Annotated in this window: 81 protein-coding genes, 1 tRNA gene and 2 pseudogenes; 56 read left to right on the top strand and 28 right to left on the bottom strand. The window is 55.2% G+C overall.

Going from position 1 to position 115343, the window contains the following annotated elements:
* Window positions 1-244, bottom strand: a 244-nt coding sequence (locus BBOMB_RS00005; RefSeq protein ID WP_156097114.1) for a hypothetical protein, incomplete at its 3' end; no start/stop codon positions are given.
* Window positions 245-315: 71 nt separating this feature from the next.
* On the opposite strand from BBOMB_RS00005, the gene BBOMB_RS00010 reads away from it, so the two are divergent.
* The 9 genes from BBOMB_RS00010 to BBOMB_RS07975 all read left to right on the top strand — a co-directional run bounded on the left by BBOMB_RS00010 (window position 316) and on the right by BBOMB_RS07975 (window position 12509).
* Window positions 316-633 (top strand): hypothetical protein, encoded by a 318-nt coding sequence (locus tag BBOMB_RS00010; RefSeq protein ID WP_044087740.1) that lies wholly within the window; start codon window positions 316-318, stop codon window positions 631-633.
* A gap of 1005 nt (window positions 634-1638) precedes the next feature.
* Window positions 1639-1797, top strand: coding sequence for a hypothetical protein (locus BBOMB_RS07970; RefSeq protein WP_156097115.1), 159 nt, complete (start codon window positions 1639-1641; stop codon window positions 1795-1797).
* Window positions 1798-2351: 554 nt separating this feature from the next.
* Window positions 2352-2966, top strand: a complete 615-nt coding sequence (locus BBOMB_RS00020) for a LemA family protein (RefSeq protein ID WP_414133039.1) — start codon at window positions 2352-2354, stop codon at window positions 2964-2966.
* Between the two features lie 101 nt (window positions 2967-3067).
* Window positions 3068-5554, top strand: coding sequence for a DUF2207 domain-containing protein (locus tag BBOMB_RS00025; protein ID WP_044087738.1), 2487 nt, complete (start codon window positions 3068-3070; stop codon window positions 5552-5554).
* Window positions 5555-5781: 227 nt separating this feature from the next.
* The gene (gene nusA / locus BBOMB_RS00030) at window positions 5782-6858 is read left to right on the top strand and encodes a transcription termination factor NusA (RefSeq protein WP_044087737.1); all 1077 of its coding nucleotides are present in this window, start codon (window positions 5782-5784) and stop codon (window positions 6856-6858) included.
* 374 nt (window positions 6859-7232) lie between these two features.
* Window positions 7233-10010, top strand: coding sequence for a translation initiation factor IF-2 (gene infB, locus BBOMB_RS00035; protein ID WP_414133056.1), 2778 nt, complete (start codon window positions 7233-7235; stop codon window positions 10008-10010).
* A gap of 433 nt (window positions 10011-10443) precedes the next feature.
* Entirely contained in the window at window positions 10444-11103 is a 660-nt protein-coding gene (rbfA, locus tag BBOMB_RS00040) for a 30S ribosome-binding factor RbfA (protein WP_044087735.1), read from the top strand.
* On the top strand, window positions 11066-12220 hold the full coding sequence (locus BBOMB_RS00045; protein ID WP_044087773.1) for a tRNA pseudouridine synthase B: 1155 nt from the start codon (window positions 11066-11068) through the stop codon (window positions 12218-12220). The genes rbfA and BBOMB_RS00045 overlap by 38 nt, the downstream gene beginning before the upstream one ends.
* A 94-nt stretch (window positions 12221-12314) precedes the next feature.
* Window positions 12315-12509: a hypothetical protein gene (locus tag BBOMB_RS07975; protein ID WP_152570156.1), complete on the top strand. Its 195-nt coding sequence runs from the start codon at window positions 12315-12317 to the stop codon at window positions 12507-12509.
* A gap of 37 nt (window positions 12510-12546) precedes the next feature.
* On the opposite strand, the gene BBOMB_RS00050 is transcribed toward BBOMB_RS07975, so the two are convergent.
* Both BBOMB_RS00050 and BBOMB_RS00055 read right to left on the bottom strand, forming a co-directional pair.
* Window positions 12547-13359 (bottom strand): LuxR C-terminal-related transcriptional regulator, encoded by an 813-nt coding sequence (locus BBOMB_RS00050; RefSeq protein ID WP_269146607.1) that lies wholly within the window; start codon window positions 13357-13359, stop codon window positions 12547-12549.
* Window positions 13360-13442: 83 nt separating this feature from the next.
* Complete coding sequence (locus BBOMB_RS00055; protein WP_238549831.1) at window positions 13443-14969, bottom strand: ATP-binding protein; 1527 nt, start codon at window positions 14967-14969, stop codon at window positions 13443-13445.
* A 112-nt stretch (window positions 14970-15081) separates the two neighbouring features.
* On the opposite strand from BBOMB_RS00055, the gene BBOMB_RS00060 reads away from it, so the two are divergent.
* The gene (locus BBOMB_RS00060; protein ID WP_052377299.1) at window positions 15082-17205 is read left to right on the top strand and encodes a PspC domain-containing protein; all 2124 of its coding nucleotides are present in this window, start codon (window positions 15082-15084) and stop codon (window positions 17203-17205) included.
* Complete coding sequence (locus BBOMB_RS00065) at window positions 17202-17819, top strand: hypothetical protein (protein ID WP_152570155.1); 618 nt, start codon at window positions 17202-17204, stop codon at window positions 17817-17819. Before BBOMB_RS00060 ends, BBOMB_RS00065 begins: the two co-directional genes overlap by 4 nt.
* Window positions 17820-17844: 25 nt before the next feature.
* On the opposite strand, the gene BBOMB_RS00070 is transcribed toward BBOMB_RS00065, so the two are convergent.
* The 4 genes and pseudogenes from BBOMB_RS00070 to BBOMB_RS00085 all read right to left on the bottom strand — a co-directional run bounded on the left by BBOMB_RS00070 (window position 17845) and on the right by BBOMB_RS00085 (window position 24059).
* Window positions 17845-19416 carry an alpha/beta hydrolase family protein gene (locus BBOMB_RS00070; protein ID WP_052377300.1) on the bottom strand — a complete coding sequence of 524 codons (1572 nt, stop codon included), beginning with the start codon at window positions 19414-19416 and terminating at the stop codon, window positions 17845-17847.
* Window positions 19417-19453: 37 nt separating this feature from the next.
* Window positions 19454-20065, bottom strand: a complete 612-nt coding sequence (locus tag BBOMB_RS00075; RefSeq protein WP_044087769.1) for a DUF4125 family protein — start codon at window positions 20063-20065, stop codon at window positions 19454-19456.
* 159 nt (window positions 20066-20224) lie between these two features.
* Window positions 20225-22291, bottom strand: a pseudogene (locus BBOMB_RS00080) (DUF4037 domain-containing protein).
* Window positions 22292-22556: 265 nt separating this feature from the next.
* A complete protein-coding gene (locus BBOMB_RS00085; RefSeq protein ID WP_044087768.1) occupies window positions 22557-24059 on the bottom strand; it encodes a C1 family peptidase in 1503 nt (500 codons plus the stop codon).
* A gap of 335 nt (window positions 24060-24394) precedes the next feature.
* On the opposite strand from BBOMB_RS00085, the gene BBOMB_RS00090 reads away from it, so the two are divergent.
* The 9 genes from BBOMB_RS00090 to BBOMB_RS00130 all read left to right on the top strand — a co-directional run bounded on the left by BBOMB_RS00090 (window position 24395) and on the right by BBOMB_RS00130 (window position 39317).
* The gene (locus tag BBOMB_RS00090; protein ID WP_044087731.1) at window positions 24395-25378 is read left to right on the top strand and encodes an ABC transporter permease; all 984 of its coding nucleotides are present in this window, start codon (window positions 24395-24397) and stop codon (window positions 25376-25378) included.
* 43 nt (window positions 25379-25421) lie between these two features.
* Window positions 25422-26366, top strand: coding sequence for an ABC transporter permease (locus tag BBOMB_RS00095; RefSeq protein ID WP_044087729.1), 945 nt, complete (start codon window positions 25422-25424; stop codon window positions 26364-26366).
* 118 nt (window positions 26367-26484) lie between these two features.
* The gene (locus BBOMB_RS00100) at window positions 26485-28581 is read left to right on the top strand and encodes an ABC transporter ATP-binding protein (protein WP_044087767.1); all 2097 of its coding nucleotides are present in this window, start codon (window positions 26485-26487) and stop codon (window positions 28579-28581) included.
* 548 nt (window positions 28582-29129) lie between these two features.
* The gene (locus BBOMB_RS00105) at window positions 29130-30869 is read left to right on the top strand and encodes an ABC transporter family substrate-binding protein (protein WP_044087728.1); all 1740 of its coding nucleotides are present in this window, start codon (window positions 29130-29132) and stop codon (window positions 30867-30869) included.
* Window positions 30870-31296: 427 nt separating this feature from the next.
* A complete protein-coding gene (locus tag BBOMB_RS00110; RefSeq protein WP_044087727.1) occupies window positions 31297-33039 on the top strand; it encodes an ABC transporter family substrate-binding protein in 1743 nt (580 codons plus the stop codon).
* 251 nt (window positions 33040-33290) lie between these two features.
* A complete protein-coding gene (locus tag BBOMB_RS00115; RefSeq protein ID WP_052377301.1) occupies window positions 33291-35060 on the top strand; it encodes an ABC transporter family substrate-binding protein in 1770 nt (589 codons plus the stop codon).
* Window positions 35061-35116: 56 nt separating this feature from the next.
* On the top strand, window positions 35117-36256 hold the full coding sequence (gene fbaA / locus BBOMB_RS00120; RefSeq protein WP_044087726.1) for a class II fructose-bisphosphate aldolase: 1140 nt from the start codon (window positions 35117-35119) through the stop codon (window positions 36254-36256).
* A gap of 132 nt (window positions 36257-36388) precedes the next feature.
* Window positions 36389-37690, top strand: a complete 1302-nt coding sequence (locus BBOMB_RS00125) for an adenylosuccinate synthase (RefSeq protein WP_044087725.1) — start codon at window positions 36389-36391, stop codon at window positions 37688-37690.
* A 163-nt stretch (window positions 37691-37853) separates the two neighbouring features.
* Window positions 37854-39317, top strand: coding sequence for a ClC family H(+)/Cl(-) exchange transporter (locus BBOMB_RS00130; protein ID WP_414133057.1), 1464 nt, complete (start codon window positions 37854-37856; stop codon window positions 39315-39317).
* 104 nt (window positions 39318-39421) lie between these two features.
* On the opposite strand, the gene BBOMB_RS00135 is transcribed toward BBOMB_RS00130, so the two are convergent.
* Both BBOMB_RS00135 and BBOMB_RS07415 read right to left on the bottom strand, forming a co-directional pair.
* Window positions 39422-39805 (bottom strand): fluoride efflux transporter FluC, encoded by a 384-nt coding sequence (locus BBOMB_RS00135; RefSeq protein ID WP_044087724.1) that lies wholly within the window; start codon window positions 39803-39805, stop codon window positions 39422-39424.
* 3 nt (window positions 39806-39808) lie between these two features.
* Entirely contained in the window at window positions 39809-40480 is a 672-nt protein-coding gene (locus BBOMB_RS07415; protein WP_161787711.1) for a fluoride efflux transporter FluC, read from the bottom strand.
* A gap of 230 nt (window positions 40481-40710) precedes the next feature.
* Here BBOMB_RS07415 and BBOMB_RS00145 point away from each other — a divergent pair, with 230 nt between their 5' ends.
* The 8 genes from BBOMB_RS00145 to BBOMB_RS00180 all read left to right on the top strand — a co-directional run bounded on the left by BBOMB_RS00145 (window position 40711) and on the right by BBOMB_RS00180 (window position 50274).
* Complete coding sequence (locus tag BBOMB_RS00145; RefSeq protein ID WP_044087723.1) at window positions 40711-41103, top strand: thiamine-binding protein; 393 nt, start codon at window positions 40711-40713, stop codon at window positions 41101-41103.
* A 465-nt stretch (window positions 41104-41568) separates the two neighbouring features.
* Complete coding sequence (locus tag BBOMB_RS00150) at window positions 41569-43095, top strand: DHA2 family efflux MFS transporter permease subunit (protein ID WP_238549832.1); 1527 nt, start codon at window positions 41569-41571, stop codon at window positions 43093-43095.
* Window positions 43096-43492: 397 nt separating this feature from the next.
* Window positions 43493-44119 (top strand): NAD(P)-dependent oxidoreductase, encoded by a 627-nt coding sequence (locus BBOMB_RS00155; RefSeq protein WP_044087722.1) that lies wholly within the window; start codon window positions 43493-43495, stop codon window positions 44117-44119.
* A 127-nt stretch (window positions 44120-44246) separates the two neighbouring features.
* Window positions 44247-44320: transfer RNA gene (locus BBOMB_RS00160), tRNA-Gly, on the top strand.
* A 491-nt stretch (window positions 44321-44811) separates the two neighbouring features.
* Window positions 44812-45558, top strand: a complete 747-nt coding sequence (locus BBOMB_RS00165) for a hypothetical protein (protein WP_238549833.1) — start codon at window positions 44812-44814, stop codon at window positions 45556-45558.
* A 129-nt stretch (window positions 45559-45687) separates the two neighbouring features.
* Window positions 45688-45957 carry a 30S ribosomal protein S15 gene (gene rpsO, locus BBOMB_RS00170; protein ID WP_044087760.1) on the top strand — a complete coding sequence of 90 codons (270 nt, stop codon included), beginning with the start codon at window positions 45688-45690 and terminating at the stop codon, window positions 45955-45957.
* 284 nt (window positions 45958-46241) lie between these two features.
* The gene (locus BBOMB_RS00175) at window positions 46242-48983 is read left to right on the top strand and encodes a polyribonucleotide nucleotidyltransferase (protein WP_044087721.1); all 2742 of its coding nucleotides are present in this window, start codon (window positions 46242-46244) and stop codon (window positions 48981-48983) included.
* A 244-nt stretch (window positions 48984-49227) separates the two neighbouring features.
* Window positions 49228-50274 carry a purine nucleoside phosphorylase YfiH/LACC1 family protein gene (locus tag BBOMB_RS00180; RefSeq protein ID WP_044087720.1) on the top strand — a complete coding sequence of 349 codons (1047 nt, stop codon included), beginning with the start codon at window positions 49228-49230 and terminating at the stop codon, window positions 50272-50274.
* Window positions 50275-50539: 265 nt separating this feature from the next.
* Here BBOMB_RS00180 and BBOMB_RS00185 read toward each other — a convergent pair whose 3' ends face one another.
* Window positions 50540-51061 carry a DUF4235 domain-containing protein gene (locus tag BBOMB_RS00185; protein ID WP_081867177.1) on the bottom strand — a complete coding sequence of 174 codons (522 nt, stop codon included), beginning with the start codon at window positions 51059-51061 and terminating at the stop codon, window positions 50540-50542.
* Window positions 51062-51140: 79 nt separating this feature from the next.
* On the opposite strand from BBOMB_RS00185, the gene BBOMB_RS00190 reads away from it, so the two are divergent.
* A complete protein-coding gene (locus BBOMB_RS00190) occupies window positions 51141-51839 on the top strand; it encodes a histidine phosphatase family protein (RefSeq protein ID WP_044087758.1) in 699 nt (232 codons plus the stop codon).
* 410 nt (window positions 51840-52249) lie between these two features.
* Here the strand turns inward: BBOMB_RS00190 and BBOMB_RS00195 are convergent, their stop codons facing one another.
* On the bottom strand, window positions 52250-54007 hold the full coding sequence (locus tag BBOMB_RS00195) for a glycoside hydrolase family 13 protein (protein WP_044087719.1): 1758 nt from the start codon (window positions 54005-54007) through the stop codon (window positions 52250-52252).
* Window positions 54008-54415: 408 nt separating this feature from the next.
* Window positions 54416-55552 carry a LacI family DNA-binding transcriptional regulator gene (locus BBOMB_RS00200; RefSeq protein WP_052377304.1) on the bottom strand — a complete coding sequence of 379 codons (1137 nt, stop codon included), beginning with the start codon at window positions 55550-55552 and terminating at the stop codon, window positions 54416-54418.
* Between the two features lie 224 nt (window positions 55553-55776).
* On the opposite strand from BBOMB_RS00200, the gene BBOMB_RS00205 reads away from it, so the two are divergent.
* The 5 genes from BBOMB_RS00205 (at window position 55777) to pgl (ending at window position 62394) form a co-directional block, all read left to right on the top strand.
* On the top strand, window positions 55777-56628 hold the full coding sequence (locus BBOMB_RS00205; protein ID WP_044087718.1) for a tyrosine-protein phosphatase: 852 nt from the start codon (window positions 55777-55779) through the stop codon (window positions 56626-56628).
* Window positions 56629-56976: 348 nt separating this feature from the next.
* Window positions 56977-58437 (top strand): NADP-dependent phosphogluconate dehydrogenase, encoded by a 1461-nt coding sequence (gene gndA / locus BBOMB_RS00210; RefSeq protein ID WP_044087717.1) that lies wholly within the window; start codon window positions 56977-56979, stop codon window positions 58435-58437.
* 471 nt (window positions 58438-58908) lie between these two features.
* Window positions 58909-60444: a glucose-6-phosphate dehydrogenase gene (gene zwf / locus BBOMB_RS00215; RefSeq protein WP_044087715.1), complete on the top strand. Its 1536-nt coding sequence runs from the start codon at window positions 58909-58911 to the stop codon at window positions 60442-60444.
* Window positions 60441-61502, top strand: coding sequence for a glucose-6-phosphate dehydrogenase assembly protein OpcA (locus BBOMB_RS00220; RefSeq protein WP_044087714.1), 1062 nt, complete (start codon window positions 60441-60443; stop codon window positions 61500-61502). Before zwf ends, BBOMB_RS00220 begins: the two co-directional genes overlap by 4 nt.
* A gap of 43 nt (window positions 61503-61545) precedes the next feature.
* Window positions 61546-62394: a 6-phosphogluconolactonase gene (gene pgl, locus BBOMB_RS00225; protein WP_044087713.1), complete on the top strand. Its 849-nt coding sequence runs from the start codon at window positions 61546-61548 to the stop codon at window positions 62392-62394.
* A 330-nt stretch (window positions 62395-62724) separates the two neighbouring features.
* Here the strand turns inward: pgl and nrdF are convergent, their stop codons facing one another.
* Window positions 62725-63720, bottom strand: a complete 996-nt coding sequence (gene nrdF / locus BBOMB_RS00230) for a class 1b ribonucleoside-diphosphate reductase subunit beta (RefSeq protein WP_044087756.1) — start codon at window positions 63718-63720, stop codon at window positions 62725-62727.
* Window positions 63721-64326: 606 nt separating this feature from the next.
* On the opposite strand from nrdF, the gene BBOMB_RS00235 reads away from it, so the two are divergent.
* The 13 genes from BBOMB_RS00235 (at window position 64327) to BBOMB_RS00295 (ending at window position 82094) form a co-directional block, all read left to right on the top strand.
* Window positions 64327-64866, top strand: coding sequence for a GNAT family N-acetyltransferase (locus BBOMB_RS00235; RefSeq protein ID WP_044087712.1), 540 nt, complete (start codon window positions 64327-64329; stop codon window positions 64864-64866).
* A 376-nt stretch (window positions 64867-65242) separates the two neighbouring features.
* Complete coding sequence (locus BBOMB_RS00240; RefSeq protein WP_414133058.1) at window positions 65243-67219, top strand: FTR1 family iron permease; 1977 nt, start codon at window positions 65243-65245, stop codon at window positions 67217-67219.
* Window position 67220: 1 nt separating this feature from the next.
* Window positions 67221-67859: an iron transporter gene (locus tag BBOMB_RS00245; protein WP_044087710.1), complete on the top strand. Its 639-nt coding sequence runs from the start codon at window positions 67221-67223 to the stop codon at window positions 67857-67859.
* Window positions 67860-68061: 202 nt separating this feature from the next.
* Window positions 68062-69336 carry a DUF2318 domain-containing protein gene (locus BBOMB_RS00250; RefSeq protein ID WP_044087754.1) on the top strand — a complete coding sequence of 425 codons (1275 nt, stop codon included), beginning with the start codon at window positions 68062-68064 and terminating at the stop codon, window positions 69334-69336.
* A 112-nt stretch (window positions 69337-69448) separates the two neighbouring features.
* Window positions 69449-70783 (top strand): ABC transporter permease, encoded by a 1335-nt coding sequence (locus BBOMB_RS00255; RefSeq protein WP_044087709.1) that lies wholly within the window; start codon window positions 69449-69451, stop codon window positions 70781-70783.
* A 124-nt stretch (window positions 70784-70907) separates the two neighbouring features.
* A complete protein-coding gene (locus BBOMB_RS00260; protein WP_044087753.1) occupies window positions 70908-72206 on the top strand; it encodes an ABC transporter permease in 1299 nt (432 codons plus the stop codon).
* Window positions 72207-72357: 151 nt separating this feature from the next.
* A complete protein-coding gene (locus BBOMB_RS00265; protein WP_044087751.1) occupies window positions 72358-73152 on the top strand; it encodes an ABC transporter ATP-binding protein in 795 nt (264 codons plus the stop codon).
* A gap of 529 nt (window positions 73153-73681) precedes the next feature.
* Window positions 73682-75217 (top strand): arabinosylfuranosidase ArfA, encoded by a 1536-nt coding sequence (arfA, locus tag BBOMB_RS00270; RefSeq protein WP_044087708.1) that lies wholly within the window; start codon window positions 73682-73684, stop codon window positions 75215-75217.
* A 54-nt stretch (window positions 75218-75271) separates the two neighbouring features.
* On the top strand, window positions 75272-76666 hold the full coding sequence (locus BBOMB_RS00275; RefSeq protein ID WP_044087707.1) for an ABC transporter substrate-binding protein: 1395 nt from the start codon (window positions 75272-75274) through the stop codon (window positions 76664-76666).
* Window positions 76667-76791: 125 nt separating this feature from the next.
* Entirely contained in the window at window positions 76792-77697 is a 906-nt protein-coding gene (locus tag BBOMB_RS00280; RefSeq protein WP_238549834.1) for a carbohydrate ABC transporter permease, read from the top strand.
* A gap of 1 nt (window position 77698) precedes the next feature.
* A complete protein-coding gene (locus BBOMB_RS00285; RefSeq protein WP_081867179.1) occupies window positions 77699-78586 on the top strand; it encodes a carbohydrate ABC transporter permease in 888 nt (295 codons plus the stop codon).
* A 311-nt stretch (window positions 78587-78897) separates the two neighbouring features.
* On the top strand, window positions 78898-79938 hold the full coding sequence (locus BBOMB_RS00290) for a LacI family DNA-binding transcriptional regulator (RefSeq protein WP_238549835.1): 1041 nt from the start codon (window positions 78898-78900) through the stop codon (window positions 79936-79938).
* Between the two features lie 731 nt (window positions 79939-80669).
* Window positions 80670-82094, top strand: a complete 1425-nt coding sequence (locus BBOMB_RS00295) for an amino acid permease (protein WP_044087747.1) — start codon at window positions 80670-80672, stop codon at window positions 82092-82094.
* 374 nt (window positions 82095-82468) lie between these two features.
* On the opposite strand, the gene BBOMB_RS00300 is transcribed toward BBOMB_RS00295, so the two are convergent.
* The 4 genes from BBOMB_RS00300 to BBOMB_RS00315 all read right to left on the bottom strand — a co-directional run bounded on the left by BBOMB_RS00300 (window position 82469) and on the right by BBOMB_RS00315 (window position 86046).
* On the bottom strand, window positions 82469-83296 hold the full coding sequence (locus tag BBOMB_RS00300; RefSeq protein WP_156097116.1) for an amino acid ABC transporter permease: 828 nt from the start codon (window positions 83294-83296) through the stop codon (window positions 82469-82471).
* On the bottom strand, window positions 83293-83976 hold the full coding sequence (locus BBOMB_RS00305; protein ID WP_081867180.1) for an amino acid ABC transporter permease: 684 nt from the start codon (window positions 83974-83976) through the stop codon (window positions 83293-83295). The genes BBOMB_RS00300 and BBOMB_RS00305 overlap by 4 nt, the downstream gene beginning before the upstream one ends.
* A gap of 86 nt (window positions 83977-84062) precedes the next feature.
* Window positions 84063-85058: a glutamate ABC transporter substrate-binding protein gene (locus BBOMB_RS00310; RefSeq protein WP_081867181.1), complete on the bottom strand. Its 996-nt coding sequence runs from the start codon at window positions 85056-85058 to the stop codon at window positions 84063-84065.
* A gap of 379 nt (window positions 85059-85437) precedes the next feature.
* The gene (locus BBOMB_RS00315; RefSeq protein ID WP_044087705.1) at window positions 85438-86046 is read right to left on the bottom strand and encodes a hypothetical protein; all 609 of its coding nucleotides are present in this window, start codon (window positions 86044-86046) and stop codon (window positions 85438-85440) included.
* A gap of 615 nt (window positions 86047-86661) precedes the next feature.
* On the opposite strand from BBOMB_RS00315, the gene BBOMB_RS00320 reads away from it, so the two are divergent.
* From BBOMB_RS00320 to BBOMB_RS00335, 3 genes and pseudogenes are all read left to right on the top strand, one after another.
* A complete protein-coding gene (locus tag BBOMB_RS00320) occupies window positions 86662-87561 on the top strand; it encodes a LysR family transcriptional regulator (protein WP_044087742.1) in 900 nt (299 codons plus the stop codon).
* Window positions 87562-88148: 587 nt separating this feature from the next.
* Window positions 88149-88865 (top strand): annotated as a pseudogene (locus tag BBOMB_RS00330) (carboxymuconolactone decarboxylase family protein); the annotation flags it as partial.
* Between the two features lie 387 nt (window positions 88866-89252).
* On the top strand, window positions 89253-90104 hold the full coding sequence (locus tag BBOMB_RS00335) for an SDR family oxidoreductase (RefSeq protein ID WP_044087703.1): 852 nt from the start codon (window positions 89253-89255) through the stop codon (window positions 90102-90104).
* Window positions 90105-90288: 184 nt separating this feature from the next.
* Here the strand turns inward: BBOMB_RS00335 and BBOMB_RS00340 are convergent, their stop codons facing one another.
* From BBOMB_RS00340 to BBOMB_RS00350, 3 genes are all read right to left on the bottom strand, one after another.
* The gene (locus BBOMB_RS00340) at window positions 90289-94203 is read right to left on the bottom strand and encodes an AAA domain-containing protein (RefSeq protein ID WP_044087702.1); all 3915 of its coding nucleotides are present in this window, start codon (window positions 94201-94203) and stop codon (window positions 90289-90291) included.
* Window positions 94204-94362: 159 nt separating this feature from the next.
* Window positions 94363-98226, bottom strand: a complete 3864-nt coding sequence (locus BBOMB_RS00345) for an LPXTG cell wall anchor domain-containing protein (RefSeq protein WP_052377307.1) — start codon at window positions 98224-98226, stop codon at window positions 94363-94365.
* 346 nt (window positions 98227-98572) lie between these two features.
* Window positions 98573-99385, bottom strand: coding sequence for a hypothetical protein (locus BBOMB_RS00350; RefSeq protein WP_044093256.1), 813 nt, complete (start codon window positions 99383-99385; stop codon window positions 98573-98575).
* A 463-nt stretch (window positions 99386-99848) separates the two neighbouring features.
* On the opposite strand from BBOMB_RS00350, the gene BBOMB_RS00355 reads away from it, so the two are divergent.
* On the top strand, window positions 99849-100565 hold the full coding sequence (locus tag BBOMB_RS00355; protein ID WP_202961850.1) for an ATP-binding cassette domain-containing protein: 717 nt from the start codon (window positions 99849-99851) through the stop codon (window positions 100563-100565).
* A 7-nt stretch (window positions 100566-100572) separates the two neighbouring features.
* On the top strand, window positions 100573-102057 hold the full coding sequence (locus BBOMB_RS00360) for a lantibiotic immunity ABC transporter MutE/EpiE family permease subunit (protein WP_152570173.1): 1485 nt from the start codon (window positions 100573-100575) through the stop codon (window positions 102055-102057).
* 546 nt (window positions 102058-102603) lie between these two features.
* Here the strand turns inward: BBOMB_RS00360 and BBOMB_RS00365 are convergent.
* Window positions 102604-102906, bottom strand: a complete 303-nt coding sequence (locus BBOMB_RS00365) for a hypothetical protein (RefSeq protein WP_044087914.1) — start codon at window positions 102904-102906, stop codon at window positions 102604-102606.
* An 83-nt stretch (window positions 102907-102989) separates the two neighbouring features.
* On the opposite strand from BBOMB_RS00365, the gene BBOMB_RS07420 reads away from it, so the two are divergent.
* Entirely contained in the window at window positions 102990-103379 is a 390-nt protein-coding gene (locus BBOMB_RS07420; protein WP_052377308.1) for a MerR family transcriptional regulator, read from the top strand.
* A 596-nt stretch (window positions 103380-103975) separates the two neighbouring features.
* Here BBOMB_RS07420 and BBOMB_RS00375 read toward each other — a convergent pair.
* Together BBOMB_RS00375 and BBOMB_RS08225 are read right to left on the bottom strand one after the other, a co-directional pair.
* Window positions 103976-106210: a YhgE/Pip domain-containing protein gene (locus BBOMB_RS00375; RefSeq protein WP_044093257.1), complete on the bottom strand. Its 2235-nt coding sequence runs from the start codon at window positions 106208-106210 to the stop codon at window positions 103976-103978.
* Window positions 106207-106533 carry a hypothetical protein gene (locus tag BBOMB_RS08225; RefSeq protein ID WP_238549836.1) on the bottom strand — a complete coding sequence of 109 codons (327 nt, stop codon included), beginning with the start codon at window positions 106531-106533 and terminating at the stop codon, window positions 106207-106209. The genes BBOMB_RS00375 and BBOMB_RS08225 overlap by 4 nt, the downstream gene beginning before the upstream one ends.
* A 22-nt stretch (window positions 106534-106555) precedes the next feature.
* On the opposite strand from BBOMB_RS08225, the gene BBOMB_RS08230 reads away from it, so the two are divergent.
* Window positions 106556-106867 (top strand): hypothetical protein, encoded by a 312-nt coding sequence (locus BBOMB_RS08230; protein ID WP_238549837.1) that lies wholly within the window; start codon window positions 106556-106558, stop codon window positions 106865-106867.
* Between the two features lie 72 nt (window positions 106868-106939).
* Here BBOMB_RS08230 and BBOMB_RS08235 read toward each other — a convergent pair whose 3' ends face one another.
* On the bottom strand, window positions 106940-108241 hold the full coding sequence (locus tag BBOMB_RS08235) for a YhgE/Pip family protein (RefSeq protein WP_052377310.1): 1302 nt from the start codon (window positions 108239-108241) through the stop codon (window positions 106940-106942).
* Between the two features lie 152 nt (window positions 108242-108393).
* The gene (locus BBOMB_RS08240) at window positions 108394-108954 is read right to left on the bottom strand and encodes a YhgE/Pip domain-containing protein (RefSeq protein WP_052377311.1); all 561 of its coding nucleotides are present in this window, start codon (window positions 108952-108954) and stop codon (window positions 108394-108396) included.
* A 1681-nt stretch (window positions 108955-110635) separates the two neighbouring features.
* Here BBOMB_RS08240 and BBOMB_RS00390 point away from each other — a divergent pair.
* Window positions 110636-111478 carry a tyrosine-type recombinase/integrase gene (locus BBOMB_RS00390; RefSeq protein ID WP_044087910.1) on the top strand — a complete coding sequence of 281 codons (843 nt, stop codon included), beginning with the start codon at window positions 110636-110638 and terminating at the stop codon, window positions 111476-111478.
* 351 nt (window positions 111479-111829) lie between these two features.
* On the opposite strand, the gene BBOMB_RS00400 is transcribed toward BBOMB_RS00390, so the two are convergent.
* A complete protein-coding gene (locus BBOMB_RS00400; RefSeq protein WP_044087908.1) occupies window positions 111830-112342 on the bottom strand; it encodes a hypothetical protein in 513 nt (170 codons plus the stop codon).
* Window positions 112343-112676: 334 nt separating this feature from the next.
* Between BBOMB_RS00400 and BBOMB_RS00405 the strand changes: the two genes are divergently transcribed.
* Entirely contained in the window at window positions 112677-112907 is a 231-nt protein-coding gene (locus BBOMB_RS00405; RefSeq protein ID WP_044087907.1) for a hypothetical protein, read from the top strand.
* 488 nt (window positions 112908-113395) lie between these two features.
* On the opposite strand, the gene BBOMB_RS00415 is transcribed toward BBOMB_RS00405, so the two are convergent.
* Both BBOMB_RS00415 and BBOMB_RS00420 read right to left on the bottom strand, forming a co-directional pair.
* Window positions 113396-113692, bottom strand: a complete 297-nt coding sequence (locus BBOMB_RS00415) for a transcriptional regulator (protein ID WP_044087905.1) — start codon at window positions 113690-113692, stop codon at window positions 113396-113398.
* Between the two features lies 1 nt (window position 113693).
* On the bottom strand, window positions 113694-114353 hold the full coding sequence (locus BBOMB_RS00420) for a hypothetical protein (RefSeq protein ID WP_152570172.1): 660 nt from the start codon (window positions 114351-114353) through the stop codon (window positions 113694-113696).
* Window positions 114354-115343 lie beyond the last annotated feature (990 nt).

A 115343-nucleotide genomic window follows, 5' to 3' on the forward strand; every position in this document is an offset into this window, starting at 1 on the left:
CGTGCAGTTGCACATGCACTGCTTTCACGTCATGGCCGCGCGCCGCGTACGCGGCGGCCTGCCTGCGCAGGTCGGCGTCCAGCTTGGCCATTGACTGGCACGCCGTGGCGAGCATCGGCAGGTGTCCGGCGAACGTGTCGGGCACCGGCGAGCCTGCCGACCTGGACAGCCCGCCGGAGGCGTGCATAAACGCATTGGCGTGCGCTGTCGCGTCACTCTCGTTGCTTCTAATCGTCGTCCCCATGCCATTCAGACTAATAGAGTTTTTGTGTCGAAAACGTGAAAACAAACGAGTGAGCATGGGCTATGATGTGAATGCAATACAAGATAGCCGGCATTGGACGCCGCCCCTCCGACGACGAGCTGGAGGCGTCGGGGTCAGTGTGGTGTCGCACGCAAGCACGGCTCCAGACGCCGCACAAGAGCGCATGGGGAGCAGGGAAGGCCGAGACCTTTACGGGAGAAGGCGGTGCAACGCGAGATGAACAAGCTGCTCATGGAGGCGGCGGCGCCGACGACATCTACGAAGTCATGCGCATCCTAACCAAAAGTGCACACGAGACGGGCGAACGAGGAGCCCGAAGAACCAAAACTGAAAACCAGGACAACACGAACCATAGCAATGATGACTGACCACCAAACACCAACGACCATATGAGTTATCCACAACCAAAAAGCTTCAGTGACATGTTATAAAAACAGTCTTTTCAATCTGTTTTAGCACATGCAGCTGATGATTTTCGATTGTGAGTAATTCACGAGATCGTCAGTGTATTTCCTGTTGCTGGTTGATGGTTGCTGGTTTCCCACTGTAGCCTTGGGGTTTGTTCGGGTGTGGTCTCTTTACCTTATCTGTGTCGCCGTACTTTGTAGATGGTGGGCCTGTTGACACCGACGTCGCGTGCAGCCGTGGTGGGCGAGACACCGGGGTGAGCGTCTAGGTAGTCGCACACCATCCGTTCCTTCGAGGACCGTCGGTTGATGCAACTACAGAAAACAAGTCGTCTACTTGGCACGTGCCCGTGCCGCGCAGAACATCGATGGGTCCGAAGGCACCAGGGTCGGCCAGTGGCGGCAGGGCCAAGGGGTGACGGTCTGAGACTATGTGTAGGACAACCCCGATGTGTCAACGATACAAATCGCAAGAGCTGGGGAGTCAGCCAGCCAATTATCTACCGGTATTCCAAGGTGTTCAGAATAGGTGTAACTCGTTGTTTTCGAATACGGTTGCTCGGGGAACTCCGTGTGTGCTGATTCTCTGTTTCATTTTTACATGTTTGTTGATTTTTTGAAAATGGTGTTGCGTCGGGTTTAAACCTGCATATTGAATAGATGAAGGTATCCGTTCACTATAAAGTTTGCTTTTGTTTCAGGGGAGAAAGAAAAATGAAATCTGGCGGTAGCTGGGTTCCTATTGCTTTTCAATACAGATTGATTGGCAGGCTGACGATGGGTGTCGTATAGGGTATTGCGGAGGTAATGGTACTTATCCTGTTTGTAAAGTGCAGTAGGCTCGATTGCTCCATTGATGCATTAATACTATTGGCCATGGGAAGCAACGCTATCGCATGTATACCACAAGTTTGGCTTAATGACTATTCCGCAATGTACAACATGTACAACATACGGACTATCCAGATGGTTGGTTTTGGTGGTTTTGGAAACGGTTATTTTCGCAATCGTCGCTTTCACCGTATCAATGTTGTTTTTGCGTCAGAATTTGGCGCTTACGTTTGTGGTGACTCTATCGATGCGGTGTTTGGTATCTGGTTGAAGCCGAAAAATTTGGCACAATAGGAGAAGCGGCAGGCCATTGCGATGAATCTGTTTAAGTAGTCTTTGAAAGATGAACAAGCAGAGGATCATGTACGAGCTTACGAAAGGATGAACAAACGGCTTGATAGTCAATAGACGTCATGGAGTTGGTAAGCTGCATTTCAATCAGGAAAAGGATGATCGAAATCCGTCATAAAGGTTGTTCTCATTGCCACTGATTAGGCAGTTGATTGTTACCGTTCTGTATGGTATTCCCGACTATTGTGGCTTTGCTTGGTCTCCAACGACCCCGTTCTGTGCTCGGCCCCGCTTGGGCGAGGTACGTACGCCATCCACCGCCAGGTATCCGGCCTTTTCCTTTGACACTGACGTCACTTCATGTTCAACGGTATTGTAGGGGACTTTTGATTTTCCTTTGTGCCGCCGCTTCGATGGCGGTCCGGTTCATGTCGTTTTAGGCTGGGGAGTGTTTTGTGGTCGAGGTGTGTTGGGGTGTTTCGGCTGCTGTTGGTGGGTCGTCCTTGTATGGGAGTTTGCATATTGGCATCCGTCCGTGGTGACGGTGTTGTTTTGGTATGATGGCTTTGATTGACGAGGTTGTTTCAGGAGGAGAGTCGATGATGGGTGTAGGGGCTGTCGTGCTGGTGGTGCTGGTCGTCATCGTTCTTGTGTGGGCCATTGGCGTTTATAACGGTTTGGTGACGCTGCGCAATCGCGTGGGCAACGGATGGGCCCGGATTGGTGTGCTGCTCAGGCAGCGTGCCGATCTTGTGCCGAATCTTGTTCAGATCGTGAAGGGCTATGCGGCGCATGAGTCAATCGTGTTGGAAACCGTCACGGCCGCTCGTGCCAAGGCGGTGGCTTCGGCGAATGACGCGAACGCCGGAGCGGCGGACTGTGTTCAGGCTGAAAACGGGCTCACTGGGGCGTTGATGGACCTGACGGCCACCGCGGAGGCTTACCCCGTTCTCAAGGCGAGCCGGAACTTCCTTGACGTGCAGGGCCGGCTTGCGCGGCTGGGGCGGGGAATCGCCTACGCGCGTCAGTTCTATAACGATACGGTGCTCAGGTACGATACCGAGATCGGGAAGGTGCCGGGCAATATCATGGCTTCGGTGTTCCGTTTCGCTCATGAACAGTACTTCCACGTCGACGATGAAAGCCGCCAAAACGTGCATGTTGAGTTCTGACGATGGTCAGGTGGCGAAACTGGGCCAAGCAAGTGAAATGCAGGCGAGCACAAATATCGACGGCGCCTGCGAATGGAAACTTGTGGTAGTTGTGGAGGGGTATGGGAGACATGAAAAAATCGAAGAAGACTTGGTTTGGCCTTTGGCTCGATAAGCCTCGGATTGCCATGAGCAGGCGCCGATTCGAAGGTGCGCTAGCCGTGGGTTTGTCAGTTGGGCTGCTGATCTTTGGCTGTTTTGCTATTATAGATTTCAAGGTCTTTGTTCCCCCGCCAGTGAGCTACAACTCCCTTGACTATGATGTGAAGGTACTTGAGAACGGCGATATGCGTGTCGTGGAGCATGTGGACGTCAGGTTGGGGCAAAATACTGAGCACAATGTAACTGAGCCGTGGCATCATCTGAATCAGAGTTTCAAGCTTGATGCCGGCAGCCTCATGGCCATAAACGATGTGACGGTCACCAATGCCACCACCAAAAAACGCTATACCGAAAAGGGAATGCCGGATCCGAACGAGTACATGGATGATCGGATATGGGATGCGGACTATGCGGGCCACTGGTACCTTGTCGATACCACGTTAACGGACGCACCTTATGACCCTGCCCAAGTAAGACTCATCGACAGGGGCACGGATACGATGGGGTTAACAACCAAAACCAAGGGGGCCGCCGGCGTGGAACCGACGGATGGTGCGCTGACCGGAAGTGGGCAGCAAAGTTGGAATCCTGATTATTTGAATGCCTTGAATCATCCAGGGTACAGAGATGCCAATGGAACGACACAGTCCGAGCATCAACGTTCCGAAATCTCCCGTCCACGTGATAATGCCACTGTGGATTTGGTGCTGAATATCCCGACTACCATGACCGCCGATAGTATGAAATTCGATATCGCCATGACTTTCAAAGGCGTGTGCACGGCCAGTCCCGATGTCGCTTATCTTAAATGGGAGCCGGTCGGAGACGGTAATACGGCTCCCATCAAGAAGGTCAACGCTACGGTGAAGATGCCTCCAGGTGTTACTTCCAAGGATTCTTGGGCTTGGTTACATTATGACGGTCCCTCGCGGATCAGGCAGGATCCAGACGGTACGGTGCATTTCAGCGCAGAAAACATTCATGGGAAGAGGCACCTTGACTTCGTGGGTATGTTTTCGGGTGATTATTCGAAGGATATGGCCCGCACAGGAGTTGACTTGGCGAAGCAACGCATCATGGACGACGAAAGAGGCGAGCAAAGGCAGTACCAGCAAGTCGTAAGAATGCGGCTCTTCCCCTTCATTGGCATCCTCCTTTTGAGTGTGTTGTTGGCCATGGCCGACTTGGTTATATCCGTGCGGGGAAACGTGAGGATGAAATTCCCTGATGATCTCGACTATTGGAGGGATATACCAGACATCAGCCCATCAGCGGCGGCGCGGCTGTTTGAAGTGCTTTCCTCGGACGGTGCAGGTGGGGTGCCTTTGGAATTCAAGCAGATGTCGGCAACCCTCATGTCGTTGATACAAAAGAAGGCCGTCGCTATTCATCCAGGAAAGGCCGAGCGCTACAAAGGCGTCGATTTGGTTTCAATAAGCCCTGCTGGGGCAGAGGTTTGGATACGTGACCATAAAACTGATTTCGATGATTCAGACAAAAGCGACTTCACGTTGACCCTTCTTCCTGTATGTGAAAGCCACAGATCATCCTTGCACCTGTACGAAAGCGAAGAGGCTTTGCTCGAATTGTTCATGGATGTCGAGGGTCGTCACTTGCCGGTTTCATTCGACCTTGCGCAGTTCAACTCCGACCTGAAGGCGAACCCCAAGGCGAATTTATTGGTGCGTAAATACAAGATGTCCATTTACAATGAGTACACTGCGTTGAATCTGTCGAAGCCATGTGGCCGAGGCGTGTTCGCGCTCACCACCCTTGCGTTCTTTGCCGCTTTCGCTATCGTCATGGTGTACAACACGGTATTCGAATACACCGCCCCGCTTTTCGGTGCGATGTGCACCTCCCTGGTCATAAGCCTGGCGGTTTTCGCCAAAGCATTCTCCATGGAATTCAAGCTTACTGACGCTGGTCATATGCAAGCGGTGAAAGTGCTGGGTTTGGTTCGATACCTTAATGACTTCAGTGACTTCACCGATCTTGACGTACCTGATATGGTACTCTGGGGTGATTATCTGGTCTATGCCACGGCGTTCGGCATTTCTGACAAAGCCGTGCTTCTGCTCTCTAAGGTCAACTCGATCGTCGGTGCCGCAAAAAATATGAATGCGGCTCCACTTTCCCCGTTGTATGGGATGCTCTCACATGCCGCTTTGGTTGATTCCAATTCGGCGAACGCCTCGAATCCATGGTCAGTCGCCACAGCGGGTTCGAGTGTGGCGCACGCAGGTGGCTCCCTGCTGTCGGCTATGGGGACGCAACTTTCCACAGGCTTCGGTGTGCTATGGCAGTCCGTTTCCGCTGCTTCGTCACCTGAAAGCGGCGGTGCCTCGGGAGGTTTCTTCTCTGGTGGCTCCGGTGGTGGTTTTTCCGGTGTCGGTTTCGGTGGCTCCGGAGGCGGTTCAGGCGGTAGTGCGTTCGGTGCCAGTTGAGCGTTCGTCGCTGGCTAGATGACTATGATTTACCCGCATATGACTCAGTCGTTCCTATCGTGCATGACGGTAGTACACGGCTCTTCCTTGTCTGCGCAATGTCATAGACTGATACGTTGCTGTAACCATCCGAATTGGGTTCGGATAGTGTGTGTCGGCATCCTATGCGGTGTCCGACGGAAGATAATTTCAAACGGGATAATTTCATATAGGAGGTCTCGGCGACCATGGAACTGGACCTGACAGGTATTCATCAACTCGCGGCGGAGCAGGGCATCGACTCTGCGACGCTTGACGACGCATTGACCGAGGCGCTGCTGCTTGCGTACAGCAAAACGCTTCACGCATCACCACATGCGCGTGTGGAACTTGACGAACGCGCTGGAACTTTCACGATCTGGGCCAGGGACGAAAAGCCGGTGGCTCCAACCGAAGACAATCCACATCCACGCCCTGAACTGGGTGAAGAGTATGACGACACCCCCGATGATTTCGGGCGTCTTGCCGCTTCCACCGCGCGCCAGGTCATACGTCAGCTTTTCCGAGACGCCGAAGACGAGAGGGTACTAGGGGCTTTCGCGGGGCAAAAGGGCAACCTGATCACTGGAGTGGTGCAGCAGGACAGCAAGGACTCCGACAACGTCCATGTAGCGGTTGGTGATGTAGAGGCTATTCTTCCTCGGCGTGAGCAGGTTCCCGGTGAGCGATACCGGCACGGGGAGCGGTTGCGTGTGTACGTCGTCACCGTGAGCCGTGGACTCAAGGGGCCTGAGATTGTGGTTTCGCGATCACATCCTGAACTGGTGCGCAAACTGTTCGAACGTGAAGTGCCGGAGCTTGTCTCCGGTGCGGTTTCCATCATGGCGATAGCGCGGGAAGCGGGCGCGCGAACGAAGATTGCGGTGCGTGCTAACACTGAAGGAGTTAATCCCAAGGGCGCGCTGATCGGCCCCGGCGGTACCCGTGTGCGTGCCGTCATGGAGAACCTTGGTTCCGAAAAGATCGACATCGTGGATTGGTCGAAGGATCCCGCGAAATTCGTGGCCGCGGCCCTGTCTCCGGCCGTCGCCACGGGTGTTGACATCGTCAGCGAGAAGAACAAAACCGCCGTTGCGTACATTCACGACGACCAGCTGTCCTTGGCCATCGGCAAAGAAGGGCAGAACGCACGTCTTGCGGCGAAGCTCACCGGCTGGAAAATAGGCATCGAAAGCTCGCAGACCCATGATGCGAAGGTCAAGGCCGAAAAGGCACAGGTCTCCATCGCCGAGCAGACGCAAGATTCAGCAGTCGACCAGGGTTAGGTCGAGGACTGGCCAAGTGCTTTGATCATGTCGCTTCCTGATGAGGAATTGCATCACGGTCAATCCACAGCCACGAGTATGCTTGATATGGGAATCCGGAAGTGGGCGTAATGTGCGCCTGCAACGGCAGAGACGAGGTAACACGATCATGGTCGCACGATGAGTCAGAGTAAGCTCGCCGTCATCGAATATTGACCGCGTATGTACGCGCGGCCATCAGATTGAGGAGAAACTGAGTGCCTAAAAAGCGCGTATATGAACTAGCCAAGGATCTTGGCGTGGACAGCAAAACTGTCATGAGCAAATTGAAGGACATGGGGGAGTTCGTGAAGGCTCCGTCCTCGACCATTGAGGCACCTGTGGTCAGGAAGTTGATGAATGCCTTTCCCAAGAAGGATTCCGGATCTTCAGCGGATTCCGGTCACAAGACATCGGCCAAGCCCGCTTCCGGCCACGGCAGTGTGAAACCAGGTGCCGAACGGAAGGGCGCCGATCAGCCTTCCGCGTCGCATCCGACGCCAAAACCAGCGGATGGACAAGAACGGCGGAATGCGCCGGCAACAGCGAAGCAAACCGAGGGCCATGCGGTTCCACGGAGGTCTGACGCACCGGCATTTTCGAGTGGTGCGAATTTCCCCGCAAAACCGGGACAGCATTCCCGTTCCACGCAAGGTACACGTGGTGGCGACCGTGCCGAGGGCGGCAGGAACGCCGCAGGTCGTCCGGGACCACAGCAGCGTGAACGCCCGCATCGTCCGGGACAGAATGAAGGCAGTTCGCGTCAGCACTTCCCTAACGGGGCATCCCGTACGGCTACGCCGGGGCAGCATTCCGGATCGCGCACGGGAGCTACGCCTGGCCATCCGCATACGGCGTCGGGTCCACGACCGGGGAACAATCCCTTCAGCCGCAAGCAGGGTATGCACGTACCTGTGCCGGGTGACATACCGCGTCCACATCCAATGGCTCGCCCGACCGTGGGCAACGGCCGCGGTGGCCGTGGCAACTCCGAGAACGGCGGACGTGGCGGTTTCCGCAACGGACGTCAGGGCGGGGCACCGCGTGCTGGCCAGTGGGGCCATAATCGTCCGGGCCAGGGAGCTGGTGCAGGTGGCTCACAAGGCCGTGGCGGCAATCGGTTCGGTGGATCCGAAGCGGGTGCCGGTTTCCAGGGCGGTCAGTCGCATGGTCCTTCCCGTGGCGGCGGCCGTGGACGTGGCGGCGCTGCCGGTGCATTCGGGCGACAAGGCGGCAAGTCATCAAGAGCACGTAAGAACAGGCTTGCAAAACGCCAGGATTATGAGGAAATCAAAGCTCCTACAATCGGCGGTGTACGCATCCCGACCGGCAACGGCAAGACCATCAAGCTGCGCCAAGGCGCTACGCTCGCTGACTTGGCCGAGAAAATCAACGTGAATCCGGCCGCGCTGGTAACCGTCATGTTCCATCTGGGCGAAATGGCCACGGCCACACAGTCCCTGGATGAGGCTACCTTCCAGATTCTAGGCGAGGAAATCGGATGGAATATCAAGATAGTTTCCGCTGAGGAAGAGGACAAGGAGCTACTTCAGCAGTTCGACATCAACCTTGACGAGGAAGGTCTTCAGGACGACAAGGATCTGAAGCCACGTCCGCCGGTGGTCACTGTCATGGGCCATGTCGATCACGGCAAGACCCGGCTGCTTGACACGATTCGTAAGACCAACGTCGTCGCTCGTGAAGCAGGAGGCATCACGCAGCGCATCGGTGCCTACCAGGTCACCGTGAATCTAGAGGGGCAGCCTCGCAAGATCACGTTCCTCGACACACCAGGCCACGAGGCGTTCACCGCCATGCGTGCCCGCGGCGCGGAAGTGACCGATATTGCCATCGTGGTCGTGGCTGCGGATGATGGCGTGATGCCTCAGACCGTCGAGGCCATCAACCATGCGAAGGCGGCTAACGTGCCGATTGTGGTTGCGGTCAACAAAATCGACGTGGATGGCGCGAATCCTGAAAAGGTGCGTGGTCAGCTGACGGAATTCGGTCTGGTTCCCGAGGAGTACGGCGGCGATACCATGTTCGTGGACATTTCCGCCAAACTCGGGACCAACGTAGATAAGCTGCTTGAAGCGGTTCTGCTCACGGCTGACGCTTCCTTGGATCTGAAAGCCAATCCGGACATGGATGCAAGGGGGGCCACCATTGAGGCGCGGCTTGACAAAGGCCGTGGTGCAGTGGCGACCGTTCTCGTTCAGTCAGGCACGCTTCATGTCGGTGACGCCATTGTGGCTGGAACCTCTTACGGACGTGTGCGTGCCATGCTCGACGAGAACGGCGAGCAGATGGATAAGGCCACGCCTTCCACACCCGTGCAGGTTTTGGGTCTGACGAGCGTGCCGAGTGCGGGAGACCTCTTCCTAGTGGCTCCTGATGACCGTACGGCCCGTCAGATCGCAGAGAAACGCGAAGCTTCCGAGCGAGCGGCACAGTTGGCCAAGCGGCGCAAGATCGTCTCGCTGGAAAGCCTTAAGGAACAGTTCGCCAAGTCCGAGGTTGATATGCTCAACATCGTCATCAAGGGCGATTCCTCCGGTTCCGTCGAGGCGCTGGAAGATTCCTTGATGAAGATCGACGTCGGCGACGAGGTGGGTATCCAGGTCATCCATCGTGGCGTTGGTGCCATCACGCAGAACGATGTGAACCTGGCCACGGTCGACAAGGCCGTCATCATCGGCTTCAACGTGCGTCCCAACCGTCAGGTCGCGGACCTCGCGGAACGTGAAGGCGTGGAGATCAAGTACTACTCGATCATCTACAAGGCCATCGAGGACATTGAGGCATCCCTCAAAGGTATGCTCAAGCCGGAGTTTGAAGAGGTCACTACCTCGCATTCCGAGATCCGCGAGATATTCCGTTCCTCCAAGTTCGGCAACATCGCCGGCGTCATGGTGCAGGATGGCGAAGTCAAGCGTGGCACGAAGGCGCGCATCTTGCGCAATGGCGTGGCCACGGTCAACGATCTGGAGATATCCTCGCTGCGTCGTTTCAAGGACGACGTGCAGTCCGTCAAGGAAGGCTACGAGGCCGGCATCAACCTCGGGTCCTTCAACGACATTGAGGTTGGGGACATCATCGAGACCTTCGAAATGAAGGAAATCGAGCGGAAATGATTTCAGCGGCCGCTCCTTCGCACCTCCGTACACGCCGTGCGGACTTGCGCGGGGCGGCCGTTTCTTTTGCCGTGTAAGGAACATGGGGGCCGAGGGGAAGTCTTGACGGTGCGCCACAGGCGCTGCACGGCCTCGCATTCATATATTGGCAGCCGAGCCGCATTCGCCACAACGCGATTGGTCGTGGTCCGTCAGATTGGTGTGGGTTCACGATATGAATCCAGTCGTGTCTGAGGTCAGACCGGAACAGGACGTCCGGAATCGGTGTTCCCTCCGTCGATTGCGGCAAAAGTGGCTTCAGAACATGCAATTGGTTGAACTGGTTCGGTATTATGACGAGTGTACATCGGGAATACCTGAACTTGACGACGGTTGTTTCAATAGGCACGGATGTCCGTTTGCATGTGGCATCGGATGGACATGAGGGGTAATTATGGCTGGAACGAATCCACGCGCCGCGCGTATCGCGGCACTCATTCAACGCGTCATCGCACAGACGGTCGAGCATCAATTGCACGACAAGCGTCTGGCGGGCGTGACCATTACCGATGTGAGGGTGACGGGTGATCTGCAGATTGCCAGGGTTTACTGGACGCAGCTCGCAGATGCCGGCAAGGAGCAGGGCGAGCGCAAACGTGCGCAGCAGGCGTTGCGTCAGGCGACGGGGAAACTGCGTTCCTTGGTGGGTTCCAAGGCAGGCTTGCGGTTGACGCCGAAGCTGCAGTTCATTTACGATGAGGTGCCCAGCGAAGCCCATGAAATCGAAGACATTCTCACTGTGGCTCGCAAACGCGATGAGGAGATCGAAAAGTCGCGTCAGAATGCGCAATACGCCGGCGAGCAGGATCCCTACGAGCATCCTCGTGTACGTACCGCCGAGGACTTTGAGCCACAATATGAAAGCGTTGACGGAGATGATGCCGATTATGGCGATGAGTGGTCTCGTGCTCAGGCCGCTGGTTCCGATGATGACGATGCCAGAGGTGTCGAACGTATGAATGGCGCCGCGGGCGCTTCTACCGACGATGCCGGTGACGCCCGACCTGCGGCGTATGATGCATCGGCGCAGACGGGCTTTTCCTCTCTTGGGTAGGCCAGGTTCCGGCGAGCCTTCGGGCATCATCGTCATCGACAAACCGCAGGGGGTTACCAGCCATGATGTGGTTGCGGCAGTACGGTCCGTATTGCATCTGCGTCGCGTGGGTCATGCCGGCACGCTCGATCCCATGGCTACTGGTGCGCTGGTCGTAGGCTTTGGGCAGGCGACACGCTTGCTTAACTACATCGTCGATCATGACAAAACATACGAGGCCACGATTCGATTGGGGCAGACGACCGATACGGATGATGCCGATGGACGCATCATGGCGTGCGTTCCCGTTGTATTGGCGGATGGTCGTGATGATATGTCGGTATCTTCATTGGGTGTATCGGCCGAGGGAGATGAAGGGCGTCCGCTTGCCGCGGTTGGGTCGGGTGCTGCCATGCACACGGTGTCGAGGGAGCTGATCGAGCGTGTCATCTCCTCCCGCTTGACCGGTGACATCAAACAGGTCCCGAGCAAATATTCCGCCATCAAAGTCAATGGCAGGCGAGCTTATGATTTGGCCCGTTCGGGCGAGCAGGTCGAGTTGAAGGCGAGGGATGTCACCATTGACGAATTCACCGTCCTTGATGCCGCCATGAAGGAGGCCGTAGCGGGAAACGTTCAAGGTCAGCATGGCGTTCGGACGTCCGTGGTGGATGTTTCGGTGAGGGTCGTCTGTTCGGCCGGCACGTATATTCGCTCTTTGGGACGAGATCTGGGTGAGCTTCTCGGGGTTGGCGGGCACCTGGTCAGTCTTCGGCGCACGCGAATCGGAAAGTTCGGCGTCGCTGGGCGGAGCGTGGTCCGTGCGTCTGCCGAGCCTCGCTCATTCACCGATCGTCAGGGAGAAAACGTCACCAGGAACCGTGCCGTGCTCCCGGTCGACCGCGAGGAATTGCTGGCGCGAAGCCTGTCCATGCTTGAAGTGGTCAAGGCGATCATGCCCGTGTTGCGCATTAACGACGATGAAGCAAGGGGCCTGCGCTACGGACGTAGGCTGGAACGTCCTGTGAATGGCCTCTGTGCGGCGTACGTGCCGGATGCCGGTGGTGAAGTGGTGGCCTTGCTGGAGCCGGTCGGTCCCCATGAATGCAAGCCAGCAGTGGTGTTCCCTCCGCAGTAGCCCGGGCTTGCATGGCTTTTGGGTGAAACTTGACTTGGGTTGTTTCCGCCATGCCGCGATGAAGCCGTGACCTTCGGCTTTTGTCAGGGTGCTCGTGGCATCCGTGACGGAGACGTCGCTATGCCGTCGATTCCTCCCTGAGCGTTGCACGGCGGGAGCCAAAGATGCGGCAAGGCGTACCTGCACCGTGCCTGAATCGACTGAGTACATGTGGCCGGTGCCGGCAATGGCTAGTGCCGGCCACGATCAGCTTTTGCACGGAAACGGCGATGGCGGGTATTCGGATTAGTCGTGCGCGCAGTGGCGATGACCGGTTTCCGCGTTGGTCATACGATGCGGCGGTCGGCGGCCCACCTGGTCAGTTCGCTTCGGTTGGAAAGCTGGAGTTTATGAAGCACCGAGCTCACGTGAGTCTCCACGGTCTTGACGCTGATGAACAATTCCGATGCGACTTCACGGTATGTATAGCCACGTGCTATGAGGCGCATCACTTCCTGCTCTCGCGCGGAGAGCTTGTCGAGCTCGTCGTCCCGCTCGGCTTGCCCTGTGCCCTGGAATGCCGAGAGAACGAAGCCGGCGAGTTTAGGAGAGAAGACCGCGTAGCCTTCGTGCACCTGCCTTATTGCTCCGATCAGGTCGTTACCGCTTATGGTTTTGGTCACATAACCCCGAGCGCCGGCACGTATCACCGCTCCTACGTCCTTGGGCGAGTCTGAAACCGAGAGTGCAAGGAACGCCGAATCAGGGGAGAGTGGTTGGGCGCGGGCAAGAATCTCCGCTCCGCCGCCACCCATGCCTCCGGGTACATGTACGTCGAGCAGCACCACGTCGGGTTTCGTCTGATCGATCATCGTCACAGAAGCGTCTACGTCAGCGGCTTGGCCGATGATTTCGAAATAAGAGCTCAACGTCGAGATGACGCCGGCACGAAACATTTCATGATCGTCGATGACCGCTATGCGGATTTGCCGTCCGGTCGTTTCGGTGGAGGCTCTGTCCGCAGAGTCGTCTTCCGGGTCGTTCGTGGCATGGTCTACAGTCGGTGTCCTGCGCTTGATTGGGTCGTCGCCGATGCCGTTGATGTCCGGTATTGCCATGATTCGTGCGTCCTGCCTACGTGCCGCCGTCTCTTTTTCCATGTCGTTGTCCTGTTCCTGTTTCGCTTCCGATTATATGTCCTGTCGCTGTTGTCGAGATACTTGGAATTGGTGGTTTCCGTGCATCACTTCTGTTCCGGTGGTTCGAATCTGTCTGCGCTCTCCTCGGGTGCTGGGTCTGTTGCGATTGGCATGTGCATGCGCACTTCCGTACCCCAATGCGGCCGTGAGACGATTTCCACGTTGCCGCCTCGTCTCCTGATTCGTCCCTGAATGGATTCCCGGATTCCCAGACGGTCAGGAGGAACGGATTGCATGTCGAATCCGTCGCCATGATCGCGCACATACACGTCCACGTTTCCGTCGCCGGCCTCGCAGTATACCGATATGGGCTCGCCGCCGTGTTGCACGGCATTGAGCAGTGCCTGGCCGGTAGCGTCCAAAAGCGCATCGGTCTGCGCAGATGGCATGGCATCACCGACACTCACCACGTCCACGGCCTTGCCATATTCGTCCTCGATGTGTGCGGCGATTTCCTTGATTCCTGAACTTACCGATCGTTCCGGCGGGGTGCGTTCCTGATAGAGCCATTCGCGCAAATCGCGTTCCTGACCGCGTGCCAGTGAGAACACGGTTTGGGGTTCAGAGCTATGCAACTGGATCAACGCCAGTGTCTGCAGCACCCCGTCATGCAGGTGAGCCGTCATATCCGCCCGTTCCTCTTCGCGCTCTTTAAGGGCACGTTGCACGCCAAGGTCTTCGATGAGTCGGTTGAACCACGGGGCCATGGCCACGCCGGCCCCTGCAAGCAACGCGATCCCGGAACCGAAGACGTATGCCGGAGAACGGTGAAGCCAATCCATGTTGTTGAAGATGAACAAGGCGTATGCGGCTATTGTCAGTACCAGACCTACTGCCATGGAACGGAGTTGCCCTTCCTCCTCACCGAAATGAAGCCAAGGCAGGGCGATTCCCATGGCGAACAGTATGATGGGCAGAATCGCTCCGATTGGGAGCGGGCTCATCATGATCATCGCGGAGACGATAATGACGGCAAAACCGGCCAATGCGAACAATGAGGATTTCGGTGCACGTTTGATGGCCTCTGCCAGGTCCGGGAACGACTCAGGTTGTATGCCCTCCTCGTCGGAGGCTTCTTCCGGGGCGTGCACCGGTGGTGGCGAGTCGTTCGGAATCCCGGTATGAGTCTGCGGTCGGTCGCCGTCGCCGTAAGAGGAGTATGGCAGGTTGCCGTGGGCCAAAGGCTTTTCGAAGGAACCGTTCGGACGACGGAACGTTTGGCTCCACGCCTCCATCGGGTCTCCTACGGGAACGAACACCCATAGGAAGATATATGCGGCAGCCCCGACGCTGAACAACAGGGTGGAGATGACGAAGGCCAATCTCACCATGGCCACGGGGATGCCCAGATGCAGGCTTATCCCTCGGCATACTCCGCAGAAAACCCGTCCTGTGGTGGGCCTCATCAAAGGAGGGCGTCGAGGCGGATTTCCCTCCGGCGCTCCATCGACGACGTATGTGCTTCGATTTTCGGTAAAGTCGGCGTGCGGCATGGTGGGTTCCTCGGTCCGTTGGTGGCGCCATCGCTGCTTGTCACGCCGCCCGTGCGGATGCTGATTCGTTTGCTTCATACATCCATTGTGCCCTTTTCAGGGGATTAGGGAGGTATTGCATGCATATTTCAGGGTTTAATCAGGGTGTTCCCCTATCCTTCCGGCGTGAAGGGCGTGGTGTAATTGAAGCATGAACGATACAGATCAATATGATGACGACGATTCCGACGTGCGGAAGGATGCCCCGCATGACGGGAGATCGAATTTTGCAAACGGTGGACGCGACGCGGGTGACGGATGTGATGCCAGTGGTGGACGCGATGCCAGTGGTGGACGCGACGCGGGTGACGGCTTTCCCAATGAAGATGGCCGTGCGTCTGGTTTTCCGCACGAAGGCGGTCCACGGGGTGCCGCTGGTGGCGGTCCGCAGCCGCCACTTCGATCCGGTTCGCACAACGACTGGATTGCGAAGTTCTTCGATTGGATAAGGCGCAGCGGTTTGATGCGGGGGCGCAACCGGTGGATAGGTGGTGTTTGTTCGGGTATCGCAGATTATTACGCAATCAGTGAGATTCTGGTACGTGCTGTGGTCTTCGCAATGTCCTTGGCCTGTGGAGTGGGTCTGATGCTCTACGCAGTGGCTTGGGTGCTTCTGCCGGATTCGAACACGGGTCGTATCCTGGCGGAGGATCTGGTGCATGGCGAGTGGCGGGCCGAACTCATCGGGGTCCTCGTTCTCTTCGCGCTTGCGATTTGGGTTCCGGGTGTCGGTATCTTCGCTTTTTTGGCTGCATTCGTATTGCTTGTGGTGATGGTCAGTAGCGGCGGTCATTTTCCCAAGGGTGTTTATCCCCAGGGAGGCGGCGAGCCGGGCCCTGAGTATGGGCGCGGCTCAAGTGCTCCACGGATGGCTCCGGCAGGCAATCCCTTTCCCTACGAGCAGCCGGGGGTGAACGCCTCGGATCCGTGCCGTGCACATGAGCCCGGAATCGAATATCCGAGGCAATCCTATTGTTCCGTGCCGGAAGGCTGTTCCACCGGTACCAGTGACGCTTCCGCGGCCGAGTATGGTGGTGAGTCCCGTGCCGACGAGACCCCGAGGCGCTCCGGCTGGAACCAAGGCCCCAATAGGGGGTCGTATGGCTGGCAGGCGCCTACCGCGCCACCGTTCGGCACGACGTACGTATCCACGCCGCAACCTGCGTATCGCTCCCGTCCGCAGCAGGCACGCAAGCCGAAGCGAATGCGCCGCCGCCCTGCAGGTCCGGCGTTGACGCTCGGAGCCCTCGGCCTCGTGTTTCTGGTCGCTGGAGTGGTTGTCTACATGATTGTGACCAATCACATGTATCTGGAGGGTTCGCTTCGTCTGGTATCGGTGGCGGTAGGGCTGACGAGCCTGGCCTTGGGGCTGGGGGTCGTGGTTTTAGGTGTTGTCGGGCATCGTGCCGGTGGATTGAAGCCGATAGTCGTCTTGGTAGCCATGCTCGCCGTCTTCGCCATATGCGCGGATTCGGCCTACGCCGTTGTTCTTCATGGGACGCGCGGCGCCGTCAATGGGTATGCGGAGGAATACGTGCAAGGGGTTCATTCCATTGGTTCGAGTCGCGCTGACTATCGTAAATTGGAGAAGGGAATAGCCTTCCAAGGGGCATCGTACGACGATTCGATCGTCAATGTCGATCTGAGCGACTATGCCACGACCTTCGGCACGCATGAAATAAAGGAGGAGAACGGCAACAGCGTGAAATCGGGTTGTCCCACGGGGCGCATCAACCTTGCCGTCCACAATGCGCAGGTATATGTTACCCTCCCGAAGGGCTGCTCATATGTTCTGACGCCGGTGGACGAGGGTCTGGTGAGTTCTTACATTCGTCATGACGGCTACCGCGTGAACCTTTATTCGTATAAGGACGGTTCTCGAAAATTACATGTGACTGCATTGCACAAGGAGTCATCCAAGCATTATCAAAAAGATTCGCCTGATGACGAGGACGACGACGTTTATAGCGATTATGGCGATGGGGATTTCGAGGATCATCGAGGCTTGGGGCATTTCGGATTGGTGATGGGTGCGAACCAGGTCGGTGAGCCGGGTGCAAGAAGGCTGGGAAGTCCTTATGCCGCTTCCCGGCGTTTTTACAGCTTGTGGAAGCATGGCGATGATTACTCCAGAGGATCGCGGTCTTTGATGGATTCATTTGAGGCTATGCCGGCTCAGGGGCCGGAGCTTATCATAACCGTGTCGGCATTGGCCCAGGCTCAGGTTCAAGTGGGCTACCCCAACGATATCCATATTCCTGAAAGGAGCCGATGATGAATGAATCACGGGAGGACGGAGAAATGAACGAGGAGTCCCTTGGTCGGAAGACTGACGAGAAATCGAACCAGGCGGGCGGCACAGCGGCGCAGATGGAGCTAGCTGGAGATGAGGAAACGAGATCCGGAATCAGTGAAACTTGCAACACCCCGGATGATGCCGATGCAAGCGCATCGTCCCGGAGCGGACGCATCAACGACGGGCCTGGTGGAGCAGAAGAAAAACCTGAACTAGGGCAGGGTTTGATGGGTGACACGATGCATCGGGAGTACAGCGATTGCGGTGCCCATGATCGGCAGGTTCCGTTATATGCGTCCCCGGCCGCCGCAAAATATGCAGAAGATTCGTCTCAAGCAGTCGGCACGCCCATGCGTGCGATGGAAACCGGACCAAATGCGTGGACCATCGTCTTCGGTGTGATAGCAGCTCTCATCGGTGTCGTTGTACTCGCGGAAGGCCTGTGGTTCGTTGACCCCTGGGCTCTCGGGGTGTTTCGTCATTCGAGGGAAATGGTAGGCATTGCGTTAGGTTCCGTCGGGGTAGTGTTGCTTGTCGTTGCGCTGATCTGCGTAATCCTCGAGGTGCGTGGAAAACAAGATGGACGGGCTTAATGCATGGGGAACCGGATGGACAGGCCTAGAAGTTGTATAGTCCGAAGAAGGCAAATGACAGCAGCGAGACCAACACACCCGCCACGGTCAGCGTCGTGGCCGCCATCCTGCAAGCGCCGAAGGCGCGGGCTGGTTGGCGCCTCGCGAAGATCAGTCTCGCGGCGAGCCAGGATGCTGCCGACGCATCGAGAAAAGCCAGGATTCTTAGCAGGATCCAACCTGCATGCAGGATTTGTGGGTTCGATTGCAGTTTCAGAGCATTTGTCACGGCTATGGTCGTATAGATGAAGAACGCCACCAGAGTAAACGTCATCATGCCGGCGTTGGCTCCCAGAATGCCGGCAAGGCCGCTAGGGAGCCGGTGTCGCGTCGGTGTCGCGCTGTCCGCCATTACGCCGGCTGTTGCCAGCACGGCCGCAAGCGCGAAGCAAAGGACGGCCATCCCAATTGTTCCGGCCAGCACATTGAGGGACCCGACAATGCCGGACGGCGTTCGTGTCGGTGCGGCGAAACGTTGATGTGGCTGTGAGCCGGAGACCTGTGGTGAAGTCCAGCCGCTGTAGGAACTCGTGGCGCTCGCGGCTGACTCTGAGGTGACTGCGTGCACCCAGTATTCCAGGTTCTTGGTGTAGTTGACGTCCAGTGGCAATCCGGGTTTGGAGGTCTTGGCTCCAACCCTCATTTGATGGTTTGCGTCATAGTAGCGCACAGTGACGTTGACGTTGCCTGACTTGGAGGCTTGTCCGATGATCAGTTTCGCTCCTTGTTCGATGGGCATCGAGGGGTCATCGGTGCCGTAGTTGGCCAAAATCGGCATCGTCAGATGGCTCAGGTATCGCTCCGCGGGGAAATCCGCGTAGTTCGGGCCGAATGGCCGGAAATCCAAACTCAGAATCTTGTCGACCGTACGATGCAACCCCTCAGGTGCACCGGAAAGTGAAAGGTAGGTGTTTGCTGCCATGGCCATTTGGTGGCGGCCGGCCATCGCTGGAGGGGAGGTGAGGATCATGAAGGCGATCGACGGGTCGTCGGCGGCCATCACCTCGGATATCCAGGTACCCTCGGATTCGCTGTAGATGCCGGTCTTCGCCCGGTCCACCCCGGGCTGTCGACGCAGAACGTTGAGGGAGGCCTCATAGTCGCGGGCCATGGAGAAATAATCGCGCCGTAACGTCGAGTAAGTGTCGAGGCGCTTGCTGGGCACGAGTGTGACGATGCCTGCGGAGGCCATGGCAGGGGCGATGTCGCCGAACACTTCGGAGGCCTTGCCGGTGCCTGCGCCATGTACGAACAGGCATGCGGGGCGGTGCGCCGGCGCTCCTATGGGTTCACGTATGATGGCATCCACGCTCGTTCCTCCTGGAAGCCGTATACGGGTGTAAGTGGTGTGCACTTCGTATGTGCCTTCCGCCGTCGGTCTGATGCCCACCGCGCTTGTGTCGGTGTTCGCCGAGGCGACGCGGATGTGGTCCTTGTAGGGAGCCGATCCCGTCCAGTGTGGCATCATGGCGGCCCCGATGGCCATGAGGCTGAAGGAAAGAACAATGAATGTGGTGAGGCAGGTCAGTGATCGTTTCAAGGATTGCACGAACGCCACTTTACCTCAGCGCCTCTAGGTCTCGAATCGTTGGTGGTCATCGTTGCGAGGCTTCGGCCTCGGCGAGGGACGCGTATCCCTCGATCCTCACGGTGTTCAGGACCGTCTCCTCCGTGAGGTTGCGTTCGGCGCTCGCCATGCGGAGAACGAACCGGCGGTACAGCAGGAATGTCCTATCTCCATAAGTTCCCAGCTCTCCGCGTAGATAGGTTTCGAAGGAAGTGCTGCGTGCCGTGTCCTCCTGTGTGGTGAGCGCCCTCATTTTACTTCCGAGGCGAGGGTAGTGCATGCGGAAGGCGTTCGCCCATCGCACCTGCTGCATGATGACCTCTTCCTGAGCGGCCAGCCGTTGCTCCGAAAGACGTGGTATGAACGGTTCGATGTCGCGTGCATACTTCTCAGGTGCTGTGGATGCCATCATACGGGCATACTTTTCGGTGACCAGGTTACGGTCCGAATGTTCGGCTGCATCCAAATCGTCCCTGTAGCTTTCCAGTAGCTGTTGCGGCCAGGTCAGGAACTGGCTGGAGCGCATTTGCAGGAATGTAGGCCAGTCTCCTTGGCAGGCGGCCCGTCCGCCCTCATTATCGGTGCGTTGGAACTGCTCCCATTCCAAGCGTATTACGCTTTGCATGAGTTTGTCTTCCATGTTCGTTCCTTTCGAGGTATGCGACATATGCTTTAGGATTCGGTCCCTGCTTCCTTGCACTGCCGGGTCCGGACATCAAGTCTATATGGGCGTGCTCACCGTGCGTCGAGCGCCGATGTGCCGCCAGTTTGCGTCGTCGGGCGGATGGCCGTCATGTGTCTACAGGCTCCGTAAGACGGGGTCGTGGCTTTTGATGTGCGATTCGACGTACGGGCGCTGCCATTCCAGGAAGGTTTCGTCGCTGTCGGTCAGCCCCTGTTCCCTGAGCTCCGTAACGACATCCCGGCAGATGTCCTCCACAGTTTGCAGGACCTGACTTGTCACATCGGTCGCCCCTTTGCCTCCTTCACCGAAAGCCGCGCCGCCGAAACAGGCCGCGCTGGAAAGACGAAGCAGGGTTTTCAGTGACCAGCATACGTTCTTCAAACGTGTGGCGGTACGGCGGCTGAGCCTTCGTAACGCCGCGAACTGCCATTTATAGTAGGGCATGTAGCCGACGGTGACGGGTCGGTTGATGAGGAACACCAATGAGCACGCATTGGTGGCGAATTTCTGGATACACAGCCATGCCGCGGCACCGTCACCACGATCGAGCATTCGCGGCAGATTGTATTGGCCGGCTTGTGCCATCATGCCCAATCTTCTGGAAATCAGTGAGAGTCGTACGTCTTCTGGCATGAACTTGAAACTCTGGCGGGTCTTGGAGAATGCTCCGAGAGGGTCGGCGAAAATGGTTCCATTCGTCGCCGCCGCGAGCGTCGGCTCATCCATAAGCAGCCATTCGTGTGGCTTGTCTTCTGCGGGTGCCTTGGTGAAACCGGTGATCGATTCAAAGAAAGCTCCTATTTCGAACACGCCTTCGCGTCTCTGTGCTCCTTGTGAGCGCGGCGTGCGCGGCGTCGGCTGAAACCCCATGAAATCCCGGGGCAGTGATTCATAATCGGCTTCGAGCCGTTCGCCTATTAGGCATAGTCGTTTTTGTCGAGCCACAGGCAGAAACGGGGGGCCGAAGTCGTGGTCTTGTGAGAGTTCATCGTCCAAGCCATAGCATTCCGACCCGTGGCCGACCAGTCCAACTGCGATTCGGCCGGCATACTCCGGGTAACGTCGCTCGATCATCGGTCTGCCTACTTGCTCCCAGTAAGCTTTGGCCAAGGTGATGCCTGACATCGCACTCGCATGGGCCGTCGGTTGCGAACGATCTTCGTTCATTCCTGCGTCGCCGGTTTTGGCCTTCGTTTTTGTCTGTGCGGGGCTCTCTTCTCGGTCTTCGCATTTGCGCTGCTCCTCGCGAGCCTGCTCAAGATTTTCCGCGGTGATGCGGTAATAATCGGTGTCGTTGCCGTAGCATTCGTCGATGACCGCGAGTGCCTGCTCATAGGATTCGACTGACTGGCGGAAACGACCCGCTGCGAAGCAGGCTTGAGCGTATCCCGCCAGTGCCGATGCGTAGTGGGCGCTATGCTCCAGGTGACCTTTGATGTAGATGTCGAGGGCCTTTGCGGCGTGAGAGGTGGCCTCGTCGATTAGCCCTCTGCGTTTCCCGTGCGCGGTTGCGGCTTCTCCGCCGCTTTGCTGTGCCTCCTGCAGCAGTACGAGCGCCAGATTGGTGTGTGTACTTGCCATGTCGAGGTCGGTGTCGGGATCAGTGGTCGCCCGTCCTAAAATTTCCAGTGCCTCGTTGAGTTCGGTTTCCGAGCGTTGCAGCTCACCGGTTTCGCTGTACAGCATGGATATGTTGTTGTGCAGAGCAGCAAGTCTGCGGTCATTGGGGGAGTATGTCCGTTTCGCTGATTCGAGCGCCTGCAGATAGATATCCCTGGCTTGGTCATATCTTCCAGCCGCCCTGAGGGCGGTCGCCGCGTTGATCAATGTGGTGGTCCAGGCCTCGGTGCCCTCAATGCGCATTTTCAAGCCGAGTTCGATCGATCTTTGGATTATCCATTGGTTGTCCTCATGTCTGCCTTGTGACCGGTAAAAGCCCATGGTCTCGTTGAGTACGGTAAGCAGGCCGGCCTCGTCTCCGGCATTTTCAGCGTCAGTCAAGGCCTGCAGCAGGTATGGTTCGGCGTTGCTTTTGGCTTTATGGGCATTGTATATGGCATCGAGTCCGTTCAGGAATGCATCGGCGTCGAACGTCTGGTCGACGGACATCTGCATGCCGTCGTCCGCCTTCGTTGGATGTTCCTGTGCCTCGTCATGCCGCTCCGTGTCGCTGGTGTTCATTGGAATGCCTTCCTGATGATGGTCGGCGGTATTTGCATCCGAAGTTTCCGAGCATTCGTCCGTTTTGGATGTATCCGCCGTTGGTTTTCATCGTAGGAGGTGTCATCGTCCTTGCAATGCTGTTCGTGCTGCCTGATGGTGGCGCTGCTCAGCGTGCTTTTGCGCATTTCGCACATAGGCACGCGTCTACGGTGCTCGGTGAATTCGGTCGGGGGCCAGGTTGAGGCCGAATCTTGTAGGTGTTCGCAGCCTCAACATGCCGTCGTCATCGGCAGATGCTACTGAGGGATTGCCAGGGTTCAAGCGTCAATGGCTCGCTTTGCAGCGCGTCGAGCACTGGTTCAGGTAGGAATTCCTTGCGGACGATGAGCTCGTTGACATACCGGCGGAACCATTCGTCCGACGCCACGTAGTAGCCGTCCTCGCCCACGTCCTTGCCCCAACTGTTCTCCACTTTCCAGCGGTCGGCCTGTCCGTCCTCATCGATGTTCACGCCCGTGAATGTCATTGCGTGGTTGGCGGATGAAACGCCGTACTGCAGGGCATGCGCCTTGTCGAAAGTGAATTCGGTTCCGAAAAGCTCATCAACGCGGACCGCACCTGGGTCGAAGATGCCCTCCTTGCCGCGCAAAAGCGCATATTGGTCGCAATCGCATGCGAACCACAAGGGGTGCCCCGCCTGCAACTGGTCCAATGCGGCCTTATGTATCGTGTCCATGTCCACGTTCACGAATTCCAGAGGTCCGGTTTCCGCCACGTTCGTGCTGAACTTCAGTTGGTAGCGACGATTGAATGGGCGTGATTTCATGGGGTTGTTGCATAGGGTCACGTAGTCGTTGACGTCCACGGGCACATACTTGGCATAAAATTCCTGGGGTGTGATCCCGTATTCGCGGATCTGCGGCCTGTCGTCGATGCGTGATTCCTTCGAGTCCTTGGCGTCCTTGGAAACGTTCTTCGTTTTGCCATCGGATTTCGTCTTTTCGTCCTTGCAGTCCTCCTTCTTGTCGTCTTCCTTCGTACGGGCGAAGAAATCGAACTTTTTGGGCGGCTCTCCCAAGCTGATGGCGCAGATGCGGTAGACGGTTTCCATGTCGTTGAGCTTGAGCTCGCGCAGTTTGTCCAAGCTGGCTCCTGCCTGATGTTCTTCGCGCAGCTGTGAGGCGAATTCTCGGAGCTTCACGTTGAGATACATGGTGAAGTCGTCTGAGTTGCCGGAGTTCGCGCTTTCGGGGAAGGCCGACTTGGGCATCAAACCGTACTTGTTGACCAGGTTGACGAACATCTGCCACCAGCCGCCGTCATCAGCCGGCTCGTAGTTGATGATCGTGAAGATTCGGCTGTCGGTGTCTTCGTCCAACGTTGCGAGCACGTTTTCCAGGTAGGTGTTTGATTTTTCGATTTTGTCCCAGAAGAACAGATAGGATTCGGAGAATTCGAAGTCGTCAAGGTTCCATTTGTGCATGACTTCGAAGCTCAGTGTGTTCAGCGCCGCGAACATCCAGCAGCGTCCGGACTGCTTCTGATTGGTGATGCCTGTCTGCTTGAGGTCTACGGAAAAATCCTTAGGCAGGGAGCGTACCCCCTGGTAGCTGGTGGCCGCTTTGATCAGGCCCAGTGATGTGGAGGCATTCGCGGCTACGCGGTTCGCACGTTCGCTGTTGAATCTCTTGGAATATTCGTCTATAGCTCTGCTTGATATCGCTTTTTCGTTTTCTTTTCCGGCGCGTGTCGCGGGTTTCTTCACCGTCTTCGATGCCTTGCTCATGTTTGAGGGTCCCTTCATGATCGGCGGTGTATGAACGTTCGTGTCCATCACTCACTCTGCATTAATAAAATAGTCCCACTATGTTACATGAATTCCCGATTCACGCAGGATGACCACAATATGGACACCTTTTTCGATGTCGAAAATACTGTGTTTTGAATATTTTGAGCGAATATTGCACACCATTTGATCAGAGGTATGAATAAAATACAATCAATTGTATGATAGTGACATAACGTAGGCTACGGGAACTAAGTATGACATTATACCGTAATAAATTTTGACAAAAGGTGAGTTATCATGTCCTTCACGATTCAGAGCAGGAGGACCCGCGAATGCTGAAATACATCGTAAAGCGCTGTGTGAACTACGTGATTATGCTGTTCGTCGCCACATCCATGACGTACTTCCTGGCGAGCGCCTTCATGGATCCGCGTTCGAATTACATGGAGCGGCATCCGCATCCGCCGATCGAGTCCATCAACCGTTCGCTGACCAATGCGAACATCAATGACCAGACGCCGATCCTGGTGCGCTATTGGCGTTGGCTCAAGGGTATCGTCCTGCATTGGGATTGGGGTCTCGCCCCCGATCAATCCTCCGTGCGGCAGGCGGTCGGGAGCAGGATAGGAGCTTCCGTACAGTTGGTCACGATCGCGACGATCCTGTCCATCGTCCTGGGTGTGAGCATCGGCGTGTACACCGCCATTCGCCAGTATAAGTGGCAGGACCGTGTGCTCAACATGGTGGCCACGTTTTTCTTGGTAATTCCGGCGGCCGTCCTGGGGCTGTTCGTCGCGCTCATCGCGATATGGGTCAACACCAAGACGGGTGTTCGTATTTTTTATGTGACAGGTCTGCATGCGTATGACGGTGGCAACCCGTTCATGTGGTTCGTGGACTTTCTTCAGCACATTTTCCTGCCAACGATTGTGTTGCTGCTTCCCAGCGCCGTTGGCTACCACCTTACGCAGCGCACCTATCTGCTTGACACGATGAATGAGGATTATGTGCGTACCGCTCGAGCTAAAGGCCTGCCGTTGAACAAGGCGATCCGCAAGCATGCGCTGCGTACCTCGCTTATTCCTACAGCCGTCAATGTGGCGTTCTCCATAACGGGGGTCTTCACCGGCGCGGTCATCACCGAAACGGTGTTCGCCATCAATGGTCTGGGCCGTTATTTCACCACGACCATATCCACCAATGACATCAACGGTTCGGTGTGCATAGCCGCTTTCGGAGGTCTGTGCACACTGGCAGGTGCACTCTTGGCAGACATCTTCTCTGCATGGCTCGATCCACGCATACGGCTGAGTTGAACCCAGACAGTCAACCGATACTGAGAACGGAATGGGGAAAGCAATGACACAAGGGCAATATGACGAGACCACCGCTGATGAGCCGAACGAAGCCGCGGAGGAAAAGAGGCATGCGGATTACAAACGTACCGGACGCATGACCTTGTATGTGCGCAGATTCTTCCGTCGACCCTCGGCGGTGTTGGGTTTGGTGCTGCTCGTCCTTTTGGTTTTCTTCGCGGTTTTTGGCAATAAATTTACACATTGGACCTATCAGGATCTTGATTTTGCGGCGCTTGGGGTTCCTCCGAATAGCGACCACCTGCTTGGCACTACGTCTGGCGGATCGGACATGTACGCCATGGTTGTCCGTGGTCTGGGCAGATCCATGTCCATCGGTTTCCTAAGTTCCATTCTGGAGACAATTATCGCGGCCATTATCGGCACCAGTATTGCTTTTTTCGGAGGTTGGTTTGAAAAAGTGGGAATGTGGTGCCTTGATATGCTTATGGTAATTCCGTCCTTTCTGCTCATCGCGATGTTGGTGCGTTCCTCTTCGGGCACTGCTGGGTGGCTGTGGCTGACCTTCGGCCTGACCGTCTTTGGCTGGATAGGTTATGCGAGGACGCTGCGAACGCTTGCGCTGAGCTTGCGTGAGTTGGATTACGTGCGTGCCTCGAAGTTCATGGGTGTCGGTTCCTTCCGTATTATTGTGCGCCATTTAGTGCCGAACCTCGGCTCCGTGTTGATCATCAACACCGTGCTGGGCGTGGTCGGCTCAGTCGGGTCCGAGACGTCGCTTTCGTTCCTAGGACTTGGCATCAAGGCGCCAGACACCTCTTTGGGCACGTTGCTCAATGAAGGTCAGTCGGTCGCCATCACGGCTCCGTGGGTCCTACTAGCCCCTTCGTTGGTGTTGATAGCGTTGACGTTCTCAGTGCAGTTGATTGGCGATGGAATAAGGGATGCCATCGACCCCAATTCACGTTCCGTTGGAAAGGCCGAGTGAGAGTACGATGAGATTGTTTAGAAAGACCAAAAAAGCAGATACCGACTCCAAGGTTCTCGTCGGCGGCGGGATGGACGGCACCACCGTTCTGCGCCCCGAAGACACGGCGTACAACGGCATGCCCAGCGAGGACACCGTCCTGAGCGTACGTGGCCTAAGGGTCAGCTTCGCCTCGGAGGCGGGCACCGTGCATGCCGTCCGCGGCGTTAATTTCGATCTAAAGCGTGGCAAGACGTTGGGTATCGTGGGTGAATCCGGTTCAGGCAAGTCCGTCACGTCGATGTCCATCATGGGTTTGCTTGACTCCAATTCGAAGGTGACTGGTTCCATCCGTTACAACGGCGAGGAACTGCTTACCAAGTCGGACCAGGAGATGAGCGCTATTCGCGGCAAGGGAATAGCGATGGTCTTCCAGGACCCGCTTTCCGCCCTCACCCCTGTGTTCAGCATCGGTGACCAGATGAAGGAAGCCCTGGAGATCCACAACCCGGATATGAGCGAGGAGGACGTCACTGCCCGCTCCATCGAGCTGCTCCAGCTCGTGGGTATACCCAACGCCGAGGAACGTCTCAAGTCATTCCCACATCAGTTCTCCGGCGGCATGCGCCAGCGCGTGGTCATCGCGATGGCCATCGCCAACAATCCAGATATCATAATCGCGGATGAGCCGACGACCGCACTTGACGTGACCATCCAGGCCCAGGTTTTGGAAGTGCTGCGCAAGGCCCAGAAGGAGACCGGCGCCGCGCTGATTTTCATCACCCACGACCTTGGTGTCATCGCCGGCATTGCCGATGACATCCTCGTCATGTACGCCGGCCGTGCCGTGGAGAAGGCTCCTGTGGATGATATCTTCGAACATCCGGTCATGCCTTACACTATGGGACTTTTGGGTGCCGTCCCTCGTTCCGACAAAGGGAAGTCTGGCAGATTGGTGCCTATTCCGGGTTCCACGGTGAATCTCGCCGACCTTCCCCAAGGTTGCCCGTTCGCGTCACGTTGTCCGCTCGCCGTTGAGGAATGCAGGAAAGTCGAGCCGAATCTTGAGCCCATAACGGGTCGGGTTGGTCAGTTTGCAGCCTGCCTGCGCTCGGATTTGGTCGTGAAAAACCATTTGACCTTCACCGATGTATACAAGGTCGGGGAATCAACGAAGTCAATCTTCGATGGGATTGCGCGTGAAGACCGTAACATCGTCCTTAATGTCAATCATCTGCGCAAGACTTTTCCGTTGACTGGCGGCGGATTCCTCCGTCGTAAGATCGGTGAGGTCCACGCGGTGGACGATGTAACACTCGATGTGCGAGAAGGCGAGACAGTAGCGCTTGTAGGCGAGTCCGGCTCCGGCAAGTCCACGACGCTGCTGGAAATCATGAACCTTGCCTCTCCCGAGTCCGGCACCATAGAGCTGTTCGGCCAGGATGTCGGCGCCAGGATGAGCGGGGCGGAGCGCCGTCGGCTTCATGAGCGGATCCAATACGTATTCCAAGATCCTATGAGCTCGCTTGATCCGCGTCTGCCGATATACGACATCCTTGCCGAGCCTCTTAAGGTGCTGCACACCAGCAAGAACGACATCAATAAGCGGATCAACGAGCTTATGCGGCTGGTGGAGTTGAATCCCGATCAGGTGGACAGATTTCCCACGCAGTTCTCCGGCGGGCAGCGCCAGCGTATCGCCATCGCGCGTGCTTTGGCGGTCAACCCCAAGCTCATTCTACTCGACGAGCCCGTCTCTGCGCTTGATGTCTCCATTCAGGCGGGCGTGATCAATCTGCTTGAGGACCTGCAGAACAAGCTGGGTGTGGCCTATCTCTTCGTGGCCCACAACCTCTCGGTTATCCGCCATATTTCCACGCGCGTCGCTGTCATGTATCTCGGACGCATCGTCGAGAGCGGGGAAACCGAAGAGGTGTTCGAGCATCCTCAGCATCCGTACACCAAGGCCCTGCTTTCAGCCATGCCCGTCCCCGATCCGAAAGTCGCCCGGGAACAGCGTCGTGTGATGCTTCAAGGTGAGCTTCCAAGTCCGACCGAGAAGATTATCGGCTGTCCGTTCGCTTCGCGCTGCCCGCTCAAGATTACGCTGAGTACGGAGCAACAGCTGTTGTGCGAGACCGAACCGCCCGCCCTTGACGATTGGGGGGTTCCGGGTGCCGGCTTGAACCATATGTCCGCCTGCCATTTCACGAATGCCTCGGTATCTGCGAGCTAACCTCTGGGAGTTGCACGTTTCAGTGTCATAGGTGCGTCCTTTTGCTTTGCAAGCCATGGCACTGGAGTACACCAGGCGCCTTTGCTGGCTTCGAACTCCTAATATGCTTACCAAGGGGTGGAAGAAGCAACGCTTTCCGGTCGAGCTTGCGGATCATGGCGGCACGTGATGACGAAACTTGGTTTGCCTCTGTTTGCCGTTTTCTTCAGTTTTTCATGCGCCTTGGTAAGGCATGTCCTGGAAGCTGGGTGTTGCGTTTTACTGATCCGGTCTCGGTGCGATGGGAAACCCACTCCCCGTTGAAACGCGGTGAAACCGCACTGGTATAAAGTTCAAATGGTGAGATGCGCGGCGTGCTATCGGTGGCATCACGTTAGCATTTCATTACTTCATATTCATTGAACGTATCAAATATATACAAATGAAAAAGGGCGTGTATCCCGAATGATCGTTAGGGGTACAGAGCATTTTCGAAAACAACAATGATCGAAGTGGATTCCCGGTGTATGGGCCGGTTCGTGTTCTTGGAAAACAGGGGGAGGGAAACAATGAAAGGTGAAATCGGAAGAAAACTTACGGTGGCTACTGCCACGGTGATCGCGCTGACCATGCTTCTCGCGGGGTGTGGAAGTTCTTTGGAAGGTGCGGGAGGTAATGCGTCTGGTAGCGCCGTAGAGCCGGCGGCCGGATTCGACGGTGAGTACAAAGGCGCCTATGCTATGCCGTCCGTCGATAAGACCTATGACAATCCTGTGTCGGGTGATAACGTCAAAGAGGGCGGTTCCTTGACGGTAGCCACCCGTTACACGCCGAATTGGAATTTCATGAACGTCGAAGGAAATACGGCTAGCATGGCGAAAATATGGAATTTCTATATGCCAATGCTTCAGCAATATGATTTGAAGGGTAACCTCAAATGGAACAAGAATTTCGTCACTGACGTTCAGGTCACCAGTGAAAATCCGTTGACCATCAAATACGAGATCAACCCCAAGGCTAAGTGGAACAACGGCAAGGACATTGATTGGACGGCGTTCAAATCGACTTGGCAGGTCAACAACGGGAAAGACACGGCGTATTCTGCGGCCAATACCGACGGCTACCGATTGATCTCAAGTGTGGAGGCTGGCAAGGACGCCAAAGAGGCGGTGGTCACCTTTGAAAAACCTTATTATCCTTGGCAGCCCCTATTTTCGTTCCTTTATTCCCCTGATGGCGTGACACCAGAGACATATTCGCACGGTTGGACCGATAATCCGCACAATGAGTGGGCTGCGGGGCCATATAAGGTCGCTTCAGCGGACAAGGACGGAGCCATGCTGGAGCGCAATCCATCGTGGTGGGGTCCCAAGCCTAAGCTCGACAAGATTATTTATAAGTTCATGGAAGACTCAGCCTCGCTCAACGCGTTCAAGAACGGTGAGCTGGATGTTGTACCCGTCACCAACAACAATGACCTGCAAATGGTTAAAACTCGCAAGGGTATCCAGATCCGTATCGCGTATGGCGCTGTGGTGTCCGTGTTCATAATGAACGGTAAGGCCGGTCCGTTGCGGGATATCAACGTCCGCAAAGCCATCACTTTCGGAACTGACGTTAAGCTTCTCAATAAAGTTGAGTACCAGGGCTGGGATTGGTGGAAGCCGGATACTCCCGGATCGCAGCTTTTTATGTCTTATCAGGAAGGCTACAGAGACAACCGCACTCCCGAGATGAAGAAGGGGGTTGATGTCGCTGCGGCAAAGACGGCACTTGAGGCTTCCGGTTATAAGAAGGGTTCTGATGGGTATTACGCAAAGAACGGCAAGACTTTGACCGTACGTTACACCTATTTCGGTGACAAGCCGACGACCACGGCCATTGCGAAGGCGTTCAACGAGATGATGAAGAAGGTGGGCATCAAGGTGAATCTGGAGAACCGTGACAATTCGAAGTGGGCTGCCACGACCGGAGCTCGGGATTATGAGGTGATGCCTTCGGCATGGGGAGCAGATAATCCATACGGTCAGACTTCGCTGTATCAACTCTATAATTCAAAATCGGAGTCAAACTTAATGTTCCTCGGCAACGATGAGATCGATAGCCTTTGCGAGGTCCCTGGCACCATTGAAAAGCAGTCCGATGCGGTGAAGGCGGCGAACAGGGCGGAGGCTGAGGCGTTCAAGCTTTACGGCACCTTCCCGTATGACGCTCCTCCGAAGATCTGGGCCGTCAGGAAGGGGCTGGCCAACTACGGCCCCGCCGGTTTTAAGACGGTCGATCCTTTGATTGTCGGATGGCAAAGGTAGGTAGGCGCCAGCGATGGGTTCTCGGTAAGTTCCATGATTCATGATGTGGTACGAATGAACATATGGTGCGGTGACAGGATGGTGTGTGAGTTTCCAATATGTATTGTCCTGTCCCGTGCCATATTCGGTTGATAATCGGGTGCGAAGTAATACCAGATGCTTCGATAAATCAGATAAAAAGTAATCATATGTGCAAATTATTCTATTCGTGTTCACATAATGAAATATGTGACAGTTCTGTGAGGTGCTGAATTTAGACTACAAATACTTCGTATTAACGCATATTGTGTATCTTTACGAGCGAAGCAGAGTCAGGTGCCTCCAATCATATGGTAAGCGCATTCTCGAAACAGCAGTATTCAAAGTCGATTCCAAGTGCTTGCACATGGTTTCATCGTCTTTGAATGTGGAAACAGAGAGGAAAACAATGAAGATCACGATGGGGAAGAGACTCACGGCGGCTACCGCCACGTTGGCCGCATTGACCATGCTTCTGGCAGGATGCGGTGGTTCCGGAGGTAAGACGACCGGGAGCCAGGCGACGGGAAGTAACGCCGCGGAACCCGCGGCGGGTTTCACGCCGGATTACAAGGGAGCATATCCTATGCCCTCCAAGGACAAGGCTTACGATAACGAGCAGCCTGCGAATAATGTGAAAGACGGTGGTGAGCTTCATTTAGCCACCACCTACACCGACAGCTGGAATTATTTCAGCGTCGATGGCAACACAGGTTACATGAGTGGACTGTGGAACTGGTACATGCCAAGCTTCTACAACATGGACCTCAAGGGAAACATCACGTGGAACCCAGACTATGTCACCAAGGCTGAACAGACAAGCAAGAACCCCGAGGTCGTGACCATCGACATCAATCCGAAAGCCAAATTCAACGATGGAACCGACATGGATTGGACCGCCATCAAGGCGCTCGTAGATGTGCAGAACGGCAAGGACCCGGGATACAATGCCGCCAGCACCGATGGATACAAGGACGTCAAAAGCGTCGAGGCGGGCAAGAACTCCAAGGAGGTGGTGATCACCTTCGCCAAGCAGTTCTTCCCATGGGAAACTCTCTTTAGTACGGCGCTCAACCCCAAGGCAGCCAATCCTGAGACGTTCACAAAAGGCTGGAACGACAATCCGCACAATGAGTGGGGAGCTGGTCCGTACAAAGTCACCAAGGCCGATAAGGATCAGGCGATTTTCGAACGCAATGAGAACTGGTGGGGTGTGAAGCCTAAACTCGACAAGATCACCTACAAATACATGGAGGATGCCGCCACACTCAACGCTTTCAAAAACGGTGAACTTGACGCGGTGACTTTCGCCACCAACAACTCGTTGAAGACTATCTTGGGTCGTAAGGACATTCAGATTCGCCTTGGTTACAGCAAGTCCACGGATGTGCTCATGTATAATGGCAAGTCAGGCGCGCTGAAGGACATCAATGTACGTGAGGCAATCAATGAGGCGCTGGACGTCAATACAATGACGAAAGTGCACTTCCAGGGTCTCAACTGGACACCAGAGGAGGCAGGCTCGGAACTCTTCCCGGTCTTCCAGGAAGGTTATGAGAACAATCTGCCGGACAATCTTAAGAACGGTAAGGATTTGAAGGCCTCTGACAAGGCCCTCTCGAAGGCCGGGTATAAGAAGGGTTCTGATGGTTACTACTCCAAGGACGGCAAGGTGCTGTCGTTGAGGTACACATACTTCGGTGATTCCCCGACGTCTACCGCCATGGCCAAGGCCTATCAGCAAATGATGAAGGATGCCGGAATCAAGATAACGATTGACAACCGTGACAGCGCCAAGTTCTCGAAAACCTTGAATTCCGGCGATTATGATATTCTCCCCATGTCGTGGAGTGCACCGAGTCCGTACAGCCAGGTGAACGTCAATCAGCTGTATGGTTCCAAGTCTGCCTCCAACTTCAGTTTCGTGGGCAACTCCAAGATTGACAAGATGGCTGATGTGCCTGGAACCATTTCCGATCAGTTCAAAGCTGTGGCTGCCGCCAACAAAGCCGAGGCTGAAGCCTTGAAGCTTTATGGTACAAGGCCTTTGGACGTGCCTCCGTCCTTCGTTGCCGTGAAGACGGGTTTGGCCAACTATGGTCCCAACGGCTTCAAGGGCATTGATCCCGTCACTGTAGGCTGGCAGAAGTGAACCGCCATCGTCCTGTTGCCGTGGATGAAATAAGATAACGGCATTTCCCAGTGAAGACCGTTGCATAGGAATAACTATGCAACGGTCTTTTGTTTATGGGTCCGAATAATGAGAATTGATGGCATAAAAGGGGACTATTCTGTAACGTATATTATACGTAAATACGGATAATCATTTATTATAAGAGGTGTGGTTACGTAATACGGAGAAAAGCGGGCGGCTGCTGTGCAGTCCTGAGAGAAGGAGGGAAGATGTTTCGTGCAGAAAACGTGTGTTTCCGCAATAAGCGCTTCACCGGTAAACGTTGGGCGGTCGCAGGAGCGGCTGCTTTGGCTTTGGTCATGGTCTTGTCTGGCTGCGGTCAAAACGGCGGCTCGGGTACACAGGGAAATGAGGTCAGTAGGGTGAGTGAGCCTGCAGCTGGATTTCCTGAAGATTATAAGGGCGAATATCCAATGCCTTTACCCGATAAAGCATACAATAATCCACAGCCTTACAATAAGGTTAGGGACGGTGGGTCACTCACCCTCGTCGAGGATTATGCGCCGAACTGGAACCTATACAGCACTGACGGCAATACCGGAGCCATGTCGAACATGTGGCAATGGTACATGCCCAATCTGTATTGCCTGGACGTCAAAGGTAATCTGACATGGAATCCGGACTATGTGACCAACGTGGAACTTACCAGCCGCAAGCCCATGGTCGTGACCATAGACATCAATTCAAAAGCCAAGTGGAATGACGGCACGCCGATTGACTGGACCGCTTTTGAGGCCAACTGGAAGCTGATGAACGGCAAAGATCCCATCTATAATCCGGCCAGCACACAGGGAGTCGAGGATATCGAAAGCGTGAAACAGGGTAAGAACGCGAAGGGAGCGGTCATCACGTTCTCCAAGCCTTACTATCCTTGGCAGCAGCTTTTCAGCGGTTTGGCCAATCCAAAGGCACTTGACCGCGAGACATACGCCAAAGGATGGATTGACAACCCTCATGCGGAATGGGCCGCTGGCCCATTCAAGCCGGTGAAGGTCAACAAGGATGAGACCGTGTTCGAGCGTAATCCTTCCTGGTGGGGCCGTAAGCCGAAGCTTTCAAAGGTGACATTCAAGCATATGGAAAGCAGTGCCAGTTTCAACGCCTTCAAAAACGGTGAACTTGATGCCGTCAATTTCTCATCCGCCAACGATTTGAAAACCGCGAAAACGGTCAAAGGCATACAGATCCGGCTCGGGTACAGTTCCAGCATCGGTGTGTTCACATATAACGCCACTGCAGGTGCGCTTAAGGACATCAACGTTCGTAAGGCCATCACCTTCGGACTCGACACCAAGACGTTGGCGAGCATTGCGAATCAAGGTCTCAATTGGACCGTGCCCACGCCAGGGTCCGAACTCTTCCCTGTATTCCAGGAAGGATATGAGGACAATCGTCCAGCTGCCGTGAAAAAGGGACTTGACAAGGAAGCGGCCAAGAAGGCGCTTGTTGCCTCAGGTTACAAGCTCGGGTCTGACGGCTATTACACTAAGGCCGGTAAGCGCCTTGAACTTCGGTATACGTATTTCGGGGACAGCGCCGGCACAGTGGCTGCGGCGAAGGCTTATTCTCAAATGATGAAGGCGGTCGGTGTGAAGATCAATCTGGATCCGCATTCAAGCGCAGATTTCGCTGATGTTCTCAACGGTGGCGATTACGATGTGCTTCCGATGTCATGGGTGGTCACCGATCCCTATGGTCAAACCGCGTTGATGCAGCTTTACGGTTCCAAATCCGATTCGAATTATACGCACATAGGGAATGCCGAAATCGACCGCCTCGCCAAACGGCCTTCCACAATCGAAGGTCAGCTCAAAGCAGTGGTGGAAGCGAACAAAGCCGAGAAGGCCGCGCTGAATTTATACGGCACTATGCCCTATCAGGCTTCTCCCTCTTTCACCGCAGTGAAGAAAGGTTTGGCCAATTGGGGGCCGCATGGTCTGCAAACCTTGGACCCCACCTTGGTAGGTTGGGGAAAATAGCAGGGTATGGGCTGCGGCTCGAGCGATTTGTGTAGACCGCGGCTCATAATGATGATATGACTATTGCAACTCCGGAAAGATATGCGCAGATGCTTGACGCCGCGCGAGCGGGCGGGTATGCCTATCCTGCAATCAATGTGACGAGCACCCAGACGTTGAACGCGGCGTTGCAGGGGTTCGCAGAAGCGGACTCGGACGGAATCATTCAAGTTTCCGTGGGTGGTGCGGCATATCTTTCCGGGCAGGCGGTGCGCGACCGCGTGGCTGGTTCGTTGGCCTTCGCGGGTTTTGCGCGTGAGATGGCGAGAAGGTATCCGAACATAACCATCGCGCTGCATACCGACCATTGCGCCGAACCGTATCTGGGAGAGTGGGTGCTGCCGTTGCTCGACCATGAAGCCGAGCAGGTGCGTCGGGGTGAGGAGCCTGCATTCCAATCACATATGTGGGATGGCTCATCCGTATCTCTGGGTCATAACCTCGACATAGCGGAGCGGTTGCTAGACCGCTCACGCAAGGCACACACGATTCTCGAAATCGAGATAGGTGCGGTGGGTGGTGAAGAGGACGGTCATATCGCCAGAATAGACGAAAAGTTGTATTCCACACCGGCCGACGCCTTGGAGGTGGTCCGTAGGCTGGGATTAGGGGAGTGTGGGAATTACATGGCCGCGTTTACTTTCGGCAATGTTCACGGTGCTTATAAGCCTGGTGTCGTGAAATTGCGCCCGGAACTTCTTGGCGAGATTCAGCGTACCGTTGCCGCTGCGGTGAACCCCTCCACGGATGCCGCAAAAGATCGTGACGACGAAGGCAGCGCAGTCGCTGGTGCCAATGGAACCGTTCCGGCGTTTGTCCCCGTTCGAGGCGGTTCCGTTCCTGAATTTCCTGAAAACAAACCCTTCAAATTGGTGTTCCACGGAGGTTCCGGCTCCACCAAGGAGGAGATACGCCAAGCGGTGGGCTACGGTGTGGTGAAGATGAACATCGACACTGATACGCAGTATGCATTCACCCGAGCGATTGCAGGGCACATGTTCAAGCATTACGATGGGGTTCTCAAGGTCGATGGAGAGGTCGGAGACAAGCAGTATTACGATCCCCGTTCCTGGGGGGTGCAAGCCGAGAGCGCGATGGCATCCCGTGTGGTGGAGGCCTGTGAAGTGCTGGGAAGTGCCGGCAAGGCCCTCAAGTAGAATGCTTGGTCTTCCGGACGGCCGGATATGGTTGGATTGATTGGGTTTGTACCGCTTTCACCGGCCTTGCGTCTAGGTATGCCTGCGGGTAGAGTCGTGTAACGGCGAAAAACGCATATCTGGGAGGGGTTGATGTCCGGAATAATTCTTATCGGCGCTCAATGGGGAGACGAAGGAAAGGGTAAGGCCACCGACCTCATCGGCACTAAAGTCGATTATGTGGCGCGATTCAATGGCGGCAATAATGCCGGGCACACCGTGGTCGTCGGAAACGAGACATATGCGCTGCACCTGCTGCCCAGTGGGATAGTCAATGCGAACGTCACACCAGTGATCGGCAATGGGGTGGTGATCGATCCCGAGGTGCTGTTCGAGGAGATAGACGGATTGCAATCGCGAGGCGTGGACTGCTCGCGGTTGCGTGTCAGTGAGTCGGCTCATGTTATCGCGCCGTACCATCGCGTCATCGATAAGGTGACCGAGCGGTTCCTGGGTAAGCATAAAATTGGCACCACAGGCCGCGGCATCGGACCCGCATACGCCGATAAGATCAATCGCGTCGGCATACGGGTGCATGATCTCTTCGATGAGAAGCGCCTTCGTGACAAGGTCGAGGCCAGTCTCCATCAGAAAAATCAGATGCTGATAAAGCTGTATAATCGTCGACCGATCGATGTTGATGAGACGACGGATGAGTTGCTTGCATTGGGTGAACGACTACGACCGTATGTGGCCAATACGTCGCTTCTTCTCAATGCGGCTCTCAACGAAGGCAAGACTGTGCTCTTCGAAGGTGGGCAGGCCACCATGCTTGACGTGGACCACGGTACCTATCCATTCGTCACGTCCTCTAATCCCACGGCGGGTGGTGCCTGCACCGGCACCGGCGTCGGACCTACGAAGATATCCCGTGTGATCGGTGTAGCGAAAGCCTACATCACCAGGGTCGGGGAGGGACCGTTCCCGACCGAGCTGAACGACGAATCCGGCGAATGGTTGCGGGCCCAAGGTCATGAGTACGGTGTGACCACCGGGCGTGCGCGTCGCTGCGGCTGGTTTGACGCGGTGGTGTCCCGTTATGCCGCGCAGGTCAATGGACTTACGGACATCGTGCTCACCAAGCTCGACGTCCTGACTGGTCTGAAGGAGATTCCCATCTGCGTCGCCTATAATGTGGATAATGGTGATGGCACTCATACCCGTTATGGCGACATGCCTGTCGATCAGGATGCTTTCATGCGGGCCACACCTGTCTATGAGACCATGCCTGGATGGACCGAGGATATTTCGCAGGTTCACCGTTTCGAGGATCTGCCCGCAACCACGCAAGCTTATGTTAAACGGCTTGAGGAATTGTCCAATTGCCGTATCTCAGCTATCGGCACCGGTCCGGAGCGCGACCATATCATCTCAGTGCGTTCGTTGGTGGACTGAAGCTATCCGGAACGAACATGATGGCCGCCGGCGACGTGCGACTGAGAGTTTCGACGCACTTAGTCTGGGCGAGTGGATGAACGAAAGCCGACTTACGAAAAACCGGTGACGATGAGGGATTCTGTTGTCATCAACAGAGGTAGGAAGGATTGGAAGTCAGACCGTGGCGATCGTAGGCATATCACGTCGCAGCAAGTGGGTTGTGGCGGCTCGTGCGGTGGTGTGCGGCTTGCTCGTGGGTGTGCTTGTCGCGTGTTACCGGCAGGGCATCGAGCTGGCCACGCGGTTCGCAAAATGGATGTATCCGCAGATTCGCCGCGACGCTTGGCTTGCGTTGCCTTGGGGTCTTGCGGCGCTTGTGGTTGGACTCTTCGTGGCTTGGTTGGTTCGTTTGGAGCCTATGGCTTCGGGGAGCGGCATTCCACAAGTCGAAGGTGTGGTGCGCCTCGGGCTCAAGATGCGTTGGGCGATGGTTCTGGTCGTCCGTTTCCTTGGTGGCCTGCTTTGCGCTATGTTCGGCCTGTCGCTGGGACAGGAAGGGCCGAGCGTACAGATTGGTGCGGCGACGGCGCAAGGCATGGCACGTGGCACACGTGGATTGATCCTCAGGTCAGGGAAGAAGTTTCCAGCCCCATCTATTGAAGAGTCACGGCCGGATACTTCCCAGACTGATGTGTTAATCACCTCAGGTGCCGCAGCTGGACTTTCCGCGGCTTTTAGTGCACCCCTTTCAGGTGTAATGTTCGCTCTTGAGGAGGTACATCATAGTTTTTCCCCGGCGATATTGCTTGGAGCGGCAGGTGCGGCCTTGAGCGCCGATGCGGTGGCTAAAGCTTGGTTCGGTCTGACTCCGGTGCTTGACTTCACGAGATTCTCGCAGCTTACCCTTCCTCAGTATTGGTGGATCGTTCCGCTTGGTTTGCTCGCGGGGTTGGTTGGAACGATGATGAACCGATTGCTGCTCGGTGCTCAGACGGTGTACGCAAAACTACCTTGGTGGTCACGTCCTGTTGTTGCGCTTGCCATTGCATTGCCGATCGGTTTGTTCTTGCCCCAGGAGCTTGGTGGCGGCGCAACCCTGATCAAATTGGCCGAACAGTCGGCAGCGGCGACGGGAATCACGTTTCTCGCCCTGTTGTTCCTTGGCAAGATGTTCTTCACCGCCGTAAGTTTTGGTTCCGGTGCTCCCGGCGGCATCTTCATGCCGATTCTGACGGTGGGGACACTTCTTGGGGCCATGTATGGGGTGCTGTTGCATGGCTTGGATGTCGGTTTTTCCGGCTCAGGTGTGGGTGCCCCTTCGATGTCCACTGAGCATGTGGTGTTTGCATGGGGTTCGTTTCTGGTGAGGGTCAATTCGGTCGCCGGAGGCGGACTTGTTCCGGCATCGATCATACCTGTTTTCGCCGTTTGTGCGATGGCTGGTACGCTTACGGCATCAGTCCAGGCGCCGCTGACTTCAATTCTGCTTACCGTTGAGATGAGCGGCACTCTGACCCACATGCTTCCGGTGGCTTTGTGCAGTTTCCTTGCACTTATGGTGTCCGACCTCTTGGGTACGACCCCTATCTATGACGCTTTGTTGGAACGCTGTGTTCGCAGCGGCCATCAGGGCGTGGAATCCTAATAAGTGTCGCTTTTTGTGTGGGATTCATCTCAGGCAACGAATCGGGGTACTTGTGTCTTTGATTTTCTGGAGCTTCACTTACTGATACGTTTGTTTTGGAATCTTTATACGGCAACGAAGCCCAGCCACGTTGCGGCCAGGCTCAAAATCAGCATCCCGCCTGTATGGACCACGAAAAGGCCGGGATGACCGGCTTTAAGGAGTCTGACTCCCTCCACGCTGGCGGTGCTGAATGTCGAATAGCCGCCGAGGAAGCCCGAGCCGAGCAGGAAGCGGACCGGGTCGGGGGCAATGTGGGCAATGCCGAGTCCTGTGAGAAGTCCCAAAGCGAAGCATGCGGTGACGTTCACGATAATCGTCCCCAGTGGAAATCCCCAGTGGTAGTGGGGCGTGATGTGGATGTTGATCCAACCGTCCACCATCATGCGCAGAACGGCGCCGCATCCACCCAACAAAGCGGCAAAAAACATGAGCAATGGATGGTTCATCTTCTAGACCTCCTCGCTCCCGCCATCAGTGTTGTCCTTAACGTCTTGCGGCCCCTTGGCGCATCGAACCTGGACGGTTGATCGCTCGGCCCCGCCGCGAGCCGCGGTTATCTGAAGCTCGGCATCACCATGTTCCTGTCTGGTGGCTTGTACGAACGATGCCTTGGCGTGGGCGTCGCTATCGGTGTTGAAAGCGGTGACTTTCGTAAGTCGATTCCCTGAATGGTGGGCCCAAACGGTGCCGACGACTATGCCCAAGCTTGCGCATAACAGGCCAACCACGATGCTCACTGCCGAATAGCCGATTGCGAGCATAATGTGGTGGGTGAACAGACGCGTGTTCATCTCGATGATCATGGTGCCATATGTGGTGAAACCACCGATGAGACCTGTTCCCAGCCCGAGTCGTGCTACCTTCCTGCCCCCTGAATCCTCGCCCGTCAGGGCGAACCATTCAGTGATGACCCCAAGCATGAAGGCGCCAACAAGGTTGACGATCGTGGTGGCCCAAGGCCATGCGCCGGGCGAAGTCGATTGCAAAAAGCCTAGGGTGATTCGTAGCAGCGAGCCGATCGTCCCGCCGCAGAATACGGACAGCATCGCGGCAATCGAAGTGTGTTCCTTGCAGAACCAACGAATGCCCGTGGCGCCTGCCTTCAGTGTGTTTTCCGACATATCTGTCATCTCCGCAGTCTTATGGTCGTTAGTGTATAGCCACTGCATTTTCTTGCACATAACTATATACGCCGGTGGTCGTATGTGTTATCTAATGGGCAAGGAGCGTTTCCCTGTGGTGTATGGTAGATTGGAACATGCGGGTGCGTCGTATGCCGGGTTGATGGCGATGTGCGGTTTGGACCCGTGGTTTTGGTTGATGGAGTCATGAACGTGTATGGAGGCGGCTCATGAGTAAGGGTATTAAGAATCAGGCCATCGATAGGAACGCGGTGCGCCAGGAGGTTCCCGTTGATGGTACCACGGGCAAGCCCTATATCAACACGGTGGCGGCTGTGGCCATCGCCCCCAGCGGAACAGGCGCCGAGCTCAGTGTGCCGGTTTCTCAGGCCATAGAGGTGATTCGTCAGTCTGGCCTTCCCAACGAGACCAACGCTATGTTCACCAACATCGAAGGTGATTTGGACGAGGTGCTTCGGGTTGTGCGTGATGCCACGTTGAGATTGGCGGGACAGGGATACCGTACTTCGGTCAGTCTGAAACTCGACATCCGGCCAGGCTTCACCGGCCAGATCCATGAAAAGCAGGAGTTGGTCGATCGCATCCTTGCACAAAAAGAATGACCACTGTGACCGTTGCTTGTGGCTTTGGTCGTGCTGTAGTTTGAACTTATGGCGGCTTGATGGGGTTTCGAGAATTTGTCATTGACGATGCTTGTCATGTTGTGTGCTCGAGCCATTTTGCAGTTCCTTTGTGTACTGACGTCGGTAGCGTGCCGAAAACTGTTGCTCTCGCCGGACTTGTCTATAATCAGTCGGTATCTATACCGCTTGTCCGGCGGTTCGCTAATAATAAGGAATTTGCTTAGGGATTTGAGGGGATCCTGTTTGAATAAGCGGATGCGTTGGCGTCACTCTCTATAAAGCAATGCGCGGGAGCGGGTCCGGGGGTTCGCCGGGTAGAATGCGCGCTTCCAGTGCGAGATAGATGCACAATCACCAACTGATTGCATATGATTTGAGAAGGGATTCATGGGTTCAACCATGTTTGAAACAACCATGCCCAAAATGGGGGAAAATGGCGGAAAAATGAGCGGGGAGACCGCAGGGAAGACCGACGGGACGTTGGTTGGAAGTGAAGGCGGTGCCGGGCACTCAGCCGTCGGTGGTATCTCCGCAGGTGCCGATGGTCAGGAGTTCATGGATGCCAAAGCCAGATTTCATGTGGAACATCCGAACCTGGCCATGCTGGGGCTGTATCTTGGTGCTTTCTTGGGGATGCTTTCCGAAACTTCGATGAACATAGCTCTGCCTGATCTGATGGGCACCTTCCATGTCTCAACAGGCGTAGTGCAGTGGATGGTGGTGGGCTACATGCTCGTCATAGGCATCGTGCTGCCGTTCGCCGGCCTTCTCATGAAGTGGTTCAAAGCCAAGTCAATTTTGATTGTGGCGCTTTGTGCGTTCTTCGTGGGCGCATTGGTCTCCGGATTCGCCCCGAGCTCGGCCTTCGCCGTGGTGCTTGTGGGCCGTATGATCCAAGGTATATCCACTGGTCTGGTGTTGCCGATGATGTTCTCGGTCATCACCGAGATATTCCCGTTGGCGAAGATCGGCGCGGCGATGGGAACGGCGAGCCTGGTCATCATGTTCGCTCCTGCCATCGGTCCGACGCTCGCCGGCGCGCTTATCGGTACGCTTTCCTGGCGCGCCATCTTCTTCTTTTTCGCCATCATTGCCGCCGTTGCCATCGTGTGTGCGTTCGTTTGGGGGGTCAGTCCGTATAAGCAGACCAAGCCGAAGATCGATGCTCTCTCCTGCCTTACGTCCGTACTTGGATTTGGCGGTCTGGTACTGGGGGTAAGTCTGATCAGCGTACTCGGTTTTGCCCCGCCTGTCATTGTGGTGCTCGCCGTGGGAGTGCTGTCCATCGTTTGGTACAGCTATCGACAGCTGCATATGAGCAACCCAGTGATTGACCTTAGGGCACTCGGCATCAGGCAGTTCACAGCCGGTGCCATCATCGTCATGATGAACTTCGGTATCACGTTGGCATCCATGTATCTCATGCCGCAGGAGTTGCAGAAGGGGATGGGCGTGGCTGTCGCCATGACCGGCTTGGTGATGTTGCCTGGCGGTGTGGTCAATGCGATCGTCTCTCTGCTGGCCGGCCGTCTGTACGACAGCATCGGTCCGAAGTGGCTGATTCGTGTCGGCCTGCTGTTGTCGATGGTCGGCTTGGTGCTGCTTATGATGGCTAAGCCTTCCTCTTCTATGGCGTTCATCATCGCGGCGCACGTAATTCTGATGATTGGCGTGCCGATGGCCATGAGCCCTGCGCAGTCATCTGCCTTGGCTTCACTGCCTGAACATCTTTCGACGGACGGATCCACGATCCTCAATACGCTGCAACAGGTGCTCGGTGCGGTCGTCACGGCTATAGCCACGATTCTGCTTGCTGCAGGCCAGAATTCTTATGCAGGCGGAGCTTCAGAGCCGATGGCCTTCGTTACCGGCTCTCGCTGGGGCTTCATCTTCGCCTTGGTACTGGCCGTTGTTGCCTTTGTGGTCTCCTTTGCCATTCGTGGAAAAGATGGCGTAAAGTCCGGCCACTGATGCCTTTTCGCCCGGTAGTGCACTAGCTCGGTCGCACGGGAGAGAGCGGTGTTTCCCCATTCGAGTCGGACTGGCGAACATATGTCCCGTCACTTTTGTTGACGGGACTTTTCATATAGTTCTCTTCGTCCTTGCAAATCGGTGTCATGCCGTAGATCATGCGCTCATTCTGGTCTGATCGTGCATCGTGTCGCAGCCGGACGCGGTTGTTTTCTTTTTCTGTGCCCTGGTCTGTGCCCGTGGTTTCTTGGTTGCTGGCGTTCCGCGTGGCGTCGTGTTCGCAGGTTCGCTTGCGCTTCGAATGATTCGTTTGTGCGCTCTATGGTGAAACCAATCCTCACGCCGAGAAAAGATAACATAATGTTATTGTAAGTAGCATCAGAGGCCGGGAGGCAGCATGAGCAGAAAAATAGCAGTGGTCGGGGCGAATGGCAAGGAAGGGCGGCTCATCGTCACCGAGGCGGTGAAGCGTGGCATGGATGTGACGGCTGTGGTGCGTCATGGGAACAGCACGCTGGCTCAACATGCCATGGTCAGGGATCTTTTCGATCTTACCGATGCGGATCTGCAAGGTTTCGATGCCGTGGTGGATGCTTTCGGCACGACACCGGACAAAGCCGACGAGCACATCAGCTCGCTGCGACATCTCTGTGATGTTCTTTCGGGCAGTCGGACAAGGCTCTTGGTGATTGGCGGAGCGGGGAGTCTGTACACCGACAAAGCGCATGTCGCCAAGCTTTCCGATGAGTTCCCGGATGATATCAAAGCCATCCCCGTCGCCATGGGCCATGCCCTCGACGCTTTGCGTAAGCGTGGCGACGTCCGTTGGACCTATCTCAGCCCGGCCGCAGATTTCAGGGCGACGGGGGAGACGAAGGGGCGCTATGTGCTGGCGGGTGAGGAGTACAGCACGGACTCCGATGGCGTCAGCGCTATTAGCTACGCTGATTTTGCCACGGCAATGGTAGATGAGATCGAGTCCGATCGACCGCATGAGCGTGAACGCATATCCGTGCGGTGGTGACGCGGGTGGAGTCGGTTTGTTCGGCGGATATCGATTCGGTGCGGGGCGGCTTTCGTTGGACGTGTCGCACTGGGGCGGGGTTCGTGTACACTTGTCTATTGCTGTTCAGCTCACGCTGGAACGGTGTGCGGATGTAGCTCAATGGTAGAGCCTCAGCCTTCCAAGCTGATTACGCGGGTTCGATTCCCGTCATCCGCTCCATGCTCGATCTTGAAAAGATGTCGAGATATCAGTCTTTTGAATTCTCTTGGAATTCATATCCTGCGTTGGTGATACAAAAATGACATCAAATGAGGAGCTATTTACTGTACCTGAGAATAATTCGCCAGGTTCGCAGTGAACATCCGGGATGAAACGAGCCGGAAAGCGCACCTCCGGTTTACGTAGATTATTGCGCTACTCCAGAGGACTTTGTGGCTGTGATGTAGTGTCTTTCGGACGGCCTCTGTGTCCAATATATTATGTTAATGCGTCGGAAATTTTCAGACGTGGTTCGAGTGCGTTGCAATGCACGTAGGCGGCGACCGTACTTATTGGCGTGGTGCAGCACCGATGCGCGAGGTCGGGCCGTCTGCCCCCAGGTTGCGGGCTCGGTGCGTGGTGGGGCGCGGGAAGTCCTCGTCGGCAGATGGCGTTTTACCATTATCCGGGTAAGGTAATGCACTGAAAGCAGTCGAGAGCGGGGCGGAATGATGTCAGATACTACAAGGGGTCGAGACGGTCACGGAAATACGATCCCCGATGCGGAGGAGTCTTCCGACGATAGAAGGCTCTCCAACCAGGCCACCGAGATCATCGCTGGGAAGGTGGAGCAGGTTCCCGTGTCCAAACATCCCGTTTCCACGATTCCTGAGACCGATGTATCCTGGGCTGACATTCAGCGCAGCAGATTCAATCCCTGGGCTTGGGGCACTTACGTGGTCCTTGTCCTGCTGGCCATCGTGCTCCCGTATTGGGTTGGTCGGAAGCTGGCGTTGAATCACGCTTCCGTGGTTCTCAGAGTGCTCAGCCCGTTCACGCCGCAGGGAATCACGTTCATTTCGTGGATGGTGAGCATGGTGGGTCTTGCCTTTCTGGGGCTGGCCCTTGTGGAATCTTCCACCTGGCTTTGGCGTCACCTTTTTGTATTCGCGTTGGCCGTCGAACAGCTTTTCGCCGGTGCATGCGTGCTGAAATTCAATTTCTGGTATTCCACCCGCGTGATCTATGCCGAAGCGTCAGCCTTGCCGAATGCCGCGAATCTTGGCATTCTGGCCGTAATCATCGGCGCTGGGGTGTTTGCTGTGGTGTACGTGGGGCTTTTGGTCGCGATTCGTCCTGATTCCACATTGAACGTATTCACCCATAGCTGGGCCGCGTTCCTGATGTTTTTCTTCTTTGAGGCGGTGGCGTTGCTCCTCGCCATCTTCGTCGGCATTCCCGCGCTGTCTTCGGTATGATGGGCGTGTGCGCACTGAGGTTCTCCATGCTGTTGTGTATACTTGATTGTTGGCGTGTTTCGCCCGCGGATGGAGAGCGCCTCCGGTACAGGATCGGTGGCACCGCGCAGCAACTATAAGGAGGATGCCGTGGCACTTACGGCTGAAGTCAAGCAAGAGATCATTAGCAAGTACGCTACGCATGAGGGTGACACGGGTTCCCCGGAGGTTCAGGTGGCTTTGCTTACCCGGCGTATTGCGGATTTGACCGAGCACCTTAAGACCCATCAGCACGATCATCATTCGCGCCGTGGTCTGTTGCTCATGGTTGGCGACCGTCGTCGTCTGCTTGACTACTTGAAGCGTGAAGACATCAACCGTTACCGTTCGCTCATTGAGCGTCTCGGTTTGCGTCGATAGCTTTGTGCCCGGGCTTTGCTCGGGCATTTTTGCAATAGGGCCGCGATGCGACGGTACGCGCCTTCTTCCGGCGATCTGCCGATTTGCGAGGGAAACACTGGACGGTCTTAAGGTGAAGACCGATGAAAACTACACTATAATTAAAAACAGCTGACGCTGAGAAGTGAACATGGCGTCCGGACGGATGAGGATACGGCGATGTGCGTGATGAGTTAACGTCCACGATGACATCAAACATTTTGAGGTATGCAGAGTATCAGGTAAATCAAACAAAGGAGGAACCCGTGGAGGGTCCCGAAATAAAGGCTGTTGAAGCCGTAATCGATAATGGAACATTTGGCAAGCGTGTGCTGCGCTTCGAGACGGGTCGTTTGGCCCAGCAGGCGGACGGCGCCGTAGCCGCATATCTGGATGACGATTCGATGGTGCTTTCCACCACGACCGCCGGTTCGAGCCCCAAGGAGAACTATGACTTCTTCCCGCTGACCGTCGACGTCGAGGAGAAGATGTACGCCGCAGGTAAGATTCCCGGCTCCTTCTTCCGTCGTGAGGGGCGTCCCTCGAACGACGCCATTCTGGCGTGCCGTATCATCGATCGCCCATTGCGTCCCCTGTTCCCGCACACATTGCGCAATGAGGTGCAGGTCGTGGAGACGGTCCTCTCGTGCAACCCCGATGATGCCTATGACATGATTGCACTTAACGCGGCTTCCGCTTCCACCATGATCTCCGGGCTGCCGTTTGAAGGCCCAGTGTCCGGGGTCCGTCTGGCTCTGGTCGATGGTCAGTGGGTCGCTTTCCCGCGCTGGAGCGAGCGTGACCGCGCCGTGTTTGAAATCGTCGTCGCCGGCCGTGTGATCGAGAACGGTGATGTGGCGATCGCGATGATAGAAGCGGGTGCGGGCAAGAACGCCTGGAACCTCATCTATGACGAGGGTCAGGAAAAACCCGATGAGGCTGTGGTGGCCGGCGGCCTTGAAGCCGCGAAGCCTTTCATCAAGGTGATCTGCGAGGCTCAGAACGAGCTCAAGGAGAAAGCAGGAAAGGCCAATACGAAGGAATTCCAGCTGTTCCCCGAATACACGGACGAGTTGTACAAGCGCATCGACGAGATCGCACACGACGATCTTTCCGAGGCACTTTCCATCGCGGAGAAGCTTCCGCGCCAGGAACGCATCCACGAGATCAAGGAAGACGTTCGCACCAAGCTTGCCGATGAGTTCACCGACATGGACGATGATGAGAAGGACAAGGAACTGGGCAACGCCTTTAAGGAGCTTCAGCGGCAGATCGTTCGTCGTCGCATCCTTACCGAGGACTACCGCATCGATGGGCGTGGCCTGAAGGACATCCGTACGCTTTCCGCGGAAGTGGACATCGTTCCTCGCGTGCATGGTTCGGCGCTCTTCCAGCGCGGCGAGACCCAGATTCTGGGTGTAACGACATTGGGCATGCTCAAGATGGAGCAGACGCTTGATGCCATTTCGGGTCCTCAGACGAAGCGTTATATGCACAATTATGAGATGCCTCCGTATTCCACAGGTGAGACCGGCCGCGTGGGCTCGCCCAAGCGCCGTGAGGTAGGTCATGGTGCTCTCGCAGAGAAGGCTTTGACGCCGGTTCTGCCAAGCCGTGAGGACTTCCCGTATGCCATTCGCCAGGTTTCCGAGGCGATCGGTTCCAACGGTTCCACATCCATGGGCTCCGTGTGTGCTTCCACATTGTCGCTGTTGGCGGCGGGAGTTCCTCTGAAGGCGCCGGTGGCGGGCATCGCCATGGGCTTGGTTTCGGGTGACGTCGACGGCAAGCATGTTTACAAGACCTTGACCGACATTCTTGGTGCGGAAGATGCGTTCGGCGACATGGACTTCAAGGTCGCCGGTACCTCCGAGTTCATCACGGCCCTTCAGCTTGACACCAAACTTGACGGCATTCCGGCTGATGTGCTTTCTGCTGCATTGCAGCAGGCCAAGGATGCGCGTACCACGATCCTCGAGGTGATTGACGAGTGCATCGACGCTCCGGCTGAGATGAGCCCCACAGCTCCCCGCATCATCACCACCAACGTTCCGGTGGATAAGATCGGAGAGGTGATTGGGCCCAAGGGCAAGATGATTAACCAGATTCAGGAAGACACCGGTGCGACGGTCACCATTGAGGATGACGGAACGGTCTACATCGCTTCCGAGGGTGGAGACGCCGCGGAGAAGGCCAAGGCCACGATAGACTCCATCGCCAACCCGCATGTACCGGCAGTGGGGGAGACCTTCAACGGCAAGGTAGTCAAGACCACAAGCTTCGGCGCTTTCGTGAACCTCACCCCGGGCACCGATGGGTTGTTGCACATCTCCCAGATTCGCAATCTCACCGACGGTGAACGCATCGATGCCGTTGAAGACGTGCTCACTGAAGGTGACAACGTCGAGGTCGTGGTGCAGGGAGTGGATGACCGTGGCAAGATTTCGCTGGCCATTCCTGGATTCGAAGAGGAGCAGAACTTCGGATCCCACGCGCGTCGTGAAAGCCATGATGACCATAGGGGCTTCGAACATCGCGATGACCATGGATACCGTGGTCGTTCCCGTGAGGATCGTCGCCACGATGACCGCGATTATGATGACCGTCCGCGTCGCCGCCTTGTCGAGGTGGAAGACGATGTGGACGATGTGGATTTGGATGACATCGTTGAACAAGCCGAGCGGCCTTCCCGTGAAGGCCGCGATGACCGCCGTCATGAACCGCGTCGTCGTCGTGACGACCGTGATTATGATGACCGTCCGCGCCGTCGCCGTGAGGTTCGCGAGGATAGCATTGATGCGGATGAGCGTCCTTCACGGGACGACCGCGGTCGACGCGGTGAATATCGCGGGCGTGAAGGGCGTACGTTCCGTGGAGGCCGCAGGAACGACCGTAATCCTCGCTATGCCACCGACGATCACTATGATGAGTATCGTTCGAATCGTGAGGAGCGCCATGAGCGTCCACGTCGCCAGGTGCGTCGTGATTTCGATCCGTTCGAGGACTGATTGGGTCGATAGCGCAACAGAGTAGGAATTGAAGCGTCAGTGGGGCGTGTCCATGTGGGCACATGCGTCACTGGCGTTTTTCATTATATATGCCGGTGGAGCGCCTTACATGCCGATGGTGTTCCTCGTGAATCCCGCGCGGGGCTTCAAACAGCGCATGTGATAGAATCGTGCATCCGCCTGTGCTCGCGGTGGTTGGAGTATGGTGGCGTATGGGCAATGAGAACGCTGATGGGAGAGCGATATGTCAGAGGAATCCGTGTTCGGGCGAGACGGTGAACAAAACGATGGTGTCGTCGAGAGTGAAACGATTCTGGACAGCAGCGCCATTCCTTCAACGGATGACGAAGGGCAACCCATACCGGTCACCATTCCCGTTGTGCTGGCACCAGGGGTGCGAGTCATATACACCACACGACTTGGCGGGGTCAGCGAAGGTGGGTATGCTCACTGCAATCTCGGAGGCAAAGGTGGCGATGATCCGTCACACGTCAGAAATAACAGGCTTGCGGTGGCGCATGTGGTAGGTGCCCCACTTGCTCTGGTCTCCCAGGTTCACTCTGGGCGTGCCGTGGACGTCGATGGATTGATTGAGGTTTCCGATGCTGGCAAGGAAGGGCCTTTGCTGGGGGTGCGAGCAAGCGGCCAGATTACCATTGCCGATGTGGAAGCTGATGGACAGGTCACTTCACGTAGAGGCGTCGCCTTGGGAATGTTCGCAGCTGATTGTCTGCCGGTGCTGCTGGCCGACCCTGAGGTCGGTGTCATCGGCGCCGCCCATTGCGGAAGGAAGGGGTTGGAGCGCGGAATCATCGGCTCCGTTGTGGGGATGATGGAAGACAAAGGAGCCATGCCCAATCGCATCGCGGCCACCCTAGGGCCATGTATCTGCTCTGATTGCTATGAGGTGGGTGATGGCATCGCTGGTGCTTTCGACGCCCGCTTCCCGGGAACGTCCAGTCTTACCCGATTCGGTGGGCCGGGCATTGACATTGCCGGTGCGGCGTTGCAGGAATTGCGCGCCGCCGGGGTACCTGCGGACAACGTGGTATCCTCACTGCCGAGGGTGGCCGCCGCCACTCAATACTTGGCCGATGACGCTGAACTACGAGGTCTGAGCCAAGCCGACGACTGGTCTGATGAACGTGGAAGCGGTTTTGATGAGGGTTCACTCCATGTGCACCACCCGTTGTGTACGTTGGAGAATCCGATGTGGTATTCGCACCGGCGTTCCTCACTCGCACGAAAGGAGCGCGAGGGGCGCATGCTCGCAATCGTCGTGCGCGATTGAAAAAGCTGGCTCGGACGTTCCTGTATGAGAGTCTGCAGTATTCGACGCCATTGAGGCGATTGCTTCAACGGCGTCTTTGCATGTGGTTATGAAGATTCAGGTCTATGGCCGCATGGCCGTGCCCGCCCGGGTGTGTTCCCGCATGGCGGCGTGTGTGCCGCGTATTTGCTGCACGTCGCAGACCCGAGAATCATGGCTGATCTCATCCACTCGCGTGGGAGGCCTGACTGTGAGTGACATCCGATTGGCAGGGTATGAATGCGGCTTACTTGCGCCTGCGTTGTATACGATTGACGACGGCTTGCGTGCTTCGGTTCGAGAATTCACTGATGACCGCGCCGAAAGCCGCGGAAAGCACGGCAAAGATAATGCTGGCGAAGATTCCCTGTTGGTGTGTGGATTCTTCCTCTGCCCCGTGCCTGGTGTTTCTGCTGTACTTGGTCAGCGTGTTGTCCCAGATCCATTGGAATGCCTTGCCCCCTAGAATGCCGGTGAGCATGGGCACGATGGATTTGAACGCCTTGTCTCCCAATGTGTCCGGGTCGTCGAGCAGTCTCTGACGAGCCTGTGCGATCTTGCCATCCGCCTCATGAAAGCGCTCGACTATGCCATCGGCATCGGAGGTGCCGTGCGCATCCTGGGTGAGCGTTCCGTTTTCAGGCGCGGACTGTGCATGCTGTCGGCTTGGTTTGCCGTCATTCTGACCGCGGCCGTTTTGCCATGCGGATGCCGGAACATTACTGGTGCGGGTTATCTTGGTGAAGCCGGACTTGAGTGTATTGCGCATAAATCAATGATACGACCAGGTGATGATACATGCAGTGGTGAAATATGCCCCTGGCATGACGACGCGCTATAGTCGTGGTATGGCTAATTACATTACGTCAGGCAATGGAGCTTCTTCGCCAGGTTATCTGGTATTGATGCGTCATGGACAGACGGCTTGGAGTCTGAGCGGCCAGCACACGGGGCGCACCGACATCCCTCTCACGGACGAAGGGGAGCGTCAAGCCACGGAAGGTGGCCGTCGTTTACGAGAGGCGTTTCCAAGCGGTTTCGATGCCCCCGATGTGCTGGTGAGCCCTTTGAGTCGCGCACGCATGACCGCGGAACGTGCCGGATTTGAGCATTACCGGACCACGGAAGATCTATTGGAATGGGATTATGGCCGGGCCGAAGGCCGTACCCGTGACCAGGTCAGCCAGCTGCTCGGCCGCCAATGGGAGCTCTGGAGAGATGGCACCGAAGCTCTGGACGGCATTTCGACAGGCGAGTGGGTTGCCGGACTGCCTACGGGGCGTAAGATTCTTGTGCGAAACGGTGTGGGCGAGACCATAGAAGAGGTGGCTTTGCGTGCCAGGCACCTGCTGGAATCGGTTGATAGGCGAGTGCTGTCGGGGCACGATGTGCTGCTCGTCGCCCACGCGCATGTACTTCGTATCGTCACGAGTCAATGGCTTGGCGTCGATCCGCGTCAGGCAAGGCTTCTGCGCTTTGACACAGCGCACTTTTCCGTGCTGAGCTACTACAAGAACGACCGTGTCATCGACCGGTGGAATCTGTAATTGTTCCACGTGTTCGGGGTTCGGCTACGCATGCCCGCGACGACTGTGTGTTGTCGTCTGTGCCGACAGTTTGACGTGGGGTCGCGAATGTCATCGGTCGTTGGCTGCATGGGCTTTAACCAGGATTGGTTCTTCTGTTGGTACCAAAATCCTGAGCGCCGTTCGTGGTTTTCTGCGCTCACTTGTCAATTAGTCGGCGGAACGGTCATTTGAAATGGTTGGTGTAACGATGCTCTGGAATGAATGTGAGCAATGATCGATCGCAATGGTCAGCTGGCCGATGCAGCGCGATGAGTCGTCGGCAAGGCATAAGTGCAGGAAGACTCGGGCTGCGTTACATCTCTACTTTATGTAAATCAGCTAGGATGGACACAGCCCGAGTCATTTTAATCGGTACGTACCCTATTCGATCACATCAGCAGCCATGCCGTCTCGTCCTGCGGCAGACGGCCTTGCGGGTCGAGCGACTCGGAGGTGAGGACGATTTCGCCCTTCGGCAGTTCGAACGGTTCGGTGCTGAAATTGGTTACGGAAACGAAGTTCCGACCAGCGTCATCCGTGCTCGGACGTGAATAGGCGATGACGTCGGCATCCAGGTCAAGCCATTGGAAGTTTGTCGTATCGCCCGTCGCAGTGAGCAGATCCGAACGCAGCGGCAAGGCGCGGCGGTACAAGGCAAGCATCGATCTGTCGTCGGATTCCTCCTTGTCAGCTGCGAAATCCTTGAACCAAAGCGGTTGCGGGAGGTGGGGGTCGGCGCTCGCGGTCCCGTCGTCACGGTTGGTCGGTGAGAAACCGAAAGAGGCTCCGGTACCGAAGCTGGAGTCCCAGTCGGCTGGCTTCGGCATGTCCTCTGCGGTCCAGGGTAAGGGGACGCGGCATCCGTCGCGGCCCTTGTCGGTGAAGTTGCGCGACGTGCGGAAGGGGGTGGGATCTTCCAAGCGGTCCCACGGAATGTTTGCAACTTCGAACAGTCCAAGCTCCTCACCTTGGTAGATGTAGACGGACCCGGGCAGACCGGCCTCCATGAGGATTGCGGCTCGTGCCCGCTTGGTTCCCAGATCGCGGTCCTCATGGTAGGTGGCGCCGTCGCGCATCAGCCAGTCCTTGACGATTTGACGTGAATCCGGGGCAGCGACCTGCGGCAGTCCATAGCGTGTGGGGTGTCGGGGCATATCGTGGTTGCTCATCACCCATGTAGCCGTGGAACCTCCGCTGTGCGCCGCCGACTCAAGGCCCTCGTCGATGGCACGGTGCATGTCCTTCGGGTTCCACTGGGCACCCGAGAACTGGAAGTTGAAGACTTGGCCCAACTCGTCGGGAGAGGCATAAAGGTGCTGATGCTCAGGGGCGACCCATGCCTCCGCAACGGCGAAGCGCGGTGGATTGTACTCGTTGAACACCTTGCGCCATTCTTTGTAGATCTCATGGACTTCCGGCCTATCCCAAAGCGGACTGTTTTCTTTGAGGGTGTCTTCCACAATATAGTCGCGTCCCAGTTGCTCCAAAGGCTCTCTGTCAAGATCCTTCGCAAGCCCGTGTGCCACGTCGATGCGGAAACCGTCCGTACCGTGGTCGCTCCAGAACCGCAGTGTTTTCTTGAACTCTTCGTGTACATCCTGATTGTTCCAATTGAGGTCGGGCTGCTCTTTCGCGAAGATATGGAAGTACCATTGACCATCCTCGACCCGTTCCCAAGCCGGTCCACCGAAAAGTGAACGCCAATCGTTTGGCGGCAGCTCGCCGTTTTCCCCGCGTCCGTCGCGGAAAATGAAGCGGTCGCGAGCAGCAGAACCGCGTCCGGCCCTGAGTGCCTCCTGGAACAGTGGGTGCAGGTTCGAGGTGTGGTTCGGAACGATGTCCACAATGACCTTCAGACCCGAGTCGTGCGCGGACTCCACCATGCGGTCGAAATCAGCCATGGTTCCGAGTCTGGGGTCTACATTGCGGTAGTCAGCGACATCATATCCGCCGTCGGCCAACGCCGACGGGTAGAAGGGTGACAGCCATATAGCATCAATCCCGAGGTTCTTCAGATACCCCATTTTTTCGGTGATGCCGGCGATGTCACCGATGCCGTCGCCGTTGACGTCCTTGAAGCTACGGGGGTAGATCTGGTAAACGACAGCCTGTTTCCACCAATCGTTACGCAAATTGTTGTTGGTCATAATGCCTTCCTGGGTTTCGAAGAAACATGGACGTGACCATTATATGACAACGCTATCATTATTTCATGGTCTTTTGCAAAAAAAAATAAATTAGTTTGATGTAAATATTGGTATCTCCAAAAAGAAAATGTTTTCATTCAGATGGTGAGATTTTCATTACGACAATGAGGTGGGATCTGCGAGGGTCGTCTCGTGTGAGCAAGCGCGACTGGTTTTTGAAAGCGGGATGCTGGTCATCGTCAGCAGTCCACGAAGGAACGAAATATGTGCGTTTGTTGGCTTCCGGCGTTTGTGAACCTGTGGTGTTCGCAGGAATCGTGGGCATGGCGGCTACGAGGATGACGGAATCGATAGAGGTTCGCGTGTTGGATGGCCTGGGGCGGGCCGGTTTTGTAGGGTGCGTTGCGCCTAGACCCGTGGTCTGCCGCGAACAGGGGCCGTCGAGTCGCGGAAAACGATTTGTGTGGGCCATTTCTCGTGTGATTGCGGCTGTTCCGCCTGATTGTGGGAATCCGAGCTTTGATGCACCGACGATGACGGGTGCCGGAGGCCGGATGGAAGCGTGGCTCCTACTGACGTCTCGGGTCCATTTCCATGAATGACCCCTTTGCTGTCATGTTCGATGGCGTGGAGTATTTTCCTGGCCACGGATGCACCCATCGCGACCGGATCCTGACGGACGGTGGTCAGCCCGACCTGTCCGGCGATTCCGTCGTCGTCGAATCCTGTGATGGATATGTCCTCGGGGATGCGGTGGCCGAAGTGCTGCAATCGGCTCAGCAAGGGGATGGCGATTGAATCCTGAACGCAGCATATCGCCGTGGGCATGCGTTCGAGCGCGAGCAGTTGTGTCAGCGCGCTGTCCGTGGTGTGCTCGTCGTCGGGAACATCGATCATAATCGGATCGATGCCTGATTTACGGCATTCGTCCTTGAATCCCTGCGCCCGCATGTTCGCGCTGAAATGCAACGTATGGTTCGTGGGGTGCATGCCTACGAACGCGATGTCGCGGTGTCCCAATCCGATGAGGTGACGCGTCATCAGACGCATGGCATGCTCGTCATCGATTGACTCCGACAAAGTGAACGCGTTCTCCGGCATTGCGTTGATGCCCGCCACGGGCACGTTCATGCTGTTGAGTCGGGCGACTTCCTCGTGCTTGATGTCGAAGGACGTCACGATCACGGCGTCCGCATTGCGACGGACGGGAAGGTCTTCGAAGAATTTCCCGCGTTCCGAACTGTTCCCTATCCGATAGAAAGCGATGTCGTAGCCGGCCGGGTTCAGCACGGAGTTGAGGCCTTCGTAAACGTGCGCGTTGAACCACGTCGATGTGCGGTCGTTGATCAGCAAAGCCACGCGGAAGGTCTGGCCGGTCTGGAAAATGGACGCGGAACGAGAGATGGAGAAATCGAGTCGGTTCGCCGCCTCAAGAACGCGTTCCCTTGTTTTGACGGCCACAAGCTCGGGATGCTTGAACGTGCGGGAAACCGTGGCTATGGACACGCCCGCGCGCTTGGCCACATCTTCTATGTTTGCCTGCATCTGTGAACTTTCTGTGTCGTTGCGACCTGGATTCATAAGACATTATAGCGGTTTGGCGAGGCAGGGACGATGGCGGCGAGAAGTTCCTCCGCTCATCCGCTGAGACGGCTGGCGTGTATCCGACGCCCGGTCATCTCATTGGCTTCCTCGGCTCCCAAGCAAATGACCACGATGGACTAGACTGGACGTGAACTTTCCCCGAACAGCAAAGGTAAAGGAACAAGATGGATGGCATCATGCATGACTCCGATCTGGACGGCGACATGAACCCTGAGGCGAATTACGTACCTGAGGGTGACGGTGCCGGTGTGAAACTCGGCGGCGTGCCGAACGCCCGAGGCATCGGCGGTTACCCCACGGCAGATGGGCACCGTATTCGGAACGGTCTTTTCTTCCGTTCCGCAGGTCTCAACTTCCTTGGTAAGGACGGCTTGACTGACCTGCGCAGACTTGGCATCAAGGAAGTGGTGGATCTACGTGACCCCTCCGAAATCGGGCTTTGGCCATATCGCCTCCCCGATGACATCACCGTGGAGAACATTGCGTTGATCAAGCAGGACAACTCGGGCTTCGATCCGTCTGCGGCGTTCAATGCAACTGATGGGACCGAGGCCAGGCGAGCCGTTGAAACGATGAGCATGGCTGACATGTACCATGACATCGTGGCACGCTCGGGGAGGGAGATCGTCGGTATCATCAAGAAGCCGCTCGATGCGTCTGAGTGCCCTATGCTGATCCATTGCACGGCGGGAAAGGACCGTACAGGCATCACCTCCGGGGTACTCATGAGTCTGCTTGGAGTGAGTGACGATATGGTGGTCTCCTGTTATGCGCGTTCGGGTGCGAACCTGGGCGAAGCGTTCAGAAAGGCCGTCATGAACGGGCTGGCGCAGGATGAGGATGGCGCTGGGCAGGTCTCTGCGGCGCAGACCGCGGCGCTCGCGTCGCCACCTGAGCTCATGCGTGGTGTGCTGGCTCAGCTACGTGAGGATTATGGAGGGGTGGAAGCGTATTGTCTTGAGAACGGGATGAGCCTGGAGGACATCGCCGGGTTGCGTGAGCTCTTCATCCAATGACCACTTCACGGTATGGTTCGGCGTCCGTGGGCAACGGTCCAGCGGTTGCCCATATCTGGTCGCCCTATCGATGATTGCCCCAATCGGCGTTGTTGTTTCGTGAGTTCTCAGGCGGCAAGGGGTGTGCCCCTGCATGATTGCCATTTTTTGCCGTTCGGATCGGTATCGCATGTGGCGGGCCGTTCCTGGGCATGGCCTGCGAGTGGGTGGTAACGTGCCAAGGATGGCGGATGCTAGTACGTGAAAGATGAAGTATTTCACGTATGGCAAGGCCTCCTCATCGTTTGGTAGCGGTAAGCTGTAACCATACGTACCAGCGAGGTATCTGGAACAAACGAAAGGCAAATAATGGCAGAAGCTACTGCAAACATCGGAGTTATCGGCCTGGCGGCTATGGGCTCTAATCTCGCGCGCAATCTCGCGCATCATGGCAACACTGTGGCTGTATACAACCGTCATTACAGCCGTACCGAGGACTTGATGCGGGACCATGGTATGGAAGGCCAATTCGTACCGGCGCACACGATCGAAGAGTTTGTCGCGTCCTTGAAGAAGCCTCGGACCGCCATTATCCTGGTCAAGGCCGGCGCTCCCACAGATGCGGTGATCGATGAGTTGGAAGCAGCCATGGAACCCGGTGACATCATCGTCGATGGTGGCAACTCGTATTTCAAGGACACCATCCGCCGTGAGAAGGAAGTGCGTGCCAAGGGCTTCCATTTTGTGGGTTGCGGTGTTTCAGGCGGCGAGGAGGGTGCCCTCAACGGGCCGTCGCTCATGCCTGGAGGCACGGATGAATCATGGAAGACGCTGGGCCCCATCCTCAAGTCGATTGCTGCCAAGGCCGAGGACGACGGCGCACCTTGCGTGACCCATATAGGCGAGAACGGTGCGGGTCATTTCGTCAAAATGGTGCACAACGGCATCGAATACGCAGACATGCAGGTCATCAGCGAAGCCTATGACCTTATGCGTCGTGGATTGGGGATGACTCCGGATGAAATCGGTGATCAGTTCGAAGAATGGAACAAAACGGAACTCAATTCGTACCTGATCGAGATCACGGCTGATATCCTTCACGAGAAGGACAAGAAGACCGGCAAGCCACTGGTCGATGTCATCGTCGATCAGGCCGGCATGAAGGGCACCGGTACGTGGACGGTTCAGACCGCGCTTTCCCTAGGTACATCCGTGACCGCCATTGCTGAGGGCGTGTTCGCTCGAGCTATTTCCAGTCAGACCGGTCTGCGTCAGGAGGCCGCCAAGCAGGGTCTCGCCGGACCCGATGGGCGGATCGACATTCCCGAGGACGCCAAGAAGGCCTTCATAGAAGACATTCGTCAGGCGCTTTATGCTTCGAAGATCGTGGCCTATGCGCAAGGCTTCAATGAGATTTCCGACGGCGCCAAAGAATACGACTGGAACATCGACCTTGCTGCTGTCGCTCGTATCTGGCGTGGTGGCTGCATCATACGTGCGCAGTTCCTCAATAAGGTCTCCGATGCTTTCGAGTCCGGAGAAGCTGAGGTGTCCATGCTCTTCGCATCATACTTCGAGAAAGCTATGGAAAAGGCTCAGGGGTCTTGGCGTCGAGTGGTGGCGAAAGCGGCCGAGGTGGGAGTTCCCGCGCCGGTGTTCTCCAGCTCGCTTTCCTATTATGACGCGCTGCGTTCCCGTCGTCTGCCGGCTGCCTTGATACAAGGTCAGCGTGATTTCTTTGGTGCGCATACTTATGGTCGTGTGGATGAGCCGGGTGCCTTCCATACGTTGTGGGCCCAAGAGGGGCGTGAGGAGATCAAGGAGAGCTGATCTGCGGGTTTCGGAGAGCTGATCTGCGGATCTCCTTGAAGAGGGTCGGGCGTGCCGTGGCGTGTCCGACCCTCTGCGATTCTTTCCGGCTGCCTCTTTCTTCGATCGCCTGTCGTGGGTCGAAAAGGTGCATGAGGCTGCAGTGCTTCCTGAGAGGGGTCGGCTCCACCATCTTCGCGTGCCGTGCATCCCATGGTTTTGATTCGATTCACGGTGTCTGGCGTTCAATTGTTTTGCGTGTGTTTACCAAGTGTCCATCAGGCGTTCACCAAGGAGTCATTGGAGCTTGGCGACATGTGGGTGCGATGAACTGGCGGTGTTTACGCTTTACGGCGAATCGTTGGTAATGAGGCGGGTCTTCTCTGGAAGTATTGATAGAACCGCGCCCTTCAGGTTATGCGGTTCCTGCCAAATACCGTTCAAGATGGATGAACCTAGCTGAATTGTTGAAAGGTCATTAGAATACTAACTATGACTAATCAACCTTGGGTGAATCCTTTACTGGACCCCCGTGATCTTCGCCTGCCTCGCATTGCCGGTCCCTGCAGCGTGGTTATTTTCGGTGTCACCGGTGATTTGGCGCAAAAGAAGTTGCTTCCCGCCATCTACGATCTTGCCAACCGCGGCCTCCTCTCTTCCAGTTTCGGGTTGACGGGTTTCGGCCGTCGAGATTGGAGCAACGAGGACTTCGCCGCTTTCGTCAAAACGGCCATCGAGGCCCGCTGTCGCACGCCATTCAGGGAGTCTACATGGGAGAATCTTGCCAAGGGGATTCGTTTCGTGCAGGGGACTTTCGACGACCCGCAAGCCTTTGCACGCTTGAGTCAGACGGTGCAGGAGCTTGACCGTGACCGGGGGACTCGCGGAAACCATGCGTTCTATATGTCAGTGCCGCCCAGCGCCTTTCCTTTGGTTTCGAAGCAGCTGGCGGATTCGGGTCTTGCCAAATCCACGGACGGCGCCTGGCGCCGCGTCATCATCGAAAAGCCGTTCGGTCATGATCTTCAAAGCGCCATGGAGCTTGACCGTGTCGTCTCCGAGGTGTTCGACCCGAGTTCCGTTTTCCGTATCGACCATTACCTGGGGAAGGAGACGGTTCAGAACCTTCTTGCGCTTCGCTTCGCCAACTCCATGTACGAGCCGATTTGGAACTCGAACTACGTGGATCATGTGCAGATCACCATGGCCGAGGACATCGGAATAGGCGGTCGTGCAGGCTACTATGACGGCATCGGCGCCGCCCGTGACGTCATTCAGAATCACCTTCTGCAGTTGATGGCGCTGACCGCGATGGAGGAGCCGGTGAGTTTCTCTGCGGAGGATTTGACCGCCGAGAAGAAGAAGGTGCTCTCGGCTGTTCGTCTGCCCGACGATTTGGATGTCCATACCGCACGCGGTCAATATGCCGCCGGATGGCAGGGTTCAGAGAAGGTACAGGGTTATCTTGACGAAAAGGGGATCGACCAGTCAAGCATCACTGAGACCTACGCCGCGATTCGTCTTGATGTGGACACCCGACGCTGGGCTGGAGTCCCGTTCTATTTGCGAACCGGCAAGCGGCTCGGCAAGCGCGTCACCGAGATAGCCGTAGTATTCAAACGGGCCCCGCATCTTCCTTTCGAACAGACCGCCGTCCGTGAGCTTGGAAAGAATGCGCTCGTCATCCGCGTGCAGCCCGATGAAGGCGTCACCATCCGCTTCGGCGCGAAAGTCCCGGGCGGAAGCAAGATGGAGGTGCGCGACGTCTCGATGGACTTCAGCTACGGGCGGTCGTTCACGGAAAACTCACCGGAAGCCTATGAACGTCTCATCCTCGATGTGTTGCTTGGCGACCCGCCGTTGTTCCCGACCACAGATGAGGTGAACCTGAGCTGGAAGATTCTTGACCCGATTGAGGAATTCTGGTCCGGTCTCGGCCAACCACAGCCTTACCGAGCGGGTACATGGGGTCCGAAGGGTGCGGAAGAGATGTTGCAGCGGGACGGACGCCATTGGAGGATGCCATGATTATCGATATGCCGAACACTAAGACGAGTGCCATTGCTCGCAAAATCGCCGAACTCCACGAGGAGCGGGGTGAAGCGGGCAACGACCGTGTGCTCACGCTCATCATTTCCACTGATGTAGCCGATTTGGAGAGCTCACTGGAGGTGGCCAATTCGGTCAGCAGGGAGCACCCATGCCGAGTCATAGCCGTGGTTCCTCGTAGGAGGCATCAGGCTGCTCGCAAGAGCGATGGTGGCGATGCGAAGTCCAAGGCCACGCACGGGGCTGACGGCGTGAAAACAGACATCGTGTTCTCCGCTTCGAACGATCGACCCGAATGCGTGTCGGTAGATGCCCCTGAGGCGCCTATCACCGATTTGGATGCCCAGGTGCGTTTCGGTGCGGATGCAGGTGCCGGTGAGGTCATTATTCTCAGACCTGACGCTGAATTGATGCAGCATGCCGATACGCTCGTGATTCCGCTGCTGGTGCCGGATATTCCGATTGTGACGTGGTGGCCGACGGACCCACCGGAAAATCCTTCAAAGGACCGGCTTGGCGCGATGTCCAACCGAAGGCTTACCGACGCTTTGCGCTCGGACGATCCTGTGGCCGTCATCAAGGGGCTTCAAAGCCATTGGCAACCCAACGACATCGACCTGTCTTGGACGAGGATCACGGTCTGGCGTGCCATGCTCGCCAGCTTGCTCGATCAGCCTCCTCATCTACTGGTCACTTCGGTGAAGGTCACCGGCACGGTCAGCGAGAGCAATGATTATCTGCCTTTGGATATGCTCGCAACTTGGTTGAGGATTCAGTTGAAGGTGCCGGTTTCGGTTGAGACTCGGACTGGTCAGGAGGAGGGTTCCATAACCGGTGTCTATTTGACCCGTGAGGACGGCGTGCTTTCGCTTGAACGTCCGAACTCCTCGCAAGGGATCATCTGCCAGCCGGGTCAGACCCCGCAGCCTGTCGCCATGCCGAAACGTACGCTGGAGGATTGCCTTAGCGAGGAATTGCGGCGAATGGATCCGGATGAGATTTATGCCCGGATAGTGCGCGGAGGCCAGTTCGCCTGAGCATTCGCATACAACCATGCAGATAGGTTCGCAGGAGGGAAATATGAGCGAACGGGTTCTTAAGGTATATGATGATGCGGCTGTCATGGCCAAGGAGGTGGCTCACCGCACTCTACAGGCCGTCATCGATGCAGAGCATTCTACAGACGGTCGGTATGACATTGGGCTTACGGGTGGTTCGGATTCGATCCAGGCTCTGAAGGATATGGCTTCGGATTCACTTGTGCGGGTGATCGATTGGAGTCGTGTGCACTTCTGGTGGGGCGACGAGCGGTTCGTGTCTGCAGTCGACCCCGACCGCAATGCGCTTCAGGCGCGACGGGCGTTTTTGGGTGGCTTGGTGGAGCAGGGGCTTTTACCTGAGTCCAACATTCATGAGATGGCTGCGGATAGGCGCTCGGTGGAGCAGGCTTCGCGGGCTGAGGATGAGGAGAATGATCAGCTCGTTTCGCAGGCGGCCGTTCAATATGCCCGGGAATTGATTCATCAGCTGGGACCGGCCGGTGCCACGCCTTCGCAGGCCGAGGCCGTCACGTGCATCAAGCCGCTCGATCTGCTGGTATTGGGCATGGGGCCTGATGGTCATTTCGGATCGTTGTTCCCAGCGCCCGCCCATCATGAGATAGAGGTGACTGATCGTTTGGTCGTAGGCGTCACCCATTCTCCGAAGATGCCTCCGCTGCGCGTCTCGCTTTCGGCCCCCTTCATGGCACGTTCCACCCGTACGTGGATGATGACCAAAGGAGCGGGTAAGGCGCATGCCACTGCAGGGGTCTTCAGCCGTCGAGACAACCCCGAATTCCCCTCGAGTTTTGCCGATGGAGCTGAGGAGTTCATCTGGTTTACCACTCCCGACACCCTTGCCGAAACCTCCGTCGATAATCGTCGGTGACGTCTTGCGCCCAGCTGACTGTGTGCCATCGGTCGGTGTTTTTTGATGGCGCCGTCGGCTGAACACATGGGCAATGGTTTCCTGAGATTCGGGTACGGTGGCGTGGGCTTGGCCGCGTGGACTGGTGTGGCAAGGTGGACTTGAAAGTGAGTGCCGGTTTGGGAATGGGGCATTGCGAACGCTGATGTCGCAATTGGACGCTGCTCCTCGCATGCTCTTTGAGTGCAATCCTTCTGCGTGGTACACGTTCGGAATGAGAAAGGCCCCGTGCGTTCCATGGAGCGCACGGGGCCTTTCTCATCGGACGGTTTAGAAGTCCTTGTCCTCTTCTTAGAAGTCCCAGTCATCATCGTCGGTGGCTTCGGCATTGCCGATGATGTAGGACGACCCTGAACCCGAGAAGAAGTCGTGGTTCTCGTCCGCCGATGGGGAGAGTGATGCGATGATCTCGGGGCTTACCTGGGTTTGTGCCGGTGTGAACTTGGCATCGTAACCGAGGTTCATCAGTGTCTTGTTGGCGTTGTAGCGCACGAACGCCTGCACGTCATCAATGAAGTCGAATCCGTCATAGACCTGGTTCGAATATTCCACTTCGAGGTTGTACAGCTTGTCGAGCAGGTCATCGGTGAAGTTCTTGAGCATCACCTTGTCCGCCTCGGTACGCAGCTCCAAGTGCTTCTGATACTTGTAGCCGCTGTAATAGCCGTGGATCGCCTTGTCCCTAAGGATGAGGCGGATCATGTCGGCGGTGTTCATCAGCTTGGCGCGAGACGAGTAGTGCAAGGGTAGGTAGAAGCCCGCATACAGCAGGAGTGAGGAGAGCATCACGGCGGCGATCTTGCGTTTCAGCGGGTCATCGCTCTGGTATTGCTCCATAACGATCCGCACGCGTTCCTGCACCAGGTCGTTGCCGACCGCCCAGCGGTAGGCTTCGTCGATCTGCTCGGAGGAGCAGAAGGTCGAGAAAATGGAGGAATAGCTACGGGCGTGCACGCTCTGCATGAACGCGATGTTGGTGTAGATGGCCTGCTCGTGTTCTGTCAGGGCGTTGGGAATCTGCACAAGTTCGCCGACGGTGGCCTGCGCGGTGTCCAATGTGGTCAGGCCCGTGAATACGCGCACCACGGTGAGCTGCTCATGTTGCGACAGTGAATTCCACGAAGGGATATCGTTGCTCAGTGGCACCTTTTCAGGAAGCCAGAAGTTGGCGATGAGACGGTTCCATACCTCCAGGTCTTTGTCGTCCTTGATGTCGTTCCAGTTGACGGGGCGGATGCGCCCGTTCGGATTGCTGGCGAACTCGGGCGGTGTAATGGACGCGGCCATCATGGCATCGTCCGCGAGTTTGACTTCTTTGGCCTTGGATTGTTCTGTCATCGTATCCTCCTGTTGTGGAACACGTGAATCGTTTTTAAGTCTTATGCCGCCGTGTACTGCATGGTTCCTGCCGTGACATGAGGACGGAAGAATCGAAGAGCGGCACTTCTTATATTTACTACTAAATATAGCAATATCGCATTCTGTTATACCTAAATATAGTAGTGCTCTGCTTAAGGTTACATCATTCGACGCGCTCAAGAAATCCTTAACTGTGATACGACTAACACAACCATTTCCTACATTGTTGCTGCTTCTTCCGATTTTCTTTCAGGTGTCGTCGTCAATGTTCACGTTCCTTGTTCGAAGGATTGCTTCCGAATTTACTGCTTGGTGCCCGGTGACGTTTCTTGATAGCTTTTGGGGTACCGCAAGTGTATGCTGTCCTGCTCGGTGGATTAATCCTTGGTTTCCGAAACATGTGTGGCGATTGACTGGCTTGATCGCTGTGGGGATGTAAGTCGCTGCCGGCGATTGAATCGCTGCGAAACGGAGTATCCATGAATCGGCCGGAATGATTGTTGTGAGCTGCTGAACGGGAAAGGCAAAACGACGATGAGTGGTGAAGTCGAGTATAGACGGTGCGATGAGAACGACGTGGATGTGCTGTGTGCGCTGGGCATGTACACCTTCCGAGTCACGTTTTCCGACACCACTGCGGAAAGTGATATGCTGAGCTACTTGGTTCAGGCATACAGTCATGACCAGGTGCTCCGCGAATTGACCGACCCGGATTCGATGTTCTATCTGGCTACGGTGGGCGGCACCCCTGCTGGTTATATGAAGCTCAACACCGGCGCGGCCCAGACGGAGCCGATGGGGGATCGGTATCTGGAGGTGCAGCGGCTTTACGTCATTCCTGAATTCAAGCGTCACCACATCGGCACCGGTTTCATGAATCTGGCCTTCGACGCCGCCCGCCGCAGCAGACTGCCGAAAATGTGGCTTGGCGTCTGGGAACATAATGATCCGGCTCAGGCCTTCTATCAGCGCATGGGGTATACGTTCTTCTCCGAGCACACGTTCCTGGTGGGCGCCGATCCGCAGCGTGACCTGCTCATGTCCATAGACGTGCCGGATCTGGACGAAGACTGACCCCTACCGACTGACCGTCGTCTCATGGCGACGGATTTGCTTTGGTCGCCGTGAGCCTCGCATCGCCTCGGACGTCATCGATGGACGCTGATTGCCCCAATCTGCACTTGGTTTTCAAATAGTGAGATATCGTGACGCATTTTGAGTAGTCATGACCGCTCTTTAGTGCCGATTCCTTGCGGGTTTCGGGTAAGTACATCTAAATTCCATAAAAGTCAAGTCTGTTCTTTTTTATTTTTTTATTCTAGGCTCAATCAAAGTAGGTAAACACAGGGCTGGGTGGAGTCCACGTGGGTGAACTGAACAAGGAGAGGCAGGCATGATGCGTGGGGGGAATCGTTACGGCTACGATGACGGCGATGGTGCCGCACCTTGCATGGCTCATGGTGATTCCCGTGGTGTGCGCGGCGCTTGTGCATGTGCGTTGTTCGGTGCGCTTGCCGTCCTCGCCCTTCTTGCGTCGGTCATGGTCATTGCGTTTTCCGCGCTTCCAGATGTCGGTTTCATGCGTGCCGGCTTGGTAGGTACAGGCCACGCCGTTGTCGCCGGTCCGCCGTCCGTAGAGCATGCAGTCGTCCAGACCGCCGATGTCTCTCAGAAGACGCCCGCCGCCCCAACGGATTATGATTCATGGTCCGCTGTGTCGCAGGACATAGGCAGACAGCTCGATGAGGCCCTGCGAATCTACGGTTCGGGCGATTCGGTTTCGGCCCGTGCGCAAATGAGCCAGGCCCAGAACGTCACTTATATAGCCAGCAATTTCGTCTCGCAGGTGAGCGCCACGCTGGGTGCGGAGCGCAGTTCGCAGCAGACCCAGGAGTTTCAGTCCATTGAATCCTTGGCACAGACCCCGGGCAATGACGCAGCTCTTTCATCTCAGGCGGAGACGCTCAAGCAGGACCTTACCGATGCCTCTGCATCGTTGGACGGCGCTGCGGGAGTCGCCAAACCGCGTGACTATGCGAAGGAGCTTGCAGCGAAAAGGCAGGCCGAACGCAGGAGGCTTCAGAAGGAAAAGAAGACCAAGTTCACCGGAAAGGGCTCCCGTTCCTGGACCGACGTCGCCAAAGAGATGGGGGTCATCCTGGACGACGCAGTGAAGGCGACGAAGGCCGGCGACGCGCGTAAAGGCTCGGACAAGGTGAATGAGGCCTACTACCAATATTACGAGAAGCTCGGGTTCGAGAAGAACGTGATGAACGCGATTTCCGGTTCCCGGGTTTCATTGGTGGAGAGCACGTTCAAGGACTGCCGCAAATCCATGATTCGCGGGGAGAGCATCAAAACGGTGCAGGGGCATGTCAACACACTCAAGACGATGCTGGTAGAGGACGCCAGACAGCTCGACGGTGGGGCGCAGGAGAACGTCGGCGGTTTCACCAGGTTCATCACCAGCTCTGTGGGGCAGGCCTTCATCATCCTGGTACGTGAGGGGCTCGAAGCGCTCCTCGTGGTCGCTGCAATCATTGCTTATCTTGCCAAATCAGGGAACAAGCGTCTCGTCAAGTGGATCTATGTGGGCGTTCTCGCCGGTCTACTCGGTTCCGGTCTCGTGGCCATGCTTTTTGGTGTGCTGTTCAGCGGCAATGGCCCACAGCAGGAGATCATGGAAGGCGTCGTGGCACTCATAGCGATGGTCATGCTGCTGTACACCAGCAACTGGATGCTTTCCAAATCCGGCGTTGACAAGTGGAACGACTACATCAGGGAGAAGACCGAGAAAACCGTGCAAGGCATATCGGGTGAGGAACGCCTGACGTTGAGCGGCGTGGTTTCGCTGGCCATGCTGAGCTTCCTTGCGGTATTCCGCGAAGGCGCCGAAACCGTCATGTTCTACGAAAGCATCTATTCGATGACCCAGGACTCGAAAGGTATGTGGTTGGGAGGCCTGGCGGCGGTGGCGGCGCTCGTCATCATCTTCGTGATCTTCCGCCTGACTTCGGTACGCATCCCTATCCGACCGTTCTTCGTCGTCACATCCGTGCTTATGGCATTGCTGGTGGTAATCTTCGCCGGTGGTGGTGTGCATTCACTCATAGAAGGCAACCTCATTGCCGGCACCTATCTGCAGGGAGTGCCCACCAGCGACTGGCTCGGCCTCTATCCCTACGCTGAAACCATCACGGTCCAGGCGTTCATGGCGGTGGTCGTCGTCGCATTGTACGTGGTGTTCGCCATCCGGGAACGCTCGGAGCGCAGGCAGGAGGAGAACGGTGGCGATGAAAGGAATGGGGGCGGCACCGTTCAGGTGCGCGCAGGCGGCATCCATAAGGATGTGGTCGGTGTGCCAGCCAGTGGCGACTCGGTATTCCCGGTAAACGGCAACCAACATAATCAAGACGAAAAGGAATGATATGAAGCACAACAAACTCACGGGTGCGCTCGCTCTTCTCACGACGGGCGTGCTGATGTTCTCGCTTGCCGCATGCGGCGACAACACGGGGGCACAAGGCGGTCAGGCCGGCTCTTCGCAATCTCAGTCATCCAAGCAGGACACCGGAAAGAAAAACAACAACGGCGCCAAGTTCGAAGAGATTCCCATCGGCGATGACCAGCAGATCTTTCCGTTGAACATCGGAGCCGTCTATTTCCAGCCCGTAGATATGTACCCTCAGGGAATGGGCCTTCCAGCAGCGCAATCCAACCTGCACCTTGAAGCTGACATTCATGCGCTCAAAGACAACAAGCTGGGCTATGGCACGGGTGAGTTCGTCCCGAATCTGACGGTCAAATACAAGATCCAAGACAAAAACGACCCGAACAACAAGCAAGAGGGCACGTTCATGGGCATGAACGCCGATGACGGTCCTCACTATGGCGCCAACATCAAGTTGGACAAAGCTGGCCAATATAAACTGACCTTCATCATCTATAGTCCCCAGACCAACGGATGGACACTTCACGTCGATCCCGACACCGGTGTGAAGGGGCGTTTCTGGACCGAACCGATCGAAGCCAACTTCGACTGGGATTATACTGTTCACCAATGGTGAGCGTTGTGCCGAGTCCCAATCCGACGGTGAGTCCAAAGTGAATCGGTCGGCACAAGGCCAGGTTTTAAGGCCAGTGCTGGAAGGTGCATTTCGCGGTGCCGACACGGCGTCGTTCGGGAACAATGTAGAGGCCATGTATGTGCCGGTCGGAGACTCGGTGTGACGATGTACATCATTGTTGAGGTAGATGAAGGGGATGGAAATGCTAGGACAATTCGTACAAGCGCTGCCAGGGATGCTTGCACCGGCGCTGCTTGCCATGACCATGAGCGTGCTGCTGACGGTCGGTGAAGGAAAAGACAAACCGGCGAGCCGCAATTGGCGTCTGTGGGGTTTGTTGCTGGGTCTATTGGCGGCGGTGGTCTTTGCTGCGTTGCGCATGCTTGTCATCGTCGATAGACGTTCCGGCGTCAATTTGCCGGTCCTAATCGGTTGCGTGGTTTGTGACGTTCTCATGGTGCCCATTGCCTGCAAAGCCAGTAACCTGACTGCAAACTGGCATGAACGCCCGGTTCGCTTACATGTGGCGAACGCCATAGCCGCTTTGGGAATCGCGTTGACTACCTTCTTTGCCCTCCAGGACGTGATTATGCAATTGACCAGTTTCGTCGAAGTGGGAAAATCGACGTTCACCTCGGACATGTTGTTGCGGGCGCTTGGCTGGGTTCTCGGCATCCTTCTGGCTGTGGCATGTGCTGCGATATTGCGTACCATGCGCACCACCGCCTATCATCGTTCTTTCCTAACGGCATGCGTCTTGATGCTAATCCTACTTTTCGTGCGCCATGCCTCGCAGCTCCTTTCTTTGCTGATGTCGATGATGCTTGTGGTTCTGCATGGCACGGCGTTCCGCGCGCTCATCATCGTTTCCAACAATGACCTGATTCTGGTCATTGCACAGGTCTGCGTTTTCGTCATTCCCGCCGTCGCGGCGATCGTCGCCGGTTTCCGTGAGGATTTCGAAGGCCCAAATCCCGCGGTGAGGCGAGAACACAGGGCTTTCCGGCGAAGGGCGTTCGCCAGCGGGGCGTGGAGTTTGGTTGTCGTCATCGGCATTGGTGTCGCACTGACGCTCGGCGTTTCTCAGGTCAACAAGGTACCCACCCTTTCACCCCCCGAACCGTATTCGTTGAAGGCCGGGGTGGCCAGGATACCGTTCCCCGAAGTCGATGACGGGCATTTGCATCGCTTTGCGTATACTGCAAAGGACGGCACCAAGATGCGTTTCATCATCATCAAGAAGAACGGCGGGGCGTATGGAGTGGGTCTCGATGCATGTGAGACCTGCGGAGACGCCGGTTATTACGAGAGGGACGGCAAGATAATTTGCAAGCGCTGTGATGTGGAGATGAATGTGGCTACGATAGGCTTCAAGGGTGGTTGCAATCCGATTCCGTTCGATTACACGACTGGCCACGGCTACATTACGATTCATACGAGTGTGCTGGACGCCCTTTCCTCGCATTTCAAGGATTAGACGGGCGGCGAGTATGGTACTGGTCGTATTGGTGCACGGACAACACATACAGTGATGGAGATGATGGCATGGCATGGACGCTCGGTGATGTGATTCGCAGGGAGGTGGTCTGATGTTCCTGATGCGAATGGTGCTGCGTTCGTTCAGTCGCCAATTCAAACGGCGTCTGCTCATAGCGGTCACGGTATGTCTTTCCGCCACCGTGGCCGTGGCCATGCTTGGTGTGGTCTTCGACGTGGGGGACAAGGTCAACGCCGAGCTGTCCACTTACGGCTCCAACATCATGGTGCAGCCCAAACAAAGCGCGGTCGTTTCCGACCTGTACGGCACAGGGGATGATTCGGCCTCGGATGGGAGTCAAGACGACCCGACGGTCTTTCTGAAGGAGTCGGACATACCCAAGATCAAGACCACGTTCTGGGCTTTCAACATCATTGATTTCACCCCCTTGCTGAACGTGCATGCAGATCTTGCCGATGGCGGGCAGCAAGGAACGACGCAGCGGAGCATTCCCGTGGTCGGCACCTGGTTCAACAAGAAGCTGCACCTGCCCACGGGTGAATCTACTGTGGCCGGTATTAAGACGATGAGACCTTGGTGGAAGGTCAAAGGCTCGTGGCCACGCGATGGAAAGCCCGAGGCTTTGGTGGGCAAGTCGTTGTCGCGCAAAGAGAATCTGGATGTGGGCGGTGTCGTCACGCTGCACAAGACCACCGCTTCCGGCCATAGGCGGGCATTGAGGGTCAAGATCACTGGTATCTATGATTCGGGCGACGATGATTCGGATAACATGTACCTTCCCTCCGATCTCGTCCAAAGACTTTCTGATTTGCCCGACAGCGTCGATAAGATCGAAGTCAAGGCGCTTACCACACCGGAGAACGATTTGGCGCGTAAAGCGGCGAGGAACCCGGCGGCGTTGAGTCCTGAGGAATGGGAGACATGGTATTGTACGGCCTATCCGTCTTCCATCGCATACCAGATCGAAGAGGCCATACCAGGCGCCATGGCGAAACAAGTACGGCAGGTGTCCGCGCTTCAGGGCGACGTGCTGAACAAGACCACGGCTGTGATGATCCTTATGACGGTGATGAGCCTGATTGCGGCCGCCGTGGCGGTGGCGAATCTCATGGCGTCTTCGATTAATGAGCGAAGTTCGGAGCTTGCCCTGCTGAAAGCCATCGGTGCGACCGACGGAGCGGTTTCACGGCTGATGCTCACCGAGACCGCGGTCATTTCGCTTCTCGGCGCGTTGGTCGGTGCGGGTTTGGGTTCCTTGCTTGCCCAAGTCGTCGGGCATGTCGTCTTCGGCTCGGGAATAACCATGCGTCCGATGGTATTCGTGCTGGTGTTTGTGCTGTTGGCCGTCACTATTCTGATCGCCTCGTTCTCCGCGATTCGTTCGATTCTTAAGGTGCGTCCAGCGGAGGTGCTTCATGGCCGGTAAACAACGAATGCGAACGCTTAGGCGCTCCGAGGATGAGGGTGATTCCATGGCTGAAACGGGTCACGCTCCGCAGTTGGGTCCGGTTGAAGAGCCGGACATGAGGTCATCTCAAAAAGGCGGCCATATGACGAATCGCAGGATGTTTTTCTCGATGCTGTTCGGGGCGGTGTTCCGGCGGCGTTCACGGGCGCTTATGGCGGTCATCGCTTCGGCCGTCGGCGCGGCCACACTGTTCTGCCTGGTTTCGGTGTGCATTATGGTTCCCAAGCAGATGGCACAGGACATGCGGTCGTATGGGGCAAACCTCATCGTCACGTCGGTGCATGCAGATGAAGATGGGGCTTCGCACCGTTCAAGCAACGCCATGCAGTCCGGCGGCCACGGTGCGCAAACCGAATCATCCGGCGCGGATCAATCCCCAAGTGAGCAGGCACAGGATTCGACTCGGCAACGGGAAGCCAAAGGAATCGATGCCGACCAGGTTCTGGCTGTGGGCAGGAAGGTACGCAGGGTCGCTCCTGCGCAATCCGCGTCATACCGTTATGAGACCATGCGCATCAATTCGACTCCATACACCATTGCCGGCATCGACCCCGCTCAGGTGCGTTCGCTGAATCGGCACTGGGAAGTGGAAGGCAAGTGGCCCACTGACGGCAATCTAATGATAGGCCAGAATCTCGCTCAAACGTTGGGTGCGCAGATCGGCACGGTCATCACCATCACCTACAAGACCGGCGACGCGCCGAAGACCGGGGCCGGAACATGGAGCATGCCCAAGGAGAACAAGATTCAGTATCGCATCGGGGGCATAGTGTCCACCGGCGGTAACGAAGACGACATCGTCTACGCCACGGCCGCAGACGTCGATCAGCTGACTGGAGTACGACGCGGGGCTGACGTGGTCGAGTTCTCTTCGCAGGCCACAGGCGATTCATTGGCGGCTTTGACGGAGGCGGTCAACCGGGATGCGGGTTTGGATCTCAAGGCACAGCAGGTCACTCAGATCACCTCGGCAGACACCCGCATCACGACCATGCTTCGTACGCTCTTCTGGATCGTATCATTGGTGGTGTTGGCGTTGATGTTGGTCGGTGTCGGAACCACCATTTCGTCCATTGTGTCCCAGCGACGCAATGAAATCGGTCTGCGCAAGGCATTGGGTGCCTCTTCAAGGAGCATAGGGGTCGAGTTTTTTGCTGAATCGGCCTTGTATGGATTGTTCGGAGGATTCTTAGGCACTGCCATAGGCTATGGTTTCGCCCGCTGGCTGAGCGTGTCCGTGTTTGACCATGCCATTGGTTTCAGCTGGCCGCTCGGCATCGGATCGGTTGCGTTCACGATGATGGTGGCGGTGCTCGCATCCATTCCGCCGGTGGGCAGGGCAACGAGAATCGAACCGGCAGTCGTATTGAGCGAGGAGTAAGGCGATGGGCAAAACCAGGAACGGGCAAGGCATCTCAATCAGTGCGCCAAAACGTGGACGCGATCTGGATGCGGGCGGATATGCGGGCTCAATGGGTTCTCGCAATGGCGACGATGAGCGTTTTCAGTACCAAAACCGTAAGGAGCGACCGATGCTGTTGGAACTTGATCATATTTCCAAGATTTACGGCGATCTGCATGCCGTGGATGATCTCAGCCTGACGGTACCCGCTGGGCAATGGCTTGCCATAGTGGGTTCGTCCGGATCGGGGAAGACGACGCTGATGAACATCATCGGCTGTATGGATTCGCCCTCCAGGGGTTCCGTTTCGCTCGAAGGGCGTTGTCTGGAAGACCTCAATGCGGCGCAACTGGCCGACGTTCGCAAGAACGTGGTTGGCTTGGTGTTCCAAAAGTTCTATCTCGTTCCCCATCTGACAGCCGTGGAGAACGTCATGGTGGCGCAATACTACCATTCCGTGGTCGATGAGCAAGAGGCCTTGGAAGCGCTCAAGCATGTTGGCCTTGCCGACCGAGCCAAGCACCTGCCGAGTGAACTCTCCGGCGGCGAACAGCAACGGGTGTGTATAGCAAGGGCTCTGATCAATCACCCGAAGCTGATTCTGGCGGATGAGCCGACCGGCAATCTTGATGAAAAGAACGAAAAGATCGTGCTTGAACTTCTTCGTGAACTGCACGAGCAGGGTACCACCATCGTGGTGGTAACCCATGACGCCTTGGTCGCCTCATGCGCGCAGAGGGAGATCATGCTCAACCACGGTGTCCTCGTAGGTGAGAAATGGAACGATGAGGCGGCACGCATGAAATATGAGGCCGCCTGTGGGAAGCCGGCCTTCACTGGTGCGGATGCGGAAGGCGCTCAGATGGAGGGCGACGCTCCGGTTACCTTCGTCGACCCGACGAAGCGAGCGAAAACCGGGGCGTGAAACGCGTTTGGTAGGCGTTGTAAAGGGTACCACAATATTACGAGAGATAAGGAACCTGTCAATAGATGTTAATGTTTGGAAAATTTGTAAGCTTGACTCAGCTGTTGCTATTATCTCTTGTCTCTCTAAAAACGGGTGAAATCACTTATCCGTGAGGGTATCATGGAATGGGTCGTGTTTAATGGTTGAATTTCATCTAAACTGAGTTTCGATGCAACACCCTGAATAGCGCATCTGCAAGCCAAACGTCCCTTTTCATTAATTATGAGATTGTGCATCGCCGATATTTAAGCATTCGCGGCATATGTGTGGTCATCTGCAATGATTATTAGACGGTGTGTTGCATGTAATTGCTGGATTCTCATTGTGTTACCTATATGAAGTTGCAATATCGCTGACAACCAATTATTATTAATGGTAACCAGTACAAGGTTGTATTAAATATTCGAGAAATGATGTAATTAAGGTAATTATTTCATTCCTCAATAAGGACAACGTTGTATTAAATATAGTTTCTAAGGAGAGGTAGATGTCCGCCAAGAAAGATGGGAACCAAAAACAGGCGACGCTGTTCGCTGACGATAATTTCCGAGTTGGGAAAGTGCCAGATAGACTTTTTGGATCATTGGTCGAGCATCTAGGACGTTGTGTTTATACGGGTATATATGAGCCAGGTCATCCCAAAGCGGATGAACATGGTTTTCGAAAAGACGTTTTACAACTCGTCCGTGAGCTTGGGGTGACCACAATCAGATATCCAGGTGGTAATTTCGTTTCTGGCTATAGGTGGGAAGATGGGGTCGGGCCACAAGGCGAGAGGCCGCATAGGCTGGACAGTGCCTGGCATTCGAAGGAAACGAATAAGTTTGGTTTACATGAGATGAGTGCATGGCTTGAAGAAGCTGGCGGAAATGAACTTATGGAGGCGGTTAATCTCGGTACACGAGGCCTTCAGGAGGCATTGGATTTATTGGAGTACTCCAATGTACCGGATGGCACTCGATTATCAGACCAACGAATTCGAAATGGTCATCGGGAGCCGTTTAACATTAAAATGTGGTGCCTTGGTAATGAGATGGACGGACCTTGGCAAATGGGTCATATCGATGCCCTATCGTATGGGAGGCTTGCGGCTAAAACTGCAGCTGGAATGCGACAAATTGATCCATCTATAGAGTTGGTGGTATGTGGGTCTTCAACTCATGATATGCCAACGTTCGGTGAGTGGGAACAAACAGTTCTAGATCAGACGTACGATCTTATTGATTTTGTTTCGTGTCACGCCTATTTCAAACCAGTAAATGGCGATATTCAAAGTTTCTTGGCTTCAGGCGTGGATATGGATAGGTTCATCAATGATGTTTACTCGATCATTGCTTCTACTAAAGCGAAACGGCATAGCAAGCATGATGTATTCCTCTCATTTGATGAGTGGAATGTCTGGTACGAAGCCAACGAACCTGCACATAACCCTGCTGGAATTGATAATTGGCCGGTTGCACCGCGTTTACTAGAACAGTTGTACAGTGCTGCGGATGCGGTAGTTGTCGGTGATTTGCTCATTTCTTTGCTTAAAAACGTGAATCATGTGCATGCGGCTAGTTTGGCCCAGCTTGTTAATGTCATAGCTCCAATCGTCACGGAACCGGGAGGTGCAGCTTGGCGACAGACTATTTTTTATCCTTTTTCCCAAGTGGCTTCAACGGTGAAAAAGGGTGTTGTTCTGCTTCCTTGCCTTGATTCTTCGGAAATGAATACCGACCTTTATGGTTCTGTCGATATTGTCAATGCAGTAGCGGTTGTGTGTCATGATGGTTCACTGATTATATTCGCAGTCAACCGTTCCATCAATGACCCTATTAAGTTTTCAGTGAATCTTCCTAGTGCCATGCACTTGAATGCAGTTTATGCTCAAACGTTGCATGAAGATGATATCTCAGCAAAAAATACTTTGCATGACCCGAACCGTGTCGTTCCTCATGAGAATTCCAGTGTCGTCATTGATTCTCAAGGTTTCAACATTTGTTTGCCACCAGTGTCTTGGAGCATAGTCCATGTGTACTGAGGACAAACAGTCGATGATTGATACGCCAGTGTTGGCGACAAGAAAAGGAGAAAAATGAAAAAGCTATCGAAATTGCTGACCGTCTTGGTTTCAGCGACTATGGTGATGGGTGTCAGTGGTTGTGGACAACCTGGGGCTCCATCTGGCGGTTCCTCTGGTTCCGCTGCAGTGCATACAGATACCAAAGCTAACGATGATGCGAAATGCCGTAACACGGTGAAGTATCCGAAGGCCGAAAAAGTTACGTTATGGTCATGGTATCCTCAGGTTGGAAAACTCATTGACCATTTCAACGAAAGTCACAAAGACGTCCAGGTGTGTTGGACCAGTGGAGATCAGTCAGCCAAGGCCTATTCACGTTTCAATACAGCGATCAAGGCGAAATCAGGAGCAGCGGATATTGTCCAACTTGAATACGCGGTGATGCCGCAGTTCGCTTCCGGCGTTGAGAAGCATTTGGTGGATCTGACTCAATTCGGAGCGAATAAGATCAAGAATGATTACACACCTGGATCATGGAAAGATGTTCAATTGGGTGGCGACAAAGGCGTTTATGGTGTTCCCGTAGACGTTGGTCCTGTTGTGATGTATTATCGAAAAGATATTTTCGATAAGTATGGAGTTAATGTCCCTACAACTTGGGCGGAATATGAACAAGCTGGACGCGAATTGAAAGCAAAAGGTTATCAAGGCCATATCGGAAATTGGCAACCGAACGGAACCTTATTTAATTATGCATATTATGCACAAAAAGGTGCACAAGTATTCAAGTACTCGGCCAATGATCCAGAAAAGGTTGGGATTAATTTTAATTCGTCTGAAGTTAAGGATGTGGTTTCCTTCTGGCAAAAACTCGCTAAGGATGACATCGTATCTACAGATGACACCGACACAGCCGAATGGAATAAGAAAAACGTGGATGGTTCTTATGCCACTATCATCCACGCTTCTTGGATGGTTGGCTACCTTAGTGGCCTTTCCGGTGTCCAAGATGGTTCGCATTGGCAAGTAGCCAAGGCTCCGGTCTGGAAAGAAGGAGATCCAGCCATTAATTGCGGTGGTTCTGCGCTAGCTGTGACTGATCAGGCCAAAGACACCAAGTTGGCAGCGAAGGTCGCCATGGACTTCTTTGCTGATGATGGAGCTCAGCAAATCGCTGTGAATGATTCTGGATTGTATCCGACATGGAAGAAAAAGCTCAACGATCCTGAATTCATGAATCGCCGAGAGAAATTCTTCGATGATCAGAAAATAAATGAGATTGTGGCTCCGGTGGCTAAGGCATATACAGGTTATCAGTTCGTTCCATTCCAAACATATGCAAACGACGAACAGACCAAGACATTGTCTGCGATTTTGCGTGATGGTAAGGATGTTGGCGGGGAACTCGATGCTCTCCAAAAAACACTGACCGATTATGCCAAGCAACAAGGTTTTACCACCGAATGACAATTCAGTTGGATTGATTACAGTCGTTTCAAGTGTTGGTTTATAACCTGAAACGACTGCAATTATCCTTCCATTTGCGATTCTTTTGTAAGGAAATAAAATGGCTGAAACAAACATAACAGATTTTGCTCATTCTCACAGTCAAAAAAGCGCACGAAAAAAAAGAAAATCGTTGGGGCTGGTTCTTCACTGCTCCATTTGGTGTCTTTTTTATCCTGTTTCTCGTAGTGCCTTTGGTCTATGCGTTTTATGTATCACTATTTACGTACACACAAGTCCGTGGTAGTGTTTTTACAGGTTTGGTGAATTATAAACGTGCATTCACAGATCCTATCTTTCTTTCAGGAATGGGACGCGTTGTCTTATATACAGTTGTAATGGTTCCGATTCAGTTAGGTCTTGCTTTGATTCTGGCGTTGGTTTTGGATTCAATAAAGACAAAATTCGGTTCTGTTTCCCGGGTTTTATATTTCTTGCCTTATGCAATCCCCGTTGTTATCGGTGCATTGATGTGGGGATTTCTGTATTCTAAGGATATGGGGCCTTTTACTGCTTTCTTCCATCTTTTTGGATTACAGGCTCCAGACTTCTTAAGTAAGAAAAGCATCTTTGGATCATTGGTGAATATGGTAACGTGGCAATGGACTGGTTACTATATGGTAATCCTGTATTCAGCATTGCAGTCCATACCCAGTGAACTTTATGAATCAGCTCGCATCGATGGCGCTTCCGAAATGGAAATAGCGCTGAAAATCAAGACGCCGATGATCTCCAGTTCCTTGGTTATGGTTACAATTTTTTCATTGATTGGCACGCTGCAGTTCTACACGGAACCTATGGTCTTAAGAAACAATGCGAATTCAGCCATTGTGCCAGAATATACGCCTAATATGTATGCACAGGCTCTGGCCTTCAACTATAACCAAATCAATTATTCGGCAACGATTTCATTCGCTCTAGGACTCCTGGTTGTCATCTTCAGCGTCTTCTTCATGAAAGCGACCAAAAAACAGTCCGGTTTGGAGGATTGAGATGTCACAAACTCAGCAAATCACACATCAACGTATTAATAGTGGGCATCGTGTAGGTTCCAAGGTCTTCATGCTCATATGCATAGTCTATTTCTGTTTGCCGGTATGGTGGCTTATCGTGGCGGCTACGAAATCGAACTCCGGTCTGTTCTTGGGTACCGGTGGACCCATGTGGTTCGATAAGCACTTTGCCTTCTTCGACAATGTAATACAATTGACTGCTTATGAGGGCGGCATATTCTGGCGTTGGCTTGGAAATTCGTTGTTCTATGCTTTAGTAGGCGGTGTGGGTGCTACAGTCATCTCCGTGATGGCAGGGTATGGATTCGCCAAGTATCGCTTCAAAGGACGTAAAGCGTATTTCAATGTGGTTTTGGGAGCTTTGATGATTCCTAGTACTGCCTTGGTCATTCCGATGTTCATCATCATGTCGCAGATAGGAATGAATGATACTGTATGGGCAGTGCTCTTGCCTGCTATGCTGTCGCCATTTGGTACCTATCTTATGCGCGTCTACTGTCAAGACTCCTTGCCAGACGAGATGATTGAAGCCGCAAGGGTAGATGGCGCTGGTGAGCTACGTACCTTTATGCAGGTGTCATTACCGATTATGACTCCCGCTATCACTACAGTATTTCTGTTATCAGTCGTGAATTGTTGGAATAACTACTTCTTGCCCCAAGTTGTATTGGCGGATACCAAACTGTTCCCAATCACGGTAGGGCTCACTCAGTGGCAGGCAAAATCTAATGCCGGTGCAGGATCTGAGCAAGTATGGAATCTGATTACTTCCGGAGCCTTCATTTCTGTCATACCTCTTGTTCTCGCCTTTATTTTCTTGCAACGTTATTGGGTCGGGGGGTTGACAGCAGGATCAGTAAAAGCATAAAGCTTATTGGGCTTTAAAGGCGCTGGTCGCCAACGCGTGTTGGCAACCAGCGCCTTGATATATGAAAATCAGGAATGACGCGTTTCTGCCTGGTGCCCCTGTCGAATGCAGCTTTATAATGTACAAGTTTTTATTTGAAAAGAATTATGGATAAGTTCGGAATCGTCCGCTGCCTGGCCAATGAACAAGGTATAATCTTTCGTAAGCTGTGCGAACTTTATTGCTAACCTTTTCACGCATCAAAATAAATGAAGCACGGCTTTCGATATTACGACAGGTAAGGTCATGGAAATGATGATTGCAGAGGTCATGTGGTGCGCAATAGAGTAACGATCAAAGATGTCGCTAAAGAGGCAGGAGTTTCTATAAAAACCGTATCAAATGTGATAAATAATACCGGCAGTATGCGTCCGCAAACACGTAAACGTGTGGAAAGTGTGATGAAAAAATTCGGTTACACAATTAATGTTTCTGCGCGGAATTTGAAAACCGGGTCAAGTAAACTTATCGGGTTGGGCGTTTTTGATTTTTCACAACCTTTTGGATCTTATTTTTGCGATAAGGTAATTGAAGCCGCCCGTAATCTTGATTATGGGGTCATAGTAAGTACTTATGGGGTCGGAGGTGATGGTGTATCGACGATTATCGATGAGACATATCGGGTTGGGGCAGATGGTTGGATTTTCTTTGTTGACGGTCCGTTAAGAAATGAAGGCGCCATCTTAGAACAACCTTATCCTGTAGTGATGGCAAGTGATTATGATTCATACGGTAAGGTAGACCATGTTACCATGCCTAACTTTAATTCCATGCATGATGTGGTTGGTCGCTTAATTGATTCCGGGTCCAAAAATATCGCTGTGATTGGCTCGCCGTGTGAGACCTTTGATTACGACGCTATAATGAATGCAAAAGAAGGAACCCAAGAGTTGCGCTTGCAAGGATACCTCACGGCTTACGAAGATCGTGGTCTTGCGCCAGAGCCTTCTTTGTTTGTTCCTATGACGCATGGGTTAACCACCTTTGGAGGAGCTTCCGGAATGAAAAAGCTCTTGAATAGTGGGAGAGATTTTGATGCCGTGATTTGTTTGAACGATGCCGTTGCAATCGGGGCAATGCACGAAGTAACGAAGCATGGTATAAAGATTCCTGAAGAGATGCAGATAGTAGGATTTGATAATGTGCCGGAGGATAATTATTCGAATCCGAGTTTGACTAGCATCGATCCTCATACTGAACTATACGCTCGACGAGCTGTGGAGATGCTAATAGAGAGGATTGAAGGTTATCATGGGCCGGTGCGATCTTTTGAAAGTATGTATACCCTCGTGAAACGTGGCTCAACTAAGTAAATGCTGGTTTCTTCTGCGTGGGTTCCACAATAGGCTATCTTCATGTAAAGGCGAGTATGGGACCACAGTTTGATAATTCCATTTTGCATTATGTTACACTGTGCAAACGCAATTGCATGACCAGCTTTTGGTTTCCTTGTCTTTGTTTTCAGCGGGTGTAGTTAAATGTGTGAATATGAGCAAGTTTGTTATTGCTTTTGAAGGTTCGGCACTTTATAACATGACGAGACCGATTTTAGTTCGGCTATCCATCACCCTGTTTAGTCCAGATTGTTAGCCTTGGTTTTTGGTGCTCTAAGAAGAACCCGATACGGTCGCCTTCGTTCTTATGTAGCCTTAGTTTTCTAAGCTGATTCGTATGATACTGGACAAGAACTGAATCTAGCGTCGATCTGATTCGATATGATGTCCCAGACTTTTCGCTTAAGCTCAATCGCGATGTCAGATGTGGGTTTTGGACCTTCAATTATGAGAGGGGTCCCTGGAGGTTGTGTAGACGTTCATTGAACGGCATTGTTTTCATTCGATTTCGAGTTGTGCAAATGCGTAACTGTTGAGGTTGGGCTCGTCATCATGTGAGTCATACAGTACATGAGCAAACAATTGGGCATACGATACTGTTGAAATTGGATAGGAAGGAGGCTGAGTTGAAGCTACGCAAAACTGACGACGGCATACGAGCCGGCTATACGGGTGGTGACCGGAATTTGGAGAGCCGCAAATCCGGTGGCATGCTTCGGGGGTTGAAAATACGCCATGTTTCCATGATCGCGTTGGGTGGCTGCATAGGCACCGGGCTTTTCATGACGTCTGGTTCGACCATTTCGACTGCGGGGCCAGGCGGCGGCCTGGTGGCCTATACAGCCATGGGCCTGATGATCTACTTCCTGATGACCAGCCTGGGCGAACTGGCCACGAATATGCCGGTTTCGGGTTCATTCGCCACGTACAGCGCGAAATACGTCGATCCGGCTCTGGGGTTCGCCATGGGTTGGGATTACTGGCTTAATTGGGCCATTGCAGGCGCGGTCGATATCTCAACGGCGGCGCTCCTTGTACAGTACTGGTTGCCCCAGACCCCCGGGTGGGTCTGGAGTCTGCTGGTCCTGCTACTGGTCTTCACCATCAACACCCTGTCCGTATCGACTTTCGGTGAAACCGAGTTCTGGCTTTCAATCCTCAAGGTGTTCACCATCATCGTCTTCATCGTCATCGGACTGGCCATGATTGCGGGAATCATGTTCCATCCGGCGGTTGGTCTGACCAATTTCACGTATAGGGACGCTCCGTTCGTGGGTGGGCTTCCGGCCATAATGAGTGTGTTTCTCATCGCCGGCTACTCATTCCAAGGCACCGAAGTGGTGGGGGTGACGTCGGGGGAGTCCAACGATCCCGGCACGGCCGTGCCCAAGGCCATCAACCAGGTGTTCTGGCGCATCTTGCTGTTCTATGTGCTTTCGATTTTCGTCATCGCCGCTTTGATTCCATACACGAGTCCCAATCTGCTCAATGGATCCGATACCAACGTGGCCATGTCGCCGTTCACCATCGTTTTCGAACGTGCCGGACTCGCCGGTGCTGCCAGCATCATGAACGCCGTAGTTCTGACGTCCATCCTGTCCGCTGTCAACACGGGAGCCTACGCAAGCTCGCGCATGTTGTATTCCATGGCTGACCAGGGTTTCGCGCCGGGAATTCTGCGCAAGACCACCAAGAAGGGAATACCGATCGTAGCTTTGGGGCTCACGATGTGTGTTGAACTCGCGGCTTTCGCCAGCAGCATCTTCGGGCCGAAATTCTATATGTGGCTGGTGACGGCGACCGGTCTGACCGGCTTCATCGCCTGGATGGGCATCGCCCTAAGTCATTGGCGCTTCCGCCGCGCGTTCAGGAAGCAAGGGTATGAACTCAACGAACTCAAGTATCATGCGAAGATATTCCCGTTCGGTCCTTTGCTGGTGCTCGCGGTTTGCACGGTGGTCATCTGCGGCCAGGGTATCGGTGATTTCAAAGCCGGCAACTGGGCGGGGTTGTTCGCCACGTATTTCAGCGTCATCCTGTTCGCGGTGTTGTATTTCGGTTATAAATGGCGCCACCACACCAAAATCGTGAAGTTGCAGGACATCGACGTATCACCCTCCCGTCAGGATGGATGACTGCCTGATGCATCGGTGATCCGTTTACGACATATGCGGAAGCCTTGAAAGCCCGTGGCTTCCGCATGGATTCGACCGCGGAAAATCTTGGCACTCACGCATTCGTCGGACGAGTGCTGTCTGTTCGTATGACCGGAACTGTGAATCAAGGCTGATGGGTCATTTGACATCTATCTGTGGCGACCGATCGCTGCCCATGCGCCTTTCGGCCGCGCATATGAAGGACAAGGTTGTTGGACTGCTGGCTGTCGATGAGTGAGCGGTTCTTGCTTCGGGAGCCAGGCGAGTCGAATAAGGAAAGAAGGCCGCTGGTTCGAAGTTGGTGACGTCAAGGGTTGAGGATGGCTTTCAAGCTGCATACCGCGGGCGTGGTCTCAGGAGTTCATCTGGGCATCGGAACGGTATGCTAACGCTCGTGCAGCTCGTGAAATGGCGTAATTGACGACGATGTATATCAGCGAGGTGACCAGATAGACCGGCAGCAGACTGTTGTAGTTGGCAATAATGACTTTCGTGTTCTGCATCATTTCAGGGTAGGTTACCACGTAGCCGAACGTCGTGTCCTTGACAACCACGACCAGCTGTGTGACCATCGTGGGCACCACGATGTGGAACATTTGGGGCAGAATGATGTAACGGTAATTCTGCCAGGTGGTGAGCCCTATCGACAGCCCCGCTTCCTTCTGCTCCGGGAACGGCGCTGATGCCGGCACGGTAGACCTCTGCCAAGCCGCCGACGCCGCCAAGGAAACGGGGATGACGACCATCCAATAGGTGCTCATGTGCAGGCCGAATTGACCGGGAACCAGAAAAAAGAAATAAATGAACAGCAAAGTAGGCGTTCCACGGACGAACTCGATGATGGCGGTTGCGATCCAATGGAGCGGAGCAAAACGTGAGATACGACCGAACATGAGCACCAGACCGCCAATCAAAGCGATCGCGCCGGCACCCAGCGCCGCACGGGCGGTTCCTACGAAGCCTTGCGCTAGAAACTTCCAGACGTTGAAGTCCGCGAACAAGCTCCAATATGAGGGGTCGAACTGATCATGCCGGTACAGTTGCGCGACTATCCAAGCGAGCAACGTGATGACAAGCAATACCGAAACGGTCGTGCCGATGGCGATCCGTCGGTGTGCACGTGGGCCGGTGGTCTCGAAGAGAGCTGCTTCGGTGGAGGTCATGGATGCTGTGGACTTCATCGTAGTATCACCACTTTCTTCTCAAGGAAACGACCGATTCCCGCAATGACCAGGCCTGTGCACACATAGAAGAGTGCGGCCACGATGAAGGTGGGAATGCCCAAAGCCTCCTGGTCGTTGATCTTGTTCACCAAACCGGTCAATTCGACGTGTGCGAGCGGAACCAAGGCGCCCGTCGATGAGCTGATAACGAGTGAAATGAACAATGTGGTCATGGGCTGCACCACGGCACGCAGAGCCTGGGGAAGAACAATCGATCCCATGACGTGGCGGAACGGAAGTCCTAGCGATCGTGCCGCCTCGATTTGCCCCACATCAATTGAGTTGATCCCGGAACGCAGATTGTCGCATGCGAAGGCCGAACCCACCAGGATGAGCGTCACCGTGACACAAGGTTCATAATCCAAGGTCACGCCGACTTGCGGCAGTGCAAATACAATGAAAATAAGCAAACATAGGGTGGGGATATTACGGAACACCTCCACATAGCCGGAAACCACGGACCGTAGCGGCGCAATGGGACTCACCCGCAACACGGTGAGCACCGTCGCCAACACAAGCGCGGCGAAGAACGATACAACCCCGATGCGCAGAGCCACTGCGTAACTCGCCACATATTCGCTGCCATAATGTTGCAGCAGGTAGAGGATGCTGCCCCATTCCGTTCGTGTACTGTTCATAATCCAAACTTTACTGCCGGTCTTAGTACTTTGTAAACAGGGCCAGCTCGTTGCCGGCCCTTGAATGCATTCCCTGGTTGTTTTCCTTATTCCTTGCCGTCCGCCTCGGGAGGGGTGGGGACCTCGGTAACACCGGTGCGCTCGCCGATGGTAAGCTTCCAGAGCTTGGCCCAAGTGCCGTCCTCCTTGACCTTCTTGAGCCAAGCGTTGACGAACTTGGTGGCGTCGCTGCCCTTGGGGAGACCGATGCCATTGGGATCGCTGGTGCCGAACGTCTTTCCTACCACTTTGAGCGACTTCGGGTCTTTCGCGACATCGCCCAGCAGTAATGACTCGTTGATGACGTAGGCGTCGACGCGCTTCTGCTTGAGGGCCTGCACGATTTCGGCGTCGGTCTGGAATTCAAGTCCATTGGCTTTCGGTGCATATTTCTTAAGAATCTGCGATCCCGTGGAACCCTGCTGAATGCCGACTCGCTTTCCCGCAAGGTCGTTGACCGATGCGATGCTGTTATCGTCCGACCTGACCATGATGCCCTGTTTTGAAGTGTAATACGGATCGGAAAAATCAATCTTTTGCTTGCGCTCATCGGTGATTGAGTAGGTGGCGAAGACACTGTCCACAGTGCCGTTCTGAAGAACCGCTTCACGGGTGGACGAGTCGACCACGCTGACCGTTGTTTTTGCGTCGCCAATGATGTAACGGGCCAGAAGCTGGGAAAGCCCTGCATCGAAGCCACGTAATTTCCCATCGTCAGGGCTTTGCAGCGAGAACAGCGTTGAGGTCTTTACTGCTCCGACCTTGAGGGTACCGTTTTTCTTGATCTGTGAAGCCCATTTATTGGCGGTTACCGTGGAATCGTCGGCTACGGGACCGGACTTGATCAGATCGTCATATGCCTTGATGTCCAGGGGTTTTCCGGTGCCATCGGATGAATTGGATTGACTACTAGTTGAGGCTCCACCTTTGCTGTTAGCCGGATTCGTGCTGTTTGAGCCACAGCCGGCAAGCAGCACTCCGCAAGTCACCATTACGGCGATGCTGGAAGTGACTCGTTGGAGTGTTTGGTTACGAAAAGTCATGTTTTCCTTCTTCTTTCATGATGTCGCCCGACTATCATTGACGTCAAACGCATGCAGTTATTGAGTGATTCCAGTAAGTATAGGTTGAAACCGTTTCTGCAAAGTCATATATTCGTCCTTTTGATATCGATGCTATTTATGATTTACTATCAGAGCCATGTAAATGCAAGCATTCATGATAAATTCCGCTGGTCGAATAACATTACAATTCATCAGCTTCAAGCGTAAGAATCAGTGAAGAGCCATCTATCGAGTCGAGGAAGGACGCTTGTTTCGAGTGCTCTGCATCAAGCATGCCATTATGTTTTCGGCATTGCTGTCCGAGCACGTCTTCTCAGTGTGTTCATTCACGGCTATCGTGGTGTGCGGTCGTCGCCGTCTACCTGTGTGAGATACAGATGACGCGGCGCTTGTTTTCGTCGTTCACCAGTGCGAACGGCTTGCGTGAGCCACTGTCGAAGAGGCTTACGGATACAAGGCGGTTCGCACAGCGAGGCTCTCCTTCAATCCGGAGTACGTCGTCGCCGTCCACTGCAGCCCCTTGCAGTGGGTCAAACACACGCACTGCCGGGGTGCCATCGGGCATCTGCGAGAAACCGGTGACCAATACGTAATGCCCGTTCATGTTGTTCGACCAGACACGAGCCACGCCGGCGCCACCTTCCACAATGGTGCGGCGCAGCGGGGTATTGGCCTGTGGCGAGCCCACCAGGGCTTGGTCGTCGCGTAAGACGGTCGCCTGTATAGGGAAACGGTTGCTTTCTCCAAACATGTTCAATGCGTTCGCAACGGAGAGCACGGCCTTAGGGGAAGTTCCCTCCGTGCCGAAGGTGCCGTCGGCTCCGTAGCAGTCCATGGTCAGCCGGTACACGGTCCAGATCAAGTCGGGCCGTAGTTCCTCGCGTTCGTACAGATAGCGAAGCGCGTTGAGTATGGTGGTGGGGGCACACGTATAACTGGTGTCCTGGTAGATAAGGTCATTTTTCATTGTGCACCTCCTGAGGCGATTCATTATGCTTTTTTAAAATCAAGTAATTACAATCCTAGTGCCGTTTGGTATGTCCTGGATCCTACTCTTCAGGCGTATAACGGAACTGTTGTCCACTAGTTTCCTTACGCGGAATCGATTCCGCATATGACCGCCGTCTCGGATGGGCCCGTTTCGGCACGGACTCATGTTTCCACACCGGATACTGATTTTGCGCGGGGTCGGTGTTTGTGCCGGGTTCGTTCGCACTGCGTGAGTCTTGCTCCTGTGCTGGGTTCGTTCGCACTGCGTGAGTCTTGCTCCTGCGGCGGGTCTGTTCGCATCGCTTGAACGGAACACCCTCGTCTGGAATCCGCTTTCCAATGCCGCGTCGGTTCCTCTCTATGTCCCGTTCGTAGCCCACAACCCGAACAGAAAAGCACACGTATGGCCGGAGACGCGAACCGTGTCCTGTACATCGTCTCGTGCCTTTCTGGTGTCTCTCGATGCCTGTCTCCGGATGGGCATCGTGACTGATTCGTGCGTCGTCGTTCCGTGCTTCGCGGGTACAATTGCTGAGGTGCACCGCAATGAACCGTGCGCGCCACGGGCGGCCTGGACGCAGGGGAGGAAGCCATGTTTCAGCAGATGCGTTATTTCATCGCCGTGGTGGAGGAGCATAATTTTCTCCGTGCTGCTGAACGTTGCAACATTTCCCAATCAGCGATATCACAGCAGATCAAGGCCCTGGAAAACAAGATCGGCGCTCAGCTGCTGGCCCGAAAAGGCCGAAGCTTCGAACTCACCGAAGCCGGTGAGTACTTCTACAACCAAAGCAAACCGTTGCTGCGTTCGCTGGATGCCTTGGTGCGCAAGACCGGACAGATGGCGCAGAACGTCCATTCCTCGTTGAAGGTGGCTTATCTGCAGTCATATGGCTCAGCTGAGTTTCTTCAGGCCGTTTCGAAGTTTTCGCAGCGGTTCCCTCAAATCGTGCTCGACATTGAACATGGCACCCATGAGGACCTGTATCGGCTGCTGACCGATGAGAAGGTGGATCTCGTCTTCAGTGATCAGCGTCGGGCGCTTTCCGAGCGTTTCGTCAACTATTACCTCACTGAGACGGTCTTCCGGGTGGTGCTGGCCAAGCGGCTGCTGCCTTCCGGAACGACGACGGTGGATTTGGCCCAACTGGCGGGATTGCCCTGCATTCTGGTCGCTCAGGAGGGGCAACGTCAGGCGGAGGAGGACTATCATCGTGATGTTCTTGGCGTTCAAAGCCGTTTCCTCATGGCCGGGTCTTTAGAGGATGCCAAGATTTTGGTTGCCGCCAAGAAAGGATTTATGCTGGTGGATGACCATGCAGGTCGGCTCATAGACTCGGGCGTGGGTTCCGCGTTACCGGTCACCAGTCAAGGTCGTCCGCTGGTGCGGGAATATTACGCGTTCTGGCGGCAGGGAAATTCGGGTTATTGCGTGGAGGCGTTCGCCCGTCTTCTTAAGGAGCAGTTTGATTCAACGACGTCCGAACAGTGATGGGGTGGACTGACCGGCCGTCGGCTCATCTGCACCGGTTCACATAAGCATGGGTTACCTGCGCGGTCGGCGGACGGTTGCGTTGGACGTGCTTGCGCAGGTGGTGCATGTGAGTCGGGATTCACGTGCCGGATTGATGGGTGCCGGTGGTTTCCCGTCGATGAGGATCGTGACCCAAACTTGCTCAACTGTGCTCAACATCGGTATGGTATTCGAGGTCATGCGATGGTGTTGCTTGATGCACTTGGCCGCATCGTGTAATGGCGCCGAACGGCGCATTCGGACGGGCGTCGGTCAGGGCGCGATTGATGGCATGTCAAGCGTCTTTCCGGCTTACCGGACGGTGGAATCTCATTGACGGATTCCTTTAAGTGCGATGCGGTAAAGACTTCGGAAGAGGGTGTCCTCCCTGGGAAATTGTTTGATAAGAAATACTTATCGATGAGGGCTGTAATCGAGATTGTTTCCGAAGTGCGGCAGGCATAGCATGTCAAGCATTGGAGCTTGTGGGACCACACGGGCTGCGGGTGGCGCAAAGGAGGAATGCCATGGCGATAAGTCAGTTCGCTTGGAATTTTCACGAACGCATGTTTCCCGGTTACCGTTCTGATTTTCTCAGAACCGACCCCGAATTCATCGAGCGTTTCGACAATTTCGCATTCGACGAGGTGGTTCGGGAAACCGATCTGGATGACCGGACCAGGTTCATGTCGATCGTCGCCAGCCTCATAGGGTGCCAGGGGATTGATGAGTTCAAGGCCATCGTTCCCGCGGCTCTGAACTTCGGATTGACGCCGGTGCAGCTCAAGGAGGTGGTCTATCAGGCCGTCGCGTACTTGGGCATAGGCCGCGTATTCCCTTTCCTCAAAGCGACCAACCAGGCCTTGCGAGATGCCGGTGTGGAACTCCCCCTAGCGCCGCAATCCACCACCACCTGCGATTCGGAGAGCCGGCTGAAAGGCGGGGAAGAGAGGCAAATCTCGGTTTTCGGTCCGACCATGAAGGACTTCTGGGAATCCGGGCCGCAGGACAGCGTGCATATCAACCGGTGGCTGACCGATAATTGTTTTGGCGATTACTACACTCGAACCGGGCTGAGCATGCGGGAGAGGGAGATGGTCACTTTCTGTTTCCTTTCCGCCCAAGGCGGATCAGAACCGCAACTGACGTCGCACGCGAAGGCCAATCTTCGAATCGGAAACGACGAGGATTTTCTCATCGCCGTCATCAGCCAGAATGTTCCATTCATAGGGTATCCGAGGAGTCTCAACGCTCTGCAATGTCTGAGAGAGGCGGTGAATGAAGGGGAAGGAGTCGATGATGATGGTTCTGAGGATGATAGCTCCGGAACCGGTGATTCTGAGAACAATAGTTTAGACAACGGCGATTCCGTGAACGATGGTTCAGGAACCCGCGATTCTGCCGCTATGGGTTTCTGAAACCGTGGAGCGAAAAACGGGAGAAGGGGGCCGATGGACTTGGAAACGGATGAGCTTGAAACGAAAGCGCTTGAAACTGACGTGCTGCGGAGCGGAGTCGCTGTTAGTGGGGAAGCGACGCAGACTATCAGACATCGCCTTTGAGATGCATCCAACGAAGAGTAAGTAATGAATAGCTAACGAAAGGTAGCTGACGAAGGCCTGACGAAGAGTAGGTAACGAAACGCTGCCTAACAAAACAAGGAGAAAACAATGACTGCAATAACCGATGAAGACAACAAGACCTGGCTTATCACAGGCATCAGTTCCGGGTTCGGCAAGGAGATGGCCGAACAGCTTCTGGCTGCGGGCAAGACCGTCATAGGTACGGTGCGGAAGCCCGAATCCGTGCGTGATCTGCGTGAACAGTATCCTGACACTTTGGATGTGCAGCTCTTGGATGTAACCGATGTCGAGGCGGTGTACCGGGTGGTCGATGACGCTTTCCATCGACATGGCCGCATCGATGCCATCGTCAACAACGCAGGTTATGGTCTCTTCGGAGCCGCCGAGGAACTGACCGACGAACAGGTCAACCAGATTCTCGCCACCGATCTGGTCGGCTCCATACAGGTCATTCGCACGGCGTTGCCGCACCTGCGCAAGCAGGGTTCGGGAATCATCATCCAGATTTCCTCTTACGGCGGGCAAGTGGCGTACCCGGGCAACTCGATGTATCACGCGTCTAAGTTTGGCATCGAAGGTTTCGTGGAATCCGTGGCTCAGGAGGTCAAACCCTTCGGCATCAGGGCTCTGATTGTGGAGCCAGGCGGAGCCCGGACCGAGTTCCGCTACGGCAGCGCTCACGTGGCTAAGCTCATGCCTGAGTACGACGGCCCAACGCACAGCTTCCTGAAGATGCTGGACCCTGCCAATGGTCTGGCTCCGGGAGATCCGGCCAAGATGGCGGCCCGGATCATCGAGAGTGCCGGCAAACCGGATACGCCTCTGCACCTGGTACTCGGTTCGGCAGCTTTGGAGAACACAATCCATCGCCTGGAGGACCGCTTGGCCGAATACCGCTCCGAGACTGAAATCGCGAAGTCGACCGACGTTGATGAGTGATGGGCGAGTCAACAAGTCATCCGCCTGATAGAAACATGATTATCAGGCGAACGGCTTGTTACCGGCTTCTTTCGGTGTATAAGCTCCATCCGGATTTGAAGCCGAAACCACGGTTTTCATGCGCTTATGTCTTCCCCACCCGTTGTCAGAAATTGCGCAGTGGCCGGTATCGCATGACAGAGAGTCATGTCGAGACTGGTGGCTCCTGGGGTTTTAGACCATCAGCGACCATTGCGCTATATTTGCCGCGGTTCCAATCGGATAGGTTTCCTATGACGTATAATCTGCGCCTGGCACGAGAAACCGCTACATTAAGCAGGTTCGGGCTGTTGTTGACCCAGACTCGAGAACCTTTCCCTTCTTTTCCTGGCTGACTTCCCAGCACCAAGAAGACGACATCGGCTTCACGACCTTGGGAAGTGTGAACCGTCCCCGCGTGGTTTCTCGCCAATTCTTCCGCGGCCGCCGTATCGTAATGTCCGCATTCTTTGAGCACTGTGGCAAAAACAGTTCGTACCGCGTTCGCGACGGCCCTGAACGGGGTGATGACAAGTATTTTTTCAGGCGATATTCCACCTTCGATGAGGTCCTTCAACTTGTCATAGAGTTCATCCTGTTCTTTTTGCCTCGACTGTTTTGAACAGGATTCACCCGATTGCCCTGGCACATCGTACCAGCACGAGCGCGGCAACTCAGTGTCTTTTTTCTTGCCGGCCATGTATCTGCAGGGTATATGTGAGGGGCCCACCCGCACCATGCGTTTGGAATAAGCCATATCGTTGGTAATTGAGAACATGGGTTCGTCACAACGTCGGTGCACCACCAACGGCATGCCGATCCATGCTGCATTTGAACCAGCATGCATTCCATATGGTGTCTGATAATCGACCATTTCCTGCATGTTTCCCGATTCCAGACCTATCTCGATATCGTGAGTATAGGCCAGCAGTTCCCGCATCTGAGCAGGAAGCGTATCGATTGGCTTTAATTGCATGGGATCGCCCACGGCAACCGCATGACGCGCTCGCTGTAATAGGCCTGCTGCGGATTGCGTGGTGGCTTGGCCGGCTTCGTCGATGATTGCCCAGCCTAACGATTCCTTCTGCATCCCGGAGAACATGTTATGTATGGATGCGAATGAGGAGGATACGACTGGAACTACCAAAAAGAATGACTGCCAAGCCGTCAGCTGCTCTTTCGTCGTAAACTGGTTCGATTCGAGCATTCTGCAGGCCAGAGTGAGATTATCATGAAATTGTTTCGCTGATCCAATTACGAGCTGCTTATGTAAGGCAAGAGCCTGGATGAAAACCTCGGTACGTGCCTCGTTCCATTCCTCGTCAATCCAGTTGACCCGATCGTCGGTAAGAGTCGAAACGTGCTTCGGCCGAGTGTTGTATTCATGAATTCTTTTTTGGCATTGCACCAGGCTATTCTCTAATGATTGCCTATGTAACTTAAGGGAAGCAATCTTTGAATCATGTGCCGCGAAATTCTCTTTCATTCGTTCCAAGGTGACTTGGGTTTGATCGGCATATGCTCGACTGGCGTTTTTAGCGGCAACTGCATGTTCCAGAGCCTGGGCCGAACTGTATTCGCTTTGCCTTTGTTGGTTGGAATGGATGAAGGCGGCGAACCAGTGATAGGACCAGTAATGTTGTTGCTCACGGTACATGGCGTGTGCTTCCATGCAAGCACGTCTGTTCCGCTCGGCTTGTTCGAATGCCTCGTACGCTTCCTTCTCTGCTGTGTAAAGGCGTCGCTTCAACGTGTTGCGGACCTGACGGGCTTGACTGAGTTGAGTTTCCGTGACTTTCAGATTATCCCTCAGTTGTTTTTCTTGTTGAAGTAGATTTGAAGGATAATGATCGGTCATGAATTTCTGCTCGATTGTTTCGCGTATCCGTTGTTCATGAATTAAGGCATTTTGAAAACGTTGTCTTGCTTCATTCCATTTGCTCTTGGCTGTAGAGCGTTCAGTATGTGACAGGTTCAATCGTTTTTGGATGAAATTGGATTCAAATGGTTTCACGAATTTGTGTATATTCTTTTTGTTGCCCAAACGAGCGGCCAATAGAGACCATTGTGAAGATGGTCTGGCTGAATCGGTGCAGCCGCGGTCGCCGTTTTTTATGTTTCCCCCGGTAGAACCGTCGAATCGCGCTATAGCGTCCGCACTCTGCCGGAATGCGAAATCTTTTCCATTTTGGTCGAATTGCATATCGATTTTTGTCTGCCACTCGTTTGCAATGGCATCGATGCTGGGCAGCTCCTCGCTGATGTTTTCGACGGACTTATTGTTGTTGGAGGCAACGACGATTTCATAACCAACCACCCGTTGGTCAAGCGTCCAATATGGTAAGGTCTTCTCACTTTTGCTTCCATTCGTACGCTTGCTTGATTTGAATATGTCTTGAGGTTCATCAAATCGAACTAGTTGGCATGCACGTGCTACAACGATCTGAGCTATGATGTCCCTCAGTATCGTTGTTTTTCCTGTTCCTGGAGGACCGTTAACGCCTAAAAGATATCCATCGCCTTCGTTGTCGACGGCTGTCGTGATTTGATCGATGGCAAGTTGCTGGCCTACGGATTGGAATTGGTTTGATTGACTTGGCCAACGACCCGTTGGGATACGATTAGGCTGAGTACATGCGTCGAGATTGACACCGTTAAGATTCTGGGAAACGTCGATGCGATACGGGTGATTTCGCGACAAATATTGTCTCAGTGGTATCGAAAGCAAATCTGAGCCGTTGTCGGATCGTTTGATCTTTCGTTCCTGCAGCGCGAGCAACTCCTCCAAATCTGATAAATAAAATGAATCGATCATGTCGTCACCGCTGCTGCCGTCGTTTTCCGACAGTGAACAGCAGTCTACATAATCTTTTATGACGGGTGAGCCATCCGCGGCCGTATATAGTGGTGAACGTCGTACGGCATCGTCGCTCAAACCGATGTTTTGAGCGATTGTATCGATGATGTATCGAAGGGTGCCACGATCGACATGCCGTGAAAGGGCGTTGCTCTTTGAATCATCGGTAAGTGAAGCATATGCCTCCTTCGCGTTTTTCTCGTTATCATAGAGGCTTTCTATATGTGGCCAACCACTTGGGCAGCTTGGCCACCCTTTATGTCCAAAGAGACAGGAAACCGCTTTGGCATATTGAGAAATCGTTACGGATGTAACCGGCCCCAGGTGACCATCATCACGAACAGTGAAGCTCATCAACGAAGCAATGTTCCTTTGCATGGTCGGTCGCCTGGCGTTCTTTTCAGTCAGCTCTTGCAGTCGCTCATCCTGTTCTGTCCTTTCGGCATTGTTTGGTCGACGTACTAAGCCGGCCGCCTTCAATAGAGCGTTGAAGATGACTTGTTCGGATAGCCCTACCCGAATACGGAAGAAATCATGTCTAAGCCAACTTGCGTAAGTGCTATGGTAATCCATGTCCTTCGATCCAAGTGGGAATCTGAGTTTTTCGAAATGTTTTTTTGAAGAATGATTCGATCCAGAGGTCTTGAAATATAAGGCCCAAACGGCCCCAGGTATTCGTGCGGTTTTGGCTATGTCTTTCATGGCATTGACCAGGAAGGTAACTAGGTCGTCGGATATGAGTGATCCTGTCGGTAATGTTTCTGTACCTTGAGTCAGTTGATACCATTCATTTTGTTTCTTCTCAAGGATTTCTTGGATGGGTGAGGGATCGGTGTCGGTATATGTGCCAGTCTGTGAATTAATCCAAGCCGTGGTTGCTTGGGTAAAGGAGAAGGGACATAAGAGCCGGGCCCGCATGTCGGTGACGATTTGATAGCCATGATCTTGCCTTGCTTCATTGCATTTCTGATTGAATGAGGATTTGTTATTTTGGACTAAACCAATGGTCAGAGTGGCTTGCATCATATCCCACGGCAACCCCTCTTCATGAGGAGATTGATAGTCTTCATGAGAGTTGTCACCGTCATTCTGCCTTAGATTTAGCGGTCTCAGCTGATCCCAATGTCGGGGTGAAAATAATTCGATAGCGCACCAATAACTTAGGACATTGAGTGCATGCTGATCTTCGGCGGAATCCATGTTTTTAAGCATGCCGACGAGCATAGACAAGGAATTCGGAATCCCTTGATGGATTCATTTATCGGCGTTTGATTCGGCATTCGCATCAAAGATGTTATTTGTGCATCTCCATTTGAATCAAGCCGTGGCGACGAATCCGAGCGCATTTTCGCCACGGCCTCCGTTCATGTATAGACATGTAGACTACATGGGTTTGTGTTTGACCCCGAGTGTGATTCCCGTTCCTGCGGCTAGGGCGATGAGCACTCCCAGGACGATCGGCAGTATGCTGCTGCCGGTGAGGGCGAGTGTGGCGGTTTTGCCGTTCCAGTCGTCGGTGTTGGATTGCACCGGGGTGTCACGGCACAGGCCCGCCGCCAGGCCGGTCTCGGCCGGTTTGCCATCGAACGGGTTCGATGGGCTGATCGGGCAGGACGTCTGCGGGATGCCGGTGGCCTTGACCCGGTCGGTGTGGTGGCCGCTCACCCCGGTCAGGGTGCCGTGGATGTCCACGGATTGTCCCGGTTTGAGGGTGAACGAATCCCAGCCGTCGGGGTAGCGCCAGTCGATCACGGTCCCGTCGCCGGCGATCGTCTCGTCGTGCAGGTGAATGTCCCTGCCGGTGAACACGGGGCCGGTCCCGGTGTCGGGATCGGTTCCCGACTCGTTGCTGATGCGCACGGTGATGTCCGTATCGCCGTGGATGTCCAGCGCGTCCTGGGGGCTGTTGCGGTCGCCTGCGGGCAGGCCGGAGGCCGTGTCGAACTTGACCACGTGCAGGCGTGGGGTCATGTCCGGCGTGCGGGTCCATACCGTGTTCGACGCAAGGTTCTTGTCGTTGTAATGCTCGTTGAACGTGTTCTCCTGCCTGTCGATGGTCCTCAGACGCTTGCATTGGATGTACGCGCGCCAGCCGGCCTCACGCTCGCCGGACGTGGATATCAGCGTCCGGTAGGCGGCCGTGGCCTGGATCGTGACCATGCCCGAGGGGTCCTGGCCGGCGGTGAACAGGACGCCTAGGGCCGGCTGGTTGAACCCGCTGCCCGCGATCCGGGTGCCTTTGGCGGCGATTCTGGCGCCGTCCTTGTACAGGTCGCGGGTCGCGTACACGGCCCACTGGCCCGTGTACTGGTCGGTTTGTGGGTTCAGCCGGTCCTGGATGTCCCACCGGTCCACCTGCGTGTAGGCGCGCTCGGCGGGCAGGATCGAACTGTCGAGCTGGTAGAGGAACAGGGAGTCCTTGTACACGCTCTTGCCGTTCGCGCTGGGCCCGCCCACGGTGACGGTCACGTCCTTGGAGGGGTTGATGGGCTTGAGCGTGTTGGAGACGGTGTTGGTGTCCTTGTGTACGTCGTTGCTGATCTGTGTGGCGGTGTTCCTCACCACGCTCCCGTCCGCTTTGGCGACCGTGTAGGGCACGGTCAGCTCGTAGGTGCGGCCCAGCAGCGACTGGTCGATCGCGGGTTGGGTCAGCGGGTCGTGCCCGTCGGCCTGCGCGTATGCTTTCAGGTCGGACGGCTGCGGGTCGCCCTTGAGTATCCGGCCGGTGGCGGGCACGATGGTGTCCACGGTCTTGGCGAACGCGTAGAGAACCCCGTCCCTGACCTGGATGTTGAACGCCTTGGTGTAATCCAGTCCGTCCGAACCGATGACCTCGATCGCGGTGGGGTCCACGTTCAGGTGTTCCTCGTCGTAGTCGTCCACCACGCCCAGGCGCCACACCTGGTACGCGGTGTTCGCCTGGCTCGCGTCGATGCTGATCCGGTAGACGCCCGTGTCGCCTTGCAGGAGGGTCTTGCCGTCGATGGAGATGGTAGGGTCCTTGGAACTGACGTCATGTTTGGACGGGTTGATCGAGGGCGGGACGTTGAACACCTGGTTGGATGGGGTCAGGCTGTTGTTCAGTTTCAGCATCCACTGGTTGCCCACCTTGTGGTCGGCTGGGGCGGACCGGTCCACGGTGCCCTCGAAACGCAGCTGCAGGCGCGGCCTGGCGGCGGCCCGCCATTGGCCGATCAGCTGCGGGTCGCTCACGGTCAGGGTGAACATGTGCGCCGTGTCGTCCCACATGGTCGTGTACCTGGTTTTGGGTATGACCCGCCCGCTGTTGAGGTCCATCATCTCCAGGGTCTGCTTGTCGGGCTTGAGGTACTGGTCGTAGCGGTCGGTGAACGCGAGCGTGCGGATCTGGTAGCCCAGGTTCGCGGGCAGGGCCGGCTGGGTGTCCAGCTGGTATTCGACCTTCTGCCCGGGGTAGACGGTCTTGCCGTCCACACTGGACTGGTCGCCGCCCTGGGAGGCTTCGCCGATCACGTCCTTGTTCACCGGGGGGATGTACCCGCAGATGGCCGGCTCGTTCGTGGCCACGGACTGCCGGTTGACGCTCTGGGCTCCCTTGTTCGTGAACGCGGGGGCGTTCGGGGCGTCCGATGGCGTGCAGAACTCCAGTTCCTCGCCGGGCTTCCTGCCGTGGTCGCTGCGGGCCTGGGCGGCGCCCTTGCCGTTCGCGAAGTTCACCGTGAACGGCACCAGGAGCGTGACCTGCAACGGCGAATCCATATCCTTTAAGTGTTCCAGGTACTCGGGTTTCGCGCTGACGGTCACGCTCGTGGCGTGCATGCTGATGGTGAACCGGTCGGTCACGTCCCGGCCTTTGCGCGTGATGCCCTCCACGCTGGAGGCCCGGTAGCGTCCATCGGCCCCGGGCTGCGCCAAGGCCTCGTACACGCGGATCGTGTCCCTGCCGTCCTGATCGACCAGGTAGTCGGCCGCGCTCCAGTCATCGCTCAACGTGAACGACCCGGGAGCCTCGATCAGATGCTGTTCGACCGTGCCGTTGACCACGCCCGCGACCTTGTCGCCATCCAGGAACACATGCCCGTCCGCGCCGGTCATATCGGTCCTGGCCGGGTCCACCACCGCATCCCAGCCTTTCGTGTCGGGATTGTACAGTATCCAGGACTTGTCCGGGTTGGGCGCCCAGGTCGGGAAGCGTTTGTCGCCCGTGTTCTGGGTGGATTCCTTCACGCTGCCTTTCCAATGGACCCGCCCGTGGTCGGCGATCCGGCTGGTCTTGGGATTCGAGGGCGTTATGTTCAACGTGTATTCGAACGTGTGGTCCGTGGGCAGGTCACCGCCCTTCCACACGGCCGTGACGGTGTCGTGGTCGGGTTTGGAACCGTCGGGCGTGCTGAACGTGAACCTATCGGAAATGTCCTTGTTCTCGCTGGTGTCCCTGACCTGTTGCGAGGAGACGGTGTACTCCTGTCCATCGGGGTCCAGGATGTCACTGATCTCCAGGCTCTTGCCCCCCAGGCCCGTGCCCGTGGAAACAGTCTGCGCGTGGCCCATCGAGTCCGCATTCGTGCCCTCCGGCACGCTCTTGACCGGAGGCTCGGGTGCGCGTTCGGCCGGTTTGGGCTCGTACTGATCCAACATGATCACCACGATCGACGCATGATCAGTCGAATACTGATCAACAATTTTGTCTACCGAATTACTTCTATCATCGCTGAAGAAATCCCCAGTGGTGTATGAGCTTCCTTTGTTGCTCCAGGTCCCTAATTTAGGTCCGGCGAGCCATGTGTTGATGTAGTCGGCTTTGGGTGACCATTCCTCGCCGCTCCAGAGCTTGCCGTTGGTCTTGGCTTTCACGCCCACGCCGACCACGCGGCATTGGGCGCCGCCCGCCTGGTCCGGATGATTTGCGTTGAACCGGCCCACGCAGTTCGCGTTGGCTTCGTCCAGTGCCTGCTGGGCCTTGCCCTGGCCTGATTGCATGGTCACGCCCATCTGGGCGAACGCGGCCTGGATGCTCGACATGTTGTAGCCGCCGAACGCCCCGTTGTTGTCGTCCTTGTACGTCCAGTAGGCGCCCACTGCGTCGTTGCCGTTGCCGTGACCGTCCGCGTTGCCGCCGCCGCCGCTGAATGGCGTAACCGTGGCGGCCAGGGCGACCCCGCCCGAGGCGAGCATCGCCAGGGCCGCAGCGGAGGCCAGCCCTGTTTTCAGCCAGCCGGCCTTGTGCCGGTTTTCATGCCCTGTGGCATGGTTCCCGATTGGTTTCATATAGTGCTCCTCAACTATCATTGAGGGAGGCGGGCTTGCGCCCGTCTCCAAGTGGGGCCGGCGCCATCACATACATCTTGGCGGATCAGTGATGGCGTTGGCCTTTTTCTTTTTTGATGGTCCTTGCGAACCATCACTATCTACTATGTACCCGTTTTTCGATTTTTTGGGCGGACAACGCACAAAAATTTTTTTTCGGGCATGGAAAAGGCCCCGACGGACAACCCGCCGGAGCCTGGAAAAACCATGATTCACATCAAATCAGCCGATACCACACGCCTCACCAGCATGACACACAACACGGCCTGTACTAGTGTGTGCGACCCAGTTTGGGTCGTATCCCGGGCTACTGCCTTGCGGCTGTTGCGCTGCGGGTGGGTTGTAGTTCTGTCGTGCGGGCGGGGTGTAGCCGCCTGCGGGTGCCCGCCAGCCACCCGCATACCCTGGCGCCGCCTGCTGCTGGGCCTGCGCCGCCTGTTGCGCGGCGGCCTGCTGCTGCGCCTCGGCTTGTGCCTGGGCTTGTGCGGCGGCCTGCTGGTCGGCTTCGCTCTTGGCCTGCACGCTGGCGTTCACCGCATCCGCAGCGTTCTTCGCCGCTCTTCGCGTCCTTCCCGTCGAGTGCCTTCTTCAACTGGGTGCGGGTGTTCTCGTCGGCGACCTTGCCCTCTGACGAGTCATACACGCTCTGCGCGTCGGCCAGTGTCTTGTCGTCGCGTGAGGCCAACACCTTCTTCACATCCGTCTTCACGGTCTTGATCTGTTTCGTATACCAGGCTTCGGCCTGGCCCAGTCTTCCGCTCGTCTCGAGCACGCTGTCACGCTTGCCCGTGGGGCAGGAGGGCATGGCCGGCTCCTTGCGTTTCAGATCGTCGGTCAGAGCGGTCACGCCCTTGGCGTCCTTGACCTGTTCGCCGGTCACGCCCTTGGCTTCCTTGACTTGCTTTCCGGCCAGGAGGCTCTCGTAGTCCTTGCGGGCTTTGAGGGCCGTGACACGCGCCTGGGTGCACTGACGGCCGGCCTGCGTGTCCTCGTGATGCTGCCACAGCAGCCAGCCTGCCGCGCACAACCCCACCACCAGTGCTATCGCCACGACGGCGGCAACCGGTTTGAATGCGTTTCGACGTTCGTCACTGGGTTCTGGAATCTTTTCCACGCTCATCCTGATAATCCCTTCTTCGAGCGTTCGGATGATTGTACCAATATTAGCAAATATGCATAAAGTGCCGATATGCAAATCCGCTGTTCCTGAGAGCGTACGCATGTCTCTGATTGCAGCAGTGCGTATATATGGTTCCTGTTCTGGCGATTGTCTCCAGTGCAGCTGGAGTGTCCGTGTGCCACCGATCGGCTGTGTGGTTGTTGCGTTGAATATGTGGACATGGAATCGTTCGTATAGGAAAACCGGCGGATGTGCGCCAAGAATGCACATTGCCCGATGTGGATGCGAGAGAATTCGGTTTACCGGGAATTCATGGAACGTTGCAAACTGCGCTTGGCGAAATTCGTCGCGTGTTCGTTCACGATTCCGTGAATCGTTCTTTTGACCGATGGCTTCATTGAATCGCGCGATTTATGCTGAAATTGTTGCTTTGTTTTGTATGAAGTATCGGTGAGGAGGAACTGTGATCTCTGAAGCGGGTTTTGTGGCACAGCTGGAGGGTGTGGATTATGCCTACCGCGACAAGCCGGTTTTGAAAGGCTTGTCATTGCATGTGAGTGTGGGAAAGGTGTATGGGCTGCTCGGGCGCAATGGCGCCGGTAAATCCACCACTATGAAACTGTTGGTTGGTCAGATCATTCCCAGTACGGGGTCGGTGAGGCTGTTCGGTCGGAGTTTCGAACGTGGGCTGTTGGCACGCGTCGGCGCTTCCATAGACGGGCCGGCTTTGTATGGCCGTCTTTCCGCCAGGGACAACCTTCGCATCCACGCGGATCTGATTGGTGTGGAGAAAGACCGTGTCGATCAGATGCTACAAGTGGTGGGACTTGACAATACCGGCAAGGCGCCGTCCTCACGGTTTTCCACTGGTATGAAGGCCAGACTCGCTCTGGCGATAGCATTGCTGGGTGACCCAGACCTGTTGATTTTGGACGAACCGCAGAACGGGCTTGATCCAGAAGGCATCCGTAGCTTGCGAGGTTTGTTGCGAGAATTCGTAGCCCGAGGCAAATCCGTGCTCATCAGTTCCCATGCCTTGGGTGAGATCGAGCATATAGCGGACGATATCGGCGTGCTTCAAGGCGGCTCCCTATGCTACGAAGGGCCCTTGGAACGTCTCGCGCCTGACGGCGACTTGGAACGGGCGTATTTCCGTCTCAGTGGCGAATCAGGGAGGTGAGCGCCAGGTGAAGGGGGTATTCAGGGCGGAACTGTTACGTTGGCGCCGAAGCAATGGATTGATATTGCTTGTGCTTGCGGCACTGTTTTCCATGCTTTCGGCCGTTATTGCGATGCTTGGAGGAGGTGTGCGCTGGGATTCGTACCTGGCAAGCGTTGTATTATGGGCGACGGGCGCGGCCCAACCCGCTGCAGCGTTGCTCATGGCGCTGGTGAACCAACGCGATGAAAAAGCCCGTTGGGGTGGTGCTCAGTGGCGGCAGACGGGCGCAAAGGTGTTGCTCCTGACGCGCTTCTGCGTCGTCGTGGTCGCGATACTGCTCATGAACGTCTGCGTCGTCCTCCCGCCTCTGATAGCAGGAAGCCTTGCGATAGGTGGGGATGTACCACTAGGCAAGTTCGCGGCGTTGGCCTTGGTGCTGACCATCGGGGCATGCACGCTATTGCCGATTTACGACTTGATTTCGCGCCGTTTGGGTCTGATCGTGCCTATCATAATCGCCGGTCTCTGGATGATTGTCGGTGTGCTATGTGCCGAAAAGACGGATTGGAAAATCATTCCCCCCGCATGGCCGATCCGGGCGTTGCTGCCGTTGCTCGGCACCCACGCCAATGGCACCGGCCTGGCAGATACCGATCCGCTACGTTTCGAAAACCCCATGCCCGCTACTCTGCTTACACTCGCGGTAAACCTGCTGATTGTCATCCTTGTCTTGGGTGGTGTGAGGCTTGCGGGGAAGTTGTCTCAAATTATGGCTGCGAGCCGCGCAGTTGCGCCTGCGGTCACGTCTTCTACGGAAAGCTTCCGTGCCCTGCCGACGGATCGGCCGAAGCGGGTTGAAACAAGACCGTGGCGTGCGCAGTTCCTGTCCTTCAAGCGTACGCCGGTGTTCTGGGTTCCATTCGTCGGTTTGTTTTTGCAATGTTCGGTGTGGTTCACGTGGAGAGGCTTTTCGAATTATACGGTAGCGTTCTTCCAACTGATCGTCATCCCTTTGGAGGCGGCGTTGCTGGGGGTCCTGGGCTGGAGCTGCCATGCCGGAGCGTTGCGCATCACGGCCACCCATGTTCAGGGTGTCGTCGTCCTGACCGTCATGCGAATGCTTGCGTTGTGGATGGTGGACGTGTTCGCGCTGCTGGCGGGGACGGTGTTTCTCGCGCTCGCCCATGTCGATGGTGCGGTGATGCTTCGTACGGTGCTCGTAGGTGCGTCTTTGGCGTGGATGCTGACCACTTTAGGGTATTGGCTTGCGGCGCGATGGGGAGAGGGGGTCGCGTATGCGGTTCAGGGTGCTGGTTTCGTGCTTGGTCTGATCACCGGATCCGGTGCATTCGGAACGATGCTGTGGCCGGTGTCGCCTTGGGCCTGGGCGTATGAGCCAACGACGATCGGCTGGGGTCCCACGATCGCCGTCACGGTTGTCTGTGCTTGTACGGGAGGGGTGATTTTGTGTCTGGCGATTGCTGCCAGCCACCGCCATATGCTTGCTTGACAGCAGAGCCGAACGGTGTAAGGCGGATACCTTCCGTGGTGTGATTGGACCCGGACTTATACCGAGGTTTGTGATTCATGGTTTCAGCCGCCGCGGGAGAGCATCGGTCTGCATGATGCGGAGCCTATTTGCAACGGTTGTGTTGATGGGTGAGTCTTCTTGAAGGTGGTTAGCATTGTCCTGAGCTGGAAGATATCCGTTCGCGTGGTTGGTTGTCGATGACTGTCCCAGTGGGCATGGTTTCGTTGTTGATGACAAGGGCTTGAGAATCCTGGTATGAATCGAGGACGTCTACTGATGGCTCTCTGGGTATCCAAGCTGTGTGTGATGAAGGCCTTTTGAATCCAAGCTCACGACAATGTCGGTGAACGGTGTCGCTGCCGTCTGGTGCGATTGCGCTGAACGTTGAGAGCCGCTGGGCCAGTCTGGTTCGCCGACCGTTTTGTGACCTTCGCTCTGTAGACGGGGACGATCTATTCGTACTCATGGTACGGATGAAGACCAAAGCCGAACAGCGGGAATTGCATATTCGGGAATCCGCGGTTCTTATGCATGGCTGCGAGACAGGTGCCAAAACGTCAGCAGTCCTATGGAGATTACGACCCTGACTATAACGTGCGAGAGATGAACCTGGCCGTACATCAGCAGTCCGTTCATGACGGCCGCAGCCACCAAACCCAGCAGGCCTACAGGCAGAAGCCAACTCCAACGAATCGAAGCCGCCAGGCAGACCGCGAAAAGCACGTTCACGGCAATCGCCCACCAGGGCAGCGTTTTGTATGAGACGGCTGCTGCCGCTCCCATCACCAGTGCGTATATGAGGCTTATGATGTTCAAAGTGAGTTTCATGATGCTCCTTTTCGGGTTTTCAGTATCATTAGAGCATGTGGGGTGCACCCCATAGCAAATCGGAACGCGGGAGTGGAGGCATCATGGGGAATTCTGACATGCGGATAGGCGAGTTCGTCCTCGCACACCGGACCACGAAGGATACCGTGCGGTTCTACGTGCAGGAGGGGCTGATGCACCCGCGTAGGCTTGGACGTAACTTCTGCTATGTGCAGAAGGACGGCGAGGATTTCGAGCAGATCAAATCCTTGCAGGATATGGGGTTCTCCATATCGGCCATCAAGGAGATCTATGACAGGCATGAGCGCCAGTGCGGCACGGCGGAGCAATGGAAGGCAAATCTTGCGCTGGTGCGCAGGGAGATTGCGGCGATAGAGGAGCAGGAGGCGGTCCTGAGAAGAAGAAAGCTGCTTTTGGGCAATCTGCAGGAACAGCTACAGGAATTGCTGGGAGCAGGTGAAGAGGGCGTGTGAATCGGAAGGGAAAGTGCTCGAATCGATCGGGAGAGCGGAGCCGCATCGGGGTGGTCCTGACGTCCGCTTCGCTGTGGAGGAGGCGTTGCGAATGCGCTGGGTGGTGGTGATGAGGCTCGCGGGAGCCATATGTTTAGTCATCTTAGGTGGGCGTTTCCATTTGGACGTTCGAGGACCGGGGATATAGGACGGGAAGCTGACATCGGAGGTGGTGTCGTTTTGATGTGGATTTCGGGATAAGGAAAGCGGAACCCTCCGAAGTGGAATCCTTTACATGCAGGGCTTTCCAGCACGTCCTTGAGGTCGTCGCTGATGATTGTGTTCGAAAGCCTCACATCATCAGTGTCCCTGCCTACCACCATGTACGTGACCTTCTGGAGCGGCCCACGACCGAACCTGTCGCCGTATCGGGAACCTTTCTCATATGTAAGCTAGCCGACTTATCGGTAAGTGCTCCTCAATTGACGGCACGAGAATGGTCATCAGTGGGAATGGTCTTCCCATTGCGGCGATACCAATTCTCGTGCCGAGCGAATCCTGTCATGTTTTCAGACCTTGTTCGTTTCGTCTCATGGCGATAGCGGCTCGGTTCCAACTCAGCCCATGAGCTTGGTGGAAGCTACCTTCGCCATGGTTCCTTGGTTGAACTTGGCAAGGGGTCGGCGAAGGAAGAGTCCCAGTAAAATCATGGGGACGATGAAGACGAGAAGCAAGCCGATTTCCTTCCAGAAGTCGTTCATGTAGATTCCGGCTATGGCGGCGCGCATGGCCTGGACGGAGTGGGTGGCTGGCAGATACGGGTTGACCATCGAGACGAATCTTGGCAGTACCTGCAAGGGGTACGCCCCTCCGGAGCCGGAAATCTGCATGACCAGGAAAATCACGCCTATGGCTTTGCCTATGTTGCCGAAAGTAGTCACCAAAGTGTAGATGAAGAAGGAGTACACCAAGGCGCTCAACCAGCCGGCTATCATGAAGAGCCAGGAGTGGACGGCGTGGACGTGCAGGAAAAGCAGGCTGCCGCCGCAGGAGAACGTCGCCTGAAGGAGCGCCATCAAGGCGAAGATGCCATAGTGACCGAAGTAGAGCTGGTACGGTTTGGGATTACCCAAGGCGGCTCGGGTCTTTCGGGAGACCGTGGTCTTCAGAGTCACGGCCAGGAGTAGGGAGCCCACCCACAGGGGGATGAAGGTGTAGAAAGGCGTCAATGCCGCTCCAAAGGTCTGCACGGGGAACACTGCGGTGCGCTTGAGCTTCACCGGCGCCGCAAGCGTGGTGGCCAGAACCTGGGGGTCGTGACCCCCCAATACCTCACGCACCTTGTCCATGTCCCCTGAGTTGAGGGCCTGTGTGAGCTTGTTGGAGAAATCGTTCAAACGGCCGCTCGTGGTATTGAGCTTGCCTGACATATCGGCCAATATTCGCTGTAGCTTGCCCACGTCGCCCTTCGTCTTGCCTGTGGTGGAGGCAAGCTTGTTGAAGGTTGAGTCCAACTCGCCGGAGTTCTGGTCAAGAACGGCTGCGGTCTGGCCCAACGCCCCTGCCACATCGTCCAGTTGCGGCTTGAGCTTGCTGTCGAAGTTGGTTTTCACGGAGGCAATGCTCTCTTGGGCCTGTTTTGCCAGGTCCTTGACTTCCTGTCGCTGTTTGAGAGCATCGTCGTTCTTGGAGGCGAGATTCTGCGCGGTGGAGTTCAAGGCATTACTCAAAGCAGTGAGCTGGGAAATGACTTTGTCTATTTCCTGCAAGAGGATCTTCTTGGTGTCCTTGCCATTGGCCGCAGCGTGGCCCGCAGCGGTGAGCGACACCTGGTTGCCGTTGCCTGAGGCTGAGTCGGGCAATGCCGCTATGCTGTCGCGAATTTGCTGGTACCTGTCCTTCTGTTGGTCGACAAGGGTTGCCTGGTGGCGGATGCCAGTTGCCACATCCTGCATGCTGCGGTCCGCCAAATCAAGCGTGGAATCGATGTTCCGTCCCACTGCAATATATGAGGATCCGGACTGTGCCAGCGCTCCCGAAAGTGTGATCGTGGTGTCTTCCAAGCGGCCGGTGATGTCGTTGACGCCGCTCCTTGTCGCCTTTGCGTTGGTGAACGATTGGTCCGCATTTGAAACCAAGCCTTGCGCCAGCTGGTTGGAGGGTGTCATCAGCGATTCGGCACTGGTTCCCATGGCGCCGAAGGAGTTCAGAAGCTGTGCCGCCTGGCCCAACTCCGTGGAGAGGGAATTGATGTTGCCGGAGAAGTTGGACAGCTGATCTTTGGCCTGGGGTTTGCTTAACTGGTCGGTGAGCTGGGACGCGATGGATAGCGCCGTGCCGGTGATGGTCTTGGCGAACATCTCGTTGATTTGCGCGGACACCTGGTCGGCTCCTTGACCTGTGACCTTGGGTGCCAGAGCGTTTGTTTTCTCGTTCGTATAGTAGGTGAGTCCGGCATGCCGCACGTTGGCGGAGAAGAAGGTCATCATGTCGCGGCTGAAGTCCTCGGGAATGATGACCGAGGCATAGTATTTGCCTGACTTGGTACCGTCAATGGCATCTTCCTGGGAAGTGAACGTCCAATCAAGCTGGCTGTTGGCGCGCAGCTCATTGACCACCGTGTCGCCCACAGTGATTTTGACGGGCATCAAATCCGACTTGTACCCCTTGTCGACGTTGGCGACGGCGAACTTGAGATTCTTCGTGTTGGAGAATGGATCCCATGAGGCTGCCACGTTGAACCAAGTGAACAGGCCGGGAATGACGACGAGGCCGATCACGATGATGATTGAGACCACGTTCGAAGTCAGACGGCGAACGTCGCCGGTGAAGAGCTTCCATATCGATTTCATGCCTGTTCACCTTCTCGCGGATGCGGATTGTGGATATCGGGTTGTCCCGTGGGTTCGTCTGGTTCCGTTGGAGGAGTCGTCGGCGGATTGGCTGTCGGAGGAGCCATGCGAATAGTGATGGCGTCTTCGCCGTCCGCGGCGTTCGTCGTGCTGGCTTTCGTCGCTTCGTGGCGTTCGGAGACTGATGGAGCTTTCTGTGCTCGCGTTTCGTGTTTGTAGAAGCGCCTGTGCCGTGGCTTGTCATATTCCAAGACTATGCCGCGAATCGTCTCCTCGCTCAGGGCACCGAGCCTGACCTCTCGCAGCATGCTGTCACGCATCATTTCGATAGCCATCAGGAAGGCGATGATGACAAGCACCCAAATGACCCAAGCCGACAGCGCCACCACCATGCTGCTGGTAGTGAGCGAGAAGGTGACCGCAAGGATGGCTGGCACTATGATGCCGATGATGAGCGCTCCGCGCTTAAGTCTGGGATACAGGTTGGCGAAGCGGGAGGTGCGGGCCACGATGGCTTTGCCGGTATTCATCCTTGTCAGCCAAGGCTGCCAGAGCCTGGGAGAGCGTGAATTCGTGGCTGATCTGCCTGACGGGTTCACCTACGATCATGTCACTGGCGGCGATTTCATGGGCGAAGAGACGGTTCAGGTTGTTTAGACGCGGGCGTCCAAGCAATCCCAGGATGAAGAAAAGCACGGCGAAGACAAAGAGCTTGCCGATATCCTTGGCTCAGTCATTGCGGTAGAAGCCGCCGATGGTCTCCCGCAAGGCGTTGATGGAGTAGGTGAAGGGGAAGAAGGGGTAAAGGTTGCGGAAGAAGGAAGGCATCATTTCGATGGGGTAGAGGCCAGAGCTTCCAGGAATCTGCAGGATGACCAATACGACGCACAGTGCCTTGCCGACATGCATGAAGGTGGTGGACAGCGCATACATGATCGATAGGTAGATCAGGGAAGTAATCACGGCGGTGAGTATGAAGAGCGGAGCCGAAGCGGTCTGCACGCCGATCAGCAGTGCTCCCACGGTGGTGATCAAGCCCTGTATGGCCGCCAGAGGTGCCAGCAGAAGCCAACGGCCCCAGTAGCGCTCACCAGGTGTGGGGTTGTCGATGCCTTCGTCATCGACTTCCAGCTTGACGATTACCATCAGCATGAACGCGCCTACCCACAGAGACAGGTTGATGAAGAGCGGGGCCGTTCCTGAGCCGTAGGTAGCGACCGGATAGACCACTTTTGTGTCGAGTACGGTGGGTGAGAGCATGAAATCGGCTACTTTGGAGACATCGAGTTTGCCGTTCTTGCCGAAATATTGAGAAAGGACGTTTGAGGAGCCCACTGCGCTGACGTCGGTGATAAGGCTATCGAGCCTACCTTCCAAGCCGGCCAGATAGGCATCGGTGGAGGAGAAGGATTGGCGTGTGGCAGCCGCTGTTTGGTCCAGCTGGTCCAGAGTGGTTTTGGCCTGCTGAACCATTTTCCCCTGATTATCGAGCCCTTGGCTCAAGGCGTTGGACGAGCTTGACAGAGTCTGCAGGCCTTGGTTGAGCTTAGGTAGTGACCCTGAGATGACGTCTTTGCGTGCCGCGCCTGAGCGTGCCAGTGAACCTTGCGTTGCGTCGTTGAGTTGGTTGGCCCAAGAAGCCGATGTATTGACGGACTCGCCGATGTCAGAGTTCAGTTTCTGGAGGTCGGAGATCGATTGTTTGAGGTCCCCGTTGCGTTGCTTCAAGTCGGCGGCGATATCGCCGGAACCGGGCAGCTGTGATTCTCTGATGTCATCGATGAGTTGATCGTTTTGACTGTTGATTTCCTGTGCTTCGCCAATCAGTGAGTCCACGCCGGCGTTCGCTACGGTTAGCTTGCCCGTCACCTTTGAAAGAGACAGGTTGGCTTGCCCGCTGGCTTGCGAGAGCAGACCGGATGCCTGATCGAGATCTCCGGAGGATGAGAGAAGGAAATCGTTGAGGCCGGCCTGTGTCTGGTTCAGATTGCTGCTGGCGTTGCTTAACCCCTGGGACGCCTCCTGCTGCATGTGGTGTGCATTGTCCAGCTTCTGACGAATTTTTTGTGTTTTAGAGGGAATGCGGTCGAGCTGACCATCGACGTCGCCGATGGTCGATCGTGCCTTCCTAGATTCGTCTTGACCTTTACTAGGTCCGAAATGGTTTTTCCGGTGACTTTCTGCTAATTTTGTCCAAGTCGTTCACCGGTCGAGTTCACCTTCGAGGAGACGACCTTGGAGACGGTGGAAACGAAGGTGTTGTTGACCTGCTTGTCCACCGTGGAGGCGCCGGTGTCGGTGACTTTGCTGGCGAGGGCATTCGCTTTCTCGTTGACGTAGTATTCCAATTGCGGGCGTGCCGATCCGTCGGTGATGACGCCGGTCAGCTGCTTGCTGAAGTCTTTGGGATGATGATCGCGGCGTAGCTTTCGCCGGATTTCACTTGGTCCATGCTTCGTCCTAGTCCAGGACCGCCAGCCGAGTTGGGAATTGCCTTTGAGCTGGGACACGATCTGATTGCCCAGATTCGCCTTGCCCATGATCTCGTTGTCGGCACCGCGGTCTTGATTGACCACCGCCACACGGATGTTGAGCGTATTCCCGTATGGGTCCCAGAAGCCGAGCACGTTGAACCAGGAGTATAGCGGTGGGATGAATACGAGCCCAAAAAGAATCACCCATGCTGCCGGTACTCTTAGTAAACGTAAGATATCGCGCTTGACGATCGCGAATGCGTTCCTCATTCTTCCTCTTTTGCTATCCTCTGGTATCTCATGCGTCAGGCTCAGTAGTCTTGATCTGTCTCTCTTGTACTACCTGTAAGTCACCTTCAGTGCAAAGGCTGCGGATAGCTCCTAAAGCAAGCTGGTCTGGCTGGCTGAGTGCACAAGGACACGAGCATACTAAAAAGTCCTCCCAACCGTGACTGGGTGGACAGCCGAGATGGCTTCCAATTGCTGCGATGCCTTGGTGGAAAAGCCATTTCTGCGTCGTTCACCATCGCTATGAGCGTAGATGGGAGCTGATAGCACTGGCGAAGAGGCACCTGCGATGCGCTTAAAACAAGGGTTCTCCGGAATCCTGCGAGCTTGCTGCGCAGAAGTCGCTTATCGAGGTCGCTGTGCTTTGTTGCCGAGATATCGCAGTTGCGGGAACCTGTTTCGGCTAACCGACCGCGGGGAATATTCGGATTGGTCGAAATCGGGATTGCTCAGTCGTTCGCGAACATCGGGTCCGTGGCGTCGCCCATGGAAAAGTGGACTGAATTTGAAGACTAAAATATTTATGGTTGTGCCGTGAAAGGCATGAGGTTCCCCAGCTGTTCGAGGAGGACCGCCCGTCTGTCTGTTGTCGCGCTTTATGAAAATGGAGGGTGCTTGGCTCACTGAGAGAACCGAGAGGTACTTCAAGTCCGTCTTCGTGGGTTGGCGTCATCGCATATTGCATGGTACATGCTGATTTCTTGAGCGGATATATCGTCGCATATGGCAGGGGACTTCGAACGTCACCGGAAGACGGATATATGCATGTGGGTGATTGTGTGAAGTTTTCGGTACGCTATTCATGACGGCTGAACCGGCATACTTTCCGCGAATGCCGAGTTCCTGGTCAATAGAGATGTCACAAGAGGAGTGTGCTTCCTCAAGTGTGAGGCCTGATGGATAGTATGGGTGAGGTTTGAATGAATGCGAGTGCGAATCTATAAAGGCATTCGTATGTTTAATGAGGAGTGCGAGCTATATAGCCGATTGCAGGTGAGGTAGAAAGATACGTCCCGAAGGTATGGATGCCAGTCGTAGCGGTGATGCCGGGATGTTAGAGGGCATGTGCGCGGACGCGGACGTGTTTTCGCTTTTACGGATGTGGTCAATGAGATTCGATGTCACTACAAGATGTCCAATAAAACTGTTGATAGTGTCATCGCTTTCTTCGTCATAGCGTTCATCGTCGCATATGTCGTATCGATCGTCACCGGTTCCCGGTTCCGCGGTTAGTTCGCTTATCACGTGGCTCGGATGTTGATAATCGTGGTCATGCTGATCGAGCATCACTGGAATAATCGGAACCAGTCGCGTCACTGGATGACAGTGTGGATGCGAGCCTTTGATTTGCTTGACCTTATGGTGCTAATGGAGGAATCCGACGGTTCAAGGATGTTCCGGTTATTCGCGTACACCGTTATCGAAGTTGATGCATGGATCGCGGATGATCCGTATCAATACGCTTTATGCTTCCTGATTCAGGAGTGCCCCCGTCGGACTCGAACCGACAACCCACGACTTAAAGGACGGCCCGTAGCGCTGTTACTACTTTTATTTATGCGGTACTCAATTTTTTGCTGAATCACGATTATGCCCTTAATGGATTCATACTAGGTTTCAGACACGCTGAATGTGCCGCAACAACCGAAAAGGAGGGGAAATTTTGGAATTTGTATCACGACGGCAACCGCGTACAGCATGGATCGCTTGGCTGGATAGTTGGGTTGCCGACGTGAGAGTGCAAGGTCTTACGATCAACACGATAGAAGCGTGGTGGTATGAGGTTAGTCATTTCGCGATCTTTAGTCGTAAAGATCATGACGGTATTCTTGGTATTGATGTTGTTGCTTATCTTGGCCGCGGAGTAAGTAATGCCGGTATGAGGGTTGGCCGTAACGCGCTGGCGTCGTTCTCTCGTTGGGCTGTGCGCACCAAACGTCTATCGCACGATTTTATGACCGATGTGCCGCGTATAAAGCGCGACAAACATAAGCAGTTGCCAGCTCCTCCTATCGCTAGGGATTTGGGGTTGTCAAGCACTGATTGGCGCGTCCGTCTTATGGTCATGCTTGCGGCGGACGCCGGATTACGCCGCCGTGAGATATGTCAAGTCCGGACGAATGACGTCATTGAAGATGCGATGGGTCCGAGCCTGGTGGTGCACGGGAAAGGAGAGAAGGATCGGATCGTACCGTTAACCGATCTGCTGGCTACTGAGATCAGGAGTCGCCCCAAGGGGTGGCTGTTCCCAGGGGAGCATGGTCATCTCTGCCCGGATACGGTGTACAGGCTCGTCAAGCAGGTTACGGGTTGGTCGCCACACTTATTCCGCAGGCGGTTTGCTACTGATTTGTGGCACGCGACATGTGATGTTGCCGAGGTGCAAGCACTGCTAGGCCACGAGTCCCTGGCAACCACACAGCAATATATTTTTTCGTGTACAGAAGATAATCGGAAAGCTATGAAATCACTGGACCGATATCGGTATCACGCATATGAGGGGTGACCTGGCGGGTCTGGAACGGATGTTCTCACGCATTATAGATCGTTATGAATATGAAAAGACGGGAACACAGGGCTTTGCTCTTGCGTCTAGGCAGATTGCTCACATACCGGACCCATACCTCGACCCGTCCGCACTACAGATTCCAGAGAACCCGGAGTTTGAGCTTTATTAGTGGTTTAAGCAGATCGGTAGTCTGGTACCCTGCCTCTCGTTATCGGCCGCAACAAACACATCCTCCGGTCCCGTTGCCGATGTCTGAGGCAGAAGAGATCGGAGGATGTTATGGGTATGTAGTTGGGTACGAGCCGGCATCGAAATGTCTCCGTCGTAACCACAAGACTGACGTGGCTCTTATTGTTGATTGTCTGTTCTCTTTAGAAAGGCGATCAAGTTCTCTCGCGTGTTTTCACGTTTTGCGATTCCATCGATGAGGTCAAGAATCTCGTCATCGTTCCTCCATGACCATCCCGACGTGCCATCGATTTCGTAATCGTGCCAGTAGGAGATGGGGTTACGGCTCCGCACTGCAAACGGCTGATCCTTGCCTATCCACTTATCGTAAACGGGCGACCCGGGGCCCAGCGGGGTGCAGACGAAATAGGAACGCTCCGGATACTGTTCGGATGGCCTAATATCGGAAATTTCGGCGACGCATATCACCTTGGATTCAAAAGTGAACGCGATATACCGCTCATCCTTCGCGCGTTCTCCTATCCGCCATATGCCGCGGTTGTGCTGAACGAATTCCGCACGATCTTCCGGAATGGCGGAGTTGTAGCTAAACGGCACGCCAACCCAGTCAATTTGCTGTCCATCGATGATGAAATCGGATTTCTTCTGCGGTACCACTTTAATAAAGATCATTAGTGCTCCTTTGTTTTAAAATTTGTATTCTTTTGAATACACGTTAATACTAACGCATGTTTTGTGCTAACGCAAATTAATACTAACGCAAGTTATATGATAACGCAAGTATCATCCTGAAGAAATATTAACGCCGAACAATTCCGTGCTGAGGCGAAGTGGTGGAAGTGGCACTGTGGGCGGGTTATCGTTAACGAAGGATTCATGGATTGTGACTGATGCCGATCCAGATGCACGAGGAGGAAAGATGACTGAATCTATTACGAACGATGACGTGTGACGCTGGAACCAGCAGGAATCGGAGCGTTACACCGGAGCCGAGGCGCAGCGGCAGATGGATGCCTTGCTCATGGAGGCCGCAGGCACCGACACTGCGCAGGAGGCCGACGATGTGCTTCTTGGCCGGCTGTGTGTGGAGCAGCGGCGCGAGGAAACCATAAAGATACAAGTCAGGATTCCCAAGTCCTGGCAGTATGAGCTCGACCAGGCGGCGGCCTCCGTGCACGTCAGTCAATCGGCGTATCTGCGCGAGCTGATCAGACCCAAGGCAATACAGACGGTCTGAACCTAGAGTCGCCCATGGGCGTGCACATCACCATCGAGGTGGAGTGCACACCCTTTTCGTGCTTGGTGAAAGTATGGCCAAGACTCATTCCGGACGCAACAGTTTGGTTAATGGGTTCTCTTTTCCATGAACGTATGTACTCATTCATCTTTCCTTGGATCCGCATTATCGCCGATATTTCACAGCACTTGACTGGGCGGGGGATGCTGATCAAATTCCCAGTTCGAAATCTGATGCTTGGGGTGGCACGTACGGCAATAAAAAAGGAACCCGACGAAGCGGGTTCCTCAACTGTGCCCCCACGGGGATTCGAACCCCGGATACGCTGAGTATGGGTCGGCTTCTCTAACCGGCTGAGCTATTCAGGTGTTGTTCGTGCTCGCTGATGTCCGGCACGGTGCCTCCGGGCTGTCTGTCGATGCTCGATATCGCGATTCTGTGTACGGCATACCGGCGATACGCTCGCCGGCAATACGCGCATCGCCCAGTCAATTCTGTCCCAGTAGTTCCTTGAGGTTCTTGAGGTATGTCTGAAAGACGGCCTCGCCTTCGGGCGTCACGCGGACATAGGTCACGGGCTTGCGGCTCTCGAAGGTTTTGGATATGGCCACATATCCCGCCTGTTCTAGCTTGTTGAGATGAGCGGACAGATTGCCGGGTGTCATATCCAGCATGGTGCGAAGCTTTTCGAACGACAGCTCCTCCTGCGTCCCGAGCCTTGAGAGCACCGTCATGATTCTCAGCCTGGATTCCACGTGTATGACGGGATTGAGTTCTGTCGACATCTTATCTCCTTGCACGTTTCCGGTTCAGACCCCTAGTGCAGGCATGGACCACGCCTGCAAGGACGAGGAAGGAGCCGCCGCCGACGACGGCCATGATGAAGAATCCGACCGTAGCGGACAGCAACGGCATGAGTATCCCAATGACCAGCATCAGGACTCCTCCCAGGAACATAGGCAGGTCGAAATCAGCAAGAACGCTCCCGACCATGTAGAGAATCCCCACGATGAGGACGGCCGTGCAATTGTAGACCGTGGCCACATACTCCCCGGACAGACCCAGATGCCGGACGAGGCCCGCACACATCAGCATGCCGCCCAGGAAGGCGAGGAACCAGGACCAGCCGTAAATCATCTCCTTGAGTTTAGACTGCCCTCGCCGGCCAGTTCCCGCCTTGATACCGCATATGATACTGGTGGCCACACCGGTCAACAGCAAGAGACTGTATATGATGAATGCAGCGCTACTGGGCCCGTGGGTAGTCCGCAGGGAGGAAATGCCCAGCACCAGATATGCGGCCAGCCAGACCAGTCCCCAAGTCAGATACAAGGCCTGTCCGTTGGTGGCGAACATGGCTCTTAGACGACGGCTTTCATCGTCGACCAATCGCATGGCTTGAGCCGGATCCGAGATGGCCGGCTCATCATCGTACAGTTCATTCATGCTCGTTGACGGCCCTCCTGCTTTCGCTTCATCGGTCCGTAAGTCGTCTTTAGCTTGATCTGTTTGTATGGTATGGCCTTTTCGTGTTTCACCTGACTCCATATGAACTCCTTTCAACGTAGGCAATCCGGCTTTCTGACCGGTTGCCTAACGGAAACGAAAATACAAAGCATCGCGATGTTACTTTGTATTCTATACCGCAAAGTACTTTGTGTCAAAATGTTGACCGTGTGTGAACCAATTATCCCCACTTGCCGGCATGAATCAGGATCTGCGGAAGACTTGCAGATGCATTGGCAACTCAGAACTCTTCTGCGTTCTGTTGGTTCCTGGAATCCAGCCTGCCGCCCATGGATGACAGCCTTAATCCATACAGAGCCTAGAATGCACTACTCGCGAGTGGCCTTACTCCAAAGGTGATCTGCTTGAATTTAATCATGGTGCAGCTGGATTCGCGAATGCGTCCAATGGCATGGAATGATGCCCTACAGGCATGGACGCATTATGAATGACGATGCCATCAACCAACCCTGCCTACGGAATCCAATGAGTGCTGCACCGTCTTCCGAAGTAGGGATATCATTTTGAACTTGTAAAGGCAGGCATGACATTTGGAAAAGCAGATTGTCAATGTTGCGATCCGGCGCTACTGGTTTTCTCATCCCATATGGGCATCCTTGTAGTTGAGTTATTTGTCTCGGTGCTCATGCCCTCTGGAATGTTCAGTCTCTGGTAACTCGGGCCTATTATTCGGTAGTCAGGCGTGGTCCATGATCTGCTGATTTGTTAAGCGCTGTTGCTGATGAAGTCATCCTGCATGCCCTGCGCTCCGAATAGTGCCCTGTCCGAATCAGGTTAAGGCGAGTACGTATGCGCGGAAGACAACCGACGTTTTTCATTGGGCTACATGGCATGGATTGATACCGTAAGAATTTAAAGAGATTGTGTTCATGGTAACGCTCTACAGGCAGCTCGGTTCAAGGCGCAGTG

Origin of the sequence: Bifidobacterium bombi DSM 19703 (assembly GCF_000737845.1) — a bacterium.
GTDB classification, from domain to species: Bacteria; Actinomycetota; Actinomycetes; order Actinomycetales; family Bifidobacteriaceae; genus Bifidobacterium; species Bifidobacterium bombi.

Bases quoted from the DNA above. Each gene is read 5' to 3' on its own strand.
- BBOMB_RS00255 (WP_044087709.1), top strand. From the start codon at position 69,449: ATGTTCCTGATGCGAATGGTGCTGCGTTCGTTCAGTCGCCAATTCAAA.
- BBOMB_RS00180 (WP_044087720.1), top strand. From the start codon at position 49,228: ATGTCAGAGGAATCCGTGTTCGGGCGAGACGGTGAACAAAACGATGGT.
- BBOMB_RS00305 (WP_081867180.1), bottom strand. From the start codon at position 83,976: ATGAACAGTACACGAACGGAATGGGGCAGCATCCTCTACCTGCTGCAA.
- BBOMB_RS00340 (WP_044087702.1), bottom strand. From the start codon at position 94,203: ATGCTCGTCGGCATGCTTAAAAACATGGATTCCGCCGAAGATCAGCAT.
- BBOMB_RS00110 (WP_044087727.1), top strand. From the start codon at position 31,297: ATGAAGATCACGATGGGGAAGAGACTCACGGCGGCTACCGCCACGTTG.
- BBOMB_RS00245 (WP_044087710.1), top strand. From the start codon at position 67,221: ATGAAGCACAACAAACTCACGGGTGCGCTCGCTCTTCTCACGACGGGC.
- BBOMB_RS00315 (WP_044087705.1), bottom strand. From the start codon at position 86,046: ATGAAAAATGACCTTATCTACCAGGACACCAGTTATACGTGTGCCCCC.
- BBOMB_RS00095 (WP_044087729.1), top strand. From the start codon at position 25,422: ATGACACAAGGGCAATATGACGAGACCACCGCTGATGAGCCGAACGAA.
- BBOMB_RS00205 (WP_044087718.1), top strand. From the start codon at position 55,777: ATGGATGGCATCATGCATGACTCCGATCTGGACGGCGACATGAACCCT.
- BBOMB_RS00165 (WP_238549833.1), top strand. From the start codon at position 44,812: ATGTCAGATACTACAAGGGGTCGAGACGGTCACGGAAATACGATCCCC.
- BBOMB_RS00235 (WP_044087712.1), top strand. From the start codon at position 64,327: ATGAGTGGTGAAGTCGAGTATAGACGGTGCGATGAGAACGACGTGGAT.
- BBOMB_RS00420 (WP_152570172.1), bottom strand. From the start codon at position 114,353: ATGAATGAACTGTACGATGATGAGCCGGCCATCTCGGATCCGGCTCAA.
- BBOMB_RS00375 (WP_044093257.1), bottom strand. From the start codon at position 106,210: ATGAAATCGATATGGAAGCTCTTCACCGGCGACGTTCGCCGTCTGACT.
- BBOMB_RS00310 (WP_081867181.1), bottom strand. From the start codon at position 85,058: ATGACTTTTCGTAACCAAACACTCCAACGAGTCACTTCCAGCATCGCC.
- BBOMB_RS07415 (WP_161787711.1), bottom strand. From the start codon at position 40,480: ATGTCGGAAAACACACTGAAGGCAGGCGCCACGGGCATTCGTTGGTTC.
- BBOMB_RS00105 (WP_044087728.1), top strand. From the start codon at position 29,130: ATGAAAGGTGAAATCGGAAGAAAACTTACGGTGGCTACTGCCACGGTG.
- BBOMB_RS08225 (WP_238549836.1), bottom strand. From the start codon at position 106,533: ATGATGCGTGACAGCATGCTGCGAGAGGTCAGGCTCGGTGCCCTGAGC.
- arfA (WP_044087708.1), top strand. From the start codon at position 73,682: ATGTCCGCCAAGAAAGATGGGAACCAAAAACAGGCGACGCTGTTCGCT.
- BBOMB_RS07420 (WP_052377308.1), top strand. From the start codon at position 102,990: ATGGGGAATTCTGACATGCGGATAGGCGAGTTCGTCCTCGCACACCGG.
- BBOMB_RS00010 (WP_044087740.1), top strand. From the start codon at position 316: ATGCAATACAAGATAGCCGGCATTGGACGCCGCCCCTCCGACGACGAG.
- BBOMB_RS00320 (WP_044087742.1), top strand. From the start codon at position 86,662: ATGTTTCAGCAGATGCGTTATTTCATCGCCGTGGTGGAGGAGCATAAT.
- BBOMB_RS00085 (WP_044087768.1), bottom strand. From the start codon at position 24,059: ATGAGCAAGGCATCGAAGACGGTGAAGAAACCCGCGACACGCGCCGGA.
- BBOMB_RS00240 (WP_414133058.1), top strand. From the start codon at position 65,243: ATGGCTCATGGTGATTCCCGTGGTGTGCGCGGCGCTTGTGCATGTGCG.
- BBOMB_RS00365 (WP_044087914.1), bottom strand. From the start codon at position 102,906: ATGAAACTCACTTTGAACATCATAAGCCTCATATACGCACTGGTGATG.
- BBOMB_RS00265 (WP_044087751.1), top strand. From the start codon at position 72,358: ATGCTGTTGGAACTTGATCATATTTCCAAGATTTACGGCGATCTGCAT.
- BBOMB_RS00150 (WP_238549832.1), top strand. From the start codon at position 41,569: ATGAGCGGGGAGACCGCAGGGAAGACCGACGGGACGTTGGTTGGAAGT.
- BBOMB_RS00060 (WP_052377299.1), top strand. From the start codon at position 15,082: ATGAACGATACAGATCAATATGATGACGACGATTCCGACGTGCGGAAG.
- BBOMB_RS00020 (WP_414133039.1), top strand. From the start codon at position 2,352: ATGATGGCTTTGATTGACGAGGTTGTTTCAGGAGGAGAGTCGATGATG.
- BBOMB_RS00345 (WP_052377307.1), bottom strand. From the start codon at position 98,226: ATGAAACCAATCGGGAACCATGCCACAGGGCATGAAAACCGGCACAAG.
- BBOMB_RS08235 (WP_052377310.1), bottom strand. From the start codon at position 108,241: ATGCAGCAGGAGGCGTCCCAGGGGTTAAGCAACGCCAGCAGCAATCTG.
- rbfA (WP_044087735.1), top strand. From the start codon at position 10,444: ATGGCTGGAACGAATCCACGCGCCGCGCGTATCGCGGCACTCATTCAA.
- BBOMB_RS00185 (WP_081867177.1), bottom strand. From the start codon at position 51,061: ATGCGCAATACACTCAAGTCCGGCTTCACCAAGATAACCCGCACCAGT.
- nusA (WP_044087737.1), top strand. From the start codon at position 5,782: ATGGAACTGGACCTGACAGGTATTCATCAACTCGCGGCGGAGCAGGGC.
- fbaA (WP_044087726.1), top strand. From the start codon at position 35,117: ATGACTATTGCAACTCCGGAAAGATATGCGCAGATGCTTGACGCCGCG.
- BBOMB_RS08240 (WP_052377311.1), bottom strand. From the start codon at position 108,954: ATGAGGAACGCATTCGCGATCGTCAAGCGCGATATCTTACGTTTACTA.
- BBOMB_RS00415 (WP_044087905.1), bottom strand. From the start codon at position 113,692: ATGTCGACAGAACTCAATCCCGTCATACACGTGGAATCCAGGCTGAGA.
- BBOMB_RS00190 (WP_044087758.1), top strand. From the start codon at position 51,141: ATGGCTAATTACATTACGTCAGGCAATGGAGCTTCTTCGCCAGGTTAT.
- BBOMB_RS00220 (WP_044087714.1), top strand. From the start codon at position 60,441: ATGATTATCGATATGCCGAACACTAAGACGAGTGCCATTGCTCGCAAA.
- nrdF (WP_044087756.1), bottom strand. From the start codon at position 63,720: ATGGCCGCGTCCATTACACCGCCCGAGTTCGCCAGCAATCCGAACGGG.
- BBOMB_RS00250 (WP_044087754.1), top strand. From the start codon at position 68,062: ATGCTAGGACAATTCGTACAAGCGCTGCCAGGGATGCTTGCACCGGCG.
- BBOMB_RS00045 (WP_044087773.1), top strand. From the start codon at position 11,066: ATGCATCGGCGCAGACGGGCTTTTCCTCTCTTGGGTAGGCCAGGTTCC.
- BBOMB_RS00260 (WP_044087753.1), top strand. From the start codon at position 70,908: ATGACGAATCGCAGGATGTTTTTCTCGATGCTGTTCGGGGCGGTGTTC.
- zwf (WP_044087715.1), top strand. From the start codon at position 58,909: ATGACTAATCAACCTTGGGTGAATCCTTTACTGGACCCCCGTGATCTT.
- BBOMB_RS00100 (WP_044087767.1), top strand. From the start codon at position 26,485: ATGCCCAGCGAGGACACCGTCCTGAGCGTACGTGGCCTAAGGGTCAGC.
- BBOMB_RS00125 (WP_044087725.1), top strand. From the start codon at position 36,389: ATGTCCGGAATAATTCTTATCGGCGCTCAATGGGGAGACGAAGGAAAG.
- BBOMB_RS00405 (WP_044087907.1), top strand. From the start codon at position 112,677: ATGGATGCCTTGCTCATGGAGGCCGCAGGCACCGACACTGCGCAGGAG.
- BBOMB_RS07970 (WP_156097115.1), top strand. From the start codon at position 1,639: ATGGTTGGTTTTGGTGGTTTTGGAAACGGTTATTTTCGCAATCGTCGC.
- BBOMB_RS00135 (WP_044087724.1), bottom strand. From the start codon at position 39,805: ATGAACCATCCATTGCTCATGTTTTTTGCCGCTTTGTTGGGTGGATGC.
- BBOMB_RS00145 (WP_044087723.1), top strand. From the start codon at position 40,711: ATGAGTAAGGGTATTAAGAATCAGGCCATCGATAGGAACGCGGTGCGC.
- pgl (WP_044087713.1), top strand. From the start codon at position 61,546: ATGAGCGAACGGGTTCTTAAGGTATATGATGATGCGGCTGTCATGGCC.
- BBOMB_RS00200 (WP_052377304.1), bottom strand. From the start codon at position 55,552: ATGCAGGCAAACATAGAAGATGTGGCCAAGCGCGCGGGCGTGTCCATA.
- BBOMB_RS00055 (WP_238549831.1), bottom strand. From the start codon at position 14,969: ATGAAGCAAACGAATCAGCATCCGCACGGGCGGCGTGACAAGCAGCGA.
- BBOMB_RS00155 (WP_044087722.1), top strand. From the start codon at position 43,493: ATGAGCAGAAAAATAGCAGTGGTCGGGGCGAATGGCAAGGAAGGGCGG.
- BBOMB_RS00090 (WP_044087731.1), top strand. From the start codon at position 24,395: ATGCTGAAATACATCGTAAAGCGCTGTGTGAACTACGTGATTATGCTG.
- gndA (WP_044087717.1), top strand. From the start codon at position 56,977: ATGGCAGAAGCTACTGCAAACATCGGAGTTATCGGCCTGGCGGCTATG.
- BBOMB_RS00115 (WP_052377301.1), top strand. From the start codon at position 33,291: ATGTTTCGTGCAGAAAACGTGTGTTTCCGCAATAAGCGCTTCACCGGT.
- BBOMB_RS00195 (WP_044087719.1), bottom strand. From the start codon at position 54,007: ATGACCAACAACAATTTGCGTAACGATTGGTGGAAACAGGCTGTCGTT.
- BBOMB_RS00065 (WP_152570155.1), top strand. From the start codon at position 17,202: ATGATGAATGAATCACGGGAGGACGGAGAAATGAACGAGGAGTCCCTT.
- BBOMB_RS00400 (WP_044087908.1), bottom strand. From the start codon at position 112,342: ATGATCTTTATTAAAGTGGTACCGCAGAAGAAATCCGATTTCATCATC.
- BBOMB_RS00350 (WP_044093256.1), bottom strand. From the start codon at position 99,385: ATGAGCGTGGAAAAGATTCCAGAACCCAGTGACGAACGTCGAAACGCA.
- BBOMB_RS00295 (WP_044087747.1), top strand. From the start codon at position 80,670: ATGCTTCGGGGGTTGAAAATACGCCATGTTTCCATGATCGCGTTGGGT.
- BBOMB_RS00300 (WP_156097116.1), bottom strand. From the start codon at position 83,296: ATGAAGTCCACAGCATCCATGACCTCCACCGAAGCAGCTCTCTTCGAG.
- BBOMB_RS00050 (WP_269146607.1), bottom strand. From the start codon at position 13,359: ATGGAAAAAGAGACGGCGGCACGTAGGCAGGACGCACGAATCATGGCA.
- BBOMB_RS00335 (WP_044087703.1), top strand. From the start codon at position 89,253: ATGACTGCAATAACCGATGAAGACAACAAGACCTGGCTTATCACAGGC.
- BBOMB_RS08230 (WP_238549837.1), top strand. From the start codon at position 106,556: ATGATGACAAGCACCCAAATGACCCAAGCCGACAGCGCCACCACCATG.
- BBOMB_RS00025 (WP_044087738.1), top strand. From the start codon at position 3,068: ATGGGAGACATGAAAAAATCGAAGAAGACTTGGTTTGGCCTTTGGCTC.
- BBOMB_RS00285 (WP_081867179.1), top strand. From the start codon at position 77,699: ATGTCACAAACTCAGCAAATCACACATCAACGTATTAATAGTGGGCAT.
- infB (WP_414133056.1), top strand. From the start codon at position 7,233: ATGAATGCCTTTCCCAAGAAGGATTCCGGATCTTCAGCGGATTCCGGT.
- BBOMB_RS00275 (WP_044087707.1), top strand. From the start codon at position 75,272: ATGAAAAAGCTATCGAAATTGCTGACCGTCTTGGTTTCAGCGACTATG.
- BBOMB_RS00075 (WP_044087769.1), bottom strand. From the start codon at position 20,065: ATGGAAGACAAACTCATGCAAAGCGTAATACGCTTGGAATGGGAGCAG.